The organism is Microbulbifer elongatus (genome assembly GCF_021165935.1).
Lineage (GTDB): Bacteria > Pseudomonadota > Gammaproteobacteria > Pseudomonadales > Cellvibrionaceae > Microbulbifer > Microbulbifer elongatus.
The window spans coordinates 746140-861482 of the sequence record NZ_CP088953.1; the positions used below are offsets into that span (position 1 = coordinate 746140).

The 115343-nt window shown below is 58.9% G+C and carries 99 protein-coding genes (2 of these 99 only partly in view); 61 read left to right on the forward strand and 38 right to left on the reverse strand.

All coding sequences use genetic code 11. From position 1 onward, the window contains the following. From rnpA to mnmE, 4 genes are all read left to right on the forward strand, one after another. Positions 1 to 153, forward strand: the 3' portion of a protein-coding gene (gene rnpA, locus LRR79_RS03035) for a ribonuclease P protein component (protein WP_322790438.1). 348 nt of this gene lie to the left of the window's left edge; 153 of the gene's 501 nt are visible here — the last part of the coding sequence; its start codon lies off the left edge, out of view; its stop codon occupies positions 151 to 153. Next, positions 150 to 419 carry a membrane protein insertion efficiency factor YidD gene (gene yidD / locus LRR79_RS03040; protein WP_231758943.1) on the forward strand — a complete coding sequence of 90 codons (270 nt, stop codon included), beginning with the start codon at positions 150 to 152 and terminating at the stop codon, positions 417 to 419. Before rnpA ends, yidD begins: the two co-directional genes overlap by 4 nt. 7 nt (positions 420 to 426) lie before the next feature. Further along, positions 427 to 2091, forward strand: coding sequence for a membrane protein insertase YidC (yidC, locus tag LRR79_RS03045; RefSeq protein ID WP_231758944.1), 1665 nt, complete (start codon positions 427 to 429; stop codon positions 2089 to 2091). 237 nt (positions 2092 to 2328) lie between these two features. Further along, a complete protein-coding gene (gene mnmE / locus LRR79_RS03050) occupies positions 2329 to 3702 on the forward strand; it encodes a tRNA uridine-5-carboxymethylaminomethyl(34) synthesis GTPase MnmE (protein WP_231758945.1) in 1374 nt (457 codons plus the stop codon). A gap of 40 nt (positions 3703 to 3742) precedes the next feature. On the opposite strand, the gene LRR79_RS03055 is transcribed toward mnmE, so the two are convergent. Beyond that, positions 3743 to 4879: an MFS transporter gene (locus LRR79_RS03055; protein WP_231758946.1), complete on the reverse strand. Its 1137-nt coding sequence runs from the start codon at positions 4877 to 4879 to the stop codon at positions 3743 to 3745. Between the two features lie 758 nt (positions 4880 to 5637). Between LRR79_RS03055 and mnmG the strand changes: the two genes are divergently transcribed. The 15 genes from mnmG (at position 5638) to LRR79_RS03130 (ending at position 20379) form a co-directional block, all read left to right on the forward strand. Further along, positions 5638 to 7527 (forward strand): tRNA uridine-5-carboxymethylaminomethyl(34) synthesis enzyme MnmG, encoded by a 1890-nt coding sequence (mnmG, locus tag LRR79_RS03060; RefSeq protein ID WP_231758947.1) that lies wholly within the window; start codon positions 5638 to 5640, stop codon positions 7525 to 7527. Between the two features lie 4 nt (positions 7528 to 7531). Further along, entirely contained in the window at positions 7532 to 8176 is a 645-nt protein-coding gene (rsmG, locus tag LRR79_RS03065) for a 16S rRNA (guanine(527)-N(7))-methyltransferase RsmG (protein ID WP_231758948.1), read from the forward strand. 177 nt (positions 8177 to 8353) lie between these two features. After that, positions 8354 to 9184 (forward strand): ParA family protein, encoded by an 831-nt coding sequence (locus LRR79_RS03070; RefSeq protein ID WP_231758949.1) that lies wholly within the window; start codon positions 8354 to 8356, stop codon positions 9182 to 9184. An 18-nt stretch (positions 9185 to 9202) separates the two neighbouring features. Next, positions 9203 to 10111, forward strand: a complete 909-nt coding sequence (locus LRR79_RS03075; protein WP_231758950.1) for a ParB/RepB/Spo0J family partition protein — start codon at positions 9203 to 9205, stop codon at positions 10109 to 10111. Positions 10112 to 10299: 188 nt separating this feature from the next. After that, positions 10300 to 10782 carry an ATP synthase subunit I gene (locus LRR79_RS03080; RefSeq protein ID WP_231758951.1) on the forward strand — a complete coding sequence of 161 codons (483 nt, stop codon included), beginning with the start codon at positions 10300 to 10302 and terminating at the stop codon, positions 10780 to 10782. Between the two features lie 120 nt (positions 10783 to 10902). Then, positions 10903 to 11844 carry a F0F1 ATP synthase subunit A gene (gene atpB / locus LRR79_RS03085; RefSeq protein ID WP_231758952.1) on the forward strand — a complete coding sequence of 314 codons (942 nt, stop codon included), beginning with the start codon at positions 10903 to 10905 and terminating at the stop codon, positions 11842 to 11844. 107 nt (positions 11845 to 11951) lie between these two features. Next, positions 11952 to 12200: a F0F1 ATP synthase subunit C gene (gene atpE, locus LRR79_RS03090; protein ID WP_010131056.1), complete on the forward strand. Its 249-nt coding sequence runs from the start codon at positions 11952 to 11954 to the stop codon at positions 12198 to 12200. A 54-nt stretch (positions 12201 to 12254) separates the two neighbouring features. After that, a complete protein-coding gene (locus LRR79_RS03095; RefSeq protein WP_043319867.1) occupies positions 12255 to 12725 on the forward strand; it encodes a F0F1 ATP synthase subunit B in 471 nt (156 codons plus the stop codon). A gap of 11 nt (positions 12726 to 12736) precedes the next feature. Continuing rightward, positions 12737 to 13270 carry a F0F1 ATP synthase subunit delta gene (locus LRR79_RS03100; protein WP_231758953.1) on the forward strand — a complete coding sequence of 178 codons (534 nt, stop codon included), beginning with the start codon at positions 12737 to 12739 and terminating at the stop codon, positions 13268 to 13270. A gap of 53 nt (positions 13271 to 13323) precedes the next feature. Beyond that, positions 13324 to 14868 (forward strand): F0F1 ATP synthase subunit alpha, encoded by a 1545-nt coding sequence (gene atpA / locus LRR79_RS03105; RefSeq protein ID WP_231758954.1) that lies wholly within the window; start codon positions 13324 to 13326, stop codon positions 14866 to 14868. Positions 14869 to 14933: 65 nt separating this feature from the next. After that, the gene (gene atpG, locus LRR79_RS03110; RefSeq protein WP_231758955.1) at positions 14934 to 15794 is read left to right on the forward strand and encodes a F0F1 ATP synthase subunit gamma; all 861 of its coding nucleotides are present in this window, start codon (positions 14934 to 14936) and stop codon (positions 15792 to 15794) included. Positions 15795 to 15838: 44 nt separating this feature from the next. Then, positions 15839 to 17236 (forward strand): F0F1 ATP synthase subunit beta, encoded by a 1398-nt coding sequence (gene atpD / locus LRR79_RS03115; RefSeq protein WP_231758956.1) that lies wholly within the window; start codon positions 15839 to 15841, stop codon positions 17234 to 17236. Positions 17237 to 17301: 65 nt separating this feature from the next. Continuing rightward, the gene (locus LRR79_RS03120) at positions 17302 to 17721 is read left to right on the forward strand and encodes a F0F1 ATP synthase subunit epsilon (protein ID WP_231758957.1); all 420 of its coding nucleotides are present in this window, start codon (positions 17302 to 17304) and stop codon (positions 17719 to 17721) included. Between the two features lie 113 nt (positions 17722 to 17834). Continuing rightward, positions 17835 to 18893 carry a patatin-like phospholipase family protein gene (locus tag LRR79_RS03125; protein WP_269455096.1) on the forward strand — a complete coding sequence of 353 codons (1059 nt, stop codon included), beginning with the start codon at positions 17835 to 17837 and terminating at the stop codon, positions 18891 to 18893. Between the two features lie 52 nt (positions 18894 to 18945). After that, on the forward strand, positions 18946 to 20379 hold the full coding sequence (locus LRR79_RS03130) for a tetratricopeptide repeat protein (RefSeq protein WP_231758958.1): 1434 nt from the start codon (positions 18946 to 18948) through the stop codon (positions 20377 to 20379). A 216-nt stretch (positions 20380 to 20595) separates the two neighbouring features. On the opposite strand, the gene LRR79_RS03135 is transcribed toward LRR79_RS03130, so the two are convergent. Beyond that, positions 20596 to 23922 (reverse strand): amidohydrolase family protein, encoded by a 3327-nt coding sequence (locus LRR79_RS03135; RefSeq protein WP_231758959.1) that lies wholly within the window; start codon positions 23920 to 23922, stop codon positions 20596 to 20598. Positions 23923 to 24210: 288 nt separating this feature from the next. Between LRR79_RS03135 and LRR79_RS03140 the strand changes: the two genes are divergently transcribed. From LRR79_RS03140 to LRR79_RS03175, 8 genes are all read left to right on the forward strand, one after another. Beyond that, the gene (locus LRR79_RS03140; protein WP_231758960.1) at positions 24211 to 25026 is read left to right on the forward strand and encodes a formate/nitrite transporter family protein; all 816 of its coding nucleotides are present in this window, start codon (positions 24211 to 24213) and stop codon (positions 25024 to 25026) included. Between the two features lie 82 nt (positions 25027 to 25108). After that, positions 25109 to 26485 (forward strand): bifunctional UDP-N-acetylglucosamine diphosphorylase/glucosamine-1-phosphate N-acetyltransferase GlmU, encoded by a 1377-nt coding sequence (glmU, locus tag LRR79_RS03145; RefSeq protein ID WP_231758961.1) that lies wholly within the window; start codon positions 25109 to 25111, stop codon positions 26483 to 26485. 417 nt (positions 26486 to 26902) lie between these two features. Further along, positions 26903 to 28036, forward strand: coding sequence for a pyruvate dehydrogenase (acetyl-transferring) E1 component subunit alpha (gene pdhA, locus LRR79_RS03150; protein WP_231758962.1), 1134 nt, complete (start codon positions 26903 to 26905; stop codon positions 28034 to 28036). Beyond that, a complete protein-coding gene (locus tag LRR79_RS03155; RefSeq protein WP_231758963.1) occupies positions 28037 to 29080 on the forward strand; it encodes an alpha-ketoacid dehydrogenase subunit beta in 1044 nt (347 codons plus the stop codon). It begins immediately after the preceding gene. Beyond that, positions 29077 to 30279, forward strand: coding sequence for a dihydrolipoamide acetyltransferase family protein (locus LRR79_RS03160; RefSeq protein WP_231758964.1), 1203 nt, complete (start codon positions 29077 to 29079; stop codon positions 30277 to 30279). The genes LRR79_RS03155 and LRR79_RS03160 overlap by 4 nt, the downstream gene beginning before the upstream one ends. Before the next feature lie 65 nt (positions 30280 to 30344). Then, a complete protein-coding gene (locus LRR79_RS03165; RefSeq protein ID WP_231758965.1) occupies positions 30345 to 31103 on the forward strand; it encodes a DeoR/GlpR family DNA-binding transcription regulator in 759 nt (252 codons plus the stop codon). Between the two features lie 214 nt (positions 31104 to 31317). Next, positions 31318 to 33147: a glutamine--fructose-6-phosphate transaminase (isomerizing) gene (gene glmS, locus LRR79_RS03170; RefSeq protein ID WP_231758966.1), complete on the forward strand. Its 1830-nt coding sequence runs from the start codon at positions 31318 to 31320 to the stop codon at positions 33145 to 33147. Between the two features lie 420 nt (positions 33148 to 33567). Next, positions 33568 to 36615: a hypothetical protein gene (locus LRR79_RS03175; RefSeq protein WP_231758967.1), complete on the forward strand. Its 3048-nt coding sequence runs from the start codon at positions 33568 to 33570 to the stop codon at positions 36613 to 36615. Between the two features lie 72 nt (positions 36616 to 36687). On the opposite strand, the gene LRR79_RS03180 is transcribed toward LRR79_RS03175, so the two are convergent. Next, positions 36688 to 37791 (reverse strand): polysaccharide lyase family 7 protein, encoded by a 1104-nt coding sequence (locus LRR79_RS03180; RefSeq protein WP_231758968.1) that lies wholly within the window; start codon positions 37789 to 37791, stop codon positions 36688 to 36690. A 32-nt stretch (positions 37792 to 37823) separates the two neighbouring features. Beyond that, positions 37824 to 38927, reverse strand: coding sequence for a polysaccharide lyase family 7 protein (locus tag LRR79_RS03185; protein WP_231758969.1), 1104 nt, complete (start codon positions 38925 to 38927; stop codon positions 37824 to 37826). Positions 38928 to 39230: 303 nt separating this feature from the next. On the opposite strand from LRR79_RS03185, the gene LRR79_RS03190 reads away from it, so the two are divergent. From LRR79_RS03190 to LRR79_RS03200, 3 genes are read left to right on the forward strand one after another with little or no spacing between them, the layout of a single operon-like run. Further along, the gene (locus tag LRR79_RS03190; protein WP_269455097.1) at positions 39231 to 40664 is read left to right on the forward strand and encodes a cytochrome ubiquinol oxidase subunit I; all 1434 of its coding nucleotides are present in this window, start codon (positions 39231 to 39233) and stop codon (positions 40662 to 40664) included. Continuing rightward, positions 40651 to 41655, forward strand: coding sequence for a cytochrome d ubiquinol oxidase subunit II (gene cydB / locus LRR79_RS03195; protein WP_231758970.1), 1005 nt, complete (start codon positions 40651 to 40653; stop codon positions 41653 to 41655). The genes LRR79_RS03190 and cydB overlap by 14 nt, the downstream gene beginning before the upstream one ends. Next, positions 41655 to 41771: a DUF2474 family protein gene (locus tag LRR79_RS03200; RefSeq protein WP_231758971.1), complete on the forward strand. Its 117-nt coding sequence runs from the start codon at positions 41655 to 41657 to the stop codon at positions 41769 to 41771. The genes cydB and LRR79_RS03200 overlap by 1 nt, the downstream gene beginning before the upstream one ends. Positions 41772 to 41894: 123 nt before the next feature. On the opposite strand, the gene LRR79_RS03205 is transcribed toward LRR79_RS03200, so the two are convergent. From LRR79_RS03205 to LRR79_RS03215, 3 genes are read right to left on the reverse strand one after another with little or no spacing between them, the layout of a single operon-like run. Then, positions 41895 to 43475 (reverse strand): PepSY-associated TM helix domain-containing protein, encoded by a 1581-nt coding sequence (locus LRR79_RS03205; RefSeq protein WP_231758972.1) that lies wholly within the window; start codon positions 43473 to 43475, stop codon positions 41895 to 41897. A 38-nt stretch (positions 43476 to 43513) separates the two neighbouring features. Continuing rightward, on the reverse strand, positions 43514 to 43768 hold the full coding sequence (locus tag LRR79_RS03210) for a hypothetical protein (RefSeq protein ID WP_231758973.1): 255 nt from the start codon (positions 43766 to 43768) through the stop codon (positions 43514 to 43516). Beyond that, positions 43769 to 44080 carry a hypothetical protein gene (locus LRR79_RS03215; RefSeq protein WP_231758974.1) on the reverse strand — a complete coding sequence of 104 codons (312 nt, stop codon included), beginning with the start codon at positions 44078 to 44080 and terminating at the stop codon, positions 43769 to 43771. A 199-nt stretch (positions 44081 to 44279) separates the two neighbouring features. Here LRR79_RS03215 and LRR79_RS03220 point away from each other — a divergent pair, with 199 nt between their 5' ends. Next, a complete protein-coding gene (locus LRR79_RS03220; RefSeq protein WP_231758975.1) occupies positions 44280 to 46595 on the forward strand; it encodes a TonB-dependent receptor in 2316 nt (771 codons plus the stop codon). Positions 46596 to 46912: 317 nt separating this feature from the next. On the opposite strand, the gene LRR79_RS03225 is transcribed toward LRR79_RS03220, so the two are convergent. Further along, positions 46913 to 49432 (reverse strand): chondroitinase-B domain-containing protein, encoded by a 2520-nt coding sequence (locus tag LRR79_RS03225; protein WP_231758976.1) that lies wholly within the window; start codon positions 49430 to 49432, stop codon positions 46913 to 46915. A 664-nt stretch (positions 49433 to 50096) separates the two neighbouring features. On the opposite strand from LRR79_RS03225, the gene LRR79_RS03230 reads away from it, so the two are divergent. From LRR79_RS03230 to LRR79_RS03250, 5 genes are all read left to right on the forward strand, one after another. Further along, positions 50097 to 50336, forward strand: a complete 240-nt coding sequence (locus LRR79_RS03230) for a VF530 family protein (RefSeq protein WP_231758977.1) — start codon at positions 50097 to 50099, stop codon at positions 50334 to 50336. Positions 50337 to 50355: 19 nt separating this feature from the next. Continuing rightward, positions 50356 to 50904: a lipocalin family protein gene (locus LRR79_RS03235; RefSeq protein WP_231758978.1), complete on the forward strand. Its 549-nt coding sequence runs from the start codon at positions 50356 to 50358 to the stop codon at positions 50902 to 50904. Positions 50905 to 51008: 104 nt separating this feature from the next. Further along, a complete protein-coding gene (locus LRR79_RS03240; protein WP_231758979.1) occupies positions 51009 to 51554 on the forward strand; it encodes a sorbitol dehydrogenase family protein in 546 nt (181 codons plus the stop codon). Between the two features lie 3 nt (positions 51555 to 51557). Next, complete coding sequence (locus tag LRR79_RS03245) at positions 51558 to 53165, forward strand: GMC family oxidoreductase (protein ID WP_231758980.1); 1608 nt, start codon at positions 51558 to 51560, stop codon at positions 53163 to 53165. Positions 53166 to 53167: 2 nt separating this feature from the next. Then, positions 53168 to 54496 (forward strand): c-type cytochrome, encoded by a 1329-nt coding sequence (locus LRR79_RS03250; RefSeq protein ID WP_231758981.1) that lies wholly within the window; start codon positions 53168 to 53170, stop codon positions 54494 to 54496. Here the strand turns inward: LRR79_RS03250 and LRR79_RS03255 are convergent. The 3 genes from LRR79_RS03255 to LRR79_RS03265 form a co-directional block, all read right to left on the reverse strand. Further along, the gene (locus LRR79_RS03255; protein ID WP_231758982.1) at positions 54493 to 56382 is read right to left on the reverse strand and encodes a monovalent cation:proton antiporter-2 (CPA2) family protein; all 1890 of its coding nucleotides are present in this window, start codon (positions 56380 to 56382) and stop codon (positions 54493 to 54495) included. The genes LRR79_RS03250 and LRR79_RS03255 overlap by 4 nt on opposite strands. A gap of 42 nt (positions 56383 to 56424) precedes the next feature. Further along, complete coding sequence (locus LRR79_RS03260; RefSeq protein WP_231758983.1) at positions 56425 to 57738, reverse strand: cation:proton antiporter; 1314 nt, start codon at positions 57736 to 57738, stop codon at positions 56425 to 56427. Positions 57739 to 57873: 135 nt separating this feature from the next. Continuing rightward, the gene (locus LRR79_RS03265; RefSeq protein WP_231758984.1) at positions 57874 to 58767 is read right to left on the reverse strand and encodes a pirin family protein; all 894 of its coding nucleotides are present in this window, start codon (positions 58765 to 58767) and stop codon (positions 57874 to 57876) included. Between the two features lie 152 nt (positions 58768 to 58919). Here LRR79_RS03265 and LRR79_RS03270 point away from each other — a divergent pair, with 152 nt between their 5' ends. From LRR79_RS03270 to gstA, 5 genes are all read left to right on the forward strand, one after another. After that, positions 58920 to 59807 carry a LysR family transcriptional regulator gene (locus tag LRR79_RS03270; protein WP_231758985.1) on the forward strand — a complete coding sequence of 296 codons (888 nt, stop codon included), beginning with the start codon at positions 58920 to 58922 and terminating at the stop codon, positions 59805 to 59807. Between the two features lie 52 nt (positions 59808 to 59859). Then, complete coding sequence (locus LRR79_RS03275; RefSeq protein ID WP_231758986.1) at positions 59860 to 60846, forward strand: Gfo/Idh/MocA family protein; 987 nt, start codon at positions 59860 to 59862, stop codon at positions 60844 to 60846. A 181-nt stretch (positions 60847 to 61027) separates the two neighbouring features. Beyond that, positions 61028 to 61432 carry a DoxX family protein gene (locus LRR79_RS03280; RefSeq protein WP_043319889.1) on the forward strand — a complete coding sequence of 135 codons (405 nt, stop codon included), beginning with the start codon at positions 61028 to 61030 and terminating at the stop codon, positions 61430 to 61432. 12 nt (positions 61433 to 61444) lie between these two features. After that, a complete protein-coding gene (locus LRR79_RS03285; protein ID WP_231758987.1) occupies positions 61445 to 62416 on the forward strand; it encodes a glutathione S-transferase family protein in 972 nt (323 codons plus the stop codon). Between the two features lie 31 nt (positions 62417 to 62447). After that, positions 62448 to 63047 (forward strand): glutathione transferase GstA, encoded by a 600-nt coding sequence (gstA, locus tag LRR79_RS03290; RefSeq protein ID WP_231758988.1) that lies wholly within the window; start codon positions 62448 to 62450, stop codon positions 63045 to 63047. Between the two features lie 24 nt (positions 63048 to 63071). On the opposite strand, the gene LRR79_RS03295 is transcribed toward gstA, so the two are convergent. The 3 genes from LRR79_RS03295 to hexR all read right to left on the reverse strand — a co-directional run bounded on the left by LRR79_RS03295 (position 63072) and on the right by hexR (position 67142). Further along, positions 63072 to 64325, reverse strand: coding sequence for a multidrug effflux MFS transporter (locus tag LRR79_RS03295; protein WP_231758989.1), 1254 nt, complete (start codon positions 64323 to 64325; stop codon positions 63072 to 63074). Positions 64326 to 64484: 159 nt separating this feature from the next. Then, positions 64485 to 66275 carry a DUF4153 domain-containing protein gene (locus LRR79_RS03300; RefSeq protein ID WP_231758990.1) on the reverse strand — a complete coding sequence of 597 codons (1791 nt, stop codon included), beginning with the start codon at positions 66273 to 66275 and terminating at the stop codon, positions 64485 to 64487. Positions 66276 to 66287: 12 nt separating this feature from the next. Beyond that, the gene (gene hexR, locus LRR79_RS03305; RefSeq protein ID WP_231758991.1) at positions 66288 to 67142 is read right to left on the reverse strand and encodes a transcriptional regulator HexR; all 855 of its coding nucleotides are present in this window, start codon (positions 67140 to 67142) and stop codon (positions 66288 to 66290) included. A gap of 292 nt (positions 67143 to 67434) precedes the next feature. On the opposite strand from hexR, the gene uvrD reads away from it, so the two are divergent. The 4 genes from uvrD (at position 67435) to LRR79_RS03325 (ending at position 72922) form a co-directional block, all read left to right on the forward strand. Then, the gene (gene uvrD / locus LRR79_RS03310) at positions 67435 to 69678 is read left to right on the forward strand and encodes a DNA helicase II (RefSeq protein WP_231758992.1); all 2244 of its coding nucleotides are present in this window, start codon (positions 67435 to 67437) and stop codon (positions 69676 to 69678) included. 165 nt (positions 69679 to 69843) lie between these two features. Then, positions 69844 to 70992 (forward strand): TRAP transporter substrate-binding protein, encoded by a 1149-nt coding sequence (locus LRR79_RS03315; protein ID WP_231758993.1) that lies wholly within the window; start codon positions 69844 to 69846, stop codon positions 70990 to 70992. Between the two features lie 323 nt (positions 70993 to 71315). Further along, on the forward strand, positions 71316 to 71750 hold the full coding sequence (locus LRR79_RS03320) for a DUF6795 domain-containing protein (RefSeq protein WP_231758994.1): 435 nt from the start codon (positions 71316 to 71318) through the stop codon (positions 71748 to 71750). Beyond that, positions 71750 to 72922, forward strand: coding sequence for a lipase family protein (locus LRR79_RS03325; protein ID WP_231758995.1), 1173 nt, complete (start codon positions 71750 to 71752; stop codon positions 72920 to 72922). The genes LRR79_RS03320 and LRR79_RS03325 overlap by 1 nt, the downstream gene beginning before the upstream one ends. Before the next feature lie 82 nt (positions 72923 to 73004). Here LRR79_RS03325 and groL read toward each other — a convergent pair whose 3' ends face one another. Beyond that, positions 73005 to 74633, reverse strand: a complete 1629-nt coding sequence (groL, locus tag LRR79_RS03330) for a chaperonin GroEL (RefSeq protein WP_231758996.1) — start codon at positions 74631 to 74633, stop codon at positions 73005 to 73007. After that, entirely contained in the window at positions 74630 to 74950 is a 321-nt protein-coding gene (gene groES / locus LRR79_RS03335) for a co-chaperone GroES (protein ID WP_231758997.1), read from the reverse strand. Before groES ends, groL begins: the two co-directional genes overlap by 4 nt. Positions 74951 to 75176: 226 nt before the next feature. On the opposite strand from groES, the gene LRR79_RS03340 reads away from it, so the two are divergent. Further along, positions 75177 to 75773, forward strand: coding sequence for a hypothetical protein (locus LRR79_RS03340; protein ID WP_231758998.1), 597 nt, complete (start codon positions 75177 to 75179; stop codon positions 75771 to 75773). Positions 75774 to 75816: 43 nt separating this feature from the next. Here LRR79_RS03340 and LRR79_RS03345 read toward each other — a convergent pair whose 3' ends face one another. The 3 genes from LRR79_RS03345 to LRR79_RS03355 all read right to left on the reverse strand — a co-directional run bounded on the left by LRR79_RS03345 (position 75817) and on the right by LRR79_RS03355 (position 78373). After that, positions 75817 to 76206, reverse strand: a complete 390-nt coding sequence (locus tag LRR79_RS03345; RefSeq protein ID WP_043319902.1) for an acyl-CoA thioesterase — start codon at positions 76204 to 76206, stop codon at positions 75817 to 75819. Between the two features lie 173 nt (positions 76207 to 76379). Then, a complete protein-coding gene (locus LRR79_RS03350) occupies positions 76380 to 77741 on the reverse strand; it encodes a TRAP transporter large permease (RefSeq protein ID WP_231758999.1) in 1362 nt (453 codons plus the stop codon). Further along, positions 77738 to 78373, reverse strand: a complete 636-nt coding sequence (locus LRR79_RS03355) for a TRAP transporter small permease subunit (RefSeq protein WP_231759000.1) — start codon at positions 78371 to 78373, stop codon at positions 77738 to 77740. The genes LRR79_RS03350 and LRR79_RS03355 overlap by 4 nt, the downstream gene beginning before the upstream one ends. Positions 78374 to 78628: 255 nt before the next feature. Here LRR79_RS03355 and LRR79_RS03360 point away from each other — a divergent pair, with 255 nt between their 5' ends. From LRR79_RS03360 to LRR79_RS03385, 6 genes are all read left to right on the forward strand, one after another. Beyond that, positions 78629 to 79696, forward strand: a complete 1068-nt coding sequence (locus LRR79_RS03360; protein ID WP_231759001.1) for a PstS family phosphate ABC transporter substrate-binding protein — start codon at positions 78629 to 78631, stop codon at positions 79694 to 79696. A gap of 167 nt (positions 79697 to 79863) precedes the next feature. Next, positions 79864 to 81243: a phosphate ABC transporter permease subunit PstC gene (gene pstC / locus LRR79_RS03365; RefSeq protein WP_231759002.1), complete on the forward strand. Its 1380-nt coding sequence runs from the start codon at positions 79864 to 79866 to the stop codon at positions 81241 to 81243. Further along, entirely contained in the window at positions 81236 to 82522 is a 1287-nt protein-coding gene (gene pstA / locus LRR79_RS03370; protein WP_231759003.1) for a phosphate ABC transporter permease PstA, read from the forward strand. Before pstC ends, pstA begins: the two co-directional genes overlap by 8 nt. A gap of 210 nt (positions 82523 to 82732) precedes the next feature. Next, positions 82733 to 83473, forward strand: a complete 741-nt coding sequence (gene pstB / locus LRR79_RS03375) for a phosphate ABC transporter ATP-binding protein PstB (protein ID WP_255875126.1) — start codon at positions 82733 to 82735, stop codon at positions 83471 to 83473. Positions 83474 to 83498: 25 nt separating this feature from the next. Further along, positions 83499 to 84194 (forward strand): phosphate signaling complex protein PhoU, encoded by a 696-nt coding sequence (gene phoU, locus LRR79_RS03380; RefSeq protein ID WP_231759005.1) that lies wholly within the window; start codon positions 83499 to 83501, stop codon positions 84192 to 84194. 486 nt (positions 84195 to 84680) lie between these two features. After that, a complete protein-coding gene (locus tag LRR79_RS03385) occupies positions 84681 to 85481 on the forward strand; it encodes a putative porin (RefSeq protein ID WP_231759006.1) in 801 nt (266 codons plus the stop codon). Positions 85482 to 85569: 88 nt separating this feature from the next. Here the strand turns inward: LRR79_RS03385 and LRR79_RS03390 are convergent, their stop codons facing one another. Then, a complete protein-coding gene (locus LRR79_RS03390) occupies positions 85570 to 86862 on the reverse strand; it encodes a M48 family metalloprotease (protein ID WP_231759007.1) in 1293 nt (430 codons plus the stop codon). Between the two features lie 72 nt (positions 86863 to 86934). On the opposite strand from LRR79_RS03390, the gene LRR79_RS03395 reads away from it, so the two are divergent. The 5 genes from LRR79_RS03395 (at position 86935) to traF (ending at position 90825) form a co-directional block, all read left to right on the forward strand. Next, complete coding sequence (locus LRR79_RS03395) at positions 86935 to 87426, forward strand: DUF4265 domain-containing protein (protein WP_231759008.1); 492 nt, start codon at positions 86935 to 86937, stop codon at positions 87424 to 87426. Between the two features lie 139 nt (positions 87427 to 87565). Further along, a complete protein-coding gene (gene yaaA, locus LRR79_RS03400; protein WP_231759009.1) occupies positions 87566 to 88345 on the forward strand; it encodes a peroxide stress protein YaaA in 780 nt (259 codons plus the stop codon). Positions 88346 to 88347: 2 nt separating this feature from the next. Then, positions 88348 to 88962, forward strand: a complete 615-nt coding sequence (locus LRR79_RS03405) for a DUF938 domain-containing protein (protein WP_231759010.1) — start codon at positions 88348 to 88350, stop codon at positions 88960 to 88962. A 59-nt stretch (positions 88963 to 89021) separates the two neighbouring features. After that, a complete protein-coding gene (locus tag LRR79_RS03410) occupies positions 89022 to 89384 on the forward strand; it encodes a hypothetical protein (RefSeq protein WP_231759011.1) in 363 nt (120 codons plus the stop codon). Positions 89385 to 89631: 247 nt separating this feature from the next. Beyond that, on the forward strand, positions 89632 to 90825 hold the full coding sequence (gene traF / locus LRR79_RS03415; protein ID WP_231759012.1) for a conjugal transfer protein TraF: 1194 nt from the start codon (positions 89632 to 89634) through the stop codon (positions 90823 to 90825). Positions 90826 to 90890: 65 nt separating this feature from the next. Here traF and phoR read toward each other — a convergent pair whose 3' ends face one another. The 4 genes from phoR to LRR79_RS03435 form a co-directional block, all read right to left on the reverse strand. After that, positions 90891 to 92210 (reverse strand): phosphate regulon sensor histidine kinase PhoR, encoded by a 1320-nt coding sequence (gene phoR / locus LRR79_RS03420; protein WP_231759013.1) that lies wholly within the window; start codon positions 92208 to 92210, stop codon positions 90891 to 90893. Positions 92211 to 92435: 225 nt separating this feature from the next. Next, on the reverse strand, positions 92436 to 93140 hold the full coding sequence (phoB, locus tag LRR79_RS03425; protein WP_043319916.1) for a phosphate regulon transcriptional regulator PhoB: 705 nt from the start codon (positions 93138 to 93140) through the stop codon (positions 92436 to 92438). A 130-nt stretch (positions 93141 to 93270) separates the two neighbouring features. Next, positions 93271 to 94170 (reverse strand): 4-hydroxybenzoate octaprenyltransferase, encoded by a 900-nt coding sequence (ubiA, locus tag LRR79_RS03430; protein ID WP_231759014.1) that lies wholly within the window; start codon positions 94168 to 94170, stop codon positions 93271 to 93273. A gap of 29 nt (positions 94171 to 94199) precedes the next feature. After that, positions 94200 to 94775, reverse strand: a complete 576-nt coding sequence (locus tag LRR79_RS03435) for a chorismate--pyruvate lyase family protein (protein WP_231759015.1) — start codon at positions 94773 to 94775, stop codon at positions 94200 to 94202. 325 nt (positions 94776 to 95100) lie between these two features. Between LRR79_RS03435 and LRR79_RS03440 the strand changes: the two genes are divergently transcribed. After that, positions 95101 to 96411: a dicarboxylate/amino acid:cation symporter gene (locus LRR79_RS03440; protein WP_231759016.1), complete on the forward strand. Its 1311-nt coding sequence runs from the start codon at positions 95101 to 95103 to the stop codon at positions 96409 to 96411. Positions 96412 to 96506: 95 nt separating this feature from the next. Here LRR79_RS03440 and LRR79_RS03445 read toward each other — a convergent pair whose 3' ends face one another. The 4 genes from LRR79_RS03445 to LRR79_RS03460 all read right to left on the reverse strand — a co-directional run bounded on the left by LRR79_RS03445 (position 96507) and on the right by LRR79_RS03460 (position 101561). Then, the gene (locus LRR79_RS03445) at positions 96507 to 97181 is read right to left on the reverse strand and encodes a hypothetical protein (protein WP_231759017.1); all 675 of its coding nucleotides are present in this window, start codon (positions 97179 to 97181) and stop codon (positions 96507 to 96509) included. 310 nt (positions 97182 to 97491) lie between these two features. Next, positions 97492 to 98202, reverse strand: coding sequence for a hypothetical protein (locus LRR79_RS03450; RefSeq protein ID WP_231759018.1), 711 nt, complete (start codon positions 98200 to 98202; stop codon positions 97492 to 97494). Positions 98203 to 98508: 306 nt separating this feature from the next. Continuing rightward, on the reverse strand, positions 98509 to 100608 hold the full coding sequence (gene recG / locus LRR79_RS03455) for an ATP-dependent DNA helicase RecG (protein WP_231759019.1): 2100 nt from the start codon (positions 100606 to 100608) through the stop codon (positions 98509 to 98511). 29 nt (positions 100609 to 100637) lie between these two features. Beyond that, positions 100638 to 101561 (reverse strand): hydrogen peroxide-inducible genes activator, encoded by a 924-nt coding sequence (locus tag LRR79_RS03460; RefSeq protein ID WP_231759020.1) that lies wholly within the window; start codon positions 101559 to 101561, stop codon positions 100638 to 100640. A 244-nt stretch (positions 101562 to 101805) separates the two neighbouring features. On the opposite strand from LRR79_RS03460, the gene LRR79_RS03465 reads away from it, so the two are divergent. Beyond that, positions 101806 to 102060, forward strand: a complete 255-nt coding sequence (locus LRR79_RS03465; RefSeq protein WP_043319923.1) for a GlsB/YeaQ/YmgE family stress response membrane protein — start codon at positions 101806 to 101808, stop codon at positions 102058 to 102060. Between the two features lie 313 nt (positions 102061 to 102373). Next, the gene (locus LRR79_RS03470) at positions 102374 to 103159 is read left to right on the forward strand and encodes an NAD-dependent epimerase/dehydratase family protein (RefSeq protein ID WP_231759021.1); all 786 of its coding nucleotides are present in this window, start codon (positions 102374 to 102376) and stop codon (positions 103157 to 103159) included. 105 nt (positions 103160 to 103264) lie between these two features. Here LRR79_RS03470 and LRR79_RS03475 read toward each other — a convergent pair whose 3' ends face one another. The 6 genes from LRR79_RS03475 to LRR79_RS03500 form a co-directional block, all read right to left on the reverse strand. Next, positions 103265 to 103648, reverse strand: a complete 384-nt coding sequence (locus LRR79_RS03475; RefSeq protein WP_231759022.1) for a RidA family protein — start codon at positions 103646 to 103648, stop codon at positions 103265 to 103267. A 376-nt stretch (positions 103649 to 104024) separates the two neighbouring features. Further along, a complete protein-coding gene (spoT, locus tag LRR79_RS03480; protein WP_231759023.1) occupies positions 104025 to 106142 on the reverse strand; it encodes a bifunctional GTP diphosphokinase/guanosine-3',5'-bis pyrophosphate 3'-pyrophosphohydrolase in 2118 nt (705 codons plus the stop codon). Positions 106143 to 106200: 58 nt separating this feature from the next. Then, positions 106201 to 106464 carry a DNA-directed RNA polymerase subunit omega gene (rpoZ, locus tag LRR79_RS03485; RefSeq protein ID WP_231759024.1) on the reverse strand — a complete coding sequence of 88 codons (264 nt, stop codon included), beginning with the start codon at positions 106462 to 106464 and terminating at the stop codon, positions 106201 to 106203. Between the two features lie 320 nt (positions 106465 to 106784). Next, positions 106785 to 107405, reverse strand: coding sequence for a guanylate kinase (gene gmk, locus LRR79_RS03490; RefSeq protein ID WP_231759025.1), 621 nt, complete (start codon positions 107403 to 107405; stop codon positions 106785 to 106787). A gap of 239 nt (positions 107406 to 107644) precedes the next feature. Then, positions 107645 to 108889 carry a sterol desaturase family protein gene (locus LRR79_RS03495; protein WP_231759026.1) on the reverse strand — a complete coding sequence of 415 codons (1245 nt, stop codon included), beginning with the start codon at positions 108887 to 108889 and terminating at the stop codon, positions 107645 to 107647. A gap of 122 nt (positions 108890 to 109011) precedes the next feature. Continuing rightward, positions 109012 to 109584: a TetR/AcrR family transcriptional regulator gene (locus LRR79_RS03500; protein ID WP_231759027.1), complete on the reverse strand. Its 573-nt coding sequence runs from the start codon at positions 109582 to 109584 to the stop codon at positions 109012 to 109014. Between the two features lie 216 nt (positions 109585 to 109800). Here LRR79_RS03500 and LRR79_RS03505 point away from each other — a divergent pair, with 216 nt between their 5' ends. Next, positions 109801 to 110343: a carboxymuconolactone decarboxylase family protein gene (locus LRR79_RS03505; RefSeq protein ID WP_231759028.1), complete on the forward strand. Its 543-nt coding sequence runs from the start codon at positions 109801 to 109803 to the stop codon at positions 110341 to 110343. A gap of 86 nt (positions 110344 to 110429) precedes the next feature. Here the strand turns inward: LRR79_RS03505 and LRR79_RS03510 are convergent, their stop codons facing one another. The 4 genes from LRR79_RS03510 to LRR79_RS03525 form a co-directional block, all read right to left on the reverse strand. Further along, complete coding sequence (locus LRR79_RS03510) at positions 110430 to 112511, reverse strand: S8 family peptidase (RefSeq protein WP_231759029.1); 2082 nt, start codon at positions 112509 to 112511, stop codon at positions 110430 to 110432. A gap of 310 nt (positions 112512 to 112821) precedes the next feature. After that, the gene (locus LRR79_RS03515) at positions 112822 to 114027 is read right to left on the reverse strand and encodes an MFS transporter (protein ID WP_231759030.1); all 1206 of its coding nucleotides are present in this window, start codon (positions 114025 to 114027) and stop codon (positions 112822 to 112824) included. A gap of 24 nt (positions 114028 to 114051) precedes the next feature. Next, a complete protein-coding gene (locus LRR79_RS03520; RefSeq protein WP_231759031.1) occupies positions 114052 to 115299 on the reverse strand; it encodes a glycosyltransferase in 1248 nt (415 codons plus the stop codon). Positions 115300 to 115306: 7 nt separating this feature from the next. After that, positions 115307 to 115343: the final stretch of a YicC/YloC family endoribonuclease gene (locus LRR79_RS03525; protein WP_231759032.1), read on the reverse strand. The gene runs 833 nt beyond the window's last position; only the last 37 of its 870 coding nucleotides appear in the window; its start codon lies beyond the right edge, outside the window; it ends in the stop codon at positions 115307 to 115309.

Here is a 115343-nt window from a genome sequence, read left to right on the forward strand (position 1 = left end):
CTCGACCAGCGCGCGCGGAATCTGCAGTCGGAGTCCAACCCGTCGCGCAGCGGTAAACCGCCGCGCCGCAAGTCCACAAACGCACGCCGGGGGCCGAAAAAGGCCGGGCCGGCCCCGGCGGAGTTGCCAAACACACCGGGAAGCAAACCGTGACCTGGCTGGCCATCAAGCTGATCCACCTGTACCGGCTGATCGCCAGTCCCTGGGTTGGCAATCAGTGCCGCTTTTATCCCACTTGCTCCTGTTATGCTGAACAAGCATTAAAGACACACGGATTCTGCAAAGGGGGTTATTTAACCCTGCGCCGCCTTATAAAATGCCACCCCTGGCACCCGGGGGGGCTCGACCATGTCCCGCCCGCAAACCACGCACCCGAATCACCGGCGACCGCCGAGTCGCCGCCCAAGCAACAAGGCTAACGACATAATGGATTGGCAACGCTACACGCTGGTCGGCGGCATCGCCGCAGTCCTTCTGGCATTGATTTATCAGTGGAACGCTTTCAAGGAGCAACACACTCCGGCCATTGACCAGAAAACTGTGGTGCACCACCAGAGCGCCGGCACGGAAACCCTCCCCAGCAGCCAGGCCCAGTCCAGCACCGCAGGTGCCGGTAACGATCTGCCCGAAGGCACTATGCCCGAAGTGGGCAGCAGCGCCCAGCCAGAACTGATTACCGTCAACACCGACACCCTGAGCCTGCTGATCGACCCCCACGGCGGTGACATCGTCAAGGTAGCGCTGCGCGAGTTTTATGAGGAAATCGACACCCCGGATCGCCCGCTGATCCTCCTCAACCAGACCCGCAGCCACACCTATGTGGCAAAAAGCGGTCTGGTCGGTGGCAAGGGCAGCTGCTCTGCGGGCCGCCCGGTATTCACCAGCGATGCCACCGAGTATGCGCTGCAGGAAGGCAAAGACACCCTGACAGTGGACCTGAAGCAGAGCCAGAACAATATCGGTTTCACCAAACGCTACACCTTTACCCGTGGCGACTACCTGATCAAGGTTTCCTACATTATCGACAACGGCCGTGAGAAACCGCTGCTCGCCGGTATGTGTGGGGAAATCGTGCGCGACAGTCTGGAACCCCCGGTGGACATGGGCATCGGTATGTCCCCCTTCCTGGGCGCCGCTCTGCACACCAGTGAAGAGAATTACTACAAGCAGGATTTCGAAGACATCGCCAAGAAGCCGACCACCGAAACCATCGAGGGCGGCTGGGTGGCCATGGTGCAGCACTATTTCCTGAGTGCCTGGGTACCCAATCAGCAGGAGCGTAACACCTACACTCTGGAACCCATCGGCAATGGTCTGTACAGCATGGGCTTCACCAGCCCGCAACTGCGGGTGGAGCCGGGCCAACAGGGCTCCGTCGAGGCGTCTTTTTATGTGGGCCCGAAAGACGTGTACCGCCTGGAAGAGATTTCGCCCTATCTGGACCTGACCGTGGATTACGGCTGGCTGTGGTGGCTGGCCAAGCCGATGTTCCGCGTGCTGCACTGGATCCACGAGCACCTGGTCGCCAACTGGGGCTGGGCGATCATTCTGTTGACCGTATTCATCAAGGCGCTGCTGTATCCGCTGTCCGCCGCCGGCCTCAAGTCCATGGCGCGTATGCGCAAGTTCGCACCGCAGATGAAAAAACTGCAGGAGCAATACAAGGACAACCGCCAGAAGCTGGCGGAAGAGACCATGAAGCTGTACCGCCGCGAGAAGATCAACCCGGTGGGGGGCTGTCTACCCATTCTGCTGCAGATGCCGGTGTTTATCGGGCTCTACTGGATGCTGATGGAAACCGTGGAGCTGCGTCACGCGCCGTGGATTCTGTGGATTCACGACCTGTCGGTGAAGGACCCCTACTTTATTCTGCCAGTGATCATGGGCGCCACCATGTGGCTGATGCAGAAGCTGCAGCCGCAACCCACCGATCCCACTCAGGCGAAGATCATGCAGCTGATGCCGATCATGATGACCTTCTTCTTCCTGTGGTTCCCGGCTGGGCTGGTACTGTACTGGATCGCCAACAACCTGATCTCCATCGCCCAGACCTGGTTTATCAATAAGCAGGTTGAGGCGGCGAGCAAGTAACAAAATGTTACCCCCGGTGCGGGGCGGCGAAGCACCGGGTGGATGGTTTTGAAACCGCTGTGAATACATCCCTGTACGCTGCGTCAGCGACGTCCCTGTCGCTGACGCTTTCAAAACCATCCACCCGGCACTTCGCCTTAGCATCAGCCGCAAGAACTTCGAAAGAAAAAAGGGCCGCATTTCGCGGCCCTTCTTCTATATAAACCAAGTAGCAGAAACCCGGATAGACTCAAAAGTATGTCCCAGCAAAGCCTCAGTAAAGACACCATCGCCGCCGTCGCCACGCCTCCGGGCCGCGGCGGTATCGGTGTGATCCGCCTATCCGGCCCCGAAGCGAAGGCGATCGGAGAACAGCTGAGCCACCGCACCTTCAAGCCCCGCTTCGCCCACTACTGCGATTTCAGCCATCGCGGGCAAACCCTGGATCAGGGGCTGGCCCTTTTCTTTCCCGGCCCCAACTCGTTTACCGGTGAAGACGTCGTGGAACTGCAGGGGCACGGCGGACCCGTCATTCTGGATACGCTGATGTCCGCGCTGCTGGAACTGGGGGCGCGCCAGGCGCGGCCCGGTGAGTTCTCCGAACGCGCCTTTCTCAATGACAAGATGGATCTGGCGCAAGCCGAAGCCATCGCTGACCTGATTGACGCCGGCAGCGCACAGGCTGCCCAGAACGCGCTGCGCTCCCTGCAGGGTGTTTTTTCCGAAAAAATCGAAAAGTTGGCCACACAACTCACCAATTTACGTATCTATGTCGAAGCATCGATCGATTTTCCAGAGGAAGAAATCGATTTTCTCGCCGATGGCAAGGTTGCGGCAGATGTCGAGGCCCTGCTCGCGCAATTGGACCGGGTAGAGGCTCAGGCGCGCCAGGGCACCATCATGCGCGAGGGGATGCAGGTGGCCATTGCCGGCAAACCCAATGCCGGCAAGTCCAGCCTGCTCAATGCCCTGGCGGGAAAAGACACGGCGATCGTGACGGATATAGCGGGAACCACCCGGGATGTACTGCGGGAGCATATTCACATTGACGGTATGCCGCTGCATATTGCCGATACCGCTGGATTGCGTGAGTCGCCGGATCAGGTGGAACAGATTGGTATGCAGCGGGCCTGGGATGAAATCCGCGGCGCTGACCGCGTGCTGCTGGTGGTGGATGCCGCAGAGGTTCCCACACTGGATCCGCAAAAGGCCTGGCCGGATTTTACCGAGCAACTGCCCGACCCGGACAAGCTCACCCTGGTACTGAACAAAATCGACCTTACCGACTACACCCCCGGACTGCAGGCTCAGAGTGACGGCGTCCCCATTGTCGCCATCAGTGCGCGCACCGGCGCGGGTATCGAGGTATTACAACAACACCTGAAGCAATGCATGGGCTACCAGTCTGGTAACGAGGGCAGCTTCAGCGCACGGCGCCGCCACCTGGATGCACTGGCTCGCGCACGGGCCTTTGTCCTGGAGGGCCAGGCGCAACTGTGTGCGGCGGGAGCTGGCGAACTACTGGCGGAAGATTTGCGTCAGGCACAGCAGGCGCTGGGCGAGATTACCGGTGCGATGACCGCCGACGAGCTGCTCGGCAAGATCTTCGGCAGCTTCTGCATCGGTAAATAGGCCGGTGAGGAACGGTTAATGGCGGCTAGCCCGGTACCGATCAGTGGATTTGGCGATCGCGCCCCGCCAGCGCCCCGCAAGTCGCCATCAGCAATGTCAGGCCAACCCCCACCAGCAGCGGCCCCTGCCAGCTGTGCCAGTGTTCGTGCATGGCGCCACTCAGGGCAGGCCCACTCGCCGCCAGCAGATACCCAATAAACTGCGCCATTCCCGACAGGCTTGCCGCCTGCCCCGCACTACCGGTGCGAAACGCCATGAACATGATGGCCAGCAGAAAACAACCGCTGGAACCAAAGCCGAACAGTGCCACCCATAACACGGCCAGCGCGGGATACGCGAGCAGCCCCAGCAGTGCTACGGTCATCAGCAGCGCCATCCCCGCCGCCATCAGGCGCTGATCCCCAAATCGGGCCACCACCGGCCCGAGAAACAGCCCCGGCAACGCCGAAGCCAGCTGCATTTCACCGTGCAGGGAACCGGCCACGACCGCGGTAAATCCGGCGTCGGTAAGAATGGCCGGCAGCCAGCTGGCCATGGAATAAAACATCACCGAGTTGAAACCGAGGAATAGCGTAATCTGCCAGGCAATCGCAGATCGCCATATTCTCCCCACTGAAGGCTCCGCTGGCGCTGGACCCACCGCTGCGACCGACATGCTCCCTGCCCTCGCCATCCCCTGAGCCCGCAAACACCAGACGCCCAGCGCCAGTAGCGGCAGCAACCCCACCGCGAGCAGCCCCCCCTGCCAGCCAAACCACAAGGCCAGCGGCACCATACACACGGATACCAGCGCACCGGCGGTGCCCATGGAAACCCCACTGACACTGGTGGCTTGCGCCACTCGCTCGGGAAAATCCGACTTTACCAGGCTGGGCAACAATACATTTCCCAGGGCGATACCGGCACCGATCACCGCAGTACCGGCAAACAGGGTGGCAACCGTCCCGGCGGAACGCAGCAATACCCCGCAGAAGATCCCCACGAGGGCGGCAAATATGGTGGCAGTGAGCCCCCAGTGCCGCGCCAGGTGGGGCGCAAACAGTGATCCCGCACTGAACATCAGCAGCGGCAAGGTCGTGAGCAGCCCCGCGGTACCGGCATCCAGCCCGAGATCCCGCTGAAGCGTGCCGATAAGGGGGCCTACGCCGGTGACCGGGGCGCGCAGACACGCAGCCATCAGTATCAGGCCAGCGTATAGGAGGAGTGGATTGACCGTACGGGGAACGCTTTGGATTTGTGACACCAATCAGTTTGAGTTCGAAATATTGAAAACCGGTTTTCGGGAGCCCGGCGAGCGGTTTCGCCCCGAGCAGTCTGCCTGCTCCCGGGAGGCGCATTCTTCAACACAGGTCCCCCCCATACAAGCCACAAGAGTTGCCCACAAAAATCCACAAGGTTATCCAGATAGACCACCTATCCAAGCTTCCTGCACAGCTATTTATCCCAGAAAGCCACAGAGTTATACACACTCTAAAAATCCAAGCCCCTGAAAACCCGACCTGTGGACAAATCAAGGGATGAATGGGTATCAAACCCGGTACGAATCCGGGGACAACTGGCAGTGCGCCCGTCACCGGCCAAAGTTATCCCATTCGTCCACATCTCCCTACCGTGGTTGTACCCCCGTAAACACAGGGGTTTACCCGGTGTTTATCCTTTACTTAAGTCATTGTTTTATAAGGAATTTAAGGATCAATACAGAATATTGCCGGGACTAATAATTACATTAAACATAAACACGTACTTATACGTAAGGTATGTATAACTTTATTTATGTATAGATAAGAGTGCAGACTAGGAAATTTCAAAATGCCGCTTTTTTGCACAGCTCAACACCCCTATAATGTGCGGCCGAATTTTTACCTGACTCCCTGTTTATCGGGCTAACCTAGCCAGATCCGTGTGTTTACGCGGCTGGCACCAGAGCTGGATCCTATGGACTACCCCACGCAATATGATGTGATCGTGATTGGCGGCGGACACGCTGGCACCGAGGCGTGCCTGGCGGCGGCGCGTATGGGCAGTCGCACCCTGCTGCTGACCCATAACATCGAAACCCTGGGGCAGATGTCGTGTAATCCGGCCATTGGGGGTATCGGCAAGAGCCACCTGGTGAAAGAGGTGGATGCCCTGGGCGGTGCCATGGCCACCGCCACCGACCTTGGCGGAATCCAGTTCCGCGTACTGAACGCGCGCAAGGGGCCGGCGGTACGCGCCACCCGCGCCCAGGCCGATCGCGCCCTGTACAAGGCGGCGATCCGCAATATCCTGGAAAATCAGCCCAATCTGGATATCTTCCAACAGGCAGCAGACGACCTGATCGTCGAAAATGACCGCGTTTGCGGGGTGGTCACCAATGCGGGCCTGCGCTTCCTCGGCAAGACCGTGGTGATTACCGCGGGTACCTTCCTCGGCGGGCGTATTCATATCGGCCTCGACAATCACTCCGGTGGTCGCGCCGGGGATCCTCCGTCCATCGCCCTCGCCGAGCGCCTGCGCGCCCTGCCGTTCCGCGTCGAGCGTCTGAAAACCGGAACCCCACCCCGTATCGACGCGCGCTCCGTGGACTTCTCCGGGCTGGAGGAACAGTGGGGCGATGCGCCGCTTCCGGTGATGTCTTACCTGGGCAACCGCGACCAGCACCCGCGCCAGGTGTGCTGCTGGATCACCCACACCAACGAGAATACCCACGACATCATCCGCGGTGGCCTGGACCGTTCACCGATGTATTCAGGGGTGATCGAAGGCATTGGCCCGCGCTACTGCCCGTCCATCGAGGACAAGGTGCACCGTTTTGCGGACAAGAACAGCCACCAGATCTTTATCGAGCCCGAGGGTCTGACCACCAACGAGCTCTATCCCAACGGGATCTCCACCAGCCTGCCGTTCGACGTGCAGATGAATCTGGTGCGCTCGATCAAAGGCTTTGAGAACGCGCATATCACCCGCCCCGGCTACGCCATCGAGTACGACTTCTTCGACCCGCGGGATCTGCTGCCGTCGCTGGAAACCAAATTTATCGGTGGTCTGTACTTTGCCGGTCAGATCAATGGCACTACCGGTTACGAAGAAGCCGCAGCCCAGGGCCTGCTGGCGGGCGCCAATGCCGCTCTGCAGGCACAGGACAAAGACGCCTGGTCCCCGCGCCGCGACGAGGCCTATCTGGGCGTACTGGTGGACGACCTGATCACCAGTGGCACCAAGGAGCCCTACCGGATGTTTACCAGCCGTGCGGAATACCGCCTGCTGCTGCGGGAAGACAACGCGGATCTGCGCCTGACCCAAAAAGGCCGCACCCTGGGCCTGGTGGACGATGTGCGCTGGCAGGCTTTTTGTGAAAAACGCGAGGCCATCGCCTTGGAGCAGCAGCGTCTCAGGGATACCTGGATCCAGCCGGGATCCGACGCCGCCAAGACCGTCGAACAGAAGCTGCCGCAGCCACTGGCGCGGGAATACAGCCTGCAGGATCTGCTCAAGCGCCCGGAACTGGAGTACGCAGACGTGGCCGCGCTCAAGGGCGAGCCGGTCTCCGATGAGCAGGTGGCCGAACAGGTGGAGATCTCTGCAAAGTATGCGGGTTATATCGACCGCCAGCGGGACGAGATCGAGCGCCTGCAGGCCTACGAGGACACCCCGTTGCCGGTGGACTTCGACTATGCCGCCGTCTCCGGCCTGTCCAACGAGGTGATCCAGAAGCTGTCCGACGCGCGCCCGGATACCCTGGCCCGCGCCGGCCGTGTGCCCGGTGTGACCCCTGCAGCGGTGTCGCTGCTGCTGATCCAGCTGAAAAAGCGTGGTCTACTGAACCGCAAAAAGGCGGTTTGAGCGGATGGAGCAGTTTCGCACCCGGCTGCAGCAGGCGGCCACCCAGCTCGATCTGACTCTCAGCGGCGAACAGCAGGACAGGCTGCTGGCCTACCTCGACCTGTTTGCGCGCTGGAACGCCGCCTACAACCTGTCCGCGGTACGCGATCCGGCGGAAATGCTGGAGCGCCATATCATCGACAGTCTGAGCGTGGTCAATCTGTGCGGCAGCAGTGCCGAGGACCAGTCCCCGCTGATCGATGTGGGCTCCGGCGGCGGCCTGCCGGGCATTCCCCTGGCCATCATCCACCCCGAGCGCCCCATCAGCCTGCTGGACAGCAACGGCAAGAAATCCCGCTTCCAGTTTCAGGTGGCCAGCCAGCTCAAGCTCACCAATATCAACGTGGTGAACCAGCGGGTAGAGGCCTATCAGCCGCAGGATCTTTACGCGGGGGTGGTTTCCCGGGCGTTTGCCTCGCTGCAGGACATGGTTTCCGGAAGTGAACACTTACTTGCTCCCGGGGGCCGATTCTATGCGATGAAGGGCAAGATCCCGGAAGATGAGTTGAGTGCATTGCCAAAAGGCATTAAGGTCGAACAGCTGCACCCACTGCGTGTACCCGGGTGTGATGCCGAGCGCCATCTGATCGTCCTCCAGCGTGCGGATTGAGCCAGCGGCCACGCTTCCCCTTACCGGGGTGGACCACAACACACGAATTCGATACCAGCACACCGGGCCGATGTTCGCGGGTGTGCTTTTGCTGCCGCATCTTCCGGTGACACCGGCCTAGCGGCGAGCCCGGACCGCCAGAGGAGCTGTGCTGCCGGGAACAACAGGATCAGAACCTTGAGCAAGATTTTTGCGGTAGCCAACCAGAAAGGCGGTGTGGGGAAGACCACCACCTGCGTCAACCTGTCCGCGTCCCTCGTCGCCAACAAGCGCCGGGTGCTGCTGATTGACCTGGACCCCCAGGGCAACGCCACCATGGGCAGCGGCGTGGACAAGAGCGACCTTCAATTATCCAGTTACGACGTACTGGCCAGCCTGCTGCCACCGCGCAAGGCCATCGTGCCCACGGACAGTGGCTACGATCTGATGCCGGCCAATATCGACCTGTCTGCCGCAGAAGTCGAGTTGCTGGAAATGGACGGCCGTGAATCCCGCCTGCGCCAGGCCTTGGAACAGATCAGCGACGACTACGACTACATCATCATCGACTGTCCGCCGTCCCTGAACATGCTCACGGTAAACGCCCTGTGTGCCGCCGGCGGCGTGCTTATTCCCATGCAGTGCGAATACTACGCACTGGAGGGCCTGAGCTCCCTGATCGACACCATCACCCAGGTGCAGCAGGCGGCCAATCCCAACTTAAGAATCGAAGGCATACTGCGCACCATGTACGACCCGCGCAACAGCCTTACCGGCGATGTGTCGGAGCAGCTGAGCGAATACTTTGGTGAGCGTTTGTACCGCACCTGTATTCCGCGCAATGTACGCCTGGCGGAAGCCCCCAGTTTCGGCAAACCGGCTCTGGATTACGACCGCAGCTCCAAGGGCGCCATCGCCTATCTGGCACTGGCTGGCGAAATCACCCGCCGCGACGCCGCGGCCAAACCGAACAGTTCATCCAACAGCAATCAAAGCAGCGGACCTCGCCCGGTAGCGGAAGCGGTTTAAGACTGAGGTAGAAGACTTATGGCCGGCAAACGCAAGGGCCTCGGGAAAGGACTTTCCCATCTGATCAGCAATAACGCCAGTGAAGCCATTGCCGTGGCCACCGGCGAGCGCAACGGCGATATCACCGAGCGCGTGGACGGCGAGCTCAAAGAGCTGCCCATTGAATATCTGCAGCGGGGCCGCTACCAGCCGCGCCGCGATTTCCCGCAGGAGTCCTTGCAGGAGTTGGCCGATTCCATCCGCGCCCAGGGCATCATGCAGCCCATCGTGGTACGCCCTATCGGCGAGCGCAAATACGAGATTATTGCCGGTGAGCGCCGCTGGCGCGCCGCGCAGATTGCTGAGCTCGACAGGGTTCCTGCGCTGATCCGCGAGGTGTCCGACGAAGCCGCCATCGCCATGGCGCTGATCGAGAACATCCAGCGGGAAGACCTGAACCCGGTGGAAGAAGCCATCGCCCTCAAGCGCCTGCAGGACGAGTTCGAACTCACCCAGCAGCAGGTGGCGGAAGCGGTGGGCAAGTCCCGTACCGCGGTAACCAATCTGCTGCGCCTGTTGAGCCTGACCGAAGAGGTGCGTACCTTCCTCGAGCGCGGGGATATCGAGACCGGTCACGCCAAGGCACTGCTTGGTCTCGCCGGTGAAAGTCAGAAGTCCGCTGCCCGCCAGGTGGTGGATCGCGGCCTCACTGTGCGCCAGACCGAAGCCCTGGTGCGCAATATCCACGAGCAGGCGGGTAAGCCGAAGCCGAAGAAGCCGGAGGTGGATCCGAATATTCGCCGCCTGACCGAACGTCTTGCGGAAAAAATTGGCGTCCCAGTTTCCATTGATCACGGAGAAAAAGGCGCCGGAAAGCTGGTACTGAAATACAGCAGTCTCGACGAGCTGGACGGTATTCTCTCCCACATGGGTTACAGCGAAGACTGAACCGGGGTCGTCTCCACCCCGCTGGAACCGTTACTATTGCAACGTTTCCGTAAAAAACGCGCCAAAATAGTGCAATATTTTGGCGCGTTTTCTGTATGGGGTTGGCGAATTTATCGGAAAAGAGTGAGTGCTCACTATCCCGCAATCCTGTAGCGAAAGACCGCGAACGCCATACCAACAGACTAGATTTGGCTGTTGAACCGGCCGGCTGCTTCATACATAATTCGCACGCCCAAAATTTGGGCGGAGATCAATTTCTGGCCGGCCTGTTCCCGCCTATGCGTAATCCCTCGGTAGTACAGATTTCGCTGATCCAGCTGGCAGTGATTTTGCTCGCTGCGCTGGCGCTCGAATTCACCTTCGGGCGCGTGGTTGCGCTCTCCGCCCTGCTCGGTGGTGCCCTGTGTGCACTGCCCAATCTGTATTTCGGCCTGCGCGCCTTCGAACTTTTGGGACCAGATCGCGGCAAGATCCGCGGTGCGCGCGCAAGCCAGCGCGCGGTGGGAAGTTTCTACCGCGCCGAAACCGGCAAGTTCGTAATGACCCTGGTGGGGTTCGCGGTGGTATTTGCCAGCGTCATAACGCTGAACCCCGCGGTGCTGTTTATCAGCTACGGCTTGTGCGTGATTTTGCACTGGATTCTCGTGGCCCGACTGCATGCAACGAAGTAGCAGGGGCCGGGGAACCTCCGATTGGATCTGCGCTGATTAAGCGAGCCGCAAAGATAGACGGCCGCGCAGACGAGAGGTTCCGCGAAACAGATTTTTTATCTTAAAACGTGTTGAGGAACTATGGCTGCCGAACAAACCGCGACGGGTTATATCCAGCACCACCTGCAAAATCTGGCTTACGGTAAACTTCCCGCGGGTTACACCCGTGCCGATGGAACCGTACTCTCCGAATCCACCTGGACCATTGCGCACAGCAGTCAGGAAGCCGCCGATATGGGCTTCTGGGCCGTGCACCTGGACACCCTCGGTTGGTCTATTGGTCTTGGTCTGATCTTCTGCTTACTGTTCGCGCGCGCCGCGAAGAAAGCCACTGCCGGGGTTCCCACCGGTTTCCAGAGCTTTGTGGAAGTGATTGTCGACTTCATCGACAAAACCGTTAAAGACACCTTCCCCCACCGCAACAGCATGGTCGCCCCGATGGCGCTGACCATCTTCGTGTGGGTATTCCTGATGAACCTGATGGACCTGATCCCGGTCGACTGGCTGCCGATGGCGTACGCCCAGGGCGTGTCCGCGCTGACCGGTGCGGATCCGCACCATATCTATTTCAAAGTCGTTCCCACCACCGACCTGAATGCCACCCTCGGTATGGCGCTGGCGGTATTCGCGCTGATGATCTTCTTCAGCGTGAAAGAAAAGGGCCTGATGGGCTTCGTCAAAGAACTGACCCTGCACCCCTTCCACTCCGGCAAGTGGTACATCGATATTTTCCTGATTCCGTTTAACTTCCTGCTGGAAGCGGTTTCCCTGATCGCCAAGCCTGTGTCTCTCGGCCTGCGTCTGTTCGGTAACCTCTACGCCGGAGAAATGATCTTTATCCTGATCGCCATCGTCTTCGGTGTTGGTGTTCTGGGCTTTATCGGCGCCGGTCTGCTGCAGATGGGCTGGGCCATTTTCCACATCCTGGTGATTACCCTGCAGGCCTTCGTATTCATGGTGTTGACCACCGTGTACATGGCCATGGCGCACGACCGGGAAGATGAACACGCGCACGACCACTAAGGTAGTGCGGCCCCCGGTTGCCCGGGGGCAAAGATTTCTGTCGGTTTACTGACGTTTTTCACTCACTTTCAACTTCAACAACTCTTAACTTACTTTTGGAGAAAACAATGGAAGCATTAGGTCTGGTTTACGTAGCTGCTGCACTGCTGATCGGTCTGGGCGCACTGGGTACTGCTATCGGTTTCGGCACCCTGGGCGGCAAACTGCTGGAAGGTTCTGCACGTCAGCCTGAACAGGCTCCGGCTCTGCAGGGCAAAATGTTCCTGATGGCTGGTCTGCTCGACGCCGTTCCGATGATCGGTGTTGGTATCGCTATGTACCTGATTTTCGCGGTAGCTCCTGGTCTGGCTGGTTAATTCCCCGTTCCAATTGCCCTTTAACCCATTTTTGAAAGAGCAAGAGGTGTCGGTGTGAATATCAACCTGACTCTGATCGGCCAGTCGATCACCTTTCTCGCCTTCGTATGGTTCTGCTGGAAGTTTGTCTGGCCGGCCCTGCTGGGTGTTATGCAAGAACGCGAGCAAAAAATTGCGACCGGTCTGCAAGAAGCCGAGCGTGCGGAGAAAGATCTTGAGCTGGCTCAACGCAAAGCTGTCGAGCAACTGAAAGAAGCCAAAGCCCAGGCTGCGGAAATCATCGATGGCGCCAACAAGCGCGCCAATCAGATCGTTGACGAAGCCAAAGAGGCCGCGCGCAGTGAAGGCGACCGCCTGAAAGCTGCCGCCCAGGCGGAAATCGAACAGGAAGTAAACCGTGCGAAAGAACAGCTTCGCTCGCGTATCGCTGCCCTGTCTGTTGCCGGCGCCGAGAAAATCCTCTCGGTCAACATTGATGCCAAAGCGCACGATGACATGATCGAGAAACTGGCAGCCGAGCTGTAAGCGAGGAACCCATGTCGGAACTCAGCACACTGGCTCGGCCCTACGCTAAAGCGGCTTTTGCCCACGCCCAACAGGCCTCCGACCTTTCCGGTTGGAGCCAGGCGCTGGCAACTGCCGCGGTGGTCAGCCAGAACGAAAAAATTGGCGAGCTGCTGGAGAACCCACAGCTGACCAGTGAAGTGCGCGCGGATAAATTTCTGACTGTTTGTGGCGATTTTGACGGGCCGCAACAGAACTTCATCAGACTGCTGGCGGAAAACCACCGCCTGCCGCTGTTGCCGGAAATTTCCGAACTGTTCGAAGAACTGAAGGCCCAGGCAGAAGCCACTCTGGAAGTGGAAGTCATTTCTGCCCGCCCGCTCAGCGACGAACAGTCCCAGCGCCTCACTCAGGCACTTAGCAAGAAGTTCTCCCGCGAGGTGCACCTGCACAGCGCGGTAGATGAAAACCTGCTGGGTGGCGCCATCATACGCGCAGGTGACACGGTGATTGACGGTACCGTGCGTGGCCGACTGGCCAAGCTCGCCGAAGCGATGAACTCCTAAATTATCGTCCTCTCTACCGCAGCCGCGGTGGGGAGGAATGCGAGGAACAGAGCATGCAGCAACTGAATCCCTCTGAGATCAGTGAAATTATCAAGAGCCGCATCGACAATCTCGATGTGAGCACCGAAGCCCAGAACGAGGGCACCATTGTTTCCGTATCCGACGGTATCATCCGCATTCACGGCCTGGCCGATGTAATGTTCGGTGAGATGATCGAGTTCGAAGGCGGCGTAACCGGTATGGCGCTGAACCTGGAGCGCGATTCCGTTGGTGCCATCGTACTGGGTGATTACAAATCTCTGGCCGAAGGCCAGAAGTGTCGTTGTACCGGTCGCATCCTGGAAACTCCGGTTGGCCCGGAGCTGCTGGGTCGTGTGGTAGACGCCCTGGGTAACCCGATCGACGGTAAAGGTCCGCTGAACAACACGCTGACCGATGCGGTTGAGAAAGTGGCCCCCGGTGTTATCGCCCGTCAATCCGTTGATCAGCCGGTACAGACCGGCCTGAAAGCGGTCGATACCATGATTCCAATCGGTCGCGGCCAGCGTGAGCTGATCATTGGTGACCGTCAGATTGGTAAAACCGCGGTAGCGATCGACGCGATCATCAACCAGAAAGACTCTGGTATTAAGTGTATCTACGTCGCCATCGGCCAGAAGCAGTCTTCGATCGCCAACGTGGTGCGCAAGCTGGAAGAGCACGGCGCAATGGACCACACCATCGTGGTTGCCGCTGGCGCTGCCGACCCGGCCGCGATGCAGTTCCTGGCTCCGTACGTGGGCTGCACCATGGGCGAGTACTTCCGCGACCGCGGTGAAGACGCCCTGATCATTTACGATGACCTGACCAAGCAGGCCTGGGCCTACCGTCAGATCTCCCTGCTGCTGAAGCGTCCCCCGGGCCGTGAAGCCTATCCCGGTGACGTTTTCTACCTGCACTCCCGCCTGCTGGAGCGCGCTGCGCGTGTAAACGCCGATTACGTAGAGAAGTTCACTAACGGTGAAGTGAAAGGCAAAACCGGTTCTCTGACCGCCCTGCCGATCATCGAGACCCAGGCGGGTGACGTTTCCGCATTCGTTCCGACCAACGTGATCTCCATTACCGACGGTCAGATCTTCCTGGAAACCGACCTGTTCAACTCCGGCGTGCGCCCGGCCATCAACCCGGGTATCTCCGTATCCCGTGTCGGTGGTTCCGCACAGACCAAAGTGGTCAAGAAGCTGTCTGGTGGTATTCGTACCGCACTGGCACAGTACCGCGAACTGGCGGCCTTCTCGCAGTTTGCTTCTGACCTGGACGAAGCCACCAAGGCCCAGCTGGACCACGGTGAGCGCGTTACCGAGCTGATGAAGCAGAAGCAGTACTCTCCGCTGTCCATCGCCGAGATGGCTGTTTCCGTTTACGCCGCCGACAAGGGTTACCTGAAAGACGTAGAAGTTGCCAAAGTGCTCGACTTTGAATCCGCCCTGCTCGCTTATATGAACAGCGAACACGCAGAGTTGATGAACAAGGTCAACAGCACCGGTGACTACAACGACGAAATCGACAACGCCTTCAAGGCCGCCATCGAAAAATTCGTCGCTACCGGTAGCTGGTAAAACGCTTTCGCCCTGCATGTTCTGCATGCGGGGCGAAACAACGCGAGCGAACAAGGTAAATCACTATGGCAGGCGGAAAAGAAGTACGCACAAAAATTGCCAGCATCAAGAGCACGCAGAAAATCACCTCGGCCATGGAAATGGTTGCGGCGAGCAAGATGCGCAAAGCTCAGGATCGCATGGCACTGGGGCGCCCTTACGCAAGCCGCATTCGCGCGGTGCTTGGCCACGTGGCCAATGCCTCGGCGGAATACCAGCCTATCTACCTGCAGGAGCGTGAAGTCAAACGTGTGGGTTACATCCTGGTATCCACCGACCGAGGACTCTGCGGCGGCCTGAATATCAATGTATTCAAGTCAGTCATCCGCGAGATGCACTCCTGGGACAAACAGGGTGTAGGCGTGGATATCTGCGCGATCGGTAACAAAGCGGTCAGCTTTTTCAAGAATATTGGTGGCAATGTGGTCGCCGCACTGCGGGACGTGGGTGACAACCCCGAGGTATCCCAACTGCGCGGTCCTGTGAAGGTCATGATCGACCGTCTCGCCGCCGGTGAAATTGATCGCCTTTACCTGGTGTCCAACGAGTTTGTGAACACCATGACCCAGAAACCGCATATCCAGCAGTTGCTGCCGCTTCAGAAAGAAGAAGATGAAGTGCACCAGGGCAGCTGGGATTACCTGTATGAGCCGGAAGCAGTGGAACTGCTCGACGGCCTGCTGGTGAACTACATCAGATCTCAGGTGTATCAGGCGGTAGTGGAAAACAAGGCCTGTGAACAGGCTGCACGTATGATTGCGATGAAGAGCGCCACCGACAACGCCGGTGAGCTGATCGACGCACTGCAGCTGGTTTACAACAAGGCGCGCCAGGCAGCAATTACCCAAGAGCTGTCTGAGATTGTTGGCGGCGCCGCCGCGGTGTGACCCCGGGTCATCCGCAGAAAGATTTGAACTTTGAGGATCGGGAAATGAGTAACGGGCAAATTGTGCAAGTTATCGGCGCGGTCATCGACGTGGAATTCCCGCGCGACGCCGTACCGAATGTATACGATGCACTGGTGGTAGAGGAAAAGAACCTCACCATGGAAGTGCAGCAGCAGCTGGGCGATGGCGTGGTTCGCGCGATTGCCATGGGTTCTTCTGAAGGTATCCGTCGCAGCATGGCGGTGAAGAACACCGGTGCACCGGTTTCCGTACCGGTTGGTACCGAAACCCTGGGCCGCATCATGGATGTACTGGGTAACCCCATCGACGAATGTGGTCCGATCGGTGAAAAAGAGCGTGCCTCTATTCACCGCGCTGCACCGACCTACGAAGACCAGGCCAGCTCCACCGAGCTGCTGGAAACCGGCATCAAGGTAATCGACCTGGTATGTCCGTTCGCCAAGGGCGGTAAGGTTGGCCTGTTCGGCGGTGCCGGTGTAGGTAAAACCGTAAACATGATGGAGCTCATCAACAACATCGCCACCGAGCACAGCGGTCTGTCCGTGTTCGCGGGTGTGGGTGAGCGTACTCGGGAAGGTAACGACTTCTACCACGAGATGCAGGAAGCCGGCGTTGTTAACGTCGAAGAGTTTTCCAAGTCCAAGGTAGCGATGGTTTACGGCCAGATGAATGAGCCGCCCGGTAACCGTCTGCGTGTTGCCCTGACCGGCCTGACCATGGCGGAGAAGTTCCGTGATGAAGGCCGTGACGTACTGTTGTTCGTGGATAACATCTACCGTTACACCCTGGCCGGTACCGAAGTATCCGCACTACTCGGCCGTATGCCGTCTGCGGTAGGTTACCAGCCGACCCTGGCGGAAGAGATGGGCGTTCTGCAGGAGCGTATTACCTCCACCAAGACCGGCTCCATTACCTCCATTCAGGCGGTATACGTACCGGCGGATGACTTGACCGACCCGTCTCCGGCAACCACCTTCGCCCACTTGGACTCCACCGTAGTACTGAGCCGTGACATCGCCGCCAAGGGTATTTACCCGGCTGTTGACCCGCTCGACTCCACTTCCCGCCAGCTGGATCCGCAGGTGATCGGTGAAGAGCACTACAGCGTGGCCCGTGGCGTACAGTCCGTACTGCAGCGCTACAAAGAGCTGAAGGACATCATCGCGATCCTGGGTATGGACGAGCTGTCTGAAGAAGACAAGCAGATCGTAGCCCGTGCGCGTAAGATCGAACGCTTCCTGTCCCAGCCGTTCCACGTAGCGGAAGTATTTACCGGTGCTCCCGGCAAATACGTCTCCCTGAAAGAAACCATCCGTGGCTTCCAGGGCATTCTGAACGGTGAGTACGATCACCTGCCGGAGCAGGCCTTCTACATGGTCGGCACCATCGACGAAGCGGTCGAGAAAGCCAACAAGAAGTAAGGCACGCACGTGACACCGGTATTCATACCGGTGTCACTCAAGACAGCTGAGAATGAGGTAGCCTTATGGCTATGACAGTACATTGTGACATCGTAAGCGCACAGGAATCCCTCTTCTCCGGCCTGGTAAAGATGGTGATTGTCAGCGGTGTGGAAGGGGAAATCGGTATCTCCTATGGCCACGCGCCTTTGCTCACCGCCATCAAGCCGGGTCCGGTACGCATCATTAAAGATAATGATGAAGAAGAAGTACTGTTCCTGAGCGGTGGATACGTCGAAATCCAGCCGAATATTGTCACCGTCCTCGCCGACGTCGCCGAGCGCGAAATCGACGAAGATGCTGCCAAAAAGGCCCGCGAAGAGGCGGAACACGCCCTGCGCAGTGCCCCGGCGGATATCGACTATGCCCGCGTTTCTGCACAGCTCGCCGAAGCTGAGGCCCGCCTGCGCACCATGCAGGCGATCCGCAGAGCCGCTGGCAAGTAACCTACAGTTTGTAGGCGCCTGTTCTCAGGCGAATAAAAAAAGCAGCTTCGGCTGCTTTTTTTATGCCTGTGTGTTTTGCTTATGGCTATTGATAAGCAACAGGATCTGAATTCGTGAAGGCTCCACAACCGGTGATTGGATTGGCTCTGGGTAGCGGTGCCGCCAAAGGCTTCGCGCATATTGGTGTGCTCAAGGTACTGCGGGAAATGGGGGTTCGCCCGGATGTGATCGCCGGCACCTCTATGGGCGCCTTTGTAGGCGCCGCCTATGCGGCGGGCAAACTCGACAACCTTGAGGAGTGGGTACGCCAGCTGGATAACTGGAAAGTTTTTTCCCTGCTGGATATCAACTGGACACTGAGTGGCGGTGTCATCGGCGGTATCAAGCCATTTCGCACCTTCTTCGAAGGGTTTGCGTTCGACAATATTGAAGACCTGCCGGTACCTTTCACCGCGGTCGCCACCGACCTGCATAGCGGTCAGGAAATCTGGTTGCAGCAGGGCAACCTGCAGGACGCCGTCAGCGCGTCCTGCTCTATTCCCGGGCTATTATCACCCAAGGCGCTTTCCGGGCGTTGGTTGGTGGATGGTGCGGTCGTAAATCCAGTACCGGTCGATGTCTGCCGCGCCATGGGAGCAACCCGGGTGATCGCTATTGATGTGATGGAGGACGGCGCGCCACTGTTGAATCGGGAGCACCGGGAGGTGACCAGTATCGTCAGTGAGAAATCCTCGGCGGAAGATATGCCCACCCTGCAACAGGAGCGGGCAGATATCGCCCATCCGGAGACCGGAGAAATGGATCGGAATCAGGATGGGGACCGGGACGAGGATCAGAGCCTGGCCGAGGCGGACGCCAGCAACTCGTCCAACGGCCTGGCACGCCTGCTGGAACAGGGCAAGGAACAGCTCACTCAGTTTCGCGAACTGCGCAAACGCCCGAAAATTGCCCCTCCCGGCATGTTCGACACCATGCACCAGGCGATGGCGATACTCGAGCGGCGCCACAAGCGCACCCGGATGATGGGCTCTCCCCCGGATGTCCTGGTTATGCCAAAAGTCGGTGAAGTTGGCGGAATGGAATTCTCCCGCGCCACCGAGGCCATTGAAGCGGGCGAAGTGGAAGCCCGCCGCCTGCGTACCTGGATTGAAGATATGGTGAATCAGGGGTAAACCTATGTGGCGGCACTGGCAACTGCGCACACTTCTTCGATGGATATCTGCCGTGGCGCTTGTTGTCAGTACCGGTGCCAGTGCGGATGATTGGTGCGAATACCAATCTGAGAATTTCACCGTTTACTCCGACGTGCCCGAGCGTCGCGTGAATCAGCTGATGCGCGACCTGGAGCGGTTCCGCCGCAGCGCCCTCTCGTTTACCGGTGAGGAGGAAACACCGGAAAATAAAAATCTGCGGGTATTCCACTTCCGCGACTCTGCGGAATTCGCCCGCTTTACCGGCGACCGCAAAATTGCCGGTCTGTACCGGGAAACCTGGGAAGGCCCGATCATCTTCTCCCGCGACGGCGACCACGGCATCTCCGGCTCCGGCCTGATCTTCCACGAATACGTCCACCATCTGATGCGCGAGCGCAGTGGTATGACTTACCCGCGCTGGTACTCCGAAGGTTTTGCCGAGCTACTGGCCAGCGCGGAACTGCGTAAAAAAACCGTATTGATCGGCGGCCTGCCGGAGTGGAGACTGAGTGCCTGGGCCGAGGATGAACCCCTTACCCTGCTACAACTTCTCGCCCCACCGCCACTGGCTGCGCCACACGGCGAAGACAACAGCCGCTACTGGAACAATTACTATGCCAGTGCCTGGCTGCTGACTCACTATCTGCAACTCGGCTACAGTGCTGGTCACCCGGACTACCGCGCATCTACCAGCAATTATCTCAAAGCCGTGGCCGCCGGCGAGAACCCGTTTCAGATATTCGAAGAGCATTTCGGAAAATCGATCGAAGAGATTCAAAGGGAAATGCTTGCCTATATGCGCACGGACATTCACCGTCACCGGCTGGAAATTCCGGAGTACACCTACTCCATTCCCCGTCGCGCCCTCAATGAAAATGAGCAGCTGTTTCTGCTGGCGAACGAAGCCATGGACTTCGCCAAACCCGCGCTGGCGATGGACTACCTGAAGCGCAGCCAACAGCAGGGGCTGGGCTGGCAGGAAAACCTCACCGCCATGGCGGTTATCGAAGCGGAGAAGAAAAATTACAAGCTTGGCAAAAAAGTGCTGGAAGACATCGGCGAACACGGTCAGATCAGCCACCTCACCGCCGCGAATCTGGCCCGCTACTATCTGTTGCGACTGCAGGCCCTGACACTGACGCGGGACTGGGATGAAGACATCTATGAAGCGGCAGTGAAATACGGAAAAATTGCCGTGCAGATGGGGCCGAATTATTTACCAGGCTACCGTACCCTCTGGACTGCCTATCAATTGAAAGGTGAAAGCGAAGACGCGCTGCAGATCATGTTGAGCGCCTACCACCAGGAACCCAACCACCTGAACCTGAATGCCACGCTGGGTTTCTATCTTGCCCACCTGGGCAAGGCCGCACTGGCCCGCGAATACCTGGAGCGGGTCGTGGCCTGGAGCCATTCGGAAGATCTTCGCGGGCGCGCGGAGTCTTTGCTGGAGGGTAAAAAATAATCTTAAGAGTCGAAATGCCTCTATTGATTAATTGGAAGGAAGTGTGACGTGAAGGCGCTGCTGCCCGGCACTGCTTTGTGAGACCTTCCGCGAGAGGGGCCGAAGGCGCCGTGAACGCCTGGAACGGCCGGGCCACCTCGCGGAAGAGCCCCCTTGGATGGGTTTATGGCGTGTCTCACAAAGCAGTGCCGGGTGGTGGCGCCGCCACATATTCGGTCAGTGCACCCAGTGGTGCCGCTCCTGTTTCTCCTGAATCGCTTCCGCAGTCGGTGTCGGCATCGCGCTTACCGGTAAACGCTCGTGGAAGAACGCCAGTCGCTCGTCCCCTTCCACCTCGTTCATGGTGGCGGCGTCGAACACCTTGCCGTTGATGACGGTGTACTTCACCTTCTCGGACAGACGCAGGTCCTCCAGCGGGTTGCCGTCCACCACAATGATGTCCGCCAGCTTGCCCGGCTCCAGGCTGCCGATATCGTGGTCCATACCCAGGTAGCGGGCACCGTCAATGGTGCCGGCGCGGAAGGCTTCCCAGGGGGTAAAGCCGCCCTGTGCCATCATCCACAGCTCCCAGTGGGCACCGAGGCCCTCGCGCTGGCCGTGGGCACCGATATGCACGGTAACGCCCTTGTCGCGCAGTTGTTTCGCGTGATGGGCCACGTCCACATGGTTGTAGTGGTGGTCCGGCGCGGTGGGGCGGCGGATGGAGCGTGGGTTGACGATAAAGTCCGGGGTAAAGCGGGTCAGGCGCTCGTTCTTCCATACCTCGCTGCGGTCGTACCAGTAGGTCTCACCGGAGAGACCGCCGTAGGCCACCACAAAGGTCGGGGTATAGCCCACGGTGGTCTGGCCCCACATCTGCTCGACATCGGTGTAGATGTTCGCAATGGGCAGTGAGTGCTCGACGCCGGTGTGACCATCCACAATCATGTTCATATTGTGCTGGTACTTACCGCCCCCTTCCGGCACCACCATGATGCCGTGCTTGCGCCCCGCTTCCAGCACCTGCTGGCGCTGTTCGCGACGAGGCTGGTTGTAGCTCTTCACCGAGATCGCACCCATTTCTTTCAGGCGGCCCACATGGAACTCGGCGTCTTCCAGGCTGTTGATCTTGGCCTTGTAGCCGGGGCCCTTGGCGCCGTAAAGAATGGTGCCGGTGGAGAAGATGCGCGGGCCGTTGATGATGCCGGCCTTCTGCATTTCCGCGGCGGAGAAGATCTCGCTGCTGTCGTTGGAGGGATCGTGAATGGTGGTCACACCGAACGCCAGGCTGGAGTAGAGGTTCCAGTTCTGTTGCGGGATGATCTCCTCGCGGCCCTGGGCACCGTGGGCGTGAGCATCTACCAGACCCGGCAGTACGGTCTTGCCGGTGACGTCGATGCGCTGGGTGCCGCTGGGGATTTCCACCTCACGCTGCGCGCCCACCGCCACAATGCGGTTGCCGCGAAACAGCACCACACCATTCTCGATCACTTCCTGCGCGGATTCGGCGTTGCGCATGGTCACCACGGTACCGCCGGTCAGCGCCACCAGTTTGTCGCTGTTGGCAAATTTTTGTTTGAAGCTGAGATCGATCCCTTCGCTGACCGGCTCCGGCAGGGTTTCCGGGGCGCCGGCGACAAACTCAAACGCGTCTTTCAGTTCGCGCTCGTACAGCTTGGGTCCGTGGGACCAGCCCAGGGTCTGGCTGTCGCCGGACCAGTGCAGGTGCTCACCGGCACGCTTGGACACCTGGGTGACCTTCACTGCGGTGGCATTGGGACCGATAGATTCGGATTTGCCGGTGTGCATAAACGGCGCCGCGAAGGCCTTGAAGTCCTGGGTAAAGGCCACCCAGCGGCTGTCTGGGGACAGGCGGAAAGAGGTGATCTCGGCACCGTGCAGGTGCTCGCGTTCATCCTTGCCGTTGGCATCGACACTCTTGAACACGCGCTTGCCGCCGTTGCCGTAGATGTACTCGGAGAAGTAGATGCGATCGCTATCGGCACCGAAGTGGGGCTCGTAGCCGGATTTACTGATGCGACGCTGCCAGTCACCGTCGGCATCTGCCAGGTAAATACCCGGTTCGAGAGAGTATTCCGGGCTCAGCAGGTAGCCGCCGGTAAAGCGGCGGAAGGCCACGGTCTCGCCATCCGGGGAGAAGCTCGGCTCCACATACAGGCCTGGTTCATCGGTGATGGTCTTGCCGCGGCCACTGCGCGCGGAAACCACACGCACCTGGCCGAGTTCCTCATCGTCCCAGGTCACGTAAGTGATCTGTTTGCCGTCCCGGGACCAGCTGGGATAGAACTCGAAGTGCGCGTCCTGGCGGGTCAGTCGACGACGTTCACCGCTGTTTACGTCCTGAACGTAGATCTTGCCCAGCGCCTGGAAGGCGATCTGCTTGCCGTCCGGAGATTTCTGCGCCCAGCGGATCATCTTCACATCGAACTGTTCCGGCGCCACATCCACCGGGAAGCGTACCGCGTCGGCGACTTTCTTCTCGGTCTTGATGTGCGCGACGATTTCCCGCGCGCCCTGTTCGAGGCTGCTGCCGTCCGCATTGATGCGCAGGAATTTACCGCCGCTCCACACGATCAGGGATTTGCCGTCCGGCATCCAGTCGTAGTGCACGTAATTGCCGTGGGAGCCAAAGGTTTCCTGGAGATCCCGCTCCAGACCGGTGTAGATGGGCTTTTCCAGGCCGCTGTTAAGGTCTTTCACGAACAGGGATGTCTGGTCGTCCTGGCGGCGGATAAACGCCAGCTTTTCACCGTCCGGCGACGGTACCGGGGCGATGGAGCCGCCGGGGCCGGAGACGAAGGTCTCTTCCTTACCGTCCTGCAGGTCGTAGCGATTGATGGCAAAGATCTGCTGGGTGGAGTTCTTGTTGTACTCCCACACCGTGCCCGGGGTGGTGTCGATGGCGTAATAGATGTAGCGGCCATCCGGGGAGAAGACCGCGTCGGAAATATTCTTCTGAGCAATCTCGCCACCGATACGCGCCTTGATCTGGCGCCCTTCACCACCACCGTGGTGGTACATCCAGATCTCCCCGGCGGGGATACTGCGGCCACTCATAAAACCTTTGCGCGCCACCAGGTACTGGCCGTCCGGGCTGAAGTTGGGGGCGTGCACCAGGTTTTCTTTTTCCGTGGTCAGCTGGCGTAGATTTTCGCCGTTGCGGTCCATGACCCAGATATTGTCGGCGCCGTCGCGGTCGCTGACGAACACGATGGACTTGCCATCGGGACTGAAGCGCGGCTGGATATTCCATGCGATTTCACTGGTGATGGCTTTCGCTTCGCCACCATTGACCGACATCTCATAGATGTCGCCCAGCATATCGAAGACGATGGTCTCGCCGTCGGGGCTGATATCCAGGTTGCTCCAGGTGGTCTCGCGGGTATCCAGGGGGATGGCCTTGAACTCGAAGGGGGGCTTGTTTACATCCCATTTGTCCGCGTCTTTGTTGGCTTCTTCCGCCGCTGCCGCCAGCGGCAGGGTCATGGCGAGGCTGGCGCCGCCGATCAGGCGCGCGAGCTTGCGCATTTTCATTTTTATCATCTGGGCTCCCTGGGTAGTCGGAGTGATCGGAGTGGTTTCCCGGCTGCACCGGTTCGGGTGCATGGGTGACGGTTAATTTTTTCTTCAAATTACTGAAATGTCGGGGAAAGACAACGAAGCTGCGCCGAACGGCATATAGTTCTGAATATTGCCCCCCTGCGGGATATATGCCCGCAGAGGTCCACCTGCGCGTGTTAATTCTCCACGCGGGCGGCGAGAGTATGTTCCGGTGGCCACGGCGTCAGGGGTCTAGACTTGCTGCTAACGTCGGTGAACAGGCTTCCGAACATGAGTCATAAAAGCAGGCCGGGTACCGAAGCCGGGCGCCCCAAAAGTGAACGGGATATTCTGCAGGAACAGATGCAGGAGAGCCTGCACGAGTACCAGCGCAATAACCGTTCCCTGTTTCTGTCCTCACTGGCGGCGGGCCTGGAGATCGGCTTCAGTCTGTTTTTGATGGCGGCGTTTTACAGCCACTTCAACGGCCCCGAGTTCGAGCAGCTGATGTACCTGCTGGTGGCGCTCAGTTATCCCATCGGATTTATTCTGGTCATCATCGGCCGCTCGGATCTGTTTACCGAACACACCACCCTGGCCATTCTGCCCCTCTTGAGCGGTCGTGAGCGGGTGGCCAGTCTCGCGCGTGTCTGGGGGGTGATTTACGCGGGCAATATGGTGGGTGCCTTTCTGTTCAGCCTGCTGTTTGTGCACTATGTGGAAGTGACCGAGCGCTTGGACGCCGGTATTTTTGCCTATTACGGAGAAAAGCTGCTGGCAGACATTCCCAGGGGGCAGTTTGTCGGTGCCATTTTTGCCGGCTGGTTGATGGGGCTGCTGGGCTGGATGGTGGCATCAGCGGCGGAGACCATCAGCCGGATCGTCGTGGTGGCGCTGATTGCGTTCGTTATCGGCCTGGGTGGGCTGGCCCACTGTATCGCCGGTGCGGTGGGCATTTTCTGTGCCCTGTTGAGCGATGAGTCCACCATGAGGTTATGGGAGGGGCTGCGTTTTCTCGGCGTGGCGACCCTGGGAAACACCATTGGCGGTTCGATCTTTGTGGGTATGCTGAAGTACAGCTATGTGGCCAATGGCCCAAAGCCCTAATCGGTGACCCCGTCCGGCTTGAGATCTGCCCCCCGGGCCGCCACAATTGCCGACGATTTTCACCCACCTGAACGGATTTTCCATGACCATCGATGTCGTCATTCTCGCCGCCGGCAAAGGCACCCGCATGCGCTCCGACCTGCCCAAAGTGCTCCACCCCATCGGAGGGGTACCCATGCTGGGACGGGTCATCAACGCGGCCCAGGGTTTGGGTGAAGAGGGTCTGGGGGATGTATCGATTACCGTGGTCATCGGCCACGGTGCCGAACTGGTGCGCGAGCGCTTTGCCGACAGTGGCGTGCGGTTTGTGGAGCAGACCGAGCAGCTGGGCACTGGTCACGCGGTGGCCCAGGCGATCCCGAACTTCCGTGAAGGTGCCACGGTGGTGGTACTCTACGGCGACGTACCGCTGGTAAAAACCGCCACCCTGGAAGATCTGCTCAAAGCTTCTGCAAACGGCCCGGCTTTGTTGTCCGTAGTGATGGACGATCCCTCCGGTTACGGCCGTATCGTGCGCGACACCGCCAATGCGGTACAGGCGATTGTGGAACAGAAAGACGCCGACGAGGCCACCCTCACCATCCGCGAGATCAACACGGGTATCCTCGCCGCCCCGGGCAAGTTGCTGGCCCAATGGCTGCCGGAACTCTCCAACGACAACGCCCAGGGTGAGTACTACCTCACCGATGTGATCGCGCGCTCTGTGAGTGAGAATATCGCCGTGACCGGCGTGATCGCTGAAGACCCGTTTGAAGTTGCCGGCGTCAACAGCCGCGCGCAGCAGGCGGAACTGGAGCGCGCGCTGCAGCAGGACAATGCCAATACGTTGATGACCGCGGGCGTTACCCTGCTGGACCCTGCGCGCATTGATGTGCGCGGCACCCTCGACTGCGGCGCCGACGTTACCATCGATATCAACTGCATCTTCGAGGGCGAGGTCACCCTCGGCGACAATGTTCAGATCGGTCCCAACTGCCTGCTGAAGAACTGCAAACTGGCGGCGGGTACCGTGGTGGAAGCCAACTCCATTATCGAAGACGCCGTCGTCGGCGAAACCTGCACCATCGGCCCCTTCGCTCGCCTGCGCCCGGGCACCGAGCTGGCCAGCGGAGCCAAGGTGGGTAACTTCGTCGAAACCAAGAAGGCCAAAATCGGCCTCGGCAGCAAGGTAAACCACCTCTCCTATATCGGCGACGCGGAAGTGGGCGAAGGCGTAAACATTGGCGCCGGTACCATCACCTGTAATTACGACGGCGTGAACAAATCTAAGACTACCATTGGCGATGGCGCCTTTATCGGCTCCAACTCCGCACTGGTTGCCCCGGTCGAAATTGGCGCCGGTGCGACCATTGGTGCTGGTTCCACTATTACCCGTGAAGTGAGTGCTGACGAACTGGCTGTGGCCCGTGGCAAGCAGCGCAATATCTCCGGGTGGCAACGACCCACCAAAAAGTCCTGAGTCTCGTGGTCCTGGGTGCTTCGAATTTGGTTGGGCGGCGACGGAGCACCGGGTAAAGGTTTTCAGGACCGCTGTGAACCCATCCCTGGGCGCTGCGGCGCAAACATCCTGTTTGCGACGCTCCTGAAAACCTTTACCCGGCACTCCACCTTCAGTCGAACCCAATTCACTTCGAAAGAACTTTCCTAGTCTACTAACGAAGTCAATGGGGTTAAGAGAAGGCAAAGTGCCGGGTGTTAATTTTCGAAAGCGTCGGCGACAGGGACGTCGCCGACGCAGCGTACATGGATGTATTCACAGCGGTTTCGAAAATTAACACCCGGTGATTTGCCGCCACCGGACTCCGAGAAAACGAACCCCGTAACCTTGAGAACCCCCAACTACACTGAAAGCATCGGAATCCAAGGAACCCCGCCGATGCATAAACCTCGCCTGCAGCTCCAGGCTTCCTTCGATATCGCCTATCTTCAGTACCTGGACAAGCAGGGCCGGGAGACACAGCCCCTGCCCGAATTTGCCACTCCCGACTGGCTCACCCACTGCCACCGGCAAATGCAACTGGCCCGGCTAGTGGACGACCGCGCGGTAAAACTGCAGCGCACCGGCCGCCTCGGTACCTATCCCTCCACCCTCGGCCAGGAAGCCATCGGCATCGCCACCGGCAATGCGCTGATGGCGGAAGACGCCTACTGCCCCTACTACCGGGAAACCGGCGCCCTGCTTGAGCGTGGTGTGGAAATCGAAGAGATCCTCGCCATCTGGGGTGGCGACGAGCGCGGACAGAACTTCCAGCACGCACCGAAAGATCTTCCCATCTGTGTGCCCATCGCCACCCAGATGCTGCACGCCGCCGGCGTCGCCTTTGCACTGAAATACCGCCACCAGCAAAACAATCAGCCACTGCAGGTCGCCGTCGCCAGCGCCGGTGAGGGCGCCACTTCCAAAGGGGATTTCTACGAAGCCATGAACCTCGCCGGGGTATGGAAGCTGCCCATGGTATTTGTGGTGAACAACAATCAATGGGCCATTTCCGTGCCGAGAAGCGCCCAGACCGGCACCCAGACCATCGCCCAGAAAGCCATCGCCGCCGGTATCCCTGCGCTGCAGGTGGATGGCAACGACGTGGTAGCAGTCGCCTGGGCGGTGCGGGACGCAATACAGCGGGCGCGGCAAGGCGAAGGTCCGGCGCTGATAGAGGCCATCAGTTACAGACTCTGCGACCACACCACCGCCGACGACGCCAGCCGCTACCGCAGTGCCGAGGAGCTGGAGCAGGCGTGGCTGTGGGAGCCGATCAAACGGCTGGATACCTATCTACGGGATCAGGGGCTGTGGAGTGATGCCAAGCAGCAGGATCTGGATCGGGAGCTGGCGCAGATTATGGAAGCGGCGCTGAATAACTGGGAATCCCGCGCGCCGGAACCGGTGACCGCCATCTTCGATCATCTCTACGCGCAATTGCCGGAGGGACTGTACGAGCAGTACGACCAGTTGCGTGACGAGCAGCATCGGGAATTGCAGAAAGGTACGGCGATGGGGGGAAAGGGTTAGATGGCCGAACAAAACAGTGCGATCACCCTGGTGGAAGCGGTCACCCAGGCGCTGGCCTTTGAGCTCAAAAACAACCGGGAAGTGGTAGTGTTCGGGCAGGATATTGGTGCGAACGGCGGCGTATTCCGGGCAACGGACGGGCTGCAGAAAACCTTCGGTGCCGATAGGGTGCTGGACACCCCACTGGCCGAGACCATGATCGCCGGCATCGCCGTGGGTATGGCCACCCAGGGACTGCGGCCGGTGGCGGAATTCCAGTTTATGGGCTTTATCTACCCGGGGCTCGACCACATCCTCAGCCACGCCGCACGCATGCGCAATCGCACCCGCGGCCGCCTCAGTTGCCCCATCGTCTATCGCGCGCCCTACGGCGGTGGGATTCACGCGCCGGAACACCACAGTGAGAGCACCGAGGCGATTTTTGCGCATATTCCCGGCCTGCGGGTGGTGGTGCCCTCCTCTCCCGCGCGGGCCTATGGTCTGCTGCTGGCAGCAATTCGCGATCCGGACCCGGTGATCTTTCTCGAACCCAAACGCATCTACCGTGCGGCCAAACAACCGGTGCCGGATGATGGCGAAGCCCTGCCACTGGACCGCGCTTTTGTGCTGCGTGAAGGCAGCGACCTGACTATGGTGGCCTGGGGCGCAAGCGTCCGCGAGACTCTCGCCGCCGCTGAACAGTTGTCCCGCGACGGCATCGAAGCGGAAGTCATCGACCCCGCTACCCTCAAACCCCTGGATATCCACACCATCATCGACTCCCTGGAGAAAACCCGCCGCTGTGTGGTGGTCCACGAAGCCGCGCGCTTTGGTGGTTTGGGGGCGGAAATCGCCGCACAGATTCAGGAGTACGCCTTCGACCTGCTTGATGCGCCGGTGCAGCGGGTCACCGGTTACGACACGGTGATGCCGTATTACCAGCTGGAAAATGCCTATCTGCCGGGCGTCGAGCGCATCCTGGCTGGCGCCCGCTCTGCACTTAACTATGTCCGTGATGGGGTTCGTGACGGTGTCCGCGCACCCGGAGCGGAGGGAGGCCGATGAAGATCTTCAAACTCCCCGACCTGGGTGAAGGCCTGCCGGATGCGGTGGTGCGCGAATGGCATGTGGACGAGGGTGACAGCGTCAAAGCGGATCAGACCCTGGTGACCGTGGAAACTGCCAAGGCACTGGTAGAGGTTCCCTCCCCCTATTCCGGCACAGTGGAAACCCTGTTTGCCGCGGAAGGCGAGACACTGGAAACCGGCCAGCCGCTGATCGGATTTGCCGGTGCGGAACCGACTTCCGCCTCGCAGCAGAAAAACGCATCCACAGCCGCCGAAAGCACAATCGGCGGTGACAGCGGTACCGTGGTCGGCAAGATCGAACAGGGCCGCGAGGCACTGGCTGTAGAGCAACGCCCCGTCGCCAACCGCCCCCACTGCGCCACCCCCGCGATCCGCGCCCTCGCCCGCCGGCTGGGCGTGGATCTGGAAAGCCTGCATCCGTCCGGGGCCCGCTTCAGCGAAGCGGAAGTGCGCGCCGCCGCTCGCGGTGAAGATCTACCGAGATGGAGTGAAAAACCAGAGAAAAGCGACGAAACCATCGCGAAAGAACGGGAAAAGACCGTAAGTGACCACGGTCAAATGGCCCCCGCCCGTCGCGCCATGCTGCTGGCCATGAACCGCGCCCGCGACCAGGTCTGTCCCATGACCCTGTTCGACGAGGTGGATATCTCCGACTGGCCCAAAGGTACCAGCGCCACCTTGCGCCTGCTCAAAGCCATCGCGCTCGCCGCTGCGGACGAGCCAAACCTCAATGCCCACTTTGAAAACGATGTGCTGGAGCCGAAATCTCCGGTCAATGTGGGTCTGGCAGTGGACGTGCCCAAAGGCCTGTTTGTGCCGGTGATCAAAGACGCTGGCGCGCAGAGCGAGGATGCGCTGCAGGAGACAATCGCCCGTTTCAAACAGCAGGCCCATGAAGGTGCCATCCCCCAGCAGGACCTGCAGGGCGCCACCATCCACCTCTCCAACTTTGGCAGCCTGGCGGGCCGCTTCGCCACCCCGGTGGTAGTGCCGCCTCTGGTGTGTATCGTCGGCGCCGGCCGCGCGCACAAGGCGGTGCTGCCCCACAAAGGCAAAGCCCGGGTGCGCAAACTGTTGCCCCTGTCGATAACCGCCGACCACCGCGCGGTTACCGGCGGCGAGCTGGCCAGATTCCTGAAAGCCGTAAAAGGGCACCTCAGCAAAACTCAGGTGTGAACTTCAGTTTCGGTTTGCTATGCTTAAATTACGAAACGAAACTTGAGCGAGCTTGCCCAACGCGAATGTCCAAGCGTAACACCCAACAGCGCCGCCACCAGATACTCAGCCAGATCAACGAAGCCGGTGAAGCCAGCGTCGAGGAACTGGCGCGCCAGTTCGAAACCTCCGAAGTTACGATCCGAAAGGATCTGGCAGCCATGGAAGTCAGTGGCCTGCTGCTGCGCCGCCACGGCGGCGCCATCCCCCTGCCCCGGGAACTGGTAGCCGAAGATCCTCTGTCCCAGACCAAACGCGCCATCGGCCGCGCCGCCGCCGAGCTGATCCGCGACCACAACCGCATCGTCATCGACTACGGCCGCACCACCACGGGCCTGATCCCCGAGCTCAACCACAAACGCGGTCTCGTCGTCATGACCAACTCCCTGCACGTTGCCAACCAGCTGCGGGAGCTGGAAAACGAACCCACCCTGCTGATGACCGGCGGCACCTGGGACCCCCACTTCGAAGCCTTCCAGGGCCAGGTCGCCGAACAGGTCCTGCGCGGCTACGACTTCGACCAGGCCTTTATCGGCGCCGACGGCATCGACCTCGAGCGCGGCACCTGCACCTTCAACGAACAGATCGGCCTCTCCCGAGTCATGGCCGACGTCGCCCGCGAAGTGGTGGTGATGGCGGAATCGAGCAAGGTGGGACGACGCATTCCAAACGTGGAACTGAGCTGGGAAATGTTCGGCACATTAGTGACCGACAGTGGAATCGAAGACAAAGTTTGTGCGCAACTTGAAAGCCGAGGGCTGCACGTAATCTGCGCCGATGTCTGAATATCGGCCTGAATAGAACACTGAAATTAAATGCGAAGGTGGCGATACCGGGTAAGGGTTTGCGAGACCTTCTAAAACAGGGATGTTTTAGAAGAGCCCCCATGGATGGGTTGAGGGGGGACGCCTAGTCCGTGTCTCACAAAGGCCCACCCGGTAGCGCCACCGCCACAGGACAAAGATCCGAAGGCAAAAAACAAATACCGAGGTAAGAAATATGTGTGGAATCGTAGGCGCCCTAGGCCAAAGAAACGTAACCGGAATCCTATTGGAAGGCCTTCGTCGACTGGAATACCGCGGCTATGACTCCGCCGGTGTGTGCCTCGTCAACGGCGACGGCAAACTGCAACTGCGTAAAACACAGGGCAAGGTCGCCGACCTCGAATCCGCCCTCGACGACAGTCCCACCGCCGGCCAGCTCGGCATCGCCCACACCCGTTGGGCCACCCACGGTGTACCGTCGGACAAAAACTCCCACCCGCACGCCTCCGGCAACTTCGCCCTGGTGCACAACGGCATCATCGAAAACTACCAGGAACTGCGCCAAGAACTCATCAACAAAGGCTACGAATTCCAGTCGGAAACCGATACCGAAGTCGTCGTCCACCTGATCCACGAGCTCGCCAAAGACAACCGCGACCTGCTGCAAGCCGTCTCCGCCGCCACCGAAAAACTCCACGGCGCCTATGCCCTCGGCGTCGTCTGTTCCACCGAACCCGAGCGTCTGGTATGCGCCCGCCTCGGCAGCCCCCTGGTGATCGGCGTCGGCTATGACGAAAACTTTATCGCCTCCGACCCCATGGCCCTGCAACAGGTCACCGACCGCTTTATTTTTTTAGAGGAAGGTGACATCGCCGAAGTCACCCGCGACGGTATCGCCATCTGGGATAAAACCGGTGAAGAAGTCAGCCGCCCGGTCAACAAACTCCAGGGCGGTCACGACGCCGCCGACAAGGGCCGCTACCGCCACTATATGCAGAAGGAAATTTTCGAGCAGCCCAAAGTGGTCGAAGCCACCATGGCCGGCCGCATCGGCGAACACTCGGTACTGTCCCAGGCTCTCGGCACCGCCGCCAACGAAATTCTGCCCCAGGTAAAACAGGTACAGATTGTCGCCTGTGGTACCAGCTACCACGCCGGCCTCGTCGCCCGCTACTGGATCGAAGACTGGGCCGGGGTCCCCTGCTCGGTCGAAGTCGCCAGCGAAATCCGCTACCGCAAAACCGCCGTGCGCCCGGGCACCCTGTTCGTCACCATCTCCCAGTCCGGCGAAACCGCCGATACCCTAGCGGCACTGCGGCAGGCCAAAGAGCTTGGCTACCTCGCTTCCATGACCATCTGCAACGTGCCCAACAGCTCGCTGGTGCGCGAATCCGAACTGCACCTGATGACCGAAGCCGGCCCGGAAATCGGCGTCGCCTCCACCAAAGCCTTCACCACCCAGCTGGTCGCCCTGCAGATATTCTGTATCGCCCTGGCCAAAGCCAACGGCATGAGCGGCGAGCGCGAAGCGGAACTCATCGACGCCCTGCACCAGCTGCCCAAACTGATGGAAAAATTCACCAGCCTCGACGCCCTGGTAAAAGCCACCAGTGAAGCCTTCGCAGAAAAAAATCACGCACTCTTTTTAGGCCGCGGCGTCGAATATCCAATCGCTCTGGAAGGCGCGCTCAAACTGAAAGAGATTTCCTACATCCACGCCGAAGCCTATCCCGCCGGCGAACTCAAACACGGCCCCCTGGCCCTGGTGGATGCGGATATGCCGGTGATCGTCGTTGCACCGAACGATGAGCTACTGGAAAAACTGAAATCCAACCTGCAAGAAGTACGCGCACGGGGTGGCGAACTGTTTGTATTTGCCAGCCCGCAATCGGGTTTTAACAGCGAGCCAGGCGTAACCGTAGTGGAAGTCCCGGAAGCGCCGGAAAGCCTGTCTCCTATTTTATATACGGTTCCACTGCAATTATTGAGTTACCACGTGGCCTTGCTGAAAGGTACCGACGTGGATCAGCCGCGCAACCTGGCGAAATCGGTTACGGTGGAATAATTCAAAAATTTATTTCGTAAACCATGGGCCGCTATTGCGGCCCATGTTCGTTTTACCATTAACGAAATAGAAAATCTGAAACAACCGTTCCAAATACAATTCTCTTATTCTTCCCTAACAAATAAATAGAAATCACACCTATCTGATTCTTCCAAAAATCAATCATCAATAATAAGTACACTGGTGCTAATTAGGTGTAATCATGTGTAATTTTTCCCTTAAAAATAAGGGAAAAATATACAAAGAATAAATTCGCGCCAATTATTTAGATGATGTTCAATAAATCCAAGTGTTCAACTTTTTTCGAACAGACTTTATTTGTTAAGGTCGGCAGCCTTTTCTACCGTGCTTACTTCTGCGGTATTCAAAATTAGAACTGATCGGGCCGGAAGCCCAATAGTTTGCAACATGGAGAGTGTGATGCCTCGCGCTATTTCCCTATTTTTTTCGCTAATTCTTTCCCTGCTGATTTCCGCTCAGCAAGCCTGGTCCGCTGACGGCCGTTCAGATTATGACCTCGACGACGACGGCCTGATCGAAATCAACGACTGGGCCGACCTGGATGAAGTTCGCAATAACCTGGATGGCACGTCGCTCTATGGCAGCAGTGAGGGTTGTCCTGCAGAGGGTTGTGTTGGTTTCGAGCTCACCACGGATCTGGATTTTGATACCAATGGGGATGGGGTACTGAATGTTGAAGATACATTCTGGAATAGCGGTGCCGGTTGGCAACCGATAGGTAGCTCCAGAGATGACGCTTTCAGCGGTATTTTTCACGGTAACGGTTATCTGATTCGTAACTTGATGATCGCTAGACCAACCTCGGATTCGCAGGGTTTGTTCGGCATTATTATAAATGCCACGGTAAAAGAACTCGGCCTATCTGGACCACTTATGCGTGTGCAGGCGCGGAACGTGGTGGGAGGATTGGTCGGTTATGCGCAGGGAGGTCAGATCACCGCAACCTTTGTCAGTGGTTACGTTCATGGTACGGGAGGTGGTGTTGGTGGCTTAGTTGGCTCTACTACCGGAACCGATATTGTCGCCAGCTATGTCACAGGATTCGTAAGAGGAGATGGAGATAACGACATAGCCGGATTACTCGGGTATCGCTTGGGCGCGAATGTGATAGCCAGTATGTCTACCGCCTATGTTCAAAGCCGCGTAGTCGGAGGTTTGGTGGGGTATAGCTGGTCAGGCGACCACACCGAAACCTCTGTGAGCTATTGGGCTACTGATGCGTCTGGGCAAAATATCAGCTATGGAGGCACTCCAGCAACGCTTGCGGAGCTCCAGTGTCCTACCAGCGCGGATAATACAAACTGCTCAGCGAAGGTTCTGTACGAAACCTGGAGTAGTTTTACTGACGAGCAGGGTAACGGTTATTGGGATTTCGGTACCAACACAGAGCTTCCTGGACTGCGTATGGGAGGTCGTGTTTATCGGGATGCCGACGGAGATGGCAGCGAAGCGGACTTCGACGATTTTCCTACGCAATTCGCGGCCAGTGTCGATAGCGATGGCGACGGGTCACCGGATTTCTGGAAGTCAGGCTGTGAGGACGAATGTCGCAGCGCGAGTGGCCTAGTGCTGGATCAGTTTCCCAGCAACCCCGCTGCTGTACTGGACACCGATCTGGATGGTATGCCAGACCAGTGGAACAGCGACTGCGACAGCGCCTGTCAGTCCTCCTCCGGCCTCACCCTGGACGACGACAACGACAATGATGGCGTTGCGAATGAAGATGATGCCTTTCCGGCGAATCAGGCTGCGTCCGTCGACCTGGATGATGACGGTTATCCGGATGCCTGGCTTGCGGGCTGCGACAGCGATTGCCAGTCCGAATCGGGTCTTGTACTGGATCCTTCCTTGAGCGATACCGACAACGACGGTGTCGAGAACGACAACGATGCGTTCATTGCCAATTCCGCCGCAGCCGTGGACGATGATGGTGATGGCTTTCCAGATGCGTGGCTGGAGAACTGCGATAGCGAGTGCCAGTCCTCCTCTGGCCTGACACTGGATGTCTCCCTTAATGACACCGACAACGATGGTGTGGTAAATGACGAGGACGCGTTTGCAACCAACGGTGCTGCATCCGTGGATGCCGATAATGACGGTTTGCCTGACGCCTGGCATGAGGATTGCGACAGCGACTGCCAGTCTGGGTCAGGGCTGACACTGGATGAATCGCTGAACGATACCGACAACGATGGCCTGGTGAACAGCGAGGATCCTTATCCGTCCGACCCGACACGCACTGAGGACGAGGACGCTCCAGAAATCCTCCAGGTACCCGCGGCTATCAGCGTAGCGGCCACTGGCGAAAGCACTCTGGTCACCCTGAACGTGAACGAAGCTCAGGCCATCGATAATTTCGACGATGAGCTGGACTATCAGGTAGAGCTGAGTGGTGAACTACTTGCGATCAATGCCGATCAGCAGGTGTCTTTGCCAAGCGGTGCCCTCAGCCTGGATTGGTTTGCGGTCGACGACGCGGGGAATCGCTCTGAGCCCCTGTCACAAGCGGTCAACGTATACCCGCAGGTGCGCTTTACTCAGGACGAATCCATTACCGGTGAAGACCGGGATGCGCTGCTAGCAGTGGAGCTGTCGGGCCCCTCCCCCGCCTATCCGATATCCATTCTGGCCACCTGGGTGGAGTCGGAAAGCACCGCGACTACCGACGACATGGTTACCGAAGGTGAAAGTGGTGTAGACCCGAGTGAATTACTTGTCACTATCGACTCCGTGGATGCCCTGGAAAACGCTGCTGTGCGAATCCCAGTGGTAGGCGACGGTCTGCAAGAAGCAGACGAGGTACTCTCTTTCGCGCTGGTCTCGGCAATCGCAGGTAGCGCCGATGTATTTGCCATGCCAATTGACGACTCGCGCAGCAGTCACCGCATGACGGTGACGGACAATAATGTGGCACCCACAGTGCAGATAACAGGATCCCAGGCAGGAGAGAACGGTACGATATTTATTAACGACGCCGGAGAGATCACGCTGACCGCGGTTGTTGAAGATGTAAACGGCGGCGATAGCCACAGCTATCAGTGGTATACCGAGGAGCTGCCGGTAACACCCGGCGACCAGGCTTCCTTCTCCTTCGATCCGTTGTCGATGGCTCTCGGTGAGTACAGCGCACGCGTTGTGGTGACCGATGACGGCAATCCGATGCTGTCTTCGGAAGAAGAGACCTTCACCTTTACCTTGCAGGAAGCCGCGGCTCCCGACGATGGAGGAACTGATGACGGTGGTTCGGACAATGGCGACCAAGGTGACGGCGATACCGACAATGGTGGAGATGACGATTCTTCTGACGACATCAACACCGGCGGCGGTGATCAGACCCCGGTAGATAATGGTGGTAGCAGTGGAGGATCCAGCGGTGGTAGTACCGGCCTCTGGCTGCTCTGCCTGCTGGCGCTCGGCGGTCTGTGGCGCCGAAGATTGGCTTGCTGATCGAGAGCTCGTTAACCAAAAAAGCCGGTGGTCATCCCACCGGCTTTTTTGTTGTCGCAGGAAAAGTAACGGTTACTTCAATACCAGTGCGGAAAAGCTGGCCTGGGCATAGTGGCCCTGTGCTTTATCCAGTTCCCAGTTGCCCGTACCACCGCAGCCGGCATACCACATACCATCCTGGTTTTTGGTACTGCACTGATTGTAGGCCCCCGCTTTAAAATAGAACCAGTCACCCTGGTAACCACGGGGGTTATCCAGTGGATCGACTTCGCCATAGGGATTGACGTTATCTGCCAGGTTTACCGAGTACTCGACCCGTGGTTTGTTCGGGGACTTGAAGGTCAGATGCATCATGTCACCATCTACATCGATGGTGTAACTGAACTCCTCATTCAGTTTGATACCGTTTTCACCGGGGTCTTGCGCAGATTCCCAGGTGTTCCCCCACACCGGATAGGCTATATCGGTACGGTTCGGATCATCTTTTTCCAGGTTGCGCTCGTAGGTCCAGAAAACGGATCCGTGCTCGTGGTGCGGCCACTTTTTAAAGTAGATTTTCAGCGGCTCATTGCCATAGCCAAAACCACTTTTTAAACGACTTTCATCTTTGCCCGAGTGCATCTGGCCAACTACCACGGAGTACGCAGGTGCTCTGTCGGGGTTCTTGGCTTCAACCGCGACGTGATTGACTCTCAGCGTTGCCGACATCCAGCTGCCAACTGCTCCGTAGCGTCTCGCCCTGGGGTGCGAAGCCAGTGCAAAATTGTTCCCGGGGGAGCGTGTATCGGAGTTGACAGGGTCGATCATCTGTCGCAGTTCGCTGCGGGTGTTGGAAGAGATGATGGAGGTTACGGCTTTATTGGGCGCGGCAAATACTACTTCGCCTATTTCGTTGGTATAGAAAAAGCGCGGGTCGTACAGGCGTGAAACCTGTGGCGGTTCCACTTCATCGATTTTGCCATCGCGATTACTGTCGGTGGGCAAGGTGATTTTCCAATGGCTTAAGTCCATCAGAGCGCCCGGTACAATTACGGGTGCTCGATCCACATTGGCGACTTGCTCGGACTGTGCCTCCGCGCCACTCTGGCACGCCGATAGTGCCAGGCAGGTACCAGCCAGCGCGGTACTGCGGGCGATAAAATCGAGAGTTTTCATCGAAGTCAGGTTTTTATTCATTATTTCACTCCTGCAATGCATCAACCATCGCGTTACTTCAAATCAATCGAAGAAAAACTTACCCGTACGTAGTTGCCATCCCGGTAGTCCTCTGCCCAGACCCCTGAACCGGCACAACCGGCATACCACATGCCCGGCTGATCTTTACTGCTGCACTGGTTGTAGGCGCCGGCCTTGAAGTAAAACCAGTCGCCGGCGTAACCAGCCGGGTTGTCGAGGCTATCGGCATTTCCGTACGCATCGGTGTTGTTGGAGAGATCTATTGAGTATTCCACCCGCGGCTTGTCCGGTGCCGTAAACGTCAGCTGCATAACGTTACCGACAACGTCGACGGAGTAGCTGAACGATTCATTCAGCTTGATACCTTTCTGCCCCGGATTCTCCAAGGATTCCCAGGTATTGCCCCATACCGGGTATGCGATGTCGGTACGGTTGGGGTCATCCTTTGCCAGGTTGCGTTCGTAGGTCCAGAAGACCGAGCCGTATTCGTGTTCGGGAAATTTCTTGTAGTAGATCTTCAACGGTTCGTTGCCGTAACCAAAACCGTTTTTTAACAGGCTTTCATCCTTGCCCGCATGAATCTGACCAACCACGACGGAAAAAGCAGGCTTTTTATCGGGGTGCGTCGCGGTTACCGCCACATGGTTGACCGCGAGGGTGGCAGAAAGGCGCCCGCCAATTGAGCCAAAGCGCTCCGCCTGAGGGTGTGCGGCCAGCGCAAAGTTGTTGCTGGGCGCTTTGGTTTTTCCGCCCTGCGGGTCTACCATCTGTCGCAGCTCGCTGCGGGTGTTGGTGGAGTTGGCGGTGGTGATGGCCTTGTTGGGGGCGGTGAACACTACTTCGCCTTTGTCGTTTCCGTAAAAGAAGCGCGGTTCATACAGGCGTAAAATCTGCGGTGGGCTCACTTCGTCGATCTTGCCATCGCCGTTGCTGTCGGTGGGCAGCGTGATTTTCCAGTGGCGAAGGTCGATCAGCGAGCCTGGCACCACCGTGGTGTTGTGCATGGGGTCGCCGGTTGCCGTAGCGGAAGCCTGCGGCTCGCTCTGACAGGCGGACAGAACTACGCAGCCTGCGGCGAACGAGATGAGTTTGCGTGAAAAGGTGAGAGACGGGAAATGGTGTGGAGTTTTTAACATTACATCGACCGATATCAGACTACAGGTATACAACAGATGATGCGCTCGGTAGGTACGGGCGCCTGGGTAGAAAATCTGAGGCACAGATTTTTGCATCTTCACCGCGTGAAAACCGTAATTTTCCAGATTTTCTGCGGAAATTGGTTAACCAGTTTCCACCCCGATCCGCTGGCAGGCGCCGCGGATATGCGCGGCAATGTACGTCTCTGAAGGGGTCGAGTGGGTGTCTGAGGCTAGACAGCATTCCGCTGGCGACTACTTTTTATCAGGGCAGATAAAGTCATTCACCAGGGTACTCAGACAGTGTTCGAGCATCTAGACGCCGTTTTCCTCGCGCGGGTGCAGTTTGCATTTACCGTGTCTTTCCATTTTATATTTCCGGCTTTCTCCATCGGTCTGGCCAGCTACCTGATGGTATTGGAGGGCCTGTGGCTAAAAACCGGCCGCGGCGTCTATGCAAACCTTTATCGCTACTGGTTGAAAATATTTGCCGTGGGATTTGGCATGGGGGTCGTCTCGGGAATCGTGCTCTCCTACCAGTTCGGTACCAATTGGTCGGAGTTTTCCCACAAGGCTGGCCCGGTGATCGGACCATTGATGGGGTACGAGGTAATCACCGCCTTCTTTCTCGAGGCGGGATTTCTCGGTGTGATGCTGTTTGGTATCAACAAGGTGGGCAAACGCCTGCATTTTTTTGCCACCTGTATGGTCGCCCTTGGCACCGTGGTGTCCGCCTTCTGGATACTGTCGGTCAACTCCTGGATGCAGACCCCGACGGGCTTTGAAATCAATGACCAGGGGCAGTTTATTGTCGGCGACTCCTGGTGGGATGTGATCTTCAACCCCAGCTTCCCTTACCGGCTGGTGCATACCGTAACCGCCGCCTACCTCACCACGGCGTTCGCGGTGGGCGGCGTTGGCGCCTGGCACCTTCTGAGAGATCGCAACAATATCGGCGCGCGCAAGATGTTCTCTATGGCCATGTGGATGGCGGTCATCGTCACTCCAGTGCAGATTTTTGTCGGTGACCTCCACGGATTGAACACGCTGGAACATCAACCGGCGAAGGTGCTGGCGATGGAGGGGGATTTTGACCCCAGCCCCGATGGTGCTCCGCTGATTCTGTTCGGAATTCCAGATGAAGACGCCGCGACAGTGCACTACAAGGTCGCCATTCCCAAGCTGGGTTCGCTGATACTCAAACACGATCCGAATGCACCGCTCCCGGGGCTGACCGATTTCCCTCGAGAGGATTGGCCGCCGGTGGCGGTGGTGTTCTGGTCATTTCGCGTGATGGTTGCCATTGGCTTCGCGATGCTGGCTCTGGGGGGCTGGAGCCTGATCGCACGGCGCCGAAAACGACTGTATGCATCGCGTGCGCTGCATCGGGCGGCGGTGTGCATGGGGCCTGCGGGGTTTGTGGCGGTGATCGCGGGCTGGGTTACCACTGAAGTGGGTCGTCAGCCATTTACCGTGTATGGGCTGATGCGAACGGTGGAATCGGCTTCGCCACTGGATGCCCCGGCGGTGGCGGCATCGCTGATTGCGTTTATCGTGGTCTACACCGCGGTGTTCGGCATGGGAATCTACTATCTGCTGCGTCTTATGGGGCATCCACCCAGCCCGGGTGAATCGGAACCCGATAAGGTGCCGTTCCACGCAGCGGGGATCACGCCGGCGTCCAGTCTGGCACCCGCGTCATCCGGACAGGGAGGGAATGCCCATGGAAAGTCTTGATCTGCCATTGATCTGGGCGGGAATGATCTGCTTTTCCGTCTTCGCCTATGTGGTGCTGGACGGCTTTGATCTCGGTGTCGGTATTCTGTCTCCGGTGCTGGCCCCGGGACAGGAGCGCGATCAGGCGATCAATTCGATCGCCCCGTTCTGGGATGGCAATGAAACCTGGCTGGTAATGGGGGGCGGCGGCCTGTTGGCGGTTTTTCCTCTCGCCTATGCCATCATCCTGCCGGCGACCTATCCGTTGATGATTGCGATGTTGCTGGGGCTGGTATTTCGCGGCGCGGCATTTGAATTCCGCTGGCGGGACCCCGCGCACCAACCGCTGTGGGATCTGGTGATCACCGTGGGGTCCACGGTGGCCGCACTGGCCCAGGGCATCACCATCGGTGCCATCCTGCAGGGTATTGAGGTAGAGAACAACGCCTATGCGGGCGGCTGGCTCGACTGGCTGAGCCCTTTCAGCGTGCTTACGGGGATCGCGGTGGTGATCGGTTACGCCCTGCTGGGGGCCACCTGGCTGATACGCAAAACGGAAGGTGGCTGTCAGCGTCATGCTCACCGTCTCGCCTACCGGTTTGGTATTGCCACGGTGGCGGCACTGATCGCGGTAAGTCTGGCAACGCCGTTTCTGAACCACGAGTACTGGCGCCGCTGGTTCGAGATGCCACAGGTTCTGCTTACCGCTCAGGTGCCACTGCTAGTGGTTCTCTGCACCGGGGTATTTTTCTGGAGCCTGCGAAAAGGTCACGAGCTGCTGCCGTTCCTGATGGCGCTGGCGCTGTTTCTGCTGGGGTTTGTTGGACTGTGTATCAGCATTTTCCCCCACATGATTCCACCGTCGATTACCCTTTGGGAAGCCGCCGCACCGCGCGATAGCCAGCTGTTTCTACTGGTGGGTGCGGTGTTTATCATTCCGGTGATCCTCGCCTATACCGGCTGGGCGTACTGGGTGTTCCGCGGCAAGGTCGGTACCGAGGGGTATCACTGATGAAGCTGGAAAGTGCCACCTGGAAAAGGCTGGGCTGGATGCTGGCAATCTGGTTGATGAGTGTGGCGGCACTCGGTTGTGTGTCGCTGATATTGAAGTGGTGGCTGGCGCCCTGAGCATAGGGCATCCGCCGCACTCGAAACCAGGGCCTTTGTGATTGACGTTGCCCTGAGGCAGTTTCTACAAACCAAAAAAAGGTCCGGAGAATCGGACCTTTTTCCAACAGAAAATCTTCTACGCTAGCTGCTTGTCAGGGAAAGCTCTTCGGTGGCAGCCACCTCCGCTTTACCTGATCTCGCGCCCAGCACCTTGGCAATCCATACACAGGTGGCCGCGCTGATCAGTAGCGCCGTCTGCATGCCAATTACCTGGTAGAAGCCGTTTTGCCATAGCCCGCCCATCTTGCCGCCAAACATGGCCCAGTCGGCGATCACGGTGGCCACACATAGTGCAGCAGTGGCCCACAGGGTCAGGCACAGGAAGCGGCGTTTATTCGGCACCAGGAATGCGCCAACCACGGTAAGCGCCAGCATCGCACCGAAGCTGTAGGCGACCCAGTCGCCGCGTGCGGCGAGGCCGAGCGGTAGGATGCGCTCCAGCAGGAAACCGCCGGCGGTGGCCAGTACCACGCCGCCGCAACCGCCGAGGGTAAGATTGGCTACCAGGCTGATGCTACGTGGGCTGACGTTTTTCTGCAGCGCGCGCTTGTCCAGCCACAGCAGGTTTCCCACCACGATCATACCGGCGACGGCGAGGCCCAGCAGCAGGTAGAGAATACGCAGATCGACACCGGCGAAATTGCCAAAGTGCAGGGCCACCACGGTATCCAGACCGCTGCGGACCGCATTTTTGTGTTCGCTGTCCAGTTGTCCGATCAGGCTGCCATCGCGTACCTGATAGTAGTGTTCCACCACCTGGGCAAAGCGGCTTTCGTCCGCAGCGTAAGTCTGCATCACCGCATTTTCGTCGCCGTAATTGTAAAAGCGCATCATCATCACCGGCGCGCCGGTGCGCTCTCCAAGGCTGCGTGCGTAATCGTAGGCGGGCTGCATGTCCAGCGGCTTGCCGGAAGGTTTTTCGGTGATCATGGTGTAGCCGGCATCTTCCAGCATCGCGTTCTGGTCGCCCTCATACTGGAACACCGCGAACGCGATCTGGAACACCAGGGAAATATTGAAGATTACCCCGGTAATGGCATACATCAACCCGAACGGCAGGCTCATCACTCCGATCACGTTGTGCATATCGAGTTTTTTATTGCGCTTGCTTTCGTTGCGATACAGGAAGAAGTTACCGATCAGTTTGCGTGCATGGATGTAGACTCCGGTAAACATCAGTACCAGAAAAATCAGTGTGACCACACCCACCAGATACATGCCGCCGGGCAGACGCAGGTCGTAGTGCAGGTGCAATAGAAAGTCGGCCAAGTAGAAATCACCCGGCTGCGCCAGGGTTTCCCCGGTTTTCGGGTTCACCAGTAACTGTGCGTATTTCTCCGGCCCTTCATACCCCTCCTCTGGTTTCAGATCGATATAAATCTGGTGGTAGGGGTGATGATCATCGGCGAGAACCACTGTGAGGTGCGCTTCGTTATTGAGCTCGTACTTTTCCAGCTTCTGCGCGACGATGTTTTCAATGGGAATATCCGGTGCGTCCTTGTCGATGGCGAAATGCGGCACCTGCGCCCAGGCCTGGATCTCGTGGTGGAACAAAACCACCGAACCCGCCCAGAACACGATAAACAGGGCCACAGAAATAATCACACCGAGCCAGCTGTGGGCGTCAATCAGGTTTTTGACACCGGCGTTTTTGTCATTCATTCGTTGCGTATCTCTTATTGGGTTCTCACAGCGGGCAGTCAAATGCCGGTGTACAGCACAACACCGTTCAGCGCGGCGGAAACCGCCAGCAGTTTGAGGCAGTTCAGGCTGGCGCGCTTCACCGAGCTTTCGTAGTAGACGTAAGTCATGGCGGCGGCCCACAACACAAAGGCCAGCAACAGGCCGGTCAGCAGGCGCGTATCCACAGCCATTGGCAGCAACTTCAGGTTCAGCACCAGGCTGGTGGAGACGAGCAGTCCGAGAAAAAATCCAGCGAGTGATTTAGGCCACATTTATCCGGTCACCATAACAAGAGAAGTGAGAAGCAGGCCGAGACTGCCCACCAGAATTGGTCGCCGCGCCAAGTGCGCCGACACCAGCACCAACGCAATCCACGACAGTATCACCAGGGTCAGCACCAACAGTACGGCGGAAACCGGAGGATAAATATTGGCCAACAGTGCGCAGGCCAGCAATTGCATGCCGGCGAAGAGTCCCCAGGCGGATTTCTGTTCAAGCGGTTTGCCCAGCAAGCGTTGGCGTGAGGACGCGAGATAGGTCAGCAGGCATCCGCCAAACCCCAGTGCCCCTGCCAGCAGTTTCAATAGCGGTATTTCCATGGTTTATCGACCGTGATTATCTTTGATAATTGTTCTCATTAACTTTATCAAATGATACCATTGTGCCGGTTTCGCCCCAACAATTTGCAAGAAAAACTTCGAATATTCGCGAAATGCCACCAAACCGGTGTTGTTGGGCGCTTTGGGTTTCTAATTTTTCGGCTGAATGCCGATGGAGCAAACAATGTCAGCAAGGAATCACTCCTGGCACCCGCTGTGCCGCGCCATTGCCCTGGGGTCGGGTATCGCACTTTCCACAACCGGGCTTGCACAGGTAGAAGGCGAACAAGGCGTCGGCCTTGAAGAGGTCATGGTGGTCGGCCAGAAGACCGAGCGCTCACTGCAGGACACCGTCACCAGTGTGAAGGTGGTGACCGCGAAGAGTATCGAAGAAGAAAACATCAACAGCATGTACGACGTGCTGGAGCGCACACCCAACGTCACCGGCACCCCCGGTCGCGGCTTCACCATCCGCGGTATCGATGCGTTCAACGTGTCTGGCGGTGGCAACAGCTTCCTGACCAGCGTTTACTCCGACGGTGCGGTGCTGCCCTACCGCATGATCCAGAAAGGCGGCTTCTCCACCTGGGACGTTCAACAGGTCGAAGTATTGCGCGGACCCCAGTCCACCCTGCAGGGGCGCAACGCACTAGCCGGTGCCATCGTCATGAACACCGTCGACCCCACCTACGACTGGACCCTGCGTGGTCGCCTCGGCTTTGGTGAAGAGGGCCGCGAAGAAAAAGCGGTGGCCTTCGGCGGTGCCATTATCGAAAACCAGCTGGCATTCCGCATTGCCGCGGAAGACCGCGATTTCGATGGCTACATTCCCAACGTCACCCGCGGTGAAAACAGCAACTATGAAAACGATCAGACCCTGCGCCTGAAACTGCTGTACGAGCCGGAAGCACTGCCGGACCTGCGCGCCCTGTTGACCCTGACTACCGGAGAGAGCGAGCAGGGTGTGAAGTGGATCAATCCTTCGGAGGATCCGTTCGAGAACCAGCAGACCACCTTCAACGACCCCACCTTCGAGTACACCGATACCGATATGGCGGTCTTGAAGCTGTCCTACGCGCTGAACGAACACTGGAGTCTTACCTCCAGCACCGCCTACAGCGACTCCAATTACGGCTATGAGTGGGACGGCGATGCCAGCCCGGTACCGGGCGCCACCCAGTACGACGACCGTGTGGATGAAACCCTGAGTCAGGAATTGCTGTTCAATTTCGACTACGAACGCTTCTCCGGTGTTATCGGTGCCTATTATTCCGATCTGGAAGTCAGCGACGTCTATGTGGGCAATCGCCTGATTTCGTTTGCGGAACTGGGTATTACCCCGGAATCTCTCGCGTATCAATTCAGTCTGCCGGTGGAAATGGCGGCGGGTCTGCTGTCCTTGTACGGCGGCTTCAACCCGGCCCAGCTCAATAGCGACGGTTTCCTGAACCAGTATGTGGAGAGCACTGCGCTGTTTGCCGATGCGACCTACTCGGTCACCGACCAGCTCGACGTGTTCGGCGGCCTGCGCTATGACCGCGAATCCCAGGCCAACGAAGGCGAGGACCTGTTCACCATCGTCAACGCCGGGGATATGCCCGATCCTGCGAGCTTTGATCCGCAGACCGGTTTTCTGGTGCAGACCTTCAACGCCTACATTCTCGACTACGCCGCCTCCGCCTCGGGCGTCGAGCCCCGTGTCGACCGGGATTTTGAAGAAGTGCTGCCCAAGCTCGGCGCCACCTGGCACTGGACCCCGGATATGTCCACCAGCTTTACCGTGCAGAAAGGCTACCGCTCCGGTGGTGTCGGCACCAACGTCGCGCGCGGTGAAACCTTCGTGTACGACGCGGAATACACCTGGAACTACGAACTGGCGTTCCGATCCGTGTGGCTGGACGGCCGCCTGTCCGCCAACGCCAACCTGTACCAGCTGGACTGGAAAGACCAGCAGGTGGCTTCACAGCTGAGCCGCAGTGAATTTGATTCGGAAACCGTCAACAGCGGCGAATCCCGCGTGCGCGGCTTCGAAGTTGAGCTGGCCTACCAGATGACACCGGAGTGGAGCGGCTTCGCCGGCATCGGTATCAGCGATACCGAATTTACCGAGTTCGAAATCGTCCAGCCGGATATCACCTACGACCTTTCCGGCCGAGCCTTTGCCGGCGCCCCGGACTCCACCGCCAACTTCGGCGTAACCTATCGCGGTGACCAGGGCATCATATTCAATGCCAACGCCAACTATCAGGGCGAAGCACAGGCAGTGGTTAATCCGTATGTAAGCAACCTCTCGGAAGACGACCCCCGCTACGATCCCGAAACCGACGCCCGCTGGGTGGTTAACCTGCGCGGCGGTTACGAGTGGGACAACTTCGGTACCTACCTGATCGTAACCAACCTGTTTGATGAAGAGTACATCGTTCAGCCGGATGCCGGTGGCTACTCCACTACCCTCGGTCAGCCGCGCCTGGCGACGCTGCGGGTAGAAGCGAATTTCTAAATCGCTCATCGTAAAATAAAAAAGCCCGCCGGGAGAAATTCCGGCGGGCTTTTTTAATGCGTGTTTAATCTGTGGAAAAAATTATCGGTAAAGATGATCCGCTGGCAGGTCCAACCGCTGACAGGGCTGCACTGCAGGCGTTGCCTTGATGACGATGCAGTAAAGCACCGCTGTTCCCGATTAGATCCAGTATGGTGAGCGGCGTAGAAATAGGTTCGTCTGCGTGGCTTAGGAATTGTGTTGTTAGTTAGCAGGAAGATGAAAGAAAGCGGGCTGCTTGTGAAATGGCCCGCTTTCCATGTTTATCACTTCTAAATTTATGGGCGATAGTTCATGGGGCCCACATCGTCCCCGGTTAGTGGGCGAATGGTGATTGCCGCACTGCTGGTTTCATCGGCGCCGGCATCTGGCAAGCTGTCCCGAGGCTGGCCGTCCATATCCACATCGATTAATGGGAAGTTTTCCTGCGTGGCGAAGCTGTAGACACCGCCATCGACAGCCGGGCTGTTGCTCGATGGGCGGTAAACGCCGCTGCTGTCTCTGGACAACTGCACATCCACGAAGGTTATGCCGTTGACGTTGCTCAGGTCGCTGTCGGAATAGGCTTCGCCATGGAAGTAGTTGCCGTCGATTACGGAATCCACTGGCATACCGTCGGCGGACTGAACAAGTACCGGGCCTACCGCATTGGCGATGACGTTGTTCACCAGAGTAACCGATTCGGGATTGCGTGATTTTTTGCCGCCGTCAATGTTAAGGCTATTTACACAGCCCACGATGGTGTTGTGGGCAATCATCACGTTTTCAAACTGCTGATAGCCGTTGGTGTCATTGCCGTCGGCGCCCATCATTACGATACCGCCGTGGTGGGTGGTGTTGGCGAAATTACAGTCTTCGATGTAATTGTTCACTACCACGTGCCCATCGTCGACGATACGAATACCTGCGGAGAGCGGGTAGCCATCACCGAAGATAAAGTTGTGCGCAATGGTGGCACTGGTGCCGTGGCGGGTAGTGATGGAACCGTAGCTGTGGCGGATGGTGTTGTGCTGGATCACATTGTGCCCGGCCTTGTTGGAGATGATTTCCGCCTCACCCTGGATGTCCTCGAAGTAGTTGTACTCTACCCGGGAATAAGAGCTGATGGTGTGCGTGGCACTGTCACCAATACGCACCGCTTCCAGCTCGTTGTCACTCGCATCGGGGAATTCCTTTCCGTCCAGTGGCGGCCGGTTGCCGAAGTAGTTGTGATCGATCTGTGCGCGATCCGGGTCTGCATCCGACTCCTCGCGGTTGATCAGCAACAACGGGCCGCGATTGATCTTGCCGCTGAACCAGCTGTGGTCGATGCGGTTGTTGGTACCGTAAATATTCAGCCACTTGTTACTGCCATCAAACCCGTGGTCCCAGTCAATGATCGCGAGCTCGGTCATACGACAGTGATGACAGGGGGCGCTGCCCGAACCGCGTGTCTGGATCAGATCACTGCTGGAGGAATTACCATTTTTGAACGTGATTCCCTGTAGTACCAGATATTCGCCACCCATGCGTACCTGGGCTTCGCCACCGAAAATGACCTTGCCTGGATTCTGTGCGGCAACAGTAATCGGCGCACTTTCGCTGCCGATACCGCCCATGCTCAGCTCGACATCGTTATAGGTTCCGTCGGTCAGGCAGACGGTGGTGCCTGCGGTCATGTTCCAGCCGGTGGCAGCTTCCAGTTCCGATGGCGTGGAAACATATTGGGTACAGTGGATTTCCGGCACCGAGTTCAGCTCGCTAAGAGGCAGGCCACCTCCGCCGCTTCCACCGCTGGAGCTGCTACTGGAGCTACCGCCCGAGCTACTGCTGGAACTGCTGCTGGAATTACCGGAACCGCTGCCAGAACTACTACTCGAGCTACTGCTCGAACTACCACCTGAGCTTCCGCTGCCACCGTCGTTATTTATACCAACCAGTTCGACTTCGGTAATGCTGTTCCAGCTATTGGCGCTGTTGCCATAGCCGACAATACGCAGATAGCGGCCGTCGGCCTCTGCGATATCGATGGGCTGAAGTTCTGTGGTGGAGGCTGGCTGTACACCGCTCCAGGCAGTAAACCAATTGTTCCGATCGTTGGAGACTGTGACATCAAAAGTTGCGGTGCGCTGATCGCCTTTGTAAAAGGCAAGCAGCAGTTCGGTCAGGGTACTTTCCTGGCCGAGGTCGTATTCAATCCATGCGCCACTGCCATTGGCGGACCAGCGCGTAGACAAATGCCCGTCGATGGTGTTCTCCGGTACATTGCCATCGTGATCGCTGGCGGAGACCGCAGAGACTTCCAGCAGTTCAGGTGTGGGCTCCGGCTCGCCGTCGCCGGGATCGCTTCCGCCGGATTCGGCTTCGACAAATTCCACTTCCGTAAGGCTATTCCAATCGTTGCTGGTATTGCCGCCGCCGACGATTTTTACGTAGCGCGCATAGGCGCTGCCGAGGTTAAAGGATTCGGGTTCGGTGGACTGTCCGGAGCTTACCGTATCGACAATCAGGTTCCAGCTGGCGTTGTCGTCAGACAGGTACACGCTGAAATAGGTTTGACGGGCGTCGCCTTTATAAAAGGCGATACTAATGGAATCCAGACTGGTCAGAGCGCCCAGATCGTAGGTGATCCACTGGCCATCACCCTGTGCGGACCAGCGGGTGCCCAGATCCTTGTCGAGGGTGTATTCGGGTAGATTACCGTCGTCGGCACTGGCGCTTACAGTTAAAGGGTCCAGAGCGGTGGCGGACGACGCAATGGCAAGTCCGAGTACCGGGGTCGCTATGGCGGATAGCCACAGTTTTTGTCTATTGAACATGAAGCAATTTCTCTCAAATCAACGTTGCGAGAGCGCACAGCAGCGCACGCTCGAATACGAACGAACAAGCGGACATATACTTCACGCAAGGGCCATCATCGCTAGAGAGAAATGCGCACTTTGATAAGTGTCTTTTTATCCCGGGTGATTGTTCCAACCCGGTGATGAGCATTGCGTATTACTTACTTATTATTCGCGTTAGATGTTCAGGCCCGACGCGGTCATCCACCAATTGCGGTAAGGATGCTGTCTGAGCCCGCCGCAGACCTTCAGCCCAAAGGCGCCGGAAATCGGTCGCTTTTTGCGTGAAAATCAGCAGCCAGACCTTACCGCATCTTCCAAAATTGGTGTACAAAATGGGCGGCCAATTGTTGTGACGTGGGCGTGCAAAAACGCCAAGATGGCGCGTAAATTTTTAAATCCGTGGATTTTTGGCTTTCCTGGTCAACCGGTTTAGACAGGTTGCGCTAAGTGACGACAGAGGATTGAGGGGCATGGGGGTGTGTGTACAGCTCGCGAACGCTTTCGATGTAAATTGGTTGACCAATATTGGGGCGGCAGCTGAGGCAGATAGATCCTATACATGGCCGTCACCTGCAACCAATCAGATCCAGTATGGTGAACGGTGAGTTAATTGAATTGCCTTTTTGGATGGTTTTCCCATATGCATCATCAACAACCGAATAACCCGTTACACGCCATCAAACTGGAAACCATCCTGTTGGAGCTGCAGCAGCACTACGGCTGGGACGGGCTCGCGAATCGGGTACCGGTGAACTGTTTTAGAAAAAACCCATCGGTGAAATCCAGCCTAAAATTTCTGCGTAAAACCCCCTGGGCACGGGAAAAAGTAGAGGCGTTGTATATCGCGACCTTCTCGAAAAGTAACCCCTGGAAAAAATAACCGGTTAGAGGTATTTGAAGTGCGCAACCTGATACGGCTGCTGTGGATTACTGCGATCACACTGCTTTGTGCCTGCACGGGCGTCCCCGATGGTGTGGAACCGGTGGAGGATTTCGAGATCAATCGCTATCTGGGCACCTGGTATGAAATCGCGCGCCTGGATCACTCCTTTGAGCGCGGGCTCAGCCAGGTAACCACTCAGTACAGTCTGCGTGAAGACGGCGGTGTGAAGGTACTGAATCGCGGATTTGATGCTGAGAAAGCCAAGTGGCAGGAGGCGGAGGGCAAAGCTTACTTTGTCGACGCGCCGAATGTTGGGCACCTGAAGGTCTCATTCTTCGGGCCGTTTTATGGCTCTTACATCGTGTTCGAACTGGATGACGACTACCGCTATTCCATGGTTTCCGGGCCGGATCGGTCTTATCTGTGGTTCCTGTCGCGCACACCGACGGTACCGGAGGCGGTGTTGCAGCGGTTTGTTCGCCGTGCCGGTGAGCTGGGTTTCGACACCAGTGCGCTGATTCTGGTTGATCAGAAGCTGCAAAAGGATTCACCGCCGCAACCATAATGTGCCAGCGGGCGGCGCAACCGCAGCCGAATCTCAGCGAAATACGACCGCATCAGGCTTTTCTATACTCCCTGTAGCGGATCATTTTGCGGGTGGGAGTGGGTGTGAGCAAAGGTACATCAGAGCGCCGGGCGGGCAAGGGGGATGTGAGCCCCGCTGCACCTCCGGTTGCCGGCCGACGCCGCTTTATGCGACGGCAAGTCTACCTGGGTTGTGGATTGCTGGCGGGTGCCGGCAGCCTGCCCCTGGTGAATGCCGATAAACTGCCGGACAGTGCCAAACAGGTAGGGCACCGGCTGAGTAAATTTTTTGCCGTGTCGCAGAAGCTGCTGCACCCGCTGCCGGTAGATACCCAGATTGACCGCCGCGTCGCCACCCGCCTGCTGTCGGCCCTGAACAGCGAATACCCCTCCTTCGCCCAGCAACTGGACCTTCTTCCCGAAGACCCGGGCCCTGCGGATCGCGCGTCGCCGGTGGCGCAACTGATCGTGGCTGCCTGGTATCTGGGGACGGTGGGGAAGACCCTGGTGACCTACGAACGCGCTCTCATGTATCGCCTCACAGCCGATGCGCTGCCGGTGCCCAGTTACTGCACCGGTAAACCCGGAGACTGGGCCGGTCCACCCAAACTGAAATTCGGGAGGGTTTAGGTTTTGCCAGGCAAGGAAGCCGAATTTGTGATTGTCGGGTCCGGCGTGGCGGGCGCCCTGGTGGCGAATACCCTGGCGAAAGCGGGTAAGTCGGTGATTATCCTGGAAGCGGGGCCCCGGGTACCCCGCTGGCAGACCGTGGAACGCTTCCGCAACCAGCCGGATAAGTCCGATTTTATGGCGGCCTACCGCTCGCCGCCCTGGGCTCCTCACCCGGAGTACGGTGAGTTTGCCAACGACTACCTGATCCTCAAGGGCAGCCATCCCTTCAATTCTCAGTATATCCGCGCGGTGGGTGGCACCACCTGGCACTGGGCGGCCTCCTGTTGGCGTTTTCTCCCCAGCGATTTCAAGGTGAAAAGCCTATATGGTGTCGGTCGCGACTGGCCTATCGAATACAGCGACCTGGAACCCTGGTATCACCGCGCGGAACAGGAGCTGGGGGTATGGGGCCCGAAAGAGGAAGATCTGGGCTCCCCTCGCAGTACCGGTTATCCCATGCAGCCATTGCCGCTGTCGTTTAACGAGGCGCGGGTCAAAGCGCGTATGAACAACCACAATCCCCACTGGAAGGTGGTGACCGAGCCGGTGGCGCGCAACAGCCGCCCCTACGACGGCCGCCCCACCTGCTGCGGCAACAATAACTGCATGCCCATCTGTCCCATCGGCGCCATGTACAACGGTATCGTACACGTGGACAAGGCGGAGGCGAACGGCGCCGAACTGATTCACAGCGCAGTGGTAAACCGGCTGGTGAGCGAGGGCGATCGCATTGTCGCGGTGGAATACAAGGACCCGATGGGCCTCGATCATCGGGTTTCCGGCAAGCACTTTATTCTCGCGGCCAACGGCATCGAGACACCGAAACTGATGCTGATTTCGTACGGACGGAAACATCCGACCGGGGTCGGCAATCGCTCCGATATGGTGGGGCGCAACCTGATGGACCACCCGGGTACCGGGGTGCACTTTTACGCCGACGAACCCTTGTGGCCGGGTCGCGGGCCCCAGGAAATGACCTCGGTGATCGGGTATCGGGACGGCAAATTTCGTGGGCAATATGCGGGCAAGAAACTGCACCTGTCGAATATGTCCGCGGTGGATAAGGCGACCCGTGGGGTGCTGGATCAGCGCGAGCCGGTCAATATCCCGGAGCTCACCGAGCGCATCCGCGATCGCGCTGCGCGCTATGTGGAGTTCAACAGTTTCCACGAGATACTGCCGCAACCCCATAACCGCATTCGTCCCAGTACCTCGGAAAAAGACGCCAGTGGAATTCCGCGGCCGGAAATTACCTACAGCATCGATGACTATGTGGTGAAGAGTGCAGCGCACACCCGGGAAATCTATGGGGAAATTGCTAGGCTGATGGGGGGCACTGACGTCACCTTCAACGATGATTTCGCGCCCAACAACCATATTACCGGTACCACCATCATGGGCGCGGACGCCGCCGATTCGGTGGTGGACAGGGATTGCCGCACCTTCGACCACCCCAACCTGTTTATCGCCGGCAGTTCGGTAATGCCGACGGTGGGCACCGTCAATGTCACCCTCACCATCGCCGCCCTCGCCCTGCGACTGGCGGACACCCTGCTGAAGGAGGTGTGATCATGGGCATGCGCGGTCTGCTGCTGGTAGTCGCCAGCGCCCTGTTCCCGGTAGCGCTGCTGTTTGCCCAGGAAGTATGGGATCAGGCCGCGGAATCCGAGGTGAATACCGAACTGAATCGCCCCGCGCTGATCAAGCGGGGGCGCTACCTGGCGATTGTGGGAGATTGTCAGGCCTGCCACACCCGTGTCGGCGGCACGCCATTTGCCGGTGGGCGCGCGATGCCGATTCCGCTGCTCGGCACTCTGTACAGCAGCAATATCACCCCGGATATCAATACCGGCATCGGCACCTGGACCCTGGAGGAATTTGACCGCGCGTTGCGCAAAGGCATTGGCAAGGACGGGCGCAACCTTTACCCCGCCATGCCCTACGAGTCCTACGCAAAGATCAGTGACGGTGATATTCAGGCGTTATATGCCTACTTCCTGTTTGGTGTTGCGCCGGTCCATGACACCCCTCCACCGAATAAAATCAAGCGTGCCCTGAGTGCCCGCTGGCCACTGAAGATCTGGAACCGTCTGTTTGTTCCATCGGAGCCGTTCGAACGCGACCCCCGGCAGAATGACACCTGGAATCGGGGCGCCTATCTGGTTCAGGCACTGGCACACTGCGGAGCGTGCCATACACCGCGGGGGCTGGCATTTCAGCTGAAGGCTTACGATGACACGGAAAAAGGATTTCTCGGTGGAGGCCCGGTGCTGGATGGCTGGGAGGCCTATAACATCACCCCGGACCCCGACAGCGGCATTGGTGCCTGGAGTGCCGAACAGCTCACGCAATATCTGAAAACCGGCCACGTAAACCGCCTTGCCCAGGCCGGTGGCCCCATGGGAGAGGCCATCCAGTTCAGCCTTTCCAGAATGTCCGACTCCGATGTGGCCGCCATGGTCACCTACCTGCGCAGCATCCCACCGGTAAAGGGCAAGGCGCGGAGTCCCCGCCAGCAGCGCGGCATGCCGGCCACGGAAGTGGTCATCCTGCGCGGCACCCCTCTGGGGGAGGAGCGGAACCCGAAACTGAAGCCAGATGGCGCACGCCTGTATCTGGGGTTGTGTGCCAGCTGCCACGGTGTAGACGGTACCGGTAGTAAAGATGGCTACTATCCGTCCCTGGTGCATAATTCCACCGTTGGTGCGGAAGATGACCACAATCTGCGCCAGGCCATACTGCAGGGTGTCCGCCGCACCGTCGATGGGGAAGAAATCATGATGCCGGGCTTTGCCGGCGCGCTGAACCAGGATCAGCTCAAACAATTGATGACCTATCTGCGCAGACAGTTTGCAGTGCCGGAAAACGAGGTTGAAAAGCCCGCGGCCTCTGCCCGCTAAAGACCTGGCTGCACTTTATTTCCGTTCCCGCTCTGGGCTTTGCCGGCACGGGCATCCCGATCGCTCCAGTGATGATCCAGGTGCAGGTCCGGATCCCGGCGGTCTTCCTGCAGGGCCTGCAGTAGTTGTTCGCGGTAGATCTTGGTTTTCGCCACGTGCTGGGATTCGTCGCGCCAGTAGGGAAACAGCGACTCCAGCATACGCTGGTCGTGCTGTTTGAATCTGCGCGCAGAGCGCTGGGCCTGGTGTTTGGACAGGCCCAGCAGCTGCAGAGCACCCGCGCCGATCTCCAGTGCGCTGTCTACCGTCTCCCGATAGATATATTGCACCCCGGCTTCCATCAGCGCGTACTGATGCATGCGGTTGCGCGCCCGCGCGAGGATGGTGAGGTGTGGGAAATACTTCTGGATACGGCTGACGATCTCCAGAGAGGCGGCCTGATCACTCAGGGTGAGAATGACGATTTTCGCACTGTCTGCGCCCGCCGCATGGAGCAGGTCCTCCCGCGATGCATCGCCGTAATAGGCCTTGATACCGTAGCGGCGCACCAGCTCGAGCTGTTCGGCGTTGTGTTCCAGCAGCGTGGTATCGAATCCGCAGGCGTTCAGCAGGCGCCCGGCAATCTGCCCGTAACGGCCGTAGCCGATGATGATGACCGGCGAGCCGTCATCGTGGGGGCTGCTATCGGCTACATCCGGTTGCCGCGGGCCGCTGAAGAAGCGCGGCTGGATTAATCGCTCATAGGCCATCAGCAACAGCGGCGTAAATGCCATGGATAGAGCGATCAACGCAATCAGAATGCTGCTGACATCCGCCGGCAGCACATGATTCTGACTGGCGTAAGCCAGCAAGACGAATCCAAATTCCCCCGCCTGGGCCAGAGACAGGGCAAACAGCCAGTCTTCTCCCCGCGCCATACCGCGCAGGCGTGCCAGCGCGAACAGGATGGCGAATTTCACCAGCACCAGCAGGGTCAGCAGGCCGAGTAACAGCAGAGGCTGTTGCATCACCAGTCCCAGATCCAGATTGGCCCCGACGGCGAGGAAAAACAGCCCCAGTAGCAGACCCTTGAAGGGCTCTATGTCCGCTTCCAGTTCGTGGCGGAACTCGCTGTCTGCCAGTACCACACCGGCAATAAAGGTGCCGAGTGCCGGTGACAGATTCAGCGCCGACATGATCGCCGCCGCACTCAAAACGATCAGCAGCGCGCAGGCGGTAAACAACTCCCGGGTGCGGGTACCCACTACGATGCGCAGCAGTGGTGTCAGCAGGTAGCGGCCGGCCAGAATCAGTCCGGTTACCGCCCCCAGAACGGCCAGCGCATAGGTCCAGCCTTGCAGGTCATTGGGATCGCTGGCGATTTCCACGGTGGCCAGTAGTGGCAGCAGGGCCAGAATGGGAATGACGGCAATATCCTGAAACAGCAGCACACTGAACGCATTGCGTCCGCCCTCGGTTTTGAGCAGGTCTTTTTCCGATAGCGACTGCAATACAATCGCAGTGGAGGACAGCGCCAGCACCAGACCGATTGCGGTTGCGGTGCGCCAGCCAAAATCGAACAGCACCATGGCCAGGCCACAGATGGCAACGGCGGTGAGCAGTACCTGGGCGCCACCGGTGCCGAATATGGCGCCGCGCAATGCCCACAATTTTCGCGGCTGTAACTCGAGACCGATCAGGAACAGCATCAGCGCCACCCCGAATTCGGCGAAGTGCAGCTCTTCACTGGTGTCCCCCACCAGTCCGAAGGTATGAGGGCCTATCAGCACGCCCGCGACCAGGTAGCCGAGTACCGAGCCAAAGCCCAGCCGCTTGGCGAGTGGTACCGAGACCACCGCTGCGGCGAGAAAGATAACGGTCTGAAGCAGGAAATTGTCGTGCGGCATGAACTGGTTTACTGGCTTAAACGGGGCCGCAGAGCGGCAATATTAATCGGCTTGTGGCGTCGGCGGCTCGTTTTCAGAGAAGCTGGCCTCCCGGCTGCGACGGATCAGTGGCGCAATGGTGGAGCCCTGTACCACGATGGAGAAGAGTACCACGCCGTAGGTCATCACCACCCACAGGTGGCGCAGGTCGTGGGTGGCGTCTTCAAGCACACCATCCACCACATAGCCGGCGGGTATCGACATTGCCAACGCCAGCGCAAGGCCGCCGCGCAGGCCACCCCAGATCAGAATACGTTCGGTGTAGGGGTGGTAGCGGCGATGGCGTTTCAGGAAAAGGAACGGTACACCGACTGCGGCCACCCGTCCCAGCAGCACAATCACGATGGCGGCAACGATCAGCACATAGTCGATGGGTTTGAAGTCGATGGTGATCAGGAACAGGCCCACCATCAGGAACAGGATTCCGTTGAGAAACTCTTCGGTAATGGACCAGAAGTTATCCAGCTCGTGCTGACTCATCCGCGAGAAGCCTTTCTCACGGGTAAAGTTACCGATAATGATTCCCGCCACCACCATTGCGAGAGCCCCTGACACGCCGAGCATATTGGCTGCGGCAAAACCGGCAGTGGGTATCACCAGGGTCAGCAACAGTTCCAGACTGTGGTCGTTGGTGGAGCAGATCAGCCAGTGAAACAGGCCGCCGGTGGCGAGGCCCAGGGCGATACCGCCGAGAGCTTCCACCAGAAAAAGGTGACTGATCGCGGCTACAGTAGGCTCGGTACCCTGGAACGCCAGGGCGTAAATGACCGCAAACACCACCATACCGAAGCCATCGTTAAACAGGGACTCCCCTTCCACCTGAATGGAGACCTGCTCCGGTGCGCGCATGCTCTTGATAATGGCGAGCACGGCGATGGGGTCGGTGGGGGAGATCAGCGCGCCAAACAGCAGGCAGTACACCAGTGCCACCGGCATGCCGATCAGGCCAAAGAAGAAATACAGCATATAGCCGACGGCAAAGGTGGAAATCAGTGTACCAACGATGGCCAGCAGGGCGATCTCCACCTTCTGGTTACGCAACATCAACAGGTCGATGTGCAGGGAGCCCGCAAACAGCAGGAAGCCCAGCATTCCCTTCAACAGCAGGTCTGGCAGGTTCATCAGCGGCAGCAACTGTGCCACCCAGTCGCGCAATTCAACCACTTCCAGTTTGCCGAGGCCGGTGACGATCAGGGAAAGCGCCAGCGAGCCAGCGGTAATGGCGATGGTGGTCTGGGTACGCAGTACATACTGGTTGATAAACCCCAGGAACACGGACACCGCAGCGAGAAAACAGAAGATGTAATAGACGTCCATGTGCGCGGGGGAACTCCAATAGCGGGACTTAAACAGCGGGGCTTAGCAATAAAAATTGACGGTCTGCGTCTCACAGCAGGAGCCTGCCCGGCAGGCTCTTGCACAATCGGCATCCTTCCTGAACCCCGCGAGGCGTCAATCGGTCAGTGTGCCGTTATTGTAGTCGCGCACTGCCTGCTCGATCTCTTCCCGAGAGTTCATGACAAAAGGGCCGTAGTGCGCGATGGGCTCATCCAGAGGTGTCCCGTGCAGCAATAGCAAACCGGTGTCCTCGTCTGGCGCGCGCAATTGTATGGAATCTCCGTCACCAAACAACACCAGATTGCCGCGATTGACCACACCGCGCCCGGTGTCCAGCGCGCCGCGGTAAATATAGGCCAGCACCGAATGGGATCGCGGGACTGGCAGGATGACTTCCGTGCCAGCATTCAGGCGCAGATCCGCCACCGCAGCCTCCGCCGCCGCCTCCAGTAGCGGGCCACATTCTGGCTCACCGCCAATCTGCCACGGGCCGGCGATCAGTCGGATCAGCGAGCCATTCTCATCCAGTGTGAGTTCCCGCACCTGTTCCGGCTGAATATCCCGCCACGCCGGTTTACTCATCTTGTCCTTCGCCGCCATGTTGATCCACAGCTGGAAGCCGTGCATTCCACCCTCGCCCTGGGAGGGCATTTCCGAGTGGATAATGCCGCGGCCGGCACGCATCCACTGAGCGCCGCCCTCTTTGATGGCGCCGCGGTTGCCCAGGTGATCCTGGTGCTCGAATTCGCCGCTCAACATATAAGTGAGCGTTTCGATACCCCGGTGTGGGTGTGGCGGGAATCCACCGATATAGTCGTCGGAATTTTCCGAGCGGATCTCGTCGATCATCAGAAACGGGCTGAAGTCCGGGGACTGGAAGCCCGCCACCCGGTGAATCTTGACTCCGGCGCCGTCGGCAGATGGATGGCCGGCCACAACCCGGGTTGCGGGGCGAATACGGGCGTCGCCCGTACTGTTCTCAGTGACCTTGTGTGTGATATTAGGCATGGTTCTGCTGCTCCATTTCCGGCAGTATAGGCCGATAAAATCGCCAGAAAATGGCAAATAATCGCAGCTAATATTCGACAGGCTCGATAGATTAACCGGATTTCCGTGTTACTCCGCGGAATCAGCCTCACAACCCGGACAAAGGACAGTCAATGGCCAAGGTAACGCTGGAACAGTGGCGTATGTTTCAGGCAGTGGTGGAATACGGTGGCTTTTCCCAGGCCGCAGAGGCGGTGCACAAAAGCCAGTCGTCGATCAATCACGCGGTGCACAAGTTGCAGGAGAGTCTGGGCGTAGCGCTGTTGGAGGTACGCGGGCGCAAGGCGGAACTGACCGATGCCGGGCGCGTGCTACTCAACCGCGCCGGAGGATTGCTGGATGAAGCGGAGGCACTGGAGTCCGTTGCCGCCAGTCTTGCGGAGGGTACCGAGGCGCAGTTGCGTCTGGCGGTGGATGTCCTGTTTGATTACGAGGCCCTGTTCAACGCGGTGGAGCGCTTTGCCAGTGAATACCCGCACACCCGCCTGGAAATCCGCGAGACGGTGCTCTCCGGCGGCGAGGAGCTACTGCTGCAACAGGAGGTGGATTTCATTCTTACCGCGCGGGTTCCCCAGGGCTTTGTGGGCGAACCGGTCTCGCGAGTAAAGTTTGTGCCGGTGGCCCACCCGGACCACCCGCTCCATCAGCTTGGGCGACCAGTAAATCGCGAGGACCTGAAAGCGGCGCGGCAGATCGTGATGCGGGATTCCGCGTTGAAGAACCGCCAGGACGCTGGCTGGCTCGGCTCGGATCAGCGTATTACCGTCACCAACGTGCATACCTCCATTGAGTTGATCGAACGCGGCCTGGGCTTTGCCTGGCTGCCGCAGACCCGCATTCGCGATTCCCTCTCCGCCGACCGCCTGTTACCCCTGCGCACCGAAGAGCCCTGGGAGCGGGAAGCCACCGTCTATCTGGTGTACGCTGACCGCGACCGCGCCGGCCCCGCTGCCTGCCTGTTGCTGCGCGCGCTGCGCGAAGGCCTGCCGCCGGTCGAATGATGGCAGCGACTGATTGTCGCCGGGTTTCCAATGGTTAAAAGGGGTGGAATAGATGGCAAGTGAAAGCGCTGAAATTCGCTGGGGCATTATTGGCTGCGGCGATGTTACCGAGCTGAAAAGTGGCCCTGCGTTCAACAAGGTGGCCGGCTCAAAACTGCTCGCGGTAATGCGCAGGGACAAGGAAAAGCTGCGCGATTACGCCGCTCGCCACGGTGTGCCGAAAACCCATGCCAGTGCCGACGATCTGATCAACGATCCGGAGATCGATGCCATTTATGTGGCAACCCCGCCGGGGAGCCATCGCGAGTATGCACTGAAGATAGCAAGTGCCAACAAACACTGTTGTCTGGAAAAGCCCATGGCGCTCAACTATGCCGAGTGTGAGGAAATCGCTGCGGCATTCGACGGGCTGGATGCACAGCTGTTTGTGGCCTATTACCGCCGCTCCCTGCCCCGTTTCGAACAGGTGAGACAGTGGATCGATAGCGGCCGAATTGGCGCCATCCGGCATATCAACTGGAGTTATGCGCGCGGCCCCTCTGCCGCGGATCTGTCACCGGAGTACGACTGGCGCACCGACCCGGCGGTATCCGGTGGTGGGCACTTTGTCGACCTCGCCTGCCATGGCCTCGACCTGTTTATCCACCTGGCTGGTGACATCGCCGAAGCCCGCGGTATCGCGGTCAATCAGCAGAATCTGTATGACGCTGAAGATGCGGTTTCCGCCTGCTGGGTATTTGAAAATGGCGCCACCGGTGCCGGCTTCTGGAATTTCGGCGCCAGTGACTACTGTGACGAGGTGGTGATCTACGGCGCCAAAGGCACAATCCGCTTTTCCGTGTTTGCGGAGAATCCACTGCAGCTCGAAGCGGGCGATGACCGCGAAACCGCCGATATTGCCCACCCGGAAAATATTCAGTTCTTCCATATCGAAAACATGGTGAAGCACCTGAATGGCGTGGGCCGGCACCCGGTCGCCGGCTCTGAGGGCGGCAAGGCCTCCCGGGCCATGGACCAGATTCTGGCGGGGTTTGGCTAAACCCCGCTTTCCCGTTTTTATTCAGGTTCCCTGCTAAAAAGTCCCTTCGAAAAAGTCGATTCTTTCCGCCGAAAAACTGCGGTTTTCATCGCGAAATCTCGAATTACACTAAACAGCGTTGTCACTCCATACACTTGCTCCCTTGAAACCCTGTTTGAGGGAGCTGCACGAGGACTTCGTTATGAACAGCCCTGTACTTTGCGATTTCACCAAGCTGGTGGGACGTATTCTGATGTCGGTAATGTTTATCGTTGCCGGCTATAGCAAGATCGGCGCCTATGCCGGTACCCAGGAATATATGGCCTCCGCCGGTGTGCCTGGATTTTTTCTGCCATTAGTAATCCTGCTGGAGCTGGGTGGCGGTCTCGCCATTCTGTTCGGCTTCTTTACCCGCTGGGTGGCACTGGCGATCGCCGCCTTCTGTCTGATCAGCGCATGGATGTTCCACAATGTGCCCGGTGATCAGATGCAGCAGATCATGTTTATGAAAAATATCACCATTGCCGGCGGCTTTCTGATTCTGGCCTGCGCTGGCGCGGGCCGATTCAGCTTTGACCACGCCATGGCCAAAGTGAAGAGCAAATAAGGAGACGCTGCGATGGGACTGCTGGTAAACGGCGAGTGGAAAGACAAGTGGTACGACACGGACAAAAGCGGCGGTGAATTCGAGCGCGAGGCGGCGCAGCTGCGCAACTGGGTCACCGCCGATGGCAGCGCTGGCCCCAGTGGCGAGGGCGGTTTCGAGGCGGAGAAAGGTCGCTACCACCTCTACGTCTCCCTCGCCTGCCCCTGGGCCCACCGCACCCTGATATTCCGCAAGCTCAAGGGGCTGGAGGACTACATCGGTGTCTCCGTGGTCAGCCCCTACATGATGGAAAACGGCTGGACCTTTGACGAAGACGAAGGCAGCAGTGGCGATCATTTATACGGCAGCGACTACCTGCACCAGATCTATACCCGCAACCGCCCCGACTACTCCGGGCGGGTGACGGTGCCGGTGTTGTGGGACAAGCAACGCGAGCAGATCGTCAGCAACGAGTCGGCGGAAATCATCCGCATGTTCAATTCCGCGTTCAATAAGCTGACCGGCGACGCGCAGGATTTTTATCCACAGGATCTGCGCGGGGATATCGACGCCACCAACGCGCTGGTTTATGAAAACGTCAACAACGGGGTGTACCGTGCCGGTTTCGCCACCAGCACCGAGGCCTACGAGGCCGCCTACCACCGGCTGTTTGAAGTGCTGGAACAGCTGGAGCAGCGCTTGCAGAGTAACCGCTACCTGACCGGTGATCGCGTGACGGAAGCGGACTGGCGGCTGTTTACTACACTGATCCGGTTCGATGTCGTGTACCACGGTCACTTCAAGTGCAACAAGCAGCGGCTGGCGGATTACCCCAACCTGTGGGGTTATGTGCGCGAGCTGTACCAGTGGCCCGGCGTTGCCGACACGGTGGACTTCCACCATATCAAGACCCACTACTACGCCAGCCACCGCAATATCAATCCCACCGGCATTGTGCCCGTGGGTCCGGAGCTGGATTACGCCGCGCCCCACGGTCGCGGATGACTGTCACGATCAGCACGATCAGGAGGAAACCATGAAGCTGTTTTACGCCCCCGGCGCCTGTTCCCTGTCCCCACACATCGTCGCCTGCGAAGCGGGTATCGATCTGCAACTGTGCAAGGTCAACTTGAAAACCAAAGAGCTGGAAACCGGCGGCGATTACACCGAGGTGAACCCCAAGGGCTATGTGCCGGCGCTGCAGCTGGAAGGTGGCGAGCTGTTGACCGAAGGCCCGGCCATCGTGCAGTTTCTGGCGGAGCAGAAGCCGGAACAAAAACTCGCCCCGGAATACGGCTCCCTGGATCACTACCGGGTGCTGGAGTGGCTGAACTTCATTTCCACCGAAATTCACAAGACCTTTGGGCCCCTGTTCTGGGGCGGTAGTGACGAGGAAAAATCTGCCGCCAAGGAGAAACTGGCCAAGCGCTTCCAGTATGTGGAAGACAATATGGCCGGGGATTATCTGATGGGCAGCGATTTCTGTATCGCCGACGCCTACCTGTTTACCGTGTACAACTGGTGCAGCAAGGCGGATGTAGATACTGACAGCTGGCCCGGGCTCAAGGCCTTTGCCGAGCGCATGCGCCAACGGGAGGGTGTGCAGAAGGCACTGAAAGCGGAAGGTCTTAACTGAAGGCCGCAAGCGGGCGGCCGCGGCTTACATCCGCAGCGCCCGCTCCTCGATCTCGATCGGCTGGCGCGCCCGCGCCACAAACAGCGCCATACACAGGGCCGCGGCGGAACAGCACAGCATTCCCAGCGCGATCGGCACCAGTGTGCCGGTATGCACCGCGTTCACCGCACCCCCCAGCACCCCACCGAAGATAAACAGCGAAGCGCCATACAGCGCGTTGGCGGTACCGCTGATCCTGGGGAAAAACTCCAGATAACAGGCCGCCGAGTTAGGGGTGATGATGCCGATGGCGCCCATTGCCATTACCAGCGGAATCATCCACGCCAGCAACACCTGCTCCTGACCAAAATACAAAGTGCTTGCCAGCAGCAGCGCGCAGGACAACAGTTGCAGGCCCATACCCGCCAGCAGAATCTGGCGGGGTTCGAATACCTTCAGCAGACGGATATTCAGCTGCACCATCAACACCAGTCCCAGCACACAGCTGCCAAACAGCATGGGGAAGGTGGCGGAAGAAACCCCGAAATGCTCCATAAACACGAAAGGCGCGGTGGTGATGTAGATAAACATGCTGCCACTGATCAGCGCCTGCCCGAACAGAAAGCCCAGTGCACGGGGGGTGCGGAAGATCTGCGCATAGCCTTTTAGCATGCTGCGGCGGGATTCCCGCTGGCGGCGCGCGCGGCGGAACTTGGATACCGTCTCCGGCAGCACCCCGCGTACCAGCACCATCATCAGCAGACCGTACACCAGTAGAAAGATAAAGATCGCGTGCCAGTCGCCAAAGGTGAGCAGGGTCGCACCGATTGCCGGCGCTGCCATGGGGGCAATCAGCATCATGGTGGCGATCATCGACATGATTCGCGCCGCGTCCCGCCCGTGGTACAGGTCGCGCACAATGGCGCCGCAGATCACCGTGGCAAAGCCGCCACCCAGGGCCTGGCAAAAGCGCAGCGCCACCAGCAGCTCCACGGTGTTGGCAAACAGGATCAGCGCTGAGCTGGCGATAAATATGGCCAGCCCGATGGTGCCGGTAACGATGCGCCCCCAGCGATCCGACAGCGGCCCGCCGATCAGCTGGCCCACCGCAAACCCCAGCAGATAACTGGATACCGAATGCTGCACCTGCGCCACCTCGACTCCCAGCGCTGCGGCCATGGCCGGAATTGCCGGCAGGTAAGTGTCGATGGCAAACGGCGTCAGCGCCACCAGCGCGGCGAGACAGGGGGCGAGCCAGCGCGGTGGCTTGCCTTCGGCGTCGAAAAAGTTCGGGGGCATAAGACCTTGGGTATAAAGCGGGTGAACAGTCACCCGGGTACATCACTGGGTTGGCGCTGGCCTTAGCGCAGGCAGCGGCGGGCGGGGGCATGGTAGCCGCCTCGCCTCGTGGTTTCCATGACAGTGGCGCTTATTTTGTGGATACGGGCAGTCAGCAGTCTACTGGGTCGGGTCGAACAGCAGTTCATCACCGAGATACAGGCTCTGCCAGCGCGGGGGGCGCAGATTGAACTGACCGCCCGAAAGCTTCCGTTGCAGTTCCTCGAACGAAAGTTCTGTATTGCGCCTGCTACTGGAAACCAGTCGCCACCCTTCTTGCCCGGACGTGTGCGCTTTAATGTGCAACCAGTGGTTGCCATCGCTGCGGGACCCGTGGGTAAACAACAGATACTCGGGTTTCCCGTCCCCATCCAGATCCTGAACCAGCCACAGGCAGTTTTGCTGTTCTGCCTGGCAGCGCCGGCTATCCCGCTGTAACTGGGCAGTGTCCGGGGGAGGCGGCGCGCCCTCGGGAAGTACCGGAATCTCGCGCATTTCCCGCTCCCGGGCCTCTATCTGCAGCGGGTTTTCACGCAGCTCCCAGGTGAGATCCTTTGTATTCAGCAGCTGTTCGATGTGTGCTGCGACTTTTTTATCCTGCTGGACGACCGATAGCGACTGCAGCGCCTGAAGTGACTCCAGTCCCGGCCGCCCCAGTTTGTTGCGCAGGAAGAAGAAATCGAAATCCGCCAGCGCCACCTCTCCACCCGCCAGTCGCGCCACCTGGCTGTCGGCGCTGATGCGCCAGAAGTTGGCCAGCGGTGACTGGGTTACCAGGCAAATCGCCAGCACCCACAGTGCCAGCCCGGTATTGATCCGCCGCAACCGCTCCGCCCAGTGACTGCGCCAGCGCAGAATCGAGAGGCTGTAACTGAGTGCCAGCAGCGCCAGGGTGAGTGTGACCACCCCGCCCCACAGTCGCTCCGGTGTCCAGCCATACTGCTGCACCCGCAGGGTTAGGCCATACAGCGCAAAGGCGGTGTAAAACGGTGCCAGTACCAGGGCCAATAGGAGTACCCGGTTGATCCACCCGGGGTAGCGGGCGAACGGGAACTCGTCCTGGATGACACCGTTGGTAAAGAACAGCAGCAGTGCCACCAGCCACAGCAACAGGGCACTGCCGCGACCCGTATCCCAGATGGGCTGTAGGCCGGTAAATGGCAGGGTGGCGAGAAACACGATGGTGAGAACCGCCAGTAACGGCAACAGTGCCACCAGCATGGTACGCAGGAGACGCTTGAGGGTGAGAACAAAGCTCTGCTGCGCGCGGAACAGAATGGCGCCGCAACCGGCGACCAGCCAGGTAACCGGGTAAAAGAACCAGTCCTGCTCAAATAGCTGCGCGAAGAACGCCACGCCCACCAGTTTGAACAGGGCCTGCCACAGCATCAGGATCAGCCAGAAGATACCGGTAAACACCAGCGTGAGGCCGGTAGTCAGGGCAATATCCCAGGAGTAATGAAACAGCGCCGGATAACCGGGTCGTAGCAGCCGCTCTGTGCCGCTGGCGCTGGCACGCAACAGAAAGGCGACGATGAAGGTCGCAATCCCGACAGCAATACAGAAATCGTGGGGCCAGCCGCACTGTATCGTATCTTTGGGTGTGCACTGGTACCCCCGGTAGCTGGCCAGCAGGGCGAGCACGGCGCTGTAGCCCGCAATGACCCACCAGTAACCCCGCGCCAGGCGTGGCGCAATGGTGACAATCACCAGCGGCGGGATGGCAATAGCGACGGTGTAACAGATGAACTGCCACATCGGTGCCCAATGGTTTACGGCATCGAAAAACTTGAGCGCATAGAGCGCGAACCCCTGGGTCAGCGCCGCGACCACAATCAGGCGCTTTTCGGGGAGGCCAAGATCCCGATGTTCGCGGGAGTTTTCCGGCGGTTGGTCGCTGCTTCCGTGCATTTGCCGTCCCGTTTAGTGCTTTTCCTCGCGCAGGTTATACAGACCTTTTTTCAGCTTCAGCAGGTGCTCCTGCAGCTGTGGTCCTTTGCGCTGGGCCACGCCGATGGCGAGTACATCGATCACCACCAGGTGGGCGATACGGGAGGAGAGTGGTGTGTACAGCTCGATGTCCTCTTCCACGTCCACTTCCAGTGGGATGCTTGACTGACGCGTCATAGGGGAGCCGCTGGGGCCCAGACCAATGACGATGGCACCCTGCGCCTTGGCCATTTCCATGGAGCGCAGCAACGAGGAGGTGCGGCCACTCTGGGAGATGGCGACCACCACGTCGCCGGGTTGCATGCTCATGGCCGACATACTCTGCATGTGGTGATCGGAGTGGGCGGCGGTGGCCATCTGCAGACGGAAGAATTTGTGCTGGGCGTCGGCGGCCACGGCACCGGAGGCGCCAAAGCCGAAGAATTCCACCCGTTTGGAGGCGGCGATGGCTGCCACGGCGGCCTCGAGAGCGCGGCCGTCGATCTTGTCGCGCACATTGAGCAGGGTATCGACGGTGGAGTCGAACACCTTGCGTTTGTATTCGGCGATGGTGTCGGTTTCGGTGACCGCGATCTGGCCGAAACTGGGGCTGGAGGCGAGCTGCTGGGCCAGGTTGAGCTTGAATTCCTGGAAGCCGGAACAGCCAACCGCGCGGCAGAAGCGCACCACGGTGGGTTCGCTCACCTGGGCTTCGGTGGCGAGATCGACGATCCGCATATGAATGATTTCGCCGGGATTGGCGAGGATATATTCTGCAACCTTGCGCTCAGATTTGCGCATGGAACTCAGCTGTTCGCTGATCTTTTGCGTGACTTCCGCTGGCTTCACGACAACACCTTCTCTGGTTCAAGCTGTGCAGTTTAGCGGCATGGCGGGGTGCTGGCGAGCCTTCCATTGGCCTGGTACTAGTCCTGTGGCGGCCCTGCTACCGGGTATGTCTGTGCGAGCACGGGCTAGGCGCCCCCCCTCAACCCATCCTTGGGGGCTCTTCCGCGAGGTCCCTCTCGCGGAAGGTCTCGCACAGACAGACCCGGCATCAGGGCCTTCGCGTCGAATTTCAGTGGTTCAAAACCCTGTTTATATACCCAGTTCTCCACCTACCCCTGATACAATCCGCCCCATGGACGTATCTGAACTCTTAGACCCCCTCAACGACCCCCAGCGCGAAGCCGTCGCGGCGCCGCCGGGCAATCAACTGGTTCTGGCCGGCGCCGGCTCGGGCAAGACCCGGGTGCTGGTGCATCGTATCGCCTGGCTGATGCAGGTGGAGGGGGCGTCGCCCTACTCCATTATGGCAGTAACCTTTACCAACAAGGCCGCGCGGGAGATGCGCGGGCGTATCGAGGAACTGCTGGGGGTGAACACCTTCGGCATGTGGGTGGGCACTTTCCACGGCCTCGCCCACCGCCTGCTGCGCGCCCACTGGGCCGAAGCGAAGTTGCCGCAAAACTTCCAGATTCTCGATTCTGATGACCAGCTGCGCCTGATCAAGCGGGTGCAGAACGAGCTGGGGCTGGATGAGAAGAAGTGGTCACCGCGGGAAACCCAGTGGTGGATCGGTGCACAGAAAGATGAGGGGATTCGCCCGCAGTACATTCAGCTGACCGGCGACCCCTGGCTGCAGACCATGGTGCAAATTTACAGCGCCTATGAAGCGGCGTGCCAGCGCGCCGGTGTGGTCGACTTTGGCGAACTGCTGTTGCGCGCCCACGAGCTGCTGCTGAACAACGACAGCATCCTCGCCCATTACCGCCGTCGCTTCCCCTTCATTCTGGTAGACGAATTCCAGGATACCAACACCATTCAATACGCCTGGCTGCGCCTGCTGGCCGGTGATGAATGCGCGATCACTGCGGTGGGAGACGACGACCAGTCTATCTACGGCTGGCGCGGGGCCAAGATCGAGAATATCCAGCACTTCGAAGCGGATCTGAAAGACGTGCAGACGGTGCGCCTGGAGCAGAACTATCGCTCCACCAGTACCATCCTGAATGCCGCCAACGCGGTGATCGCCCACAATAGCGGGCGCCTCGGCAAGGAGCTGTGGACCGAAGGCGACAAGGGCGAGCCGATTTCCCTGTATTCCGCTTACAACGAGCAGGATGAGGCGCGCTTTATCGTCGAACGCATTCAGGACTGGGTGCGCGATGGCAACCGCCGCGAAAGCATCGCGATCCTTTACCGGTCCAACGCCCAGTCACGGGTGCTGGAAGAAGGCCTGCTGCGGGAACAGGTGCCTTACCGCATTTATGGCGGCCAGCGCTTCTACGAGCGCATGGAGATCAAGAATGCGCTGTCCTATATGCGCCTGATCACCAACCGCCACGACGACACCTCTTTCGAACGGGTAGTGAATACCCCCACCCGCGGCATCGGCGCGCGCACCGTGGATACCGTACGCCAGTTTGCCCGTGAGCACGGCTGCTCCCTGTGGGACGCCGCGGCGAAGATGCTGCAACAGAAAGTCCTCGCCGCCCGCGCCGGCAACGCCCTGGCCAATTTCCTCAGCCTGATCGACGCGCTGGACGAAGAAAGCACCGACAAGACCCTCGACCATATCGCCGAGCTGGCCATCGAGCAGACCGGTCTGATCGATTTCCACGGCAAGGAAAAAGGTGAAAAGGGCCAGACCCGGGTGGAAAACCTGCAGGAACTGGTGAGCGCCTGTCGCGGCTTCGACGGCCTGCCCACCGTGGACGCCGATGGCGAGGCGGTGGACGAGGAAGAAATTCCACTGATCAACCAGTTCCTCGACAGCGCCGCGCTGGACGCCGGCGAAGGCCAGGCAGATGAGTTTGAAGACGCCGTGCAGCTGATGACCCTGCACTCCGCCAAGGGTCTGGAATTCCCGCTGGTGTTTATGGCCGGTGTGGAAGAAAACCTGTTCCCGCACAAGATGTCTGCCCAGGAACCCGGGCGCATGGAGGAGGAGCGCCGTCTGTGTTACGTGGGGATCACCCGCGCCATGCAGAAGCTGTATATCACCTACGCGGAAAGCCGCCGCCTGTTTGGCAGTGAGACCTACAACAAGCCGTCGCGGTTTGTGAGTGAAATTCCGGTGGAGTATATCCACGAGGTGCGGCTCAAAACTGAAGTCTCCAAGCCGCTATTTCAGCCCAACTCTTATGGAAAAGATTGGGGCAAATTCGGCGGTGGCGCAGGCCAGTTCTCCGACCCGGCGCCGGAATTTGATGACGAGCTGCCACCGCTGGCTCTCGGCGGCCGCGTGGACCACGCCAAGTTCGGCGAAGGCACCGTAGTGCAGTTCGAAGGCAGCGGCCCCCGCGCAAGAGTGCAGGTCAACTTCGACGACGCCGGCGCCAAATGGCTGGTAGTATCCATGGCAAAACTACAGCCCCTGTAACCACGATCGACAACGGTATATTTACGCCACAACGTCATCCCGGACTGGATCCGGGATCCAGAAACCACAGAATCGGCAGTAACCTCAAAGACCCTGCCATTCCCGCTGGATCCCGGATCATGTCCGGGATGACGCATTAAAACGAAAAATAAAAATCAAACGGACATGAAAAAAATAAACTGGTATCCCCCCGTTATCCTCGGCCTGCTCGCCCTACTGGTGCTTACCTTCGGCGCACTGGTGGTGTCCCGCTCTGACCAGGTTCAGACCGTCACCTCCATCGAAGACTCTCACCTGAAAAATTCGGGCCAGCAAACCTTCGAGTGGAAACTCGTCACCACCTGGCCCAAAAATTTCCCCGGTCTCGGCAGTGCCCCGGAGCGCTTCGCGAACAATGTCGAAACCATGTCCAACGGCCGCCTGAAAATAAAAGTCTTCGGCGCCGGCGAATTGGTCCCGGCCATGGGAGTATTCGGTGCGGTCTCCAGCGGTGCCGCCCAGGTGGGTCACGGTGCCGCCTATTACTGGAAAGGAAAGATCCCCGCAGCCCAGTTTTTTACCGCGGTACCTTTTGGGCTGAATGCCCAGGAAATGAATGGCTGGCTGCACTACGGCGGTGGGCTGGAATTGTGGGAAGAGCTCTACGCACCGTTTGACCTGATTCCCATGGCCGGCGGTTCCACCGGTGTGCAGATGGCGGGCTGGTTCAATAAAGAGATCAATTCCGTCGAAGACCTGAAAGGCCTCAAGATGCGCATTCCCGGTCTCGGTGGGGAAGTACTGAACCGCGCCGGCGGCACTGCTGTGACCATCCCCGGTGGTGAACTCTATACCGCGTTGCAGACTGGTGTGATCGATGCCACCGAATGGGTCGGCCCCTACAACGACCTCGCCTTCGGCTTCCACCAGATCGCCCAATACTACTACTACCCCGGCTGGCACGAGCCCGGCTCAATCCTCGAAATCATCATCAACAAAACCGCTTTCGAGAAATTGCCCGCAGACCTGCAGGCCATCGTGCGCACCGCCGCCCGCGACGCCAACCAGGATATGCTCGACGAATACACCGCGCGCAATAATCGGGCCCTGAAAGAGCTGCGAGAAGAACATGGGGTGGAATTGCGAAGACTGCCAGACGACGTCATTGCGCACCTGAAAAAAATCAATCAGGACATCATGCAGGAAACTGCCGCGAAAGATCCTCAGTTCAACCGCGTGTACAAAGCCTTCCGAGAGTTTGAGTCACAAGTGATTCCGTACCACCGGATCAGTGAAGAAGCCTATTACAAAACCCGGAACAGAGTGCCGGAATAATACCCCGCCTTCCATCGCTTTCCCCCCAAGCGTGCCGACTAAAATCTATATCGCTATCATCTTCAGTCGGCACGTTTTCCCCTCGTTCTCACCGTGTTAAGCCCACCTATTGATTCATCAATTGGTACTATGGTTCATATTTTGGAAATTGACTCTGACACCATTTTATATTTTTGACATTGGTTATAGGGTTATTAATATGCAGCGATAGTTCGCGCACATGGATTGGTTCAAGCCGATCCGGGTTACAGGTTATTACGATAATGTTACGCAATTTATTTCTGTGCGTTTTATTGGTTTGTATTTCAGGGACAGCATCGTCTATGTCTATTTTTGATGCGGGGAAGGTTTGCACGTTTTCGCCGATATCCGGTGTGATTCTTTTCGAGGGAAAGCCTGCTGTCGGTGCCAGAGTGATAAGGGTTACCGATTATCAGAGTAAAAATCAGGATGAAGTAGTCACGGATAACACTGGCCATTTTGAAATGCCCGGTGTCTATGCCCGGCATGTGGTGAATTTTCTTCCTCAGGAATTTGTAGTCGGTCAGCTGATCAACGTGATTTACAACGATCAGGAATACAAAATCTGGTCTGGAGTGAAGCGAAAGCGTGAAGAGAATGCGGAATCGCGCGGGAAACCCCTTGTGGTGACCTGCGAGCTCACTCAGGACGATGAGGTGATCAATGTGGATCGGCAGCCATTCATTACCAAGTGTAAGTGGGATGTAGAGCCTGACGCTAAAAAGGATATTTTCTAATGATAGAGTTGACTCCGGAACAGGCCGCCAGTCTGTCCAGCGAAGTATACGCCCTGACCAAATTCCCGGTTCTGCAAGATGCCATTACCCACCTGAATCATAAATACGGCGGTAACCTGTCGTTTTATGAAGAGAATATGCTGAAAGGAAAGACCGGCGGGCCGGGGTTTATCAAGGTTAGGACGGCATTCGGGTTCCTGCTTCTGGGCCAGAACAACCTGAAGGGCCACGCTTTCATCCTGTTTCGGGGTACACAATATCTGGCGGATTGGCTGACAAACCTCAACCTCACCCTGTCTGCCTCCGCGAGTGGCCAGCCGGTTCACGACGGGTTCAACAAAGCGTTCCAATCAATGTTGCCGCAGATTTCCGTTTTCGTGAACGGGTTGCCGGCCGGTACCCGTGTCCATTGTCTGGGACACAGTCTCGGTGGCGCGCTGGCCACGATTGCTGCGGAGTGGGTACGCAAACACACGGCGCATTTTCCAAAACTTTACTCTTTCGGAAGTCCTCGGGTGGGCTTGATCGGCTTTTCTGAGCAGTGCACCCGTCTGTTGAGTGATGACAATATCTTTCGAGCCTACCATCGCACCGATATTGTGCCCTGTATCCCCATCTGGCCCTTCGTGCACACACCCAGCACCGATCGCGATTTCTTTTTGCCTTCCCCGGGCTTGGTGCCGTGGAAAACCTACCACGATATGGCACTTTATCAGGACTCGGTAGAAGACAAGAGCTGGGAAGCCATTCGAGCTATGCGCCCGGCCGGCCGCACCGATAGCGGCGTCGAAGCCTGGTTGCGGTCCAAGGCGGTCATCGGGCAGACAATGTCGGCCATCGAATGGCTGAATGATGCCATCATCTACGTGGTGAAAAAGTGTATGGAGTTTGCCGGTCGCATCATCAATTTTACTGCCACCACCTATTTCACCCTGATGGATCAGTTGGCCATGGTTCTGAACAGCGGCGTCAAGCTGCTGGTTGGCTCGGTAAGTCTGGTGGCGTTGCTGGTGAAGAAAATCATGCAATTTCTCGGCCTCAAGCCGATCGCAGAGTCTGCCAGTATCACCCACGACTTTCTACGCAACCTGTTGCTGAAACTTTCATCCCGGGTCAACGAGATCAGTAAGCAGGCCCTGAGTGCGACCCTGGCGGAGGGGCGGGGTATTTGATTGACGGGATCTGTTTTTCTTTAGAAAAAAGGGGCCTTGCGGCCCCCAACAGAAAAGCACTGGGGATGGGTCTATTGAAAAATCAGTAGTCGTAGGCGTCTGCCGCGGGCTCTGATTTTTTCTCTTCTGGTTTGTCGGCCACCATGACTTCGGTGGTGAGCATCAGGCCCGCGATGGAGCCCGCGTTCTGCAGCGCAGAGCGCGTGACCTTGGCGGGATCGATGATACCGAACTCCAGCATATCGCCGTAGTCTCCGGTCTGGGCGTTGTAGCCGAAATTGGCGCTCTCGTTAGAGCGGACCTTATTCAGCACCACGCTACCTTCGACACCAGCGTTGGCGATGATCTGGCGGAAAGGCTCTTCCATCGCACGCAGGGCGATATTGATACCCACCTGCTGATCGTCGTTGGCACCTTGCAGGCCGTTCTTGCGCAGGCTGTCGGCAACCCGCACCAGGGTCAGACCACCGCCGGCCACAATGCCCTCTTCCACCGCTGCGCGGGTCGCGTGGAAGGCGTCGTCCACCAGGTCTTTCTTCTCCTTCATTTCCACTTCGGTGGCGGCACCGACCTTGATCACCGCAACACCGCCGGCCAGCTTGGCCACGCGCTCCTGCAGTTTCTCCTTGTCGTAGTCGGACGTGGAGTTTTCGATTTCCGCGCGGATCTGTTTCACGCGGCCATCGATGGCGGTTTTGTCGCCGGCGCCATCCACGACCACGGTGTTGTCCTTGCTGATTACGACGCGCTTGGCACTGCCCAGCTGCTCCAGCTCGACCTTCTCTAGGGTGAGGCCGACTTCTTCGGAGATGACGGTACCGCCGGTGAGAATGGCAATGTCTTCCAGCATGGCCTTGCGGCGATCGCCAAAGCCCGGCGCTTTCACCGCTGCGACCTTGATGGTGCCGCGCAGGCTGTTGACCACCAGGGTGGCGAGAGCTTCGCCTTCAATATCCTCGGCAATCAGCACCAGCGGACGGCCGGCCTTGGCGACGGATTCCAGCAGCGGCACCAGGTCGCGGATATTGCTGATCTTCTTGTCGAACAGCAGGATGTAGGGGTTATCCAGCTCCGCCTGCATCTTCTCCTGGTTGGTGACGAAGTACGGCGACAGATAACCGCGATCGAACTGCATGCCTTCGACGACTTCCAGTTCGTTCTGCAGGGACTTGCCTTCCTCCACGGTGATGACACCGTCGCGGCCGACCTTCTCCATGGCTTCTGCGATGATCTTGCCGATATCCTCGTTCCAGTTGGCAGATACGGTGCCGACCTGGCCGATGGACTTGGTGTCGTCACAGGGCTTGGACAATTTCGCCAACTCTTCTACCGCGGCTTTTACCGCAGTATCGATACCGCGCTTCAGGTCCATGGGGTTCATGCCGGCGGCAATGGACTTGTGTCCCTCGCGCACCAGGGCCTGGGCAAGAACCGTGGCGGTGGTGGTGCCGTCACCGGCGACGTCGGCGGTTTTTGAGGCGACCTCCTTCACCATCAGCGCGCCCATATTCTGGAACTTGTCGGTGAGCTCGATTTCCTTGGCAACGGACACGCCATCTTTGGTCACGCGCGGTGCGCCGAAGCTTTTGCTCAGCACCACATTGCGGCCCTTGGGCCCCAGGGTGGCTTTTACTGCGTCGGCGAGAATATTCACGCCCGCCAGCATGCGTTCGCGGGCATCGTCAGAAAACTTGACTACTTTGGCGCTCATGCGGCTTTCTCCTGTGTGCTTTCATTCACCTCGTCCAGAACGGCAAGTATGTCGGACTCTTTCACGATCAGGTACGTCTCGCCGTCGTGTTTAATTTCGGTGCCGGCGTACTGACCAAACAGCACCCGGTCTCCCACCTTGACTGCCAGCGGGCGCAGCTCGCCATTGTCCAGCTGAGCCCCGTCGCCTGTGGCAATCACTTCTCCCTGGGTGGGTTTTTCAGCGGCCTTGTCCGGAATAACGATGCCACCTTTGGTGGTGGTTTCCGCGGCAAGACGTTTCACAACCACCCGGTCGTAGAGCGGTTTGATACTCATCGGATTTCCTCCCAATAAGCATTTGGATGTTTCAATGTTAAAGGTTGGTCGCCGGGAAGGGTTTGTCCTTCCGACAATCGCGAAAATAGGAGCGCTCCAACAATTTTCAAGGGGGGAGAAAACCACTTTTTTATAAAAAATTTTTATAAAAATTCGTAGGCAAAAAATAGAAACGGGATAAAGGCAGATTTATATTTGTAGTGACGTATTGAAGAAGGAGGAGCTGATGCCATCCGTATCGCAAACCACCTTTGAGCAAACTCTGGCTGACTTCTTTCGCGAGCGCCTGCAGGCCGGGGCTGTTGACCTGGATCCGCGCCCGCGGGAAGAGACGCTATGGTATCTGGGCAGCCTGCTCGCGCGCTTCGGTGACAGTGCACAGGTGTTCAGTTACGACCAGGGCGAAGTGTCTGTGCGACCGCTGGCGTTGCTGTATCGCGACGCGGTTGAGGTAGACAGCCATTACCACCGGTGCCTGATCCTGCGTCAGCTTGGCGACCTGGCCCTGTTTATGGGTGCGCTCTTTCCGGAAAACTACGCGCGTCGGGGGATCAGTCGGGATTACTTTATCGGGATGGGCGGCGGTGCTTACGATTATCTGGGGGAAAATGCGCGCGACAATCGCCAGGTATTCAGCGAACTGGCCGAGCGCTTTGCGCGGTTACTGGAGCTGGTGGCGACGGTGTGTGGACGGGATCGGGTAATGGACGCGACGGATATCCTGCAGCTGTTCCAGCGCTGGCGGGAAACCGGAGATCCGCGTCTGGCGGCGCAGTTGCGCGAGATGGGTGTCGTGCTGCCGGACGCCGGCGGCATGCATTGAGGCCGAACCGCCCCAATGCGTAGCGCTGATCCGGCTTCCAGGTTCAGGGCAGTGGCCGTGTGCGTCCGCGATCATCGATGGCGACGAAGACAAACTCCCCTTCAGTGACCTTCACCTGCTCACCGGTATCCACCCGGGTCAGCCAGACTTCCACCATGGTCTTAATAGACGATCGTCCAACTTCAACCGCTTCCGCGTAACAGCTGACGGTGGAGCCCACAGGTACCGGGCGCAGGAAGACCATGCTGCCGACGGCGACGGTGGTGACACGGCCGCGAGCGATGCTCTGGGCGAGGATGGCACCGGCCACGTCCATCTGTGACATCAGCCAGCCGGCAAACACGTCGCCCTGGGGGTTGGTGTCACGGGGCATGGACTGGGTCTGGAGGGTCAGGGTACCGCTGGGTTGCGGTTCTTCATCAATGGCGGACATCGCGGCTGCTCACAAATTCTTAGATTTATTGGCCCGGTAGTGCAAACGGAGTCACCTTGGCCGGGTGGCGCATTCTAGCACAATCTGGGTACTAATTAGCCAGTCCTGAATGGGTGAATTTGCCGCCACCCGCGGCATTTTCTGCTGGTTCGGGCGCCTGGCCATTGGATTTATCACGAGGTGACATACGCCGGCAGCCAGGTCGCCAAGGCAGGCCACAATGCCAGCAGGCACATGACCAGTAGCTGGATCGCGATAAATGGCACCACACCGCGATAGATAGCCCCGGTGGCCACCTCTACTGGCGCCACGCCGCGCAGGTAGAACAGCGCAAAACCGAACGGCGGAGTGAGGAACGAGGTCTGCAGATTCAGCGCAATCATCACACCCAGCCACACTGGGTCCAGCCCCATGGCCAGCAGTACCGGCCCGACAATGGGCACCACCACAAAGGTGATCTCGATAAAGTCGAGGATAAAGCCCAGCAGGAAAATCACCAGCATCACCAGCAGGGTCGCCCCCACTATGCCCCCGGGTAGGCTCTCGAAAAAGTGCGTGACCACTTCCTCACCGCCAAAGCCGCGGAATACCAGCGAGAACAGCGAGGCGCCGATCAGAATGGCGAACACCATGGCGGTCACCTGTAGGGTGCTCTGCCCGACCTCGCCGGCCCGCGCCCAGTTCAGCGCGCCCCGTCCCCAGGCCAGAATACCGGCCCCCAGGGCACCCACCGCCGCCGCTTCCGTCGGGGTGGCGGCACCGGTAATGATGGAGCCGAGCACCAGCAGCATCAGCGCAATGGGCGGCGCCAGACTCTTGAGGGTCTGCAGCAGCTCCACCTCTTCTCTGTCCGCCTGCACTGCGGCGGGCTCACGGCGGGCGATCAGCAACAGGTAGAGGATGTAGCCGGCCACCAGAATCAGGCCTGGAATAATCGCGCCCATAAACAGGTCGCCCACGCTGACCGGTTTCGGGTTGAAAATTCCCTGGCTCAACTGTGCCTGTTGATAGGCATTGGACAGAGTGTCGCCGAGCAGAACCAGGGCAATGGACGGCGGGATGATCTGACCCAGAGTGCCTGTGGCACAGATAGTGCCGGTAGCCAGTCGCGGAGAGTAACCGCGATTGAGCATGGTGGGCAGGGACATCAGCCCCATGGTCACCACCGTCGCGCCGACGATGCCGGTGCTGGCGGCGAGCAGCGCACCCACCACCACCACGGAAACCGCCATGCCCGCGGGAATGCCGGAAAAGACCCGCGCCAGGTTGACCAGCAGTTCCTCGGCAATCCGCGCGCGCTCCAGCATGACTCCCATCAAAACGAACAGGGGCACAGCCATCAGGGTGCCATTCTGCATAATGCCGTAGAGCCGGTCCGGAAAGGCCTTCAGCAATTCCGCATCGAATATCCCGGCGACGATGCCGAGACCTGCGGCCAGCAAAGCGGTACCGCCCAGAGTGAAGGCGACCGGATACCCCATTAACAGGGCTCCGCAGACCGCGACAAACATCAGCAGGGGAATCAGCTCCATCATGCGCCCACCTCCCGCGCGAATCCCGGTGCCACTTCCCGTACCAGTGGCCGGGGCTTTTCCGGTGCGGGTTCAACCGCAGGTTTATGGGGGCGGCAAGCGGATGCCGGGCCTGGGGCACTCCCGAGTTCTACCTGCATCAGCGTACAGAGCGCCCGCGCCAGCTGGCTGAGGCCCTGTAGCGCGAGGCTGGAAGAAGCCAGCGGAATCAGGCTTTTCAGCAGATAGACACCACCGAGGCCATCGGCACTGCTGCTGGTTTCATGTACTGCCCAGCTACTGGCGGCGAACTGCCAGCTGCCGAAGCCGATAAAGGCACACAGGGGCAACAGGAAGACCAGGCATCCCACCGCGTCTACCCAGGCTTTCCCCCGTGTGCTGAGCGCCCGGTAGATGACATCCACACGCACGTGGGCGTTGGCCTGCAGTGCGTAGGCGAGCCCCAACATAAAGGCGGCGCCGTGCAGATAGGCAACTGCGTCCTGCAAGGCCAGGGAGCCCCCGTCAAATCCGTAGCGCAGGGCGACCACCAGACTCTGGATGACCACCATGGCCAGGGTGAGCCAGCCCAGAATGCGCCCGCAGCGGCTGGCAAATTTGTCCAGGGCATCGGCACTGCTTAGTAGAAACTTCATGGAAGGTCTCTCAAACCATCTTTTTTGTTTGTTATTAATGGGGAAGAGCCTACCTGTCGGTCAGAAATTGCGCCAGTTCCGGGTGCGCCTCAGGGGCTGACCAGGGTTGACGCCAGAGTCATAAATCGTGTTCACGGCTGTAATCTGTTTGTAACCTTACATTCATAGAATCGTCACCAGTTCGAAATAGCATGCGCCGCGTGCAGAGACTACTGAATAATTCTCGACCAATTCGCGACCATTTCTGGAGAAATCATGAACAACCGTTCTGCGAGCAAAAAAGTACTGGCTTCCGCCCTCGCGGCCGTGACCATCGCAGCGTCCAGTGCTGCGTTGGCGGCGCGCGACCACATCAGCATCGTGGGCTCGTCCACCGTATACCCGTTCACCACCGTGGTTGCCGAGCGCTTCAGCCGCGCCACCCAGTTCAAGACCCCGGTTGTGGAGTCCACCGGTACCGGCGGCGGCATGAAACTGTTCTGTCAGGGTGTCGGCGAGAGTACCGCAGACATCACCGGTGCCTCCCGTCGTATCAAACAGTCCGAGCTGGACATGTGTAACGACAACGGCGTCGACGTGGTGGAAGTGCAGATTGGTTTCGACGGCATCGTTCTGGCCAATGCCAAGACGTCCGCGCCATTCGAGCTGACCCGCAAGGACATCTTCCTGGCCCTGGCCAAAGACGTGCCGAATCCCGACGGCTCTGAGACTCTGGTTGCCAACCCCTACAAAACCTGGAAGGACGTAAACCCGACCCTGCCGGCCACCAAAATCGAAGTACTGGGCCCGCCCCCGACCTCCGGTACCCGCGACGCTTTCGCCGAACTGGCGATGGAAGGCGGCTGCAAGAAGTTTGACTGGATTGCGGCGAAGAAGTCTTCCGACAAAAACGCCTATAAAGCGATCTGCCACAATGTGCGCGAAGACGGCGCCTATGTCGAAGCCGGTGAGAACGACAACCTGATCGTGAACAAGCTGGTGGCCAGCCCCAATGCCCTGGGTATCTTCGGCTTCAGCTTCCTCGACCAGAACGCGGACAAGGTGCGGGGTTCCGTGATCGAAGGTCAGGAGCCTACCTTTGAGTCCATCGCCGATAACAGCTACCCGGTTTCCCGCCCGCTGTTCGTGTATGTAAAGAAAGCCCACGTGGACGTGGTGCCCGGCATCAAACAGTTCCTGGCGGAACTCACCAATGATCGCGCCTGGGGCGAAGAAGGTTATCTGGCCGACAAAGGCATGATCCCGCTGCCCGACGCCAAGCGTCAGCAGGTTGCCACCAATGTGCGCAAGCTGAACGCCCTGGGTAATCTGGCAGCGAAATAACGCCGCCTGACCCTGGTAGATGGAGTTACCGGCCAAGCCTTTTTGTTACAGAGAGGCTTGGCCGTTTACGTATATAAAGAACGCTTTTCCGAAACCATGGATTTACCGCCACAACCGCGGATAATGGCCAGCGTTTTTTACCCATTGAAATAATTCCGAGCGAATCGATGCAGACCCCCACACTCTTCGCCCTGCTGTTGCTGCTGGTTCTGGTGGCCTATGGCACTGGCTTCAGTCGTGCCATCGCCGCTGCCCGCAGTCGCGGTGGTGTGCGCAGCCTCGCTTCACTACCCACCTACTATGGTGTGCACACCGCATTATGGTGTGGCCTGCCGGCCCTGATCATCCTGGGCTTCTGGCTGGTGTTTGACGATGCCATCATCCGCGCCCTGGTGCTGGGCGGTATTGCCGACAAGCCGGATTCCATCTCCGGCCAGAACCTGTTGTACGCACAGATTCAGAACCTCGCCGCCGGCAATCTGATCGGGGACACCAGCCCACAGATCCGGGCGGCCGCAGATCACCTGCTCAGCCTGCGCGAGCGCGGTCAGTGGATGCAGACCGCAATCACCCTGATCCTGGCGGCTGGCCTTGCTGCCTACACCCTGCTGCGTATTTCCCCGGACATGCGCGCCCGGGAAAAGGTGGAAAAGGTACTGCGCGTTATTTTACTGGTGTGTGCCTCCGCCGCGATTTTCACCACCGTCGGCATTCTGATGTCGGTGCTGTTCGAATCCCTGCGCTTCTTCCAGTCGGTACCGGTGACCGAATTCCTGTTCGGCCTGCACTGGAGCCCGCAGATGGCCCTGCGCTCGGACCAGGTGGGCTCCAGCGGCGCCTTCGGTGCGGTACCCCTGTTTACCGGTACGCTGATGGTTTCCGCGATTGCCATGTTTGTGGCAGTGCCGGTGGGCCTGATGTCGGCCATTTATCTGGCGGAATACGCGGGCAAAAAAGTGCGCGCGTTCGCCAAACCGCTGATCGAAATCCTCGCCGGTGTCCCCACGGTGGTGTACGGCTTTTTTGCCGCGCTTACCGTGGCACCTTTCGTGCGCGAAGTGGCCCAGTCCGTCGGACTGGAAGCATCCAGCGAGAGTGCGCTGGCCGCCGGCCTGGTGATGGGGGTAATGATTATTCCGTTCGTATCGTCACTGTCCGACGACGTGATCAACGCGGTACCCCAGTCCCTGCGCGACGGCGCTCTCGGACTCGGCTCCACCAAATCTGAAACCGTGCGCAAGGTGGTGATTCCGGCTGCCCTGCCCGGCATTGTCGGCGGTGTGTTGCTGGCGGTCTCCCGCGCCATTGGCGAGACCATGATTGTGGTGATGGCTGCGGGTCTCGCCGCCAATCTCACCGCCAACCCGCTGGAGTCGGTAACCACCGTAACGGTGCAGATCGTGACCCTGCTGGTGGGCGACCAGGAATTCGATAGTCCCAAGACCCTCGCCGCGTTTGCCCTCGGCCTGATGCTGTTTATCAGCACCCTGATTCTGAACTTTATCGCCCTGCACGTAGTGAAAAAATACCGGGAACAGTATGACTGATCTAACTCAAACCCAGGTGCGCGAGCGTATCGCCGCGCGGCTCGCCAGCCGTCACCGCAAGGAAAAAATCTTCCGCGGGTTCGGGATCGCGAGTATTGCCTTCGGTGTGCTGGCGGTGCTGGTGCTGTTTACGGATATCATCAGCAAGGGCAGCAGTGCCTTTGTGCAGACCGATATCCAGCTGCAAGTGACCTATGACCCGGCCACCCTTGGCATCGAGACGGTGGACGAGGAGAGCCTGGCCTGGGCCAACTTCGATGCGGTGATTCGCAGCGCTCTGCGCGAGCGTTTCCCGGATGTCACCAGCCGCCGCGACAAGCGCGAACTCTACTCTCTTGTCTCCAACGGCGCCGGCTTTGAACTGCGCGAGCGCCTGCAGGAGAACCCGGATCTACTGGGCAAGACCGAAACCCTGTGGTTCAACGCCGACGATGATGTGGACACCTACGTGAAGAGCCTGTCCAAATCCAAAGACGGCTTCCTCGGCCGTACCTCCGAGCAGAAGGCGCAATGGATTCTGGCGCTGCGCGAGAGTGGCGAGCTGGAAAAGCGCTTCAACACCACCTTCTTTACCAACGGTGACTCTCGCGAGCCGGAACAGGCGGGTATCCGCGCGGCGTTAGTTGGCTCACTGTTCACCCTGTTGGTGACCCTGACGCTGTCATTCCCCATCGGCGTGGCCGCAGCCATCTACCTCGAGGAATTCGCACCGAAGAACCGCTGGACCGATCTGATCGAGGTGAATATCAACAACCTCGCCGCAGTGCCGTCCATCGTATTCGGCCTGCTGGGCTTGGCGATCTTTATCAACTTCTTCGAACTGCCGCGCTCGGCGCCGCTGGTGGGGGGGCTGGTACTGACCCTGATGACTTTGCCCACGATCATTATTTCCAGCCGCGCCTCGCTGAAGTCCGTGCCGCCTTCCATTCGCGAGGCGGCCATGGGCATGGGCGCCTCGCGCATGCAGGTGGTACTGCACCACGTGCTGCCACTGGCCATGCCCGGCATGCTCACCGGTGCGATTATCGGTATGGCCCAGGCCCTGGGTGAGACCGCACCGTTGCTGATGATCGGTATGGTGGCGTTTATCGTGGACGTGCCCCACGGTATCACCGACCCGTCTACGGTTCTGCCGGTACAGATCTTCCTGTGGGCCGACAGCCCCGAGCGCGCCTTTGTGGAGCGTACCTCCGCCGCGATCATGGTACTGCTGGCAGTCCTGATCACCATGAATACCTGCGCAGTGTGGCTGCGTAAAAAACTTGAACGCCGCTGGTAACGCGTGCCGTTACCTGTGAATGCTAAGATAGCGAATCGAGAAAGAGCCATGAGTACCATGACCCTGAACGCCGGCGAAGCCGTACCGGCGCAAGACAAAGCCACCCAACCGGCTGCGGAGTCCCCAACAGTGAAAAACCAGGCAGTGAAAAGCCCGGCCGATATTGCTGAAACTGTCGGCAGCCCCTTCTGCGACGATGCCAAACTGCGCATGCGCAACGTCAACGTGTTCTACGGTGAGACCCAGGCCATTCACGATGTGAGCCTGGATATCGGCCGCAATCAGGTGGTGGCCATGATCGGCCCGTCCGGCTGTGGTAAATCCACCTTCCTGCGCTGCCTCAATCGCATGAACGACACCATCGAAGGCTGTCGCGTGGAGGGTGAACTGAGCCTGGACGGCGAAGCCATCTACGGCCCCAAAGTAGACGTGGTGCCCCTGCGTGCCCGCGTGGGCATGGTGTTCCAGAAGCCGAATCCCTTCCCCAAATCCATCTACGACAACGTCGCCTACGGCCCCAAGATTCACGGCATTGCCAGCCGCCGCGCGGAACTGGATGAGATTGTGGAGAACAGCCTGCGCCGCGCCGGTCTGTGGAACGAGGTGAAGGATCGCCTGGACAAGCCCGGCACCGGACTCTCCGGTGGTCAGCAGCAGCGCCTGTGTATCGCCCGCGCCATCGCCGTGAGCCCGGAAGTGATCCTGATGGATGAGCCCTGTTCGGCCCTGGACCCCATTGCCACCGCGCGTATCGAAGAGCTGATCGATGAGCTGCGTGAGAATTACACCATCGCCATCGTCACCCACTCCATGCAGCAGGCCGCGCGGGTCAGCCAGCGCACCGCCTACTTCCACCTCGGCAAACTGGTGGAAGTGAATGACACCGAGACAGTGTTCACCAATCCGGAACATGATCTCACCGAAGCCTACATTACCGGCCGTTTCGGCTAAGGTTGGGGGGAGCCCACAAAACGTTATGGATATGCATTTCGATCAACACATCTCCCGCCAGTTCAACGAAGATCTTGAAAGCCTCAAGACGGAAATGCTGGAAATGGGTGGCCTGGTCACCCGCCAGGTGGCCGATGCCGTAGAAGCCCTCGCCAACGCCGACAGTGAGTTGGCGGAGAAGGTTTTGCAGGTGGAAGAGGAAATCGACCGCTGCGAAATGGAAGTGGACGAGCACGCGACCCTGATCATCGCCAAACGCCAGCCGGCGGCGTCCGACCTGCGCATGGTGATGTCGGTGATCCGCATCGCCCGCGATCTGGAGCGCGTCGGTGACGAGGCCAGCAAGATCGCCAAGATGGCCATTGCGCTGACCGATGAAGGCACCGCGCCGCGTGGCTATACCGAGATTCGTCATATCGCCAACGCGGTGCGCAAGATGCTGAACGATGCGCTGGATGCCTACACCCGCTTCGACGTCAAAGCGGCCATGGAAACCCTGGCCAAAGACGAACAGGTGGATATGGATTATCGCAGCGCTATCCGCGAAATGGTCACCTATATGATGGAAGACCCGCGCAGCATCTCCCGGGTCATGAATGTGCTGTGGACTCTGCGCTCTCTGGAGCGGATCGGCGACCACGCCAAAAACATCTGTGAACAGGTGGTATATCTGGTACAGGGCGCTGATATTCGTCACGGCAATGAGAAAAATATGCGTTGAATACCCCTGCCGTTCCCCCAAGCCGGAAACACTAAGTTCGGATTTACTGAAAGTACTCCGAATTTATTTTTACAAAGGGCCGTTTTTACGGCCCTTTATTTTCGTAGTCACCACTTGTACCAGTTTTAATTGAGAATCGATTACCGGAATTGTTTCGTTGTTTGGTAATGCCAAACCACAAACATTAACCACCCTGCCTTACCGAAGCAGTGTTCCACGCGCCATTTTCCGTCGCTTCAGCCGCACCGGATACATTCAGCTTTTATTCAGTTGCACTCCGGCACTATGTCGTTGCGATGGTAGTTAAACTACCGAAATCAAATTGTATTTGAGACGTCCGTCGCAATTAATTCTTTTCGTTGCACATAAATTTTCCTGCACTTAGAATCCGCGCCGAATTTGCCCCGGCTTGTTTGAGAGAGAAGCCAGACGGGCAAATCGGACGGGTACGAAAGTACAGATGTAAATGAAACAGGGAACACTTCTATGAAGTTCAAGTTTGCAGCTCTTCCTTTGATGCTGGTTTCTGCGGTTGCCTCCGCAGAACAATATAATTCTTTTACCGATGTTGATTACACTTCCGCTGATTATGGCAGTGCTGACGTCGACACCCTGAGCTTTCAGTCTCAGTACTATTTCGGCGCACTGGAGACGCTGGGCCCACGTAAGGAATTCAACTATATCCTGCCGGTTTCCAATATCTACGGTGGTTTTGACTACGTAGATTTTGATGGCGGTGACAGCGACGCTTTGAATATCGGCGGCGAGTACTACACTGGTCAGTGGAAACTGTTCGGTGAGCTGCGTGATAACGATGTGTCTACCGATTACAGCGTTGGTGCAGGCTTCCTGTTTACTCCAAACTTCCTGGCCGAGGTGGAAGCCGTTAAGCCGGAAGACCAGGACACCGTGCTGTTTTTCCGCGGTCAATACAATCACCAGCTGAGCGGAACCGACTACATCGGTTTTACCGCCGAAGTGGATGATGAGTTTGACTACCGCAGCGTTTCTTCCAAATACTTTACCGCGCTGGCGGGCGGTCAGTATCTGACGGCAGAACTGGCGCTGGTTGACGTAGACGGAGCAGACCTGTTCTGGGGTGGCGAATTAGAGTTTTACTTCAATGAGAACACCTCTATCGGTGCTGCGTATGACGAAAACGAGTCCTACGAATTCAAGGCGACTCACTTCTTCAATCGCAACGTTGCAGGCAAGGTTGCATACGGATCGAACGGAGACGCTGACGATCTGGACATCTTCAGCCTGGGCGTAACCGTCCAGCTGTAATTTCCTTTCGGGAAATCCAGTACAAAAAAAGCGGGTGAATTTCTTCGCCCGCTTTTTTTGTTTCTGTGCCGGATAAATTTATCCCGGCTTATCCCTGATTGCCCAGCGCCTGCACCCGCGCCTGTGCTTTGGTGGCGATCTCGCCGGAGGACTTGGCGGCAATCTGGTACTGGCTCAGGGCGTTTTTGGTGTTGCCCTGTTTTTCGTAAACCTGCCCCAGGTAGTAGTGCGCATGGGGGGTATCCAGATAGCTGGTGGAGCGCTGCAGATCCCGCTCGGCGGCGGTGTAGTTATTCAGCTGCGCATTGAGCATGCCGCGCATCAGCCAGTTGGAAAACAGCGTGGGATTTTTCTGTACTGCGGTCTCGTAGGATTTCAGTGCCGCCTGGTACTGTTTCTTTTGCGCCAGCAGATCTCCTTCCAGTGCATAAAATGCTGCTTCTTTCGGCTGCTGCTTCTGCGCCTGGCGGGTCAGGGTCAGTGCGCGGTCGTAGTCCTTCTTCTGTACTGCGGCTACCGCCTGATCGTAGCTTTTATAGGCATCCGCATCTTTCTTCAGCTGCGCAATGGCCCGCTGGTATTCGCTGCGGTTGGTCGCACCACCGCCGAGTTTCTTCGCGTGGGCGATATTGGCGTCTACCCGGGATTGCGACGGTGGATGGCTGGCGAAGAGTGCATCCAGTCCGCCTGCCTGCTTGCCCTTGGACAGCTCGACGAACTTCTGTTGCAGGCGTACCGCACCTTGGGGATCGTAGCCGGCCGCGGCCATATATTTCATGCCGTATTCATCGGATTCCAGTTCGTTGTCGCGACCGTACTTGGCGATATAGGCGGAGCCGCCGAACTGGCTGCCCAGGGAGATAAGGTCGCCATAAGCGGTATTCTGGGTGGTGGCACCGAGAATGGCGATACCCGCGCCGAGGATCTGCTGCTGGGACATGGCTGCCGCGGAGTGGCGGGCGGCGGCGTGGACGATCTCGTGGCCGAGCACTGCCGCCAGCTCGGCTTCATCTTCCAGCAGCACCAGCAGACCGCGGTTGATGGCGATTTTGCCACCGGGCAGCGCCCAGGCATTGGGGGTGGAGTTGTTCAGAACCACGAACTCGTAGGGCAGATTGGGCTGATCGGAGACCCGCGCCAGTTTCTGACCGACGCGGGAAACATAGGTCTGCAGGGTCGGGTCCACAAGATATTCACCACCCTGGGTCTGCTGTGCCTGAGGGTACTGCTGTTCACCCAGCGCCACTTCCTGGCTCTGGGACATCAGCGACAGCTCTTTCTTGCCGGTGACCGGGTTGACCGCACAGCCAGCGATACCGGCGGTCAAAGAGGCGGCAACGGCGGTGGCCAGGAGGCGGTGGGTGATTGAACGCGGAAACATGATCCTCTCCCTGTATAATGCGGTTCGCACAATTTATCGCCCAATATTGTACACAGTCCGGAGAGAGAGGTTATGACGACCGCACTGCAGATTATCGAATTGTTTGCCGGCACCAATCCCGATGGGGAGCCGGTCGTAGAGCGCATGCAGGTGCGGGTCAACGAGGACGACAGCGTACAGCTGGTGCGTTCTCCGGCGTTTATCAAGGGCATCGCCAGCGGCGACACCATCAAGGTGAACCGGGAGGACCCGGAAAAGCCCAGCTTTGAACTGATCAAGCGCTCCGGCAACCTGGCTGTACGGGTTTTCTGCCGCGGCGAAAGCACCAAGCTCTCCGACCAGCTGACGCCCCAGCTGGAAAAGCTCGGCGGTGAGCTGGATATGGAGAGCCCGCGTTTGCTGGTCTACAGCATCCATGTAAGCTGTGGCTTTGCCGAAATCGAGCAGATCCTCAACAGTGTCTGCGACGGTGCCAACAGTGTCTGGTACTACGGCAATGTGTACGATCCGGTGGATGGGCAGACGCCACTCAACTGGTGGCAAGATATCCTCAAACCAGAGTAAACCGACGCCCTCTAAATACCGTCATTCCGGCGCAGGCCGGAATCCAGCACTCCGGACTCTGGATTCCGATACCGGATCAAGTCCGGCACAGGCGCTGGACCGGGATGACGTAAGTCATTGACCGTTGTTGAGTTCCCCTATGCTGATCGTTATCTCCCCCGCAAAAACCCTCGATTTTGACAGTGCAATTCCCGCGTTGGACACCACCCAGCCGGACTTCCTCAAGGAATCCGCGGCGCTCATCAAGGAGCTGAAGGCCCTGAGTCCGCAGGACATCTCCAGTCTGATGAAGATCTCCGACAAGCTGGGGGTGCTGAACTACGACCGTTTCCAAAGCTGGAAGCGTCCGTTTACGGATAAAAACGCCCGCCCCGCCCTGCTCGCTTTCAAAGGCGATGTGTATACCGGGCTGGAAGCGGAGACCATGGTCAAGCGGGACTTCGCGTTTGCACAAAAACACCTGCGTATGCTCTCGGGCCTCTATGGCCTGTTGCGCCCGCTGGATCTGATGCAGCCGTACCGCCTCGAGATGGGCACGAAATTCGCCAACAGCGGCGGTAAGAATCTGTACGAGTTCTGGGATGGCAAGATTACCGAGGCCCTGAATACGCAGCTGCAGGCTCTCAAGAGCAAGGAACTGGTGAACCTGGCCTCCAACGAGTACTTCAAGTCGGTGCAGAAAAAGGAACTGCAGGGGGAAATTTTTACCCCGCACTTCAAGGACTGGAAAAACGGCCAGTACAAGATGATCAGTTTCTTCGCCAAAAAAGCCCGCGGTATGATGAGCCGCTGGGCCATCGACAACCGGGTGAAGAAGGCCGAACAGCTGAAAGACTTTGATGTGGCCGGTTACTATTTCAGTGAAGAACACTCCAAAGGCAATGACTGGGTGTTCCTGCGCGACGAACAGCCGGCCTGATCATGAACGACAGCAAGCTGCCAGACGCTCCTTCCACCGCGCGCAATCGCGAACCCATCCTGACTCACCTAAAGCGCCTGCTGGCGGATAGCCGCCGGGTGCTGGAAGTTGGCAGTGGCACCGGCCAGCACGCCGTGTATTTCGCCCCGCACCTGCCCCATCTCACCTGGCAGACCAGCGAGCGCCCGCCGCATCTGCACGAGGTACAGGCCTGGCTCCTCAACAGTCCCGCGGCCAACCTGCCCGCACCGATTGTGCTGGATGTCACCAGTCACTGGCCATCCCTGCGGGTGGACACGGTGTTTACCGCCAATACACTGCACATTATGCCCGCCGCCGCGGTGGAGAAGTTCTTTCAGAAGTTGCCGCAGGTGCTGCAGCCCGGCGGCCAGCTGATCGTCTACGGCCCGGTGAAGATCGGCGGCGATTATATCGGCCCCGGTAATGCGGGTTTCGATGTCTGGTTGAAGGGGCAGGACCCGCTGCGAGGTATTCGTGATCTGGAATGGCTGGATCAGCTGGCTGCCAGCCAGGGGTTGCAGCGGAGTGAAAACAATTTCCTGCCGGCCAATAATCAGTTACTGGTATGGCAGTTGAACGACGAAAGCACTTTGTAGCGCCGGCTCCTATGCGGTGCTGTTGAGAACGAACAAACGCAGAACTAGGAAACCACACTATGCCTCCATGGTTTGAAACCACCCTCGCCATCTTCGCTGCCATCGCGGCGGTGTTTTTCTTTGCGAAATACCGTGAAACGTCGGCGGCATTGCACGAATCCGAGCGCATGAAGCACAAGCTGTCCAAAGACCTGGACCGCTACCGCGATGTGCCGCAGTTGCGCGCCCTGCGTGATGGCCTGATTGGCGAGCGCAATCTGCCGGTCGATGACGAGGGGCGCGAGCATATCCTGATCCGCGACAGCGCGCGCAAAGCGGTGCATATCACCCTCGAGAAACGCAAAGCGGAAGCGGTCGCAGAGGACCGATCACCGGAATATGTTGCCGGCGGCGAAGCGCGCCCCCTGCAGGAACTGGAATAACCCGCCGGACGTCGGACCGAGCGTACAGTTTTTCGTCAATAGGCCCCGCTCGGGGCCTGTCAATTCCCTCTCCGCCCGCCATTCGGTGAAGCCCTGTCACAACCTCCCTGAGAAGTAATTCGCAAAATACCCCGAAAGGGCCATTGTGCCTCTCCCCTCTCACGTTTATTTTTGCGCCGCCGATAACAACATGCACAACGGGCATAAAAGCAAAACTTCTGACTGCGCGCCGAAAGGTGCGATGACTATGAAACGATTACTACTGGGGGCTTCGATGAAAAAGTGGACAAAAAACCGACTGGCCGGCGCACTCACTGCCACGGCGATGCTGAGCGCAACGCCGGTTGCCGCGGAAGTCTTTTCCGGGCGCGGCAGCGCCATGGCCGGTGCCGGTGTGGCCGGGGGCGATTACACCTACAGCGCGCTGATCAATCCCGCAACCGCGACGAATTTCGGCGAGAGTGATGACTTTGCACTGACCTTTGACTTCGGCCTGATCGCCAATGATCAGAACGACTTTATCGATACCAGCGAAGATCTTACCGATTTTATCGATGCGCTGGATGGCTTCACCGCCAACCAGGACGACGCCGACTACATCCTCGAGCAGCTGCGGTTGCTCGATGACGGCCGTCTCACCGCGGACGCCGCCGCGCAACTGACCGTTGCCATTCCCAACAGCGTTGCCTCCGGCCTGCTGTTTGTTCGTCAGTCCGCGTTTATTGCCACCGATGTACAGCTGGCAGACGGGGATATTGCACTGCTGGAAAACTTCGGCGAGCAGATATTCGATGAGGATGACCTGGAAACCGCAGCCGGCGCTTTCGGTTACTCCATGCAGGAAATTGGCTTCGCCGCCGCGCGCAACTTTACCTTCAAGGAATATCAGGTATCCCTCGGCGTAACGCCCAAGTACCAGCGGGTTGAGTCCATCGAGTACATCGAAACCATCGCCAACTTCGACAGCGACGATTTCGAGGTGGATGACTACACTCTGGAGCACACCAACTTCAACCTGGATCTGGGAGCCACGATCAATTTCGGCCAGCTGCAGGGCGGTGTTTCCCTGCGCAATGCCATCGCCCAGGAATACGACACCGTTCAGGGTGGTGTGGAGATCCAGCTGGATCCGCAGCTGACCGCGGGTGTGGGATATACCGGCGAGGTGTTCACTTTGCTGGCGGATGCCGATCTGAATGCGGTGGAGCTGTTCGACGGCGCCGGTGAAGTGCAGGTAGTGCGTCTGGGCGCGGAAGCGGATCTGTTTGACTGGGCCCAGCTGCGCGTGGGTTACCGCCACGATATCAAGGGCACCTACGATGGCGCACTGACTGCCGGTATCGGCTTTAGCCCGTTTGACGTGGTGCACTTCCACCTGTCGGCAATCAAATCCTCTGAAGACACACTGGGGATGGCACTGCAGTTTGGTCTCGAACTGTAGAGTCCGAGTACCGGGCAGGTTGAAACAGAAAAGGGGCCCGAGGGCCCCTTTTCTGTTTCTTAACTTCAGCTCGCTTCAGAACTGGTCTGGGTCAGTTTCTGGGTCGGGAAATTCAGGGTGAAGGTACTGCCGCGCCCGGGCACACTGGTCACCGTCATATTGGCGCTGTGGCGCAGTAACACGTGTTTGACGATGGCGAGGCCCAGGCCGGTGCCGCCACTTTCCCGGGAGCGGCCGGCATCCACCCGGTAAAAGCGTTCGGTCAGGCGGGGAATATGCATGGGATCGATACCGATACCCGCATCTTTTACGGAGAAATGCCCGCCGTTGCCATCGGTATGCCAGCGCATCTCGATCGGGCCGCCGTCCGGACTGTACTTCACCGCGTTGAACGCTAGGTTGGCAAAGGCGCTGTGCAGTTCACCGGCATCACCGGTAATCGTACAGTCTTCTTCACAGGCCACGGAAATTTCATGGCGCTCACCACTCAGTGAACGCGCCTCCCCGGCCACCCGTTCCATCAGCTCCCGCACGGAAACCCGATCTCGTCCGCTGTCGCGCTCGGATGTCTCCAGCCGCGCCAGCAGCAACAGGTCGTTGACCAGGCTGGTCATGCGCACCGTCTGGTCACTCATCTGCCCCAAAGGCCGCTCCCAATTCCGCGGCGCCTGGCCGCTGGCCTGCAGTGTCTCCAGATAGCCGGCGATCACCGTCAGTGGCGTGCGCAGCTCGTGGGATACGTTGGCGACAAAATCCCGACGCATCTGCTCCAGATTATGCAGCCGGGTAATATCCCGCACGATCACCAGCGCTTCATCCTGACCGAAGCGCGTCACCTCCATCTGCAGAATGCGCGTATCATCTCCCGGCGCCGGCAGGGTAATCGGTTGCGGGTTGGTCTCCTTACCGCCGCCCATGCGCTCATACATATGCTCCACAAAGCGCGGATCACGTACGAAATTGACCAGCGGCTGACCCGCGTCGTCCCCCTGCAGGCGCAGCATCTGCCCCGCCGCCGGGTTCCACCAGGCCAGGTTGCCCTCATCCTCCAGCGCCACGATACCCTCGCGCAGTGCACTGGTACTGTCCTGCACCCGCCGCAGCATTGCGTGCAGCTTCTGCTTTTCTCGGCGGTGGCGGCGCTGCATGCGGTAGAAATCGTCGGTGATATCTCCCCACACGCCAAAATTGGTTGGCGCCGGGCCACGACGGCCGTTGGCGAGCCAGCGGTCAAATTGATTCTGCTGCCACAGCAGCCAGAAAACATAGGCGGCCAGACCGGCGCACAGTGCCAGCCACCAGTGGCCGCTGGCAAAACCAAGAATGGTGGTGCCCAGGGCGATAATGATAAAGCGGGATAACTCGCCAATACTGCGATCGAGCATGATGGTTCGGCCATCTATTTGGGGTAGGTAAACCTGATATTTGAAAAACTACCGAGGTTCAAAGCGAAGGTCGAGTGCCGGGTAAGGGTTTTTGAAAGCGTCGGCGACATGGACGTCGCCGACGCAGCGTACAGGGACGTATTTACAGCGGTTTCAAAAACCCTTACCCGGTGCTCGACCGCCACAGGACCCGCTACGGAGCCCTCTACAATTCTTGGGTGTAGGTTACACCCTTTCAGCGGTCTGTACAGAAAAGCGGTAGCCGGTGCCGCGCACGGTCTGGATGTAGCGCTCGTGGCCATCCACAGTAAGGGCCTTGCGCAGGCGGCGAATGTGAACATCCACGGTGCGCTCTTCCACATACACGTTGCCACCCCACACGTGGTCCAGCAACTGGGTACGGGTATAAGCGCGCTCCTGATGGCTCAGGAAAAACGTCAGCAGGCGGAACTCCGTTGGCCCCATATCAACCGGATTGCCATTGATGGTCACCCGGTGGCTGATCGGATCCAGCACCAGGCCACCCGCCGTCAGCGGCTCCTCCGGCGTGCTCGGGCCCGCGCGGCGCAACACCGCCTTCAGGCGTGCAACCAGTTCGCGGGGTGAAAACGGCTTGGTAATGTAATCGTCCGCACCGGTCTCGAGACCCTTGATCTTGTGGTCTTCCTCACCCTTGGCGGTGAGCATAATGATAGGCAGGGAAGAGGTCAGTTCATCCCGCTTCAGGCGGCGGGCCAGCTCCACACCGGAAACATCCGGCAGCATCCAGTCCAGCAGAATCAGATCCGGTTTCTCATCGATTACCAGCGCGTGGGCCGCCTGAGCGTTTTCCGCCTCGAGACAACGATAATCCGCCATCTCCAGTGCCACCCGTAACATATCCCGCACCGGGGCTTCGTCGTCGACTATGAGGATCGTTTTGCTGTGCATCGGCCTGCCATACCCTAACTGAAGTGTTTGTCACTTAACTGACTATTCTAGAGTGGCCATTTAACGTCACTTTGGTGACAAAAATATGACAGCCGTACGGGAAGCCTGGCCTGCACGGCGCTCCGTGCGCCTAGTTCCACAGATAATGAGAAAAAATACCCAGGAAAATCGCCATTCCGACCCAGTTGTTGTTCAGGAAGGCCCTGAAGCAGGCTTCTCGTTGCCGTTCGCGAATCAGCCACTGCTGGTAGCAAAACAGCCCGGCAGCGACCGCAACACCGCCGTAATACAGAGGGCCCATATCCGCGCGCCCTCCGAGCATCAACAGAGCGAGGATCACCATGCCCTGCAGGCAGCCGGTCATCACCCGGTCCATGTCTCCGAACAGAATGGCGGTGGATTTCACCCCGATCTTCAGGTCGTCATCCCGGTCCACCATGGCGTAGAAGGTATCGTAGGCCACGGTCCACAGAAGGTTCGCGGTAAACAGTACCCAGGCCACCGCCGGCACTTGATTGGTGACTGCGGCAAAGGCCATGGGAATACCCATGCTGAACGCTGACCCCAGTACCACCTGTGGCAGGTGGGTATAGCGCTTGGCGAAGGGGTAACAGAAGGCGAGCGCCAGTGCGGGTAGCGATAACAGAACGGTGAGTCTGTTGGTGGTGAGGACCAGCAGGAACGCCAGCAGCATCAGGCTGGCGAACAGAATAATCGCACCTCTGGGGGTGGCGGCGCCGGTGGCCAAGGGGCGCTGGTTGGTGCGCTTTACATGGCCGTCGATATTGCGGTCGGCAAAGTCGTTGATGGCGCAGCCGGCGGCGCGGGTCAGAATCACACCGAGAGTAAACACCACAAACAGGTGCAGCCCGGGCCAGCCTTCAGCGGCGATCCACAGGGCGGCCCAGGTGGGCCAGAGCAGCAGCAGGGAACCAATGGGCCTGTCGAGCCGTGCCAGTTGCCAGTAGGGCTGCACACTGGGCCAGTGCTGCGCGAATCGCTGTTGAAGCTGTTGGCGAATGGCTTGCATGGTGTTTCCCGTATTCTTTCCTTGCGGATTCAGGTGAGTGGCGGTTTGTGGGGATTGAACCCGCTGAGGAAGGTCTCTGCAACCAGCAGGGGTTTGTCGTGCAGCCAGAAGGTGGAGCGGCGGCCCCAGGCGCGGGTGTCGCTCTGGTTCAGCTCGGCCAGCTGGCACTGGGGGTTGCGTTTGAGCTGGTTGAGGACGATGGGGCCACGGCGGATGTCCGGCTGGCTGAACAGGAGTTCGCCGAGGGGACGGTTGTCGAGGCTGCGCAGGTAGCGGGATTTGCCGGCGAGGGTGCGCTCGGGGAGGACGCTGCGGGCGTAGACCCAGGGTTGTTCGCTATTGCCGTAGAGGAGGACTTCGCGGATGAGGGCGCGGGTGCGTTCCTTGAGGTTGAGGGCGCGGCGCTCTTCGAGGTTCGGGGTGTGCCAGCCCTGGTGGAGTATTTGTACGCTAAACTCGCCGTGGCTCAGATGTTTGAGGGCGGCGGTGAGGGATCCGGGGTGCTGCAGCCAGGGCAGGAGGTGATCCGGCGGGGTGTGGCCGTGCAGGCTTTCGAGGGGTTGTGGGTGCCAGTCGCCGATGGCCTCAAAGGGGGAGTGGTACAACGCAGACTCCGCGCGGGGTTATGCTGGTTTGAATTAACCGCATTGTACCTGAGGCAGGCACGAGGGGAACTCGCTTTGCCCGTTCGGGGTGGGGTAGATATAGTGGCGCATTCGCTCGCTCGAATTTATTCAGTGGCGGCGGCGCTAGCGGTAGACCTTTGTGAGACCCGCCGTAAACCCATCCGTGGGGGCTCTTCCGCGAGGTCCCTCTCGCGGAAGGTCTCACAAAGGTCTACCGCTATCACCGCCTTCGCATCGAATTCAGTATTCATTACGACCTAAATAATGATTTGCCACTGCAAAGTGCGCGTTAACAGGACGGACCATGGGGCTTACCAAAAAAATCGTACTGGCCATGATCACGGGGATCTTGCTTGGCCTGTTGTTCAATGTACTCAATTCCAGCCAGGTGTTGGGTGCGACGGTTACTGACTTCATCAATAACTACCTCACCAATGGCCTGTTCGACATTATCGGGCGAATCTTTATTGCATCGCTGAAGCTGATGGTGGTACCGCTGGTGCTGGTGTCGCTGATCTGCGGGGCCTGTGCGTTGTCCGAGGGCAGCCGGGTGGGTGTGCTGGCGGGGAAGACGCTGCTGTTGTATCTGTGCACAACGGCGGTGGCGATTTCCCTGGCGCTGTTGCTGGCGCTGGTGATTCAGCCCGGTGTGGGTATGGAGCACCTGGCGACGAATACGCAGTTCGAGGCGAAGGAGTCGCCGCCGCTGTCGGATGTACTGGTCAATATTTTCCCCACCAACCCGGTAATGGCGATGGCGGAAGGCAATATGCTGCAGATCATCGTGTTTGCGCTGTTGCTGGGCTATGCAATCTCCCGCAGTGGCAAGCCGGGCCAGCGGGTGGCGGCGTTCTTTAATGATCTGAACGAGGTCATCCTGAGGATGGTGGGGGTGCTGATGGTGTTTGCGCCTTACGGGGTGTTTGCGCTGTTGGTGAACAAGATTGCGCTGTTGGGACTGGATGCGATTCCGACCCTGGCGAAGTATTTCGGGGTGGTGCTGCTGGCGCTGCTGATCCATGCATTCGGGGTTTATCCCCTGTTGCTGAAGCTGCTGTCGGGGCTGAATCCGGTGAAGCTACTGAAGAAGATGCGCCCGGCGATGGCGTTTGCGTTCAGTACCGCGTCTTCGGCGGCGACGATCCCGGTTACCCTGCAGACCGTGGAGAAGCGTCTGGGTGTGGATAACAAGATTGCCTCTTTCACTGTGCCCCTGGGTGCGACCATCAATATGGATGGTACGGCGATCATGCAGGGGGTGGCGACGGTGTTTATCTCCCAGCTGTACGGTATCGATATTGGCCTGATGGGCTATCTGACGGTGATCCTGACCGCGACGCTCGCTTCGGTGGGCACCGCCGGTGTGCCGGGTGTGGGTCTGATCATGCTGGCGATGGTGCTGGGTCAGGTGGGTCTGCCGGTTGAGGGGATTGCCATTGTGATGGGGGTGGATCGCCTGCTGGATATGGTGCGCACGGCGGTGAACATTACCGGGGATTCAGTGGTGAGTACTATAGTCGCCAAGAGTGAAGGTGCGCTAAATCAGGATACGTTCAATGACGATAACTACAACAGCGTGGTGAACGAGGCAGAGGGCAGCTCTTCTTCGGCCTGATCGGCCCGCTGTGACAAATCCCAAAAGGGGCGAGCCGCACTGCGGCTCGCCCCTTTTTTTTGGGTTCTGTTTACAGTGCCTGTCGGGCAGTACGCCTAGAGGGCGGCCATATCCCGCAGCTCATCCGCTTCCAGATTATCTTCCATCGCTTCCACCAGTTCTTCCACCATTTCCGTGAGCGCTTGTTTGATGGCCGCTTCGGTGCTGTCTTCACTGGCGCGGTTGTCGTGGTAGGTCCGCACCTGATATTTCTCGTTGATGTTCATGTCACCGATGGTGATGCGCTGCTCGCGCAGGGCCGTACCACTGCGATTGCTCAGGATGTAGCGGAACTCCCCCTGCAGGGTCACGGTTCCCTGCTCCAGGTCGTGATCGCCTCGCGGCTTCATGGCGCTCAGGTGTTTGATAACTTTGAGGTTGAGGTTGTTCTGCAATTGCAGCAGGCCGTTCTCCGCCACCAGGGGTACTTCTTCGTCGTCCAGGTATTCGTAGAGCACGCGTGCCATTTCACTGTGAATATGCTGGGTGTAGTTGCGGATGGCATCCTGTTTCAGATCGGCGAGACCACCGCCATTACTGGCAAGCGCGAGCATCAGTTGCATATCGCCCACCGGCATGGGGACGTCGAGCTGAATTTCGGTGGGGACTATGGCCAGGCTGGGGGTGTGGTCATCGCCACCCCAGAAGCTGTTCTGGGCGTTGGTATTGGTGGATAGCGCAAGGCTAACGATACCGGCGGCGATGAGCCGACGGATTCCATGGGTTCTCATGCATCACTCCCTGTTTTGATTTTTATACCGGGATGTTTATTTTTTTGGGCGCTGTTCGGCGAATGGGTTCGCTCTTTCTTTGTTATGTTTTTCTTATGGGTCCGCTACAGGCTGCCACTTCTCGGTGCAGAGAGCAAAAAATTTCAGTGACTTGTGCGTCAGTAGTAGTCGGTTGTGTGCGTTATGTCGCGGCAGAGCACTGGTGGATGGATTATCAGGCCGCGGCGCAGAACAGGGGGCTTACAGAGGCGGCAGGCGGGGGAAGTTGGCAAGCGATGAGCGCCACCCTGGTGGTGGCGCGAGGTAAGGGCTAACCGTTGGGGCGCAGTGCACGCAGGGCGTCCGCCTCGAGGTCGTCTTCGATCCGGTCGATTACCCGTTTCACCAGCTGGTCCGCCATCTGTTGCAGCTCTTCAGTCGTGTTGTCTTCTCCCGTCTCCCCACGCAGGGAGGTTTTGATCCGGTATTTCCCCTTGAGACGCAGATCGGCGATGTCGATACGCCGTTCCAGCAGCAACCGCTCCCCAGGGGCCTGCAGGCGCAGATGGTAGTCGCCGCTGGCACTCAGGCCACCCCGCTCGATCTCGTAATCGCCGCTGTTTTTGAGTCCATTCAGACGCTTCACTACGGAAATATCAATAAAGTTGTACAGAATGAGTGAGTTGTTGTCGGTGTACAGAGGAATATCTTCCTCGGCGAGGAGTTCGCGCAGGGCGCCGTCGAGCCGGGTGCGCAGATAGTTGGCGAACTCCCGGTTCGCAGTCTCCTTGGCTGCGGTCAGGGTGCCGCCATTGGTCGCTTGCGCCAGCATGCTCTCGAAGTCATTGCCAACCAGTGGAGTGGGAACCTCCGCCGCCACCTCGGTGCGGGCGAGAGTCAGGTGTGGGATCGGTTCGTCACTGCCGCCGAACAACCCCTGGGCGGTTGCCGTGGTGTGCAATATCGCGGCACTGAGCAGCAGACTGAAGGTGGTCAGGTAACGGCACAGGTTGTGGGAGTTGAGGCCTGAGTGTTGGGTCACGGGGAAGCTTCCTGATTGCTGTGGCGGGGTGGGTAGCCGCCGCCGGATTCGCCGGTGCCTGTCCGGTGAACGCTCTGTGGATTTCGAATGACCGGTGTAGGGTCACCGGTTGGGACGGGGGGCAGAGGCCCCGACGCGGTGGTATTTCCGTCCTTTGGGGACGAGGCTGCCACTGCCGGAGGGAGAGCGCAAAAATATTCGTGACCAGCAATGACCATAAGGTCAAATCAATATCTGCGCGTCGGTTATTCGTGCGAGGGTGGGTAAAAAACGGGCGAGAAATGCGCTCTGGCCGGTTGGCGTGGCTCAGGCTTCCGCGAAGCGTGGCTTGTTGTGCAGCCAGCGGCGTACCAGCGCGGTGCGGGCCTGGTTGTCGAGCTGCGGTGCGGCAGCGATTTTCTGCACCTGGGGTAAGAGGTGGGCATCCCGCTGCAGATCGGCGATACGGTGCTGGATTTCTCCGGTCTGGCGGGTGCCGAGGATTTCGCCCGGGCCGCGCAGGCGCAGGTCTTCCTCGGCGATGGCGAAGCCGTCCGCATGATTGCGCAGGGCGTCCAGGCGCGCGCGTCCGTTGGCCGATAGCGGGGTCGAATACAGCAACACACAGTGACTGGCGATGCTGCCCCGCCCTACCCGGCCCCGCAACTGGTGCAGCTGGGCGAGGCCCAGACGCTCGGGGTTTTCAATAATCATCAGGCTGGCATTGGGCACATCCACGCCCACCTCGATCACCGTGGTGGCTACCAGCAGATCCACTTCGCCAGCCTTGAAGGCCTTCATGACCCGATCTTTCGCGTCCGGTTTCATGCGCCCGTGTACCAGTGCCACGCGCACGCCGTTGAGGGTGTCGGCCAGTTCCTCGGCAGTGGATTCCGCGGCCTGGGCCTGCAGGGTTTCCGACTCTTCGATCAGGGTGCATACCCAGTAGGCCTGGCGCCCTTCCTGCACCGCACTGTGTACCCGCGCCATCACGTCATAGCGGCGTTCATTGGAAATCGCCACGGTGTTGATGGGTTGGCGCCCCGGCGGCAGCTCGTCGATCACCGAGCAGTCCAGATCGGCGAACGCGGACATGGCCAGCGTGCGTGGAATCGGGGTGGCGGTCATGATCAGCTGGTGGGGCTGGGTGCGTTGTTGTTTACCGGCAGTGCCCTCCACCGAACCCTTCTCGCGCAATTGCAGCCGCTGGGCCACGCCGAATCGGTGCTGCTCATCGATGATTACCAGTGCCAGGCGGTGGAACGCCACTCCTTCCTGAAACAGTGCATGGGTGCCCACCACCAGTTGCGCGTCGCCATTCTCGATCGCAGCCAGCTGTGTGCGCCTTTCCGAGGCTTTCATACTGCCGGTGAGCCAGGCCACGGTAATCCCCAGCGGTTCCAGCCATGCGCTGAAGCTGATGCGGTGTTGCTCGGCGAGAATTTCCGTGGGTGCCATCACTGTGCATTGATAGCCGGCGCCGATGGCCTGCAGCGCGGCCCGTGCCGCCACCAGAGTCTTGCCCGCGCCCACATCCCCCTGCAGCAGGCGCATCATCGGCGCGCTGCCTGCCAGATCCTCGGCGATTTCCCGCCCCACCCGTTGCTGGGCATTGGTGGGAGAGAAAGGCAGGCGTGCGAGAAAATCCCGCTCCAGTGCCGCGTTGGTTTGTAGTGCCGGTGCCGCGACCTTGGACGCGCTGCGGCGCAGCGCCAGCAGGCTCAGGTGGTGGGCGAGCAATTCTTCCAGGGCGAGGCGCTGTTGCGCCGGGTGCTGTCCCTCCGCCAATTGTGACAGATCGGCGTCTGCCGGCGGCTGGTGCAGGTACATAAGGGCACCGGCGAGCGGCATCTGCAGGGCGCGGGGCAGCAGCTCCGATGGCAGCAGCTCGGTGACATTGCCGTCGGCGAGCCAGTCGAGCCCCTGACCGATCAGTGCGCGCAGGCGGCTTTGTCCCAGGCCTTCGGTGAGCGGGTAAACGGGGGTGAGTGTTGCGGCGGCAGGCGAAACATCTTCCCCCAGAATCTCGGTTTCCGGGTGATACAGCTCCAGTCCCGCGCTACCCCGGCGGGCCTCGCCGTAGCAGCGCACCCGGGTTCCCGGGGCCAGGCGATTTTTCTGTGCCGCAGTAAAGTGGAAAAAGCGCAGAGTGATACTGCCGGTGGTGTCCTGCAGGCGTACCGCCAGGCTGCGGCGGCGTCCGAATGTCACATCCGCGGCGCGCACCTCACCCTCGATGACCGCGTCCATCCCCGGACGCAGGCCCGCCAGCGGGACCACGCGAGTGCGGTCCTGGTAGCGGGCGGGCAGGTGGAACATCAGGTCCTGCAGGGAGTGGATATGCAGCTTGGCGAGGGTTTCGGCCAGCTTGGCGCCCACGCCTTTGAGCGCGGTGACGGGAATCTCTGCGAGGGGTTTCTCAGCCATTGGATTTGTTGGGGCGATGGACTGTCGGCTTACGGACTCTGCAGTTGGCACTGATTGATTGCGTCCCGCAGCATGTCGATGGCGCGGTGGCGAGGGAAGCTGGCGCGCCAGGCCAGGGCGACGGTGCGCTGCGGCGCCGGTGCCGCAAACGGTCGGGCCACCAGCACACCGGTGGCGTACTGCGAAGCAGCCGCGGCGGACAGGGGCAGTACCGTGATTCCCAGACGCGAGGCCACCATATGACGCAGGGTCTCCAGCGAGCTGCCGTCGGCCGCGGTGCGGATATGGCCATTGCCCGCTTCCTTCTCGATGGACTGCTGCAGTTGCGGGCAGGCTTCCAGTACCTGATCGCGGAAACAGTGGCCTTCACCCAACAGCAGAACATTGTCTTCACACAGCTGCTCCGGACTGAGTGCTTCATACTGGGCCAAGGGGTGATCCGACGGCATCAGCACCACGAAGGGCTCATCGTACAGGGGCTGGGTCACCACGTCCGGCTCGGTAAACGGCAGCGCGATGATTACCGCATCCAGTTCGCCCTTGCGCAGGCGCTGGCGCAGTGTCGAGGTGTAGCCCTCTTCCACATACAGCGGCATCTGGGGCGCCAGCTGTTGAAGCTGGGGAATAAAGTGTGGGAACAGGTAGGGGCCAATAGTAAAGATGGCACCCACGGACAGCGGGCTGCTGAGCTGGTCTTTGCCGGCGCTGGCGATGTCTTTGATCGCCGCAGACTGCTCCAGTACCAGTTGCGCCTGGGCGACGATACGCTCTCCCAGAGGGGTGGCCTGGACGCGGGTTTTGGAGCGCTCAAACAGGGCAACGCCCAGCTCTTTCTCCAGTTTTTTCACCGCGATGGACAGGGTCGGCTGGCTCACAAAGCAGCGCTCCGCGGCGCGGCCAAAATGCTGCTCCTGGGCCAGGGTCACGATATAACGAAGTTCGTTTAGTGTCATGGCAAACGCAATCAGATGATTCTTGGCGATAGAGTTTATTCATAAATACCCCCCTACGGCCAGTAAAACTGCCGGAACCCAGCTGGTCACGTGTGAAAATGTCTCAAACTAGAAAAAAATGCTATTAGCAATGTTTATAGTTAGTAATTTTTGCTATTAACTACCGATCTTCACCGGTGATATGGCGCTTTTTTTGCTATACATGGAAGGCAAGTGTTCGAAATGCACAAAGCGGAGAATCGCTATGGGAATCTTGTCTTGGATTATTCTCGGTCTTATTGCCGGTGCGCTGGCTAAGTGGATCATGCCTGGTCCGGATCCGGGTGGTTGGATCGTGACCATGATCATCGGTATTGTCGGCGCCTTTATCGGCGGATGGGTTGGCAGCTTTGTCGGCCTTGGCACCACCGGTGGGCTGTCACTGGGCAGCATTATCACCGCGGTAGTCGGTGCAGTGATCTTGCTGTTTATTTACCGGTTGGTGAAATCCAGAGGCTGACCACCGAGCGGTTAGTCAAAAGGATGTCGGGCTCGCAGTACGCTGTGGGCCCGGTTCACAGACTTGATTATCTGAATTGGCTATAAAGAGCCAATAGACTACATACTCACAGTAATTCACAGATTACACTCAACCAACTATTCTAAATGGCCCCGATCGCTTGGGGCGCGGCAATTATTGGGGTCGGAATTCGATACCCGGGGGTTTAATCGAGCGGTTATGGCAAAGGAAAAAGTCTGGATCTTCGGCTGTGGGGATCTGGGGACCCGTCTGGCATTGAAGCTGGATCGCAAGGCCTACGATGTTTTTTGGTGTGCGACGCAATCCGCTGCAAGCGCTGGCCCGCAAGCGTCGGGCCGATGTGGTCAACTGGCGTCGTGGAGACGCCACCAAGGCCGAGGATATCCATCGTCATCTGGCCAATGGTGCCGACGTCGTCATCGCCACCTTCACCCCCGGCGCCAGTACCCCGCAGGCCTACCAGCGTGCCTATGTGGAAACGGCAACCTGCCTGCGCCAGGCCCTGGCGGATATGGAAAAGCCGCCCCGTCTGCTGCTGTGGATCTCCTCCACCCGCGTCTACGGGCAAAGTGGCGATCAGTGGCTGGATGAGCGCTCGCAACCGCTGCCTGGCAGCTATCAGGGTGAAGCCCTGCTCGCCGCGGAAAAAATTGCCCAGCAGAGTGTGGTCGACACCTGTGTGGTGCGCTTTGCGGGTATTTACGGCCCCGGCCGCGACCGCCTTCTGTCTCAGGTACGCGCCGGTCGCTGCGCGCCCCCATCACCGCCGCAGTTCAGCAATCGCATTCACGTCGACGACGCGGTGGGTTTTCTCGCACATCTGATCGAGGGACAAAAGAACGGCATGCCACTGGAAAAGCTGTACATCGGCGCCGACTGTACCCCGGTTCCCATGTACGAGCTGCAGAGCTGGCTGGCCAAATCCATGGGCTACACCAGCGCCCACCTGCGTGAAGAAGTGGCCACCAGCGAACGGCGCTCCAAGAAAATGAGCAACAAACGCATGCTCGATAGCGGTTACGAGATGCTCTATCCCGACTACCGCGCTGGCTACCGCACCCTGCTGGAAAACGACTGAGTCGTAAAGCGGCTGAAAATGAAAAGCCCAAAACCGACTGCGCCGCCCCTGGTGAACCCATCGTGAGCGGCGCATGACATCAATCGGTGTTATCCCGAGATTGTCTCAGATCACCAGAATCCCTTCCGCCTCAAATTGCGCACCTTTCGGCAGCTGGCTCACACCGACCGCCGCGCGCGCCGGGAACGGCTTGGTAAACATCTCCTCCATCACCTCATTGACCGTGGCAAAATTGCTCAGGTCCGTGAGATACAGATTCAGCTTCACCAGATCATCCAGCGAACCATTCGCCGCCTCGCACACCGCCTGCAGATTCTTGAACACCTGCACCGCCTGCTCCCGGAAATCGTCGGAAACCAGCTCCATCGTCTCCGGAACCAGCGGAATCTGGCCAGAAAGATAAATGGTGTTATCCACCTTCACAGCCTGTGAATAACTGCCGATAGCCGCCGGTGCTTTATCCGTTTTTATCACTGCACGATTAGGCATGGATGACCTCTCCCGGCCCGAACGGGGCCACTTGCTAGAAAAAGAAAGCGGGAGAATATAGCGCGGTTTGAAAGGCTTGGGGAGCAGCGGAAAGACCGAAATCCCCAGATGCGGAACCTGTCCACATTCCAGGAATATTCCCGCAAAACCCCACCAATTTTCATAACAAGGTCGCAACAACCATCCGCAAGAACAAATAAAACTGAAGCAACCAAGAAGGCCCGCCTCCGGTGCCCACCCGACAAACGATTGCCGATGAGGTTGTTTGGCGGGTGGGTACCGGAGGCGGGCCGGCCCTGAAAAGGACCACCGGCACTGGGCCGGACCCGTTCAGAGCAAACAGACGAACAGGGCGAAGTGAAATAGGAAGTCAGAATTAAGGACGAGCGATCTTAATCACCGCCGGCAGGTTCCGCAGCCGCTTCATCACCTGCGCCAGATGCACCCGGTTAGCGACTTCCAGCGTCAACGCAATCACACTGTGCTGAGCGTCTTTCTCATCCACATGGATCTGCTCAATACTTGCACCCTCTTCGGTAATGCGGGTCGCCAGACGGGCAATAATCCCCCGCTCGGACTCCACCTCAACCCGCACATCCCCAAGAAACTCGCCCTTTACATCCGGAGACCAGGCCACCGCCATGATATTTTCCGGATGCTCCCGCAACTCCGCGGTATTGCGGCAGGTATCCCGGTGAATCACCACGCCTTTTCCGGAACTGATGTGCCCCATGATCGTATCGCCGGGAATCGGGCGGCAGCAGCGGGCAAAACTGATCAGCATCCCCTCCTGGGCCTCAATGGTCAGTGGCGACGAAATGCTGCTCGCCTCCGTCTCCGTGGTACCCGGTGGTATCAGCAGCTTGGCCGCGGAAAACGCCGCACGGTTGCCCAGTCCGATCTCCTCCAGCAGGTTGTCGAAGGTCTCGCACTTGGCCTCCTTCACTCCGCGCTTGATCTGCTGTTCATCCAGATCCGAAACCTTCAGGTGGAACTTGGTCAGCGCCTTTTCCAGCAGACGGCGGCCGAGCTCGATGGAGTCGTGGTGGCGCTGATGTTTCAGGTAATGACGAATCGCACTGCGGGCCTTCGCCGTCACCACAAAGTTGAGCCAGTTGGGGTTTGGTTGCACATTCTTGCTGGTAAGAATCTCCACCTTCTGCCCGCTCTCCAGCGGCTGCGATAGCGGCGCCAGACGCTGGTTGATGCGCACCGCCACACAGGAATTACCGATATCCGTATGCACCGAATAGGCAAAGTCCACCGCCGTGGCGCCGGCGGGCAGGTCGATAATCTTGCCTTTCGGGGTGAACACGTACACCTCGTCCGGGAACAGATCGATCTTCACGTTCTCGATAAATTCCAGCGAGTCGCCGGCGCGCTGCTGCATCTCCAGCAGGCCCTGCACCCAGCGGCGCGCGCGCACCTGGCTGGCACCACCGGTATTCAGCACCTCGTCACCGGAGGATTTGTACAGCCAGTGGGCGGCAATACCGCTGTTGGCCATCTCGTCCATTTCCTTGGTGCGGATCTGCACCTCGATGGGCACCCCGTGCATACCCAGCAGCACGGTGTGCAGCGACTGGTAGCCGTTGGATTTGGGGATGGCTATATAGTCTTTGAATTCGCTGATCACCGGCTTGTAGAGGTTGTGGATAACCCCGAAGGTCCGGTAGCAGGTGTCCACGCTATCGACGATGATGCGGAAGGCGTAGACGTCCATGATTTCCTTGAACGATTTCTTCTTCGAGCGCATCTTCTGATAAATGCTGTACAGATGTTTCTCGCGTCCGATCACCAGCGCATCGATATTCTCTCGGTCCAGGCGCAGCTCGATGGCGTTCTGGATCTTCTCCAGCAGCTCCTTGCGATTGCCACGGGCGGCTACCAGTGCCGCGCGTAGACGACTGGCGCGCAGTGGATAGATGGCAAAGAAGGAGCGGTCTTCGAATTCGATCCGCACATCGTTCATCCCCAGGCGATTGGCGATGGGGGCGTAGATCTCGAGGGTCTCACGGGCGATGCGCGCGCGCTTTTCCGGCTTGAGTGAGCCCAGAGTGCGCATGTTGTGCAGGCGGTCGGCGAGCTTTACCAGAATCACGCGGATATCCCGGGCCATGGCCAGGGCCATTTTCTGGAAGTTCTCCGCCTGCTTTTCCGCGGGGCTGTCGGTCTCGAACTGGGTCAGCTTGGAGACCCCGTCCACCAGGTCCGCGATTTCCTCCCCAAATTGCTCCGCCAGCGCCGCCTTGGGGATGCCGGTGTCTTCGATGACATCGTGCAGCATGGCCGCGGCCAGGCTCTGGGCATCCATATGCATGCCGGCCAGAATGGTGGCTACGGCGAGGGGGTGGGTAATATAGGGTTCACCGGAACGTCGCTTCTGGCCTTCATGGGCCTGCTCCGCGTAGAAGTAGGCGCGGCGGACGAACTGGATCTGGTCGGGAGGGAGATAGGACGAGAGGCGATGGGCCAGACTGTCGATAGTGTGCAAAGCCGCGATCGCCTCTTAAATTACCTGCAAATCTTGCATTACTGCGTCAAAAATCAGATTACAGGTCCTGCTCGGACAGGAATACCGGTGCCGGCGCGGCGTGCTGTACCGGCTCTTCTTCCGGCTCGTCCAGGATGCTGGCGTCAACGAAGCCTTCTTCGATTTCGCGCAGGGCGATGACGGTGGGCTTGTCGTTTTCTTCCGGCACATGCGGGTCACGGCCGCCGGTGGCGATCTGACGGGCGCGCTTGCTGCCGACAATCACCAGCTCAAAGCGGTTGTCTACGTGGTCGAGGCAATCTTCAACGGTAATACGTGCCATAAATCTTCTGTTCCAGTGTGTAAGTTCGCCCGGCTGGGCAAAATTGACGAATTCTGTTGTCTGTGCGGTCAGTGCCGGCACGGACGGGGTTGACTATTCTACCGGACCGCGCGGTGTACGCAAATCGAACAGCACTTCGGGGCCTAAATAAACCTCGGGGTATGTGTTCTGCGAGTTTTGTGGCGGCACCGCTACCGGGTACGGCTTTCTGAGACACGCCGTGAACCCATCCCTGGGGGCTCTTCCGCGAGGTCCCTCTCGCGGAAGGTCTCAGAAAGCCGTACCCGGCATCGGCGCCTTCGCCCGGAATTTCGTGTGTTCTACTGACTGCGCAGCAACGACTGCAGCAGGCTGGAGTGACGCTCTTGCTGTCGAACCAGTCGCTGGCGCTCCGCCACCATAATTGCGCGCAGCTCATTCAGGGCGGTGGTGAAATCGTCGTTGATCACCAGGTAATCGGTCTCCACATAGTGGGACATTTCATCGATGGCCTGGGCCATGCGCTTGTCGATCACCGCCTGATCGTCCTGACCGCGCCCGGTGAGGCGCTCCGACAGAGCCTGCTGCGACGGCGGCAGGATAAAAATGCCCACTGTCTCCGGCATCAGTTTGCGCACCTGTTCCGCACCCTGCCAGTCGATTTCCAGAATCACATCGCGGCCGCTGGCGAGGGTCTCTTCCACCCACGCCCGGGAGGTGCCGTAATAGTTCTCGAATACCTGGGCGTGCTCCAGGAAAGCGTTCTCCCCAAGCATGGCGAGGAAGCCATCGTGATCCACAAAATGATAGTTGATACCGTCGATCTCACCGGGGCGCATGGGCCGGGTGGTGTGAGATACGGATACGGTGACCTGGGTATCGGCCTCGATCAGCGCCTTTACCAGACTGGTTTTACCGGCGCCGGAGGGTGCGGAGACCGTATAGAGAGTACCTGTGGACACGGCGAACCTTGCAGCAGTTGGGTGAAGCGGGAGTGGTTGGGCGGGAATTATAACGAATGCCAGTGGCTGGGTGCGAACGCATTACAGGCGCCCCCCGACCGGTGCTGGGGGCAAAGTGTTGGGCTTTTCCGGTCTGCCGGCCACGGGGAGGCCGATTTTCCGAACCCGGTCGGGGGTGCCTGCGGGATCTCAACCTGAGGGACTTTGGGGAGGCCCCGGGCTACTGCGGATCCCTAGCGTTAATGACTAACGGAAGTGACTGTATCGTCTTTATGGGTAAAAACCAACACCCACCAGGCAGTCCCGCTCACCAGGCAGTAACCGGCAACCGGGGCCCAGATGACAGCGGGAAACAGTGGGGTGGTGGCGCCCAGCAGCGCCAATCGCGCCAGTTCCCACCGGCGGGTACCGGGTTCGCCATCGAGAATGCGGCCGTTGATGACGAGGCCAATGACCAGCATCAGAACCAGCAGTGCGGTGAGGCCATAGCCGAGCTCCGTGCTGAACTGCAGGAGCAATAGGGTGGCGACTGAATAGATCACGTGTTGCGCCAGTGCGTACCCGCGCAGGCCGCGACTGACCTGGGGGTCGAAGCGCTGGAAGTTGTCCAGATCCCCACTGGGGACCGGCATCGCTGCCTCGGCATCCGCCGGGCGGTAGCCGGTCGCGCGGAACCAGAGGGTAAACTTTTCTTTCCAGCTTTGTGTATACACCGCGTCCAGCCACATGCGCTTGAAGTGCTGGAGGTTGGCCGCCAGTGGGTCGAAGGTATTCAGTGGTTTGCGCACCCCGTAGATACAGGGCTGGTCTTCAAGCTCCTCCTGATAGGTGCCGAACAGCCGGTCCCAGATGATCAGTACGCCGCCGTAGTTGCGGTCCACATACACCTTATTCTGGGCGTGGTGCACCCGGTGGTTGGACGGGGTGACCAGGATCCACTCCATCCAGCGAACCTTGGGGAATTTCTGCGTGTGTACCCAGAACTGATAGATCAGGTCGATGGCGCCGGCGGTAATCAGCACTTCTGGCGGCATGCCGACCAGCAGCAGCGGCAGATAGAAGATCCAGCCCAGGGGCACCAGATCGCTGGACTGGCGCAGGGCGGTGGTGAGGTTGTAGTCCTCACTCTGGTGGTGCACCAGGTGCTCCGCCCAGAAGATATTGATCTCGTGGCAGATACGGTGCTTCCAGTAGTAGCAGAAGTCGTAGGCGATCACCGCCAGCACCAGGTGCCAGGGATTATCCAGGGACCAGTTGATGCCAAGGCTCTGGTAAGTGGGTTCCAGCCACTGGTACAGCGGGATATACAGCAGCATCAGGATGCCCACCTTCACCAGCCCCAGAGTGCGGCTCAATATGCCGGCACCCAGGCTGCCAATGGCGTCATTCAGGCGATACAGCCCCCAGCCGCGCCAGCGGTCCAGGGTCAACTCGATCAGTACGGCGAGCAGGAAAAAGGGAATGGCGGCGGTAACGAGTCCCACGGGCACCTCGAAGCTTGTCTGGCTATTGTTGTTGTGATCTTGCCAGCCATACTGCCACAGGCCGCCACCTGCACAATGTCCCCGGAGACCGGATTTCGAAATCCGTCGGCTAATCCTGAAGATCAGCGGAATAGCTGAGTTATTAGTGATGCTACCGCGTCTTTATTCCCGGTAGCGCGCAGATAACTGCGCAATCCAATCAGCTGGATCTGGAACTGACGTGCCGCGAGGGCGGTATCGGTGTCCGCTGGCAGTTCGCCATTGGCGACGGCCTGGGCCAGTGCTTTCTGGAAGCGCTGTTCGGTGGCTGCCAGCAGTTTGCGGGTTTCGCTCAACAATGCTGCTTCCCCCTCTTCCAGTTCCGACAGCGATTTCGCCAGCAGGCACAGTTCGCTTGGTGCGTCGTCTCCCCCTTCAAGAATGACGTGGCGCAAGAAGGCGCGCAGGCCTTCGGTGACCGCGCTGTGCTGGCTCAGGATCTGGGATAGCTGACCGGCCATACTCTCTGCATAAAAGTGGAGAACTTCGTTGAATAGCCCTGATTTGCTGCCAAATGCGGCATAAATGCTGCCTGGCTTCAGGTTGGTGGCCTGCTGGATATCCCGGGTGGAGGTGCCGTGGTAACCCTTTTGCCAGAACAGCCGCGTGGCGCTTTCCAGCACGTCCCGGCGATCGAATTTTGCGGTATTGGCCATGATGCTCTACCTGGTTTGGGGTTGAACAGGTGCTCAATGTTATGTCCGCCGGAGGTTTTCAGCAAATCGGGTGGCTCTGTTGAACGCTTGCTCAAAATTGGGTAGGGTGTGCATTGTTGATCAGTTGCTCAACAGTTTTGGGCCGCTAACACTACTGTGGTTGGCCGAGCTGATCGCTATCACTTACCTAACGATCTACATACCCGGAGGTACGATATGTCCGATTTCAAGATCCACGATATCGAAAGCGCGCCCGAAGACAGCAAGTCGCTGCTGCAGAACTCTATTGACGCTTTTGGTTCCATTCCCAACCTGCACGGGGTCATGGCGGAGGCGCCCACCGCACTGAAGTCCTACCAGGTATTGCACGAGCAGTTCCTTAATACCTCGTTTTCTGCGGAAGAAAAAACCGTGGTATGGCAGGCAATCAATGTGGAACACGGTTGCCACTATTGTGTGCCGGCCCACAGCGCCATTGCCAAGTCCATGAAGGTGGATGATCAAATCAATGAAGCGCTGCGCAACAAGGAGCCCCTGCCCAGCGAGAAACTGGAAGTGCTGCGCGACACGACCCTCGCCATCGTGCGCGATCGCGGAGTGGTCTCCGACGAGGTGCTGCAGCGGTTTTACGATGCGGGCTACGGCCACCAGCAACTACTGGAGATCATCGTCGGGGTTGCCCAGAAAGTGATGAGTAATTACATCAATCACTTTGCGGATACGCCGGTGGATAAACAGTTCCAGTCTTTTGTGAAGTAGCCGCGCAACCTCACGCACCGCGCTCTGCCACAAAAAAGGCCGGCAAATGCCGGCCAATCAAGGAGGGAGTGGTTTGGTGCTTTCGATCAGGGCGCGGCTTCAGCCTGCAGGGTTACCCCGGAGTAGTCACTGTATCCGCGAATACTGATGTACCAGGTCCCTGCCTGGGGGTTATTGAAGCTGCAGCTCTCGTCGTTGCCCCAGCGATAGGGGCGGCAGTCGTAGCTGCCGGTGGTGGGCTGGCTGCCGAAACGCACGTACAGGTCGCCATCGCCACTGCCGCCACTCATCAGCACTTCCAGCGTGCTCATGCCACTGTTCACGTCCAATGTGAAATGCTGCCAGGCATTGGCTGAGCCGGATACGTTGGTCTCGGTCCAACCGCTGGCGCCGCCACCGCTGCCGCCCTCATCAAAACTCCCCACCAGGCTGACGCCGGAGAAGCTGCTATAGGCGCGCACCATCACGTGATAGGTACCGGCCTGCACATTGCTAATGGAGCAGGTTTCGTTGTTGCCATTTTGGTAGGGGCGGCAATCGTAGCTGCCGGTAGTGGGCTGGCTGCCGTACTGCACGTACAGGTCGGCATCGCCGCTGCCGCCGGAGATCTGGAAGCTCAGATTGCTGGCTCCAGCCGGGACTTCCAGAGTGAAGCGCAGTTCCTGACCCGAGCTTGCAGACAGGCCGGTCTCGGCCACTCCATTGGTCAGCTCGCCATCACCGGGCTGCGGGTCGCCGCCGCCCCCACCGTTGGCAGCGTTCACCGCAGCCGCTGCGTCGACAATACCGGTCCCGCACTGACTGCAGGAGCCGGGGAAGTTGCGCGCGGTGCTTTTGAGTATGGATTCCACCTCATCCGGGGTGATACCTCCGTCCACTGCGTAGAGCAGTGCTGCAGCGCCGGCTACGTGTGGAGCGGCCATGCTGGTACCCTGATAGAAGGCATAGTTGTCACTGCCCGGTCCCTGGGTGCCGCTGTTCAGGGTGGAAAGCACGCCGTTGGAACTCACCGAGGTTTCGCCCCCGGGTGCCGCCACATCCACCACGCTGCCGTAGTTTGAGTAATAGGCGCGGCTGCCTGCGCGGTTGGTGGAGGCTACGGTAACTACGCCATTACAGCTGGCCGGGCTGTAATTACCGGCGTTGGCGTTGGAATTACCCGCGGCCACCACCACGGTGGTGCCGAGACTGCGCGCAGTGTTGATGGCATTTTGCGTGGTGGTGTCACAGCCACCGCCTCCACCAAGGCTCAGGTTCAGCACCTGGGCCGGGTTGGCGTTGGTAGGAACGCCGCTGACGTTGCCGCCGGCGCCCCAGATAATGCCATCGGCGATATCCGAGGTGTAACCACCACAGCGGCCGAGTACACGAATAGGGACAATTTTGGATTTGTAGGCAACGCCTGCCACACCGCTGCCGTTATTGGTTACCGCAGCAATGGTCCCCGCCACGTGGGTGCCGTGCCAGCTGCTGTTGCGTGCCGGTTCCCCGGTGCCACAGGCCCCCGCCGGTGACCAGTCGCCAGGGTCGCTGGCGTCGCTGTCACGACCATTACCATCCTGAGCCACGGTGGTATCAGAGATCATGTCATAACCGGGCAGCAGGTTGGCATTGAGGTCCGCGTGGGGGCGGTAGCCGGTGTCGATAACACCAACCACGACCCCTTCGCCCTGGGTCACATCCCATGCGGCCGGTAGATTCAGGCCGCCGGTCGCCTCAAAATAATGCCACTGTTGGTTGTAGTAGCTGTCGTTGGGGGTGGCCATGGGTTGCATCAAGCGATCGGGCTCCGCGTACTCCACCTGCGGGTCTTGCTGCAGGCGCGCAATGATTGCGTCGAGTTCCGCCTTGCTTGTGCGCTTTTCCAATTTCATCAACTGCGCACCGGTGGCCAGGCGCCGCATATGCTTAAAGCGATGGCCGGCGGTTTGCGCAACGCGGTCGATGGCGGTCTGGGACATCGCCGTCGCATTGGCTCCGGCCATGGTGTTTTTGTACTTCACAATAATGCGATCGGTAATCACCTCGTCTGCTGCTACCGACATGGCAGAGAGTTCAGGTTCAACCGCATGAGCCGAAAAACTTGCACCGAAACTGGCGCTCAGCAGAAGCGTCGCGGCGCCGAAAATAGCACCGGGGGAAGGTTTCAATAACGCTGATAATTTCATTGTTGCGAATTTCTCCATAATTATTTTTATCGGCGGAGCTGGGTAGAGCCGCCGTAATGACACCGCGGAACTCCTGCGCGGCGACCCGCAAATATCCCCGCAATTTTGTTACGGATTTATTTAACAAGGTTCTTATATAACGAGGAGATTCATTTCGCCCACAATTAAAAATGGGGACAATTCTTTGGAATTCGCGCCAAAATTAGGCTTTAAGTGGTACGATCGTAACCCTTTGAGGGTCCGGTGTGATGAAGGTCTCGGCGGCTGGCAGCGAATTGATTTTTGGGCGATTGCTCAATATTTGCACCGCTCAGGTGTCCGCTGACCCGGCGCGGCGCTGGGTCAGAATGAAGCCCAGCAAGCCGATCACCGGTCCCGGTAGCAGCAACCAGACCGAGGACGGGCCTATCCGCTCGAACAGTGCACTGGCTCCGGAAATGGCGACGAGGGTGATGGCAAAACCGATGGAATTCTGAATGGCCAGTGCCGCGCCCACCAACTCGCGCGGGCAGGCAGCGGCGGAGAGTGCAGAAAATTGCGGCGAGTCTGCGATGACCGTGGCGCCCCAAAAGAGAAGCAGAGCGGCCATGCCGGCCGCCGGCAGCCTGTCCCACAGTAAAGCAAACACCAGCGCACAGCAGCCAGAAGCGGCGAGCGCTGTGAGGGCGACCGGCCCACTGCCAAATTTTCGTGAAAGTGTACCGCCGATGACACAGCCCAGTGCCCCCGCGGCGATAATCGTAAAGGACAGACCGGGAATACCCAGTGCAGGAAGCCGTTCGGGCAGGACGGTGCTGGAAACCAGTAGTGGTACCAGCGCCCAGAACGCATAGAGTTCCCACATATGCCCGAAGTAACCCCAGGCCGCGGCGCGAAAGCGGGGGATGCGAAACGCCTGGAATACCGCCGGTTTGGTGATTCCCCGGGTTTTGGTGACAGGCTGTCTCTGCGGCTGCGGCAGGTGCGGCCCGTCGCCGAGGTAATACACCAGGGCGGCCGCAACCAGCGCCAGCAGCGAAGACGCGGTAATAATCCACTGCCAGGGCAATCCCGCACCGGCTTCCCGTAGCCCGTGGGGCAGCGCGGTACCCAGGGTGAGCATTGCCACCAGCTGTGCCAGCGCCGCACCGGCACGGTCTGGTTCCCAGCTCACAATCAGTTTCATGCCCATGGGATAAATACCGGCAAGGCACACGCCCACGAGAAAACGAAACACCATCGCACTGGTCAGCCCGTCTGCCAGCCACGCGAAGCAAGCGTTGAACAGGGCGCCCGCCAAGGCGCTTGCGATAAGAATATGGCTCGCGCGAAAGCGGTCCGCGATTCCCCCAAGGGCAAGGACCAGCGTGCCCAGAATAAATCCGCCCTGTACCGCATTGGTCAGCCAGGCCACATCGGTCACACTGATCTGCCAACTGAGTACAAGATCCTCTGCCGCGCTGTTGGCGCTGAACCACAGGGAGGTCCCCAGTAGCTGAGCCAGGGCGATAATGGTAATCGGGCTTGAAATTCGCATGAAAAAGGAAACCGGATATCCGGCCTAACTGGCGTCGGGCCGTGTATTTTTTGCTTCGATCCAGCGGCTCATAAACTCTTCCGCACGGTGTTCCGTGCGCTGCAGAATTCTGCCCCAGATGTTGCGGTTGCGATGGGCATGCAGATCGGCGGCGATGGCATTCAGCCGCTCGACAAAAGCCTGCGCATGTTGTGCATAAGAAAAGCCCTCGACCAAAGCCTGTGTGCCGGCCTCGCGGACGGCCTGCCAGTGGGGCTCGCTTTGATAAATGCGCGCGGCAATATCCGCGAACGGACCCGGATCATCGTTCAGCGGGTAGCCCCAGGCATCCGCTGGCGCCATCGACTCGGCGCCTACCGGCGTGGTAATGGTGGGCGTTCCACTCAGCCAGCCGTCGAGAATTTTGCCCTTCTGGCCGGCGCCGAAGCGCAGTGGTGCGAGATTCAGCCGGTACTGGGACAGGGTGGCCAGCGCATCGTCGGTGCGCCCGATAATCCGCAAACCGGATTTGGGATTGTGAAATCGCTGCATGGCGTGGTCCGCGTAGGCGCCGTACACGTGGCACTCCACGCCGGGCAGCAACGGTCGCAGTGCGGGCCAGATTGCTTCGGCAAGCCAGGCCACCGCGTCGCGATTCGGTGCGTGCTTGAAGCCGCCGATCATTGCCAGATGACGGCGCTCGGCGAAACCGGGTGTTGCTGTTGGCTGTGGAAATTCCCGTATCAGAAAAGGCAGATAGTGCAGCTGCCAGGCCGGCAGGCCGAAGTGCGTTTTAAGTAGATCCACCTCTACCTGGGAAATCATGAGGATGAGATCGCAGCGTGCCATGGCGGCGATCTCGCGCTCGGCACTGGCGTTAAACAGGTTTACCGGTTGACCACTTTTCAGGGCCTGGTGGCGCGCCTCGCGCAGGCTGTGAAAATCGCTGGTATCCAGAACCGTCACTGCCTGGGGGCACTGCGCCCGCACCCGCCAGCCAAACTGCTCTTCCATCATAAAGCGATCGTAGATCACCAGAGACGGGTCGAGCGCGCGCACCCAGTCGTCAAAGCGGGAATCGTTGACGGCGATCTGGTGTTCGCCGTATCCGGTAGTCGCCTGAAACGGCGTAGGCTGAGCCGGACTACCGATCTCAATCCGGTAGCCCACTTCATTCAGCAGGTCGAGAATATCCAGGGTCCGCCGGCCGGCGGCAGTAGACGCGGGCTCTGGCCACTGCTTGGCGATCAGCAGAGCGGTTTTTTTTGTGGCGGGGTTGGTACTGCGGGGCATCGGCTGATTATTCGATATTCTGCACCTGCTCGCGCATCTGTTCG

Bases quoted from the DNA above. Each gene is read 5' to 3' on its own strand.
- LRR79_RS03210 (WP_231758973.1), bottom strand. From the start codon at position 43,768: ATGTGGCCTAAATCACTCGCTGGATTTTTTCTCGGACTGCTCGTCTCC.
- atpE (WP_010131056.1), top strand. From the start codon at position 11,952: ATGGAAGCATTAGGTCTGGTTTACGTAGCTGCTGCACTGCTGATCGGT.
- LRR79_RS03460 (WP_231759020.1), bottom strand. From the start codon at position 101,561: ATGACACTAAACGAACTTCGTTATATCGTGACCCTGGCCCAGGAGCAG.
- LRR79_RS03280 (WP_043319889.1), top strand. From the start codon at position 61,028: ATGAACAGCCCTGTACTTTGCGATTTCACCAAGCTGGTGGGACGTATT.
- LRR79_RS03100 (WP_231758953.1), top strand. From the start codon at position 12,737: ATGTCGGAACTCAGCACACTGGCTCGGCCCTACGCTAAAGCGGCTTTT.
- LRR79_RS03175 (WP_231758967.1), top strand. From the start codon at position 33,568: ATGCCTCGCGCTATTTCCCTATTTTTTTCGCTAATTCTTTCCCTGCTG.
- LRR79_RS03520 (WP_231759031.1), bottom strand. From the start codon at position 115,299: ATGCCCCGCAGTACCAACCCCGCCACAAAAAAAACCGCTCTGCTGATC.
- LRR79_RS03515 (WP_231759030.1), bottom strand. From the start codon at position 114,027: ATGCGAATTTCAAGCCCGATTACCATTATCGCCCTGGCTCAGCTACTG.
- LRR79_RS03225 (WP_231758976.1), bottom strand. From the start codon at position 49,432: ATGTTCAATAGACAAAAACTGTGGCTATCCGCCATAGCGACCCCGGTA.
- recG (WP_231759019.1), bottom strand. From the start codon at position 100,608: ATGGCTGAGAAACCCCTCGCAGAGATTCCCGTCACCGCGCTCAAAGGC.
- LRR79_RS03185 (WP_231758969.1), bottom strand. From the start codon at position 38,927: ATGTTAAAAACTCCACACCATTTCCCGTCTCTCACCTTTTCACGCAAA.
- atpD (WP_231758956.1), top strand. From the start codon at position 15,839: ATGAGTAACGGGCAAATTGTGCAAGTTATCGGCGCGGTCATCGACGTG.
- glmS (WP_231758966.1), top strand. From the start codon at position 31,318: ATGTGTGGAATCGTAGGCGCCCTAGGCCAAAGAAACGTAACCGGAATC.
- cydB (WP_231758970.1), top strand. From the start codon at position 40,651: ATGGAAAGTCTTGATCTGCCATTGATCTGGGCGGGAATGATCTGCTTT.
- LRR79_RS03320 (WP_231758994.1), top strand. From the start codon at position 71,316: ATGTCTATTTTTGATGCGGGGAAGGTTTGCACGTTTTCGCCGATATCC.
- LRR79_RS03140 (WP_231758960.1), top strand. From the start codon at position 24,211: ATGAGTCATAAAAGCAGGCCGGGTACCGAAGCCGGGCGCCCCAAAAGT.
- LRR79_RS03295 (WP_231758989.1), bottom strand. From the start codon at position 64,325: ATGCCCCCGAACTTTTTCGACGCCGAAGGCAAGCCACCGCGCTGGCTC.
- LRR79_RS03325 (WP_231758995.1), top strand. From the start codon at position 71,750: ATGATAGAGTTGACTCCGGAACAGGCCGCCAGTCTGTCCAGCGAAGTA.
- LRR79_RS03155 (WP_231758963.1), top strand. From the start codon at position 28,037: ATGGCCGAACAAAACAGTGCGATCACCCTGGTGGAAGCGGTCACCCAG.
- phoR (WP_231759013.1), bottom strand. From the start codon at position 92,210: ATGCTCGATCGCAGTATTGGCGAGTTATCCCGCTTTATCATTATCGCC.
- pstB (WP_255875126.1), top strand. From the start codon at position 82,733: ATGCGCAACGTCAACGTGTTCTACGGTGAGACCCAGGCCATTCACGAT.
- pstA (WP_231759003.1), top strand. From the start codon at position 81,236: ATGACTGATCTAACTCAAACCCAGGTGCGCGAGCGTATCGCCGCGCGG.
- LRR79_RS03360 (WP_231759001.1), top strand. From the start codon at position 78,629: ATGAACAACCGTTCTGCGAGCAAAAAAGTACTGGCTTCCGCCCTCGCG.
- LRR79_RS03315 (WP_231758993.1), top strand. From the start codon at position 69,844: ATGAAAAAAATAAACTGGTATCCCCCCGTTATCCTCGGCCTGCTCGCC.
- LRR79_RS03260 (WP_231758983.1), bottom strand. From the start codon at position 57,738: ATGGACGTCTATTACATCTTCTGTTTTCTCGCTGCGGTGTCCGTGTTC.
- LRR79_RS03255 (WP_231758982.1), bottom strand. From the start codon at position 56,382: ATGCCGCACGACAATTTCCTGCTTCAGACCGTTATCTTTCTCGCCGCA.
- atpA (WP_231758954.1), top strand. From the start codon at position 13,324: ATGCAGCAACTGAATCCCTCTGAGATCAGTGAAATTATCAAGAGCCGC.
- traF (WP_231759012.1), top strand. From the start codon at position 89,632: ATGAAACGATTACTACTGGGGGCTTCGATGAAAAAGTGGACAAAAAAC.
- uvrD (WP_231758992.1), top strand. From the start codon at position 67,435: ATGGACGTATCTGAACTCTTAGACCCCCTCAACGACCCCCAGCGCGAA.
- LRR79_RS03465 (WP_043319923.1), top strand. From the start codon at position 101,806: ATGGGAATCTTGTCTTGGATTATTCTCGGTCTTATTGCCGGTGCGCTG.
- phoU (WP_231759005.1), top strand. From the start codon at position 83,499: ATGGATATGCATTTCGATCAACACATCTCCCGCCAGTTCAACGAAGAT.
- LRR79_RS03165 (WP_231758965.1), top strand. From the start codon at position 30,345: ATGTCCAAGCGTAACACCCAACAGCGCCGCCACCAGATACTCAGCCAG.
- LRR79_RS03250 (WP_231758981.1), top strand. From the start codon at position 53,168: ATGGGCATGCGCGGTCTGCTGCTGGTAGTCGCCAGCGCCCTGTTCCCG.
- rsmG (WP_231758948.1), top strand. From the start codon at position 7,532: ATGGAGCAGTTTCGCACCCGGCTGCAGCAGGCGGCCACCCAGCTCGAT.
- LRR79_RS03440 (WP_231759016.1), top strand. From the start codon at position 95,101: ATGGGGCTTACCAAAAAAATCGTACTGGCCATGATCACGGGGATCTTG.
- LRR79_RS03200 (WP_231758971.1), top strand. From the start codon at position 41,655: ATGAAGCTGGAAAGTGCCACCTGGAAAAGGCTGGGCTGGATGCTGGCA.
- pstC (WP_231759002.1), top strand. From the start codon at position 79,864: ATGCAGACCCCCACACTCTTCGCCCTGCTGTTGCTGCTGGTTCTGGTG.
- gstA (WP_231758988.1), top strand. From the start codon at position 62,448: ATGAAGCTGTTTTACGCCCCCGGCGCCTGTTCCCTGTCCCCACACATC.
- glmU (WP_231758961.1), top strand. From the start codon at position 25,109: ATGACCATCGATGTCGTCATTCTCGCCGCCGGCAAAGGCACCCGCATG.
- LRR79_RS03500 (WP_231759027.1), bottom strand. From the start codon at position 109,584: ATGGCCAATACCGCAAAATTCGATCGCCGGGACGTGCTGGAAAGCGCC.
- LRR79_RS03340 (WP_231758998.1), top strand. From the start codon at position 75,177: ATGCCATCCGTATCGCAAACCACCTTTGAGCAAACTCTGGCTGACTTC.
- LRR79_RS03345 (WP_043319902.1), bottom strand. From the start codon at position 76,206: ATGTCCGCCATTGATGAAGAACCGCAACCCAGCGGTACCCTGACCCTC.
- LRR79_RS03410 (WP_231759011.1), top strand. From the start codon at position 89,022: ATGCCTCCATGGTTTGAAACCACCCTCGCCATCTTCGCTGCCATCGCG.
- phoB (WP_043319916.1), bottom strand. From the start codon at position 93,140: ATGCACAGCAAAACGATCCTCATAGTCGACGACGAAGCCCCGGTGCGG.
- LRR79_RS03055 (WP_231758946.1), bottom strand. From the start codon at position 4,879: ATGGCTGCGTGTCTGCGCGCCCCGGTCACCGGCGTAGGCCCCCTTATC.
- atpG (WP_231758955.1), top strand. From the start codon at position 14,934: ATGGCAGGCGGAAAAGAAGTACGCACAAAAATTGCCAGCATCAAGAGC.
- LRR79_RS03285 (WP_231758987.1), top strand. From the start codon at position 61,445: ATGGGACTGCTGGTAAACGGCGAGTGGAAAGACAAGTGGTACGACACG.
- LRR79_RS03475 (WP_231759022.1), bottom strand. From the start codon at position 103,648: ATGCCTAATCGTGCAGTGATAAAAACGGATAAAGCACCGGCGGCTATC.
- LRR79_RS03300 (WP_231758990.1), bottom strand. From the start codon at position 66,275: ATGCACGGAAGCAGCGACCAACCGCCGGAAAACTCCCGCGAACATCGG.
- LRR79_RS03180 (WP_231758968.1), bottom strand. From the start codon at position 37,791: ATGAATAAAAACCTGACTTCGATGAAAACTCTCGATTTTATCGCCCGC.
- LRR79_RS03355 (WP_231759000.1), bottom strand. From the start codon at position 78,373: ATGAAGTTTCTACTAAGCAGTGCCGATGCCCTGGACAAATTTGCCAGC.
- LRR79_RS03275 (WP_231758986.1), top strand. From the start codon at position 59,860: ATGGCAAGTGAAAGCGCTGAAATTCGCTGGGGCATTATTGGCTGCGGC.
- LRR79_RS03505 (WP_231759028.1), top strand. From the start codon at position 109,801: ATGTCCGATTTCAAGATCCACGATATCGAAAGCGCGCCCGAAGACAGC.
- LRR79_RS03205 (WP_231758972.1), bottom strand. From the start codon at position 43,475: ATGAATGACAAAAACGCCGGTGTCAAAAACCTGATTGACGCCCACAGC.
- LRR79_RS03350 (WP_231758999.1), bottom strand. From the start codon at position 77,741: ATGATGGAGCTGATTCCCCTGCTGATGTTTGTCGCGGTCTGCGGAGCC.
- rpoZ (WP_231759024.1), bottom strand. From the start codon at position 106,464: ATGGCACGTATTACCGTTGAAGATTGCCTCGACCACGTAGACAACCGC.
- LRR79_RS03265 (WP_231758984.1), bottom strand. From the start codon at position 58,767: ATGCCTAATATCACACACAAGGTCACTGAGAACAGTACGGGCGACGCC.
- atpB (WP_231758952.1), top strand. From the start codon at position 10,903: ATGGCTGCCGAACAAACCGCGACGGGTTATATCCAGCACCACCTGCAA.
- ubiA (WP_231759014.1), bottom strand. From the start codon at position 94,170: ATGCAAGCCATTCGCCAACAGCTTCAACAGCGATTCGCGCAGCACTGG.
- LRR79_RS03510 (WP_231759029.1), bottom strand. From the start codon at position 112,511: ATGAAATTATCAGCGTTATTGAAACCTTCCCCCGGTGCTATTTTCGGC.
- groES (WP_231758997.1), bottom strand. From the start codon at position 74,950: ATGAGTATCAAACCGCTCTACGACCGGGTGGTTGTGAAACGTCTTGCC.
- yaaA (WP_231759009.1), top strand. From the start codon at position 87,566: ATGCTGATCGTTATCTCCCCCGCAAAAACCCTCGATTTTGACAGTGCA.
- LRR79_RS03230 (WP_231758977.1), top strand. From the start codon at position 50,097: ATGCATCATCAACAACCGAATAACCCGTTACACGCCATCAAACTGGAA.
- LRR79_RS03390 (WP_231759007.1), bottom strand. From the start codon at position 86,862: ATGTTTCCGCGTTCAATCACCCACCGCCTCCTGGCCACCGCCGTTGCC.
- groL (WP_231758996.1), bottom strand. From the start codon at position 74,633: ATGAGCGCCAAAGTAGTCAAGTTTTCTGACGATGCCCGCGAACGCATG.
- LRR79_RS03075 (WP_231758950.1), top strand. From the start codon at position 9,203: ATGGCCGGCAAACGCAAGGGCCTCGGGAAAGGACTTTCCCATCTGATC.
- LRR79_RS03120 (WP_231758957.1), top strand. From the start codon at position 17,302: ATGGCTATGACAGTACATTGTGACATCGTAAGCGCACAGGAATCCCTC.
- LRR79_RS03160 (WP_231758964.1), top strand. From the start codon at position 29,077: ATGAAGATCTTCAAACTCCCCGACCTGGGTGAAGGCCTGCCGGATGCG.
- LRR79_RS03135 (WP_231758959.1), bottom strand. From the start codon at position 23,922: ATGATAAAAATGAAAATGCGCAAGCTCGCGCGCCTGATCGGCGGCGCC.
- mnmE (WP_231758945.1), top strand. From the start codon at position 2,329: ATGTCCCAGCAAAGCCTCAGTAAAGACACCATCGCCGCCGTCGCCACG.
- LRR79_RS03405 (WP_231759010.1), top strand. From the start codon at position 88,348: ATGAACGACAGCAAGCTGCCAGACGCTCCTTCCACCGCGCGCAATCGC.
- mnmG (WP_231758947.1), top strand. From the start codon at position 5,638: ATGGACTACCCCACGCAATATGATGTGATCGTGATTGGCGGCGGACAC.
- LRR79_RS03270 (WP_231758985.1), top strand. From the start codon at position 58,920: ATGGCCAAGGTAACGCTGGAACAGTGGCGTATGTTTCAGGCAGTGGTG.
- LRR79_RS03445 (WP_231759017.1), bottom strand. From the start codon at position 97,181: ATGAGAACCCATGGAATCCGTCGGCTCATCGCCGCCGGTATCGTTAGC.
- pdhA (WP_231758962.1), top strand. From the start codon at position 26,903: ATGCATAAACCTCGCCTGCAGCTCCAGGCTTCCTTCGATATCGCCTAT.
- LRR79_RS03385 (WP_231759006.1), top strand. From the start codon at position 84,681: ATGAAGTTCAAGTTTGCAGCTCTTCCTTTGATGCTGGTTTCTGCGGTT.
- LRR79_RS03220 (WP_231758975.1), top strand. From the start codon at position 44,280: ATGTCAGCAAGGAATCACTCCTGGCACCCGCTGTGCCGCGCCATTGCC.
- LRR79_RS03395 (WP_231759008.1), top strand. From the start codon at position 86,935: ATGACGACCGCACTGCAGATTATCGAATTGTTTGCCGGCACCAATCCC.
- yidC (WP_231758944.1), top strand. From the start codon at position 427: ATGGATTGGCAACGCTACACGCTGGTCGGCGGCATCGCCGCAGTCCTT.